Genomic DNA, 111987 nt, shown 5'->3' on the forward strand with positions numbered 1-111987 from the left:
ATTTCGTCAAGCCGCGCCAGGCCAAGAAACTCTATTTCGACGTCATCCCGCGCGCCGTGGACGAATACATGCAGCATCTGGCCGCTTATGCCGGCCAGGATGAAGCCAAACAGCTGGAAAACCCGTCCTGGCACATTCATGGCGGCAATCCGCCAGCAGAAGCCTCGCCGATCAATTTCGCCCTGATGCTGAACCTGGCCTCTGCCGCCAGTGCCCACAACACCGATGTGATGTGGGGCTTTATCGGTCGGTATGTTGACGGCGCCACGCCGCAGACCCACCCGCTGCTCGATCAGCTGGCCGGTTTTGCCGTGCAGTATTTCCAGGACTTCGTCGAGCCGGAGAAGAAATTCCGGGCGCCGACGGACATGGAACGGGCGGCGATGGAAGACCTGCTGGCGCGCTTCAAGGCGCTCGACGCCAATGAACGCGATGCTGAAGTGATCCAGACGGAAGTCTTCTCGGCCGGTAAATCACAGGAATTTGAAAACCTGCGGGACTGGTTCAAGGCCTTGTATGAAGTGCTTCTGGGGCAATCCCAGGGTCCGCGTTTCGGATCTTTCGCAGCTATTTACGGGATTTCGGAAACTATTTCGCTTATTGAAGGGGCCCTCGCTGGGGAATTGCTCGCCAAGAGCTGATCCACGGCACAACGTGTAACGTAGTATTCGGGACATCAGGGGACTTGGCCTCGCAGGTGTTCCGGAGTGTGGGGCTGCTCGTGCGTAAGTCTGGTTATCGATCTCTTCTGACGGCCCTGTTGGGCAGTGCAGCCTTGAGTTTTGGCGCGCTGGCGCAGGACACCGGAGCGACATCGGAGCCGGGGGTGGAGATCTATCTCCCGGCCGCCTTCGCTGAATTCCTTCCGCAAAACGCCAACGACATGGTCCGCCGCCTGCCGGGTTTCCAGGTGGATGAGGGCGACCAGGTGCGCGGCCTGTCCGGCGCCCAGGGCAATGTCCTCATCAACGGCCGCCGGCTCCCGCCACGCTCCGGTTCGCTCAATACACGTCTCAGCACGATGCGGGTCGAGGATGTCGAGCGCTTTGAGCTGATCGAGGCGGGCGCCCGCGATATCGACATGCAGGGTTATCCCCTGTTGCTAAATATCGTGCTGCGCGACCAGACGGCACGCCGTTTCAACGGTCGCATGGAAATCGAGCCGCGCGAGGATGGCGGGGACGAGGTCCAGCTGGCCTTTGGCGGTTCCACCACCGGCGGATCGGTCGAGCTTGAGGGCAATTTCGAACTCTATGACGAGGCCCTGCTGGCCTATAGCGATGTGCGCCAGTCCAACGCCGACACGCCGACAGCACGGTTCTCGACGGATCGCCACACCACCACGTCCCGCCGCGATGCTCAGGGGTCTGCAACTATCCCGATGGGCGAGGGGCGCAGCCTCGTCCTCTCGGCGGCCTATGCGGGACGCGCGAATTCGCAGCGTCCGACCGAGGAGGAAATCGCGTCCGGTGCCGCATTGCAGGAGCGCAGCGAATCCGACTCGACGGAGACCAGTTTTGGCTTGGAATACACCTCGCCCCTGGGCGAGGCGCTGGACCTTCATGCCGTCGTGACCCGCCAGGACGGTGAGCAGGAAAGCTCGGCCAGCCTGATTGATGCCGGGTCGATCGGTCGGTTCAGTTCCGGTGAGGAGACGAGCGAAACCGCGACACGCGCAACCGTGCGCTGGCGGATCAGTGATGTCTGGGCGCTGGAAGCGGGCGGAACTTGGGCGCTCAACACGCTGGACGGTGCCTTCTCGGCGACGATTGATGGTGTGCTCCAGGATATCGACGGCTCCAACGCCTCGGTCGAGGAAACAAGAACAGCGGGCCTGGCCGTGCTCAGCTGGACACCGCGCCCGGATGTGTCAGCTAATTTCGGCGGCCGTGTCGAGCAATTCACTCTCAACTCCTCCAACGCGCCGGGCGAGCTGTCGCTGACGGATGTCGTGCCGCGGGCCGATGTCAGCTGGACGATGGAGAATGACTGGGTCCTGCGTGTCTCTGCCGAGCGCGAGGTCGGACAGCTGGGTCTGGGGCAGTTCCTGGCCGAGACCAATCTGGACAATTCTCTCAACACGTCCGGCGCCGCCACACTGGAACCGGAACGGTCCTGGACCTACCGGGCCGAGCTGGAGCGTCGTTTCGGCGAGCGTGGTCTGGTGCGCCTGCAGGCGCAGCGCCGGGAAATCGAGAACCCCATTTCGCGCATTCTGACGACTGAAGGCGATGTCATCCCGGCCAATATCGGACCGGAGACGATTGATACGCTGGAAGGTGTATTCGAGTTTGATCTCGGCCGCTTTGGTATGCCTGGTCTGTTTATCGACGGTTTGGCTGTTCTTCGCCAGTCGGAGCGTATCGACCCGCTCCAGGGCTTTGTTCGCGAGACTTCGGGGCACCAGGATCATACGTTCGAGATCGGCCTGCGCCAGGAATTTGCCGATGGCAAATATGTGCTCGGCTTCGAGATCGAGGACGATGCTCCGGCGACGCATTACTGGCTGACCCAGATCCGTCGCCAGGTGCGTGGACTGGAAGCGCGCGTGAATGGTGAGTGGCGTCATTCCGACAGCTGGCGGACAGGTTTCTGGCTTCGCTTGCCGGAGACCCAGCGCGACGAGATCTATATCTTCGACGGTGTTCGTACGGGTAATATGAGCCCGGTCCTGCGCAACACGATTGAACGGGACACTGGTGCGTTCTTGTCCCTGTGGACCGAGTTTGAAGTGCGTGACGGAGTGCATCTACGCCTGAATGTACGCACCGGCCGTTCGCGGGAAGCGTCAACACAGGTCTTCGATATCAATGGCACCGAGCTCGACTATGCCAGCATCGACCAGGACAACGTGCCAAGCTTCAACCTGCGCCTGCGCTGGAATCGCTAGTCAAAAACTCAGGTAAAAAATAATTGACATGGGGTTCGGGATTTCTTACATCAGTGCATGTAAAGAATTTCAGATACTGTGTGGAAGGTTTTTAACATGAGTTTTTATGAGCGCATCAACACTGCCGGCCTGGTCACCAGCCTCCTGGTTCTAGCCTGGTATGCCATGCAGGTCGTGCCGCAAATGGGCGAGATGCCTGTCGCGGAAATCGCCTATACGCGCCCGATGATCTATGCGGTTGTTGTCGGCGTTATACTGTCGATCATCACCGCGATCCTGGTCTCTGTCGGTTCTGCCATCTGGCTGACGGTGAAAGAGGGCAAGGACGCCGTCGATGCCGAGTTCGGCAATGAGGACGAGCGGGACAAACATATCGGTCGTCTGGGTGACGCCATGGGCGGGCACTTGCTGTCGGTCGCGGTTATCGGTGCGTTGGTGCTGATCTGGATGGAGTATGACACGTTCTGGGTCGCCAATTGCCTGTTCATCGGGGCCTGGTCGAGCGCTGCTCTTGGCACAGTCATCAAGCTGTTCGCCTATCGCGGGGCGGTGTGATGAGCAAGCCGACCAAGATCACGAATGACATCCGGCGCCTGCGCTTTGATGCAGACGAGATGACACAGGCCGAGCTGGCCAAGCGCATCGGCGTTACCCGTCAGACGGTGTTGGCGATTGAACAGGGTCGTTATTCGCCGTCGCTGGAAGTGGCCTTCAAGATCGCCAGCGTGTTCAAGGTGCCGCTCGAACAGGTGTTCCAGTATCCGCTGAACGACGAGTGACCTTCATCGCCACATCGACATCCGGCTGCAGGGTGATGCGCATCACCGGCAGAGGGTGTCGATGGCCTGCGAACTGGAACTTCAGATCGCGCAACAGAACGGCTAGCACAATGGCCATTTTCATCATCGCGAAGCGCGCGCCGATATAGACGCGTGGTCCGATACCGAAAGGCAGATCGGCAAAGCGGCTGATGCTCTCTCCGGCTTCGCCCAGGAAGCGTTCCGGTCGAAACTCGTCCGGTTCTGGCCAGAGCTCGCGATGGCGGTGGAGCAGCCATGTCGAGACCGGCACATCCGTATTGGCCGGAATGGGCACGCCGCCCACATCATCCGCTTCGATGAAGCAGCGGGCAAGGATCGTGGCGGACGGATATAGACGCAGACTTTCCTTGATGACAGCGACCGTCCAGGGCAGGTCATCCGTCCAGTTTTCCGGCGTCTGCGGATCCAGATCCGCCCTGTCGAGTTCCTGTTCCAGGCGCGCCAGAGCGACCGGTGATTGCGACAGCAGATAGAGCGTCCAGGTCAGCGTGCGAGCCGTGGTTTCATAGCCTGCCGCCAGGAAGGTCAGCAGATTGTCGACGACGGCGGTATCATCGAGGCCAGCACTCAGAAGCAGGTCCAGAAAGTCGGCCGGGCGGTCTGCTTGTTCAGGCGAGGGGCGACCGCGCCGACCTTGCGCGGTGTAAAGACCGGAGACACGGCCTTGCGGGCCGTCTTCCAGATCTCTCCCTCCGCCGTCAGTAACCCGTCGCGCAGGAAGGGACGCAGGACCGCCTGGCGCATCGGGTTCATCCGGTAACTGCCGACATTGGCGATAAAACAGTGATGGATGGCACCCGGATCATTGATGATCAGCGAAGAGCGTCCGAGAAAACGGAACGGCGCAATGTTGAGGTGGAAGTGCTGTTCACCCCAGACTTCCAGCGGATTTCGGCTCATCGCCCGGAAATTGGTCCAGCAATCGCCCGGCATCAAACGTCCCCCTCCGCTCTAGCGGGCAAGGGGAGGCATGGGCGGTTTGAAGACCGTGTTCATGAGCAGGGAACCTTTCAGTGATGTTTTATCGCGACATCGTGCAAGCGGCGATGACGCGAAAAGTCGCGCCCCGCCCTTAACGTGCAACCCGGTTTGGACTAGCGTTTGCCCATGCATCGTTTGATCGTTCTGATACTCACCTGCCTGATCTCCCTGCCGGCCCATGCCGATATGGACCAGGCTCGCCAGGCCTATGTCGAGGGACGCTGGCAGGATGCCGCCGCCCATGCCCAGCTTGCCGGCGGCGCTGATGGTTACGCATTTGCAGCCGGGGCGATCCTGGCTCAGCTGATGGTCGAACCCCTGCATCCGGAACGCCCGGAACTGGCCCGTCGCGCCGTGCAGCTGGCGGAGCATGCACACCGGTTGGACGACGAACACGCCGAGGCGCGTCTGCGGCTGGCCGGAGCGCTGGGATATCGCGGGCGTTTCATGAATGGCATGCGTGCCTATGTCGGTCGCATCCCGCAGCGGGGCAAACGCCTGCTCGAGACGCTGGTCGAGGAAAATCCGAACGATCCGTGGGCGGTTGGCATGCTGGGGGCGTGGCATCTGGAAGTCGCCCGCCGTGGCGGCAATCGCGGCATGCGGGCGCTGGGAGCGTCAGTGGATGCGGGGATCGGTTTCTACACCAACGCCATAGCGCTTGATCCGCATAATCCGGCGCCACGCTATTTCTTCGCCCTGGCCCTGCTGGCGCTGGATGATGCCGCCTATTACCAGCAGGCTCGACAGCAACTGGCCGTCTGTGTGCAGATGCAACCCCGCGACGCGTTCGAGGCTGCTGTCCAGTCAGACGCCCGCCAGCTCGCAGAACTGATTGATGACCGGCGTGCGGCCGCTGCGTGGGCAGACGCTCGCATGCGTCACTGACTGACCCACAGGATCCGCGACATCCAGCGAATATCGGCCAGCGAGACACGGCGAGTTTCATTGCGCGTGTTTATGGGGGACAGTTCGATTTCCTGGGCCGAGCGATTGCGAAACACCCAGGCACTGATCGTGCCGTCGGAACGTTCGACCACAACGCGGTTGCCATCGCCGATATCGGCCGAGGGGCTGACGACCAGTGTGTCACCCACCCGGTAGGCCGGCTCCAGTGCCGTGTCGGTTATGGTCAGCGAATAAGCGTCGCTCAGGACCACGCCGGGAAAGGGTTTCAGCGTCCATCCAGGGCCTCGCGGCACGCCCCCGGGGGAGAAGGCCTGGCCACCTGCCGTGTCTGCCATTTCCAGTCTTGGAAGGGCGGAACGACTGTCACGGTCCAGCACAAGTGCCGCAAAACTCTCGAAATCCAGATTGGCCGCACTCAGGGCCTTGGTCAGGCTCTCGGTCGAAGGCCAGCGCGCTTTGGATCCATCGGCTGAAACCCGCTTGGACGGGTTGAAAGTCGTCGCATCCAGGCCCGCCCGGCGGGCGAGTCCTGAGGGGCTGGTTTGTGCGTGAGCGGCGAGCAGATCGATCCCCCGCCAGATCTGGGCGTGAGTGAACATTTGGCAGTCCTTGGTTGCGCCAAGCTATCGGAAAACACTTGCAGGGGCGAGTCGGGCTTGCGCCGCGCTGAGTGCGCGGCTAGGCCTGCCGCCATGACAGACAAGATTGCATACCGACTCGCAACACCCGAGCGCTGGGCCGAGGTCATGGCTGCCGGTGTTTTTGAAGGCGACCCGCATGATATTGCGGACGGATTCATCCATCTCTCGGCGGCCTCCCAGGTCGAGGGCACGTTGCTGAAGCACTACAACCAGCATGAGCGCCTCGTCCTGGCCGAGATTGGTCTGGAAGGCCTTGGTGACACTGTGAAGTGGGAAGTCTCCCGTGGCGGCGAGCTCTTTCCGCACATCTACGGCACCATCCCTGCAAGCGCGGTGAGGGGTGTGCGCCTGATCGGCCGCAATGAAGAGGGCGGCTGGATCATGCCGAACGATCTGGAGGGCAGCCGTTGATCCACGATATCGCAACTCGCCTGCTGCACGCTTTCGATCCGGAAGAAGCACACCGCCTGTCCATCATGGGCTTGAAATACGGTTTCGGGCCGCGTCAGTTGCGCCAGGATGATCAGGTGCTGGCGACCGAGCTCGCCGGATTGAAGCTGTCCAACCCGCTGGGGTTGGCGGCCGGATATGACAAGAACGGCGATGTACCGGACGCCTTGCTGGCCATGGGCTTCGGTTTTGTCGAGCTCGGCGCAGTCACGCCACGTGGCCAAAACGGCAAGCCCAAGCCACGCATCTTCCGCCTGTCGGAGGACGAGGCGGTGATCAATCGCATGGGCTTCCCCAATCTGGGACTGGAGAATTTCGCCCGGAACCTGCGCAGCCGGTCGCATCGCGGCGGCATTGTCGGTGTCAATCTGGGGGCCAATCTGGATAGCGAGGACCGGGTCGCGGACTATGTGGCCTGTCTGGAAGAGCTGAAGGATGATGCGCAGTTCTTCACCGTGAATATCTCCTCGCCGAATACGCCGGGCCTGCGCGACATGCAGTCCAAACAGACCCTGGTCGAGCTGATTTCGCGTGTGGTCGAGGTGCGGGGCAAGGCGCCGCTTTTCCTCAAGATCGCTCCGGATATCGCGGACGAGGAAGTGGCAGACATCATCGATGTTGTGACCACTTTCAAGATGGACGGGCTGATCGTTTCCAACACGACGCTTGCCCGCCCGGACAGCCTGCGCAGTGAGCTTGCGGAAGAAATGGGCGGCCTGTCGGGACCGCCGGTGTTTGAACGCTCGACTGAGCTGGTGCGGGCTTTCCGCAATGCGGCCGGACCGGAACTGAACATCATCGGTGTAGGTGGCGTGCGCGATGCGGACACGGCCTACGCCAAGATCCGTGCGGGCGCCAATGCCATCCAGCTCTACACGGCACTTGTCTATGAAGGCCCCAGCCTGATCGGCCGTATCAAGACCGGTCTGGCTGAACGTCTCTATTCGGACGGGTTTGCATCTGTCTCCGAGGCCGTTGGCGCTGAGTAAAGCCGGCGTTCGAGCGCCGGATAGGCGGCCGCCAGCGTTGCGCCTCGCGCGACATAGAAGACCAGGAAGGCGGCCCAGACACCGTGATTGCCGTAGGCAGGCGCGAGCACGAAGTCGGCAGCCAGATAGACCAGCACCGCGGCAACTCCGGCATTGCGCAGGATCTTGCCGCTGGTGGTTCCAATGAAGACCCCGTCCAGCAACCAGGCACCGGCACCCAAGAGCGGGATGACAGCACACCAGGGCAGATAGGTGATGGCGGCCTGGCGCGCGGCCTCATCCTCGATCACCAGGGTCAGGGCGAGCTCGCCGAAGAAGAAAGTCAGCACCGCAAATACCGCACCGGCCATGAACATCGGCTCACCGGTCATGCGGATCGCGCGGCGGAGCGCCTCCTTCGACTTGCGTCCGAAGGCCCGGCCCGCCTCGGTCTCCGCGACGAAGGCAAAGGCGTCCAGGACAAAGGCCCAGAGCGTGATGATTTGCAGCAGAACATGATTGCCCGCGAGCGCTGACGTGCCCTGCCGCGCGCCTGCATTGGCAAACCAGGTGAAGCCGATAACCAGAGACCAGGTGCGGATCATCAGGTTCAGGTTGACGTCGAACATCTCGGCCAGGGCACGCGTGTCGAGAAGCTTGGCCCGGTCAAGCACATGGTCCGCCCAGCCCTTCTGTGCCCGGATGGCATGCAGGGCAAATCCGATTGCCACGAGCGCCGCGGTCCATTCCGCGATCGCCGTCGCGGCGCCGACACCACCCGGGCCCATGCCCAGTCCCAGCACAAACCAGAAATCGAGCAGGATGTTCACGCCGGAAAACACGGCATAGATCGCCAGCGTCGCGCTGTTGCGTCCCAGTCCGATAAGCCAGCCGGATATCGCGAACCCGGCCAGCGCCGCCGGGGCGCCCCAGGCGCGGGCGAGCAGATAGTCCGCGCCCTTGTATTCAACGGTTTCGGTGCCTTGCAGGATGGCGAAGCCGATGTCGGAGATCGGGTGGCGGAAGATCCAGACCAGCAAACCCAGATTGATGGCAACCACACTCGCCCGCAACAGGATGCGTTGGACTTCCGCCAGGCGCCCGGCGCCATCGGCCTGGGCGGTCATGCCGGTGGTGCCCATGCGCAGGAAGTAGAAACTCCAGTAGAAGACCGAGAAGAGGGCTCCACCCAGCGCCACGCCGCCAAGATCCGAACTGTCGCCCGACAGGCCGAGCACAAAGGTATCGATCACCCCGGCAAGCGGGACAGTGGCGTTGGCGAAGATGAGGGGCCAGGCGCGTGCGAGCACGGCCTTGCGGGTCAGCGGCTGTTCCATGTCTCGCAGCTAGCCGCGAGAGCATCCTGATTTCAAGCGTTTAATCTGTGGGGCAAACGCCGTCGCGACAGGTCTGGCGCGGCCGGTAGGGTGCGAGGAAGCGGTAGATGGCGTCGAGCGGTTTGCGGATGATCCACGGGCGCAGCAGCGTCGCGAGAATGTGCCAGCGCGGCAGGCGTTCCCAGATGGCGATGAAGGCATCGACGCCGGTGACAACACGATTGTCGGGCAGGCGAACATGCAAGGCCGCGAGGGCCGCTTCGCGATCGACGTCTTCGGCGAGGTCCTCGGCATTGCAGTCGGAGAGAATAATCTTCTCTGGACCGAACTTGCTGTAATGGCGCATCTCCCGCCGGCAAAGCGGGCAGAGGGCGTCGTGATAGGCGATGACTGGGCCGTCGTTGATCATGCCTCCTATTTAGCGCGCGCTTGGGTGGTCGGAAAGTGACACGCCGCCGCACCCTGGAAGGCTCAGTCGTCCGAGCGTTTGGGCGTGATCAGGAAATGTCCGTGCAGGGTTGCTACCGGCGCGCCGCGACGGCCTTGCCAGGCCTCTACCCGCACATTGGCGACCCGGCGTCCGCTGCGGGCAACCTGGGCGCGGGCGAAGACATCAGCGGCCCGGGCCGGGCGCAGATAGTCGATGGCAATGTCGATAGGTTTGGGCAACCGATCGAGCGGCTGGCTGACGATCAGTGAACCTGTCGCGACAATCTCCAGAAACGCACCGACCGCGCCCCCGTGCAGGGCCGGGATCAGCGGATTGCCGACCAGGTCATCCCGGAAGGGCAGGCAGCCGGTCAGCTCGTCACCGCGATGATCGAACTCCACGCCGAGGCCCGCGATATACGGCGTCTCAAGGAGAGTACTGATCAGAGGTTCGCTCATGATGCATCTCCCTCGCGGATGGCTTTCCGCGCGCGGTCCTGCGCGGCCTTGGAGGCGTTGGTGATCATGAAGGCAGCCTGGGCAATGGCGACAGGCTCGTCGGTATTGCCGTCATGCGCTGTGGCCCGCACGAAAGACACCAGGCCCCGTGAGCGCAGGCTGACAGCTTCGGCGATGATATCCTGTCCCGGTTCTGCCGGGCGCATGTAGTCGATGCGCAGGTCAAGGGTGGCGGGCGTGTCCTCACCACCAAATCCGGTAAAGGCAGCCAGGCCGCAGACATGATCGAGAAGGGCCGTGACAGCCCCGCCATGGATCACACCGGTTTCGGGGTCGCCAACGAGGTCCTCGCGATAGGGCAGGCGCATGCGTGCATCGCCTTCGCCAACGTCATCAACCTTGAAGCCGAGGGCGACCGCGTGCGGGGATCCGTCCACCAGCAGGGTGGCGAGATCATTGAGAAATTTCTGGCGTTCCGGGGTCATGATATGAAAAGGGGCTCCGAGTGGAGCCCCAAATTCAGGTAATCCGGCTTGCGGATCAAGTTGCTAGTCGCGGCGCATGGCGCCGAGCACCCGCATCAGCAGCCAGATCGGAACGACCAGTACCGCACCCAGCAGCAGATATTCGATCGCGTGTCCTGCACTGTTCACGATAGCGCTGACAATGCTGGTCCAGCTTTCGACAAGTGTGCCGAAGAAATCCACCCACAGCCGACGCGGGTCGACATTGAAGGCGGCCAGCAGCAGGCCGACCAGAACACACAGGAAAAGAAGGCGCAGCAGGTCGTTCGGCGACAGCTTGAACAGGCGCTGCAGGAAGCCGCTGTCATCCGCTTGCGAGGATGTCGGGCTGGTATCGTGATCAGTACTCATGTCTTCACTCTATCAGCAAATTGGGCACAAAGAGGGCGATCTCAGCCTTCGCGGGTCATGTTGACCTGGTGCGGGTACGGGATCGAGATGCCGCCCTTGTCGAAGGCTTCCTTGACGTTTTTCATGGCGTCGAAGTGCACACCCCAGTAATCGCCGGAGTTACACCAGACACGTGTCACGATATCCACTGACGAGCCGCCATGGGCCATTACAGCTGTGAATACCGCCGGGTCCTTGAACACTCTTTCGTCAGCGCCCATCGTGTCCTGGATGATCTGCATGGCCTTGTCGATATCGTCGGAATAATCGATCGAGAAGGTGAAATCGACGCGGCGGGTATCGTTGGCGGAATAGTTCGTGATCACATCGCCCCAAGCGGAGCCGTTGGGGACGATGACCTTCTTGTTGTCACCGGTTGCCAGCTCTGTGGTGAAGAGGGTTATGTCCTTCACGGAACCGGCCTGGCCGGCCACCTCGACGAAGTCACCCAGCTTGTAGGGGCGAAAGAGGATGATCATCACGCCGGCTGCCAGGTTGGACAGCGTGCCCTGCAGGGCCAAGCCAATAGCCAGTGTCGCTGCACCCAGGGCCGCGACGAGGCTGGTCGTTTCAACGCCAAAGCGATTGAGAACGGCGATGACGACAATCGCCATGATGCCGTAATAGGCCAGTGAGGCGAAAAATCCGCCCAGCGTGTCGTCGATGCGGTCGCTTTTGACAGCGGCATTGCGTACGGCCTTGCGGACGCCACCGGCGACCATCATGCCGACAATGAGGATGAGCGCAGCCAGAGCCAGGCTTGTGCCTGCATCAATGCCGCGTTCTATGAGAGAGGAGAGATTATCACCGGACATCAGTTCCTGGGGGTCCATCGGGGGCTCCTTTTAACGGGGAGAGCGCAACTAGCACTCTGCAATCTCGAGGGGAAACTAAATTATATAACTCGCCTGAAAGCGATCAGGCGGATTCGCGTACAATGATGATTTTCTGCCAGATCTTGGCGGACATGTTCGAAGTCAGGGATTCAATGTCATTGACGGCGGCGATAACGACCGGGTCGCGTGAATTCTGGGCGTAGAGCGCGGCGATCTTGCCCGCCAGGCTGAGCAGTTCGGCGCAATAATCCAGATATCGCGACAACTCGAAATCCGACATTTCCCGCGTCGGCGAGGATTCCGTGCGCGGTCCCAGCTTGAGGACCGCCGTCGGGTCCTTGGTCAGCTGGTGCATGTCGATGATGTGGGCGATCGAGCGCAGTTCGTGCAGATCGTCCAGGGCGAGGCTTCGCTTGAGGCGCTCCTCGATGCGCGAGAGCGTGAAGATGGCGACCGCTGCCAGGATGACGATGTTCAGCCCTGCTTCGACGCCCTCGAAAACGGTGAAGATGTCGGCGCCGGTGCCGTTCACGCCGATCGCCGAGTAAAGCCAATATCCCATATAGGTAAGGGCCACGACCGCGCCGAGAATGGCGGCAGCGGTGCCCATGCGCAGGACGATGTACGGTCTGGCCAGGCGCTCGGAGCGGCGTCGGTCGCGCTTGCCCAGCTCTATAACCTCGGCAACGACATTATTCAGGCTGGCATCAGGGAAACGCTCGCGCACGCGGTCAGCGAGGCGATCGAGAGTTTCGATAATATGAGCCGAATTCAGTGACTTGAATGGCAATTTTTCCCCCTGTCGGGGAGAGAATGCCTCGCGCGTTGCGCGATGTCACCCGTTAAGTCGCGGTGGTGGCGACAGCAGCGCTGGAGCTGGCGGCGGTGATCGCCGCGACCATGGCCGCCTGGGCCGCGAGGATCGCGGCCAGGTCAGCTGCCGCACCGACAGGGCTGGCATCTCCCATTTGCATCTGGGCCAGACGCATGGCGATTTTCGGCGCGGCAGTGCTGGAGACACGCGGGCGCATCTCCTTGATGGTCTCGAAACTGCGCACCAGCGCGTCGGCCATACTGGCTCCGTCGCCCTGGGCCGCGAGCACGGCGAGGCCGGTCTTGCCGACACCATGACGCAGGGAAGAGCGACCGCGAACGGCCAGGTTCAGACTGGTCCAGGATGCAGCGATATCGCCGTAATCCGTGTCCAGCAGCGCAACTTCATAAGCCGCCGCATCGGCGTGGGATTTGGGAATACCGGCCGAACGCAGGGCCTCGCGTGTGCGATCCAGGCGGACGGCGCAATCTTCCGGCGTCTCGCCCAATGCGGTGAAGGCAGCGGCGAGAACTTCCTCCCGCATCGGTTCGCGGCGCCACCAGGGCGCGGCAATGGCGTCGAGATTATCGTAGAAATGATCCGCCTGGTGCGCATGGCCGCCCGCAGCAAGCAGGGCAAGTGCGGCGCAGGATCCACCTTGCGACAGATGCCGACTGCCGCGGGCCTTGCGACGTTCCTTGAGCCCTTCGCGGACGTCAAAGAAATGTTTTGCACTACGGCCGGCGGTAACAAGGGCAGCAGCAAAGACAAGGCGCATGGCCTTTGCCGGAGCTTTCCAGGCACCCAGCCCGTCATTGAGCTGGTCGCGGGCCTCGAAGACGCGTTCGATCAGGCATTCGACATCCTGTTTGGCGTTAAGCGAGGAGAGGGCGGCGAAACGGGCATACATGCGCTCACTCTTGTGCGCCCGGGCCAGATAGGCCTCGTCCAGCGATTTGAATCGCTCGATTACCGCATGTTCCATAATTCACCCTCGCACTGTCCCGAAGCTGTCATCATGCTGCATGGCGATATTCTGCGGCAGAGGGACAGTCTGGCGCAGTGTCCCCTGTTGGTGTGTCGGCTGTGGACAGCGCCTGTTTCACCATTGCCCGGGCGCGTTTTCGCGATCAGGATGAAGCATGGCCTCGGCTCAGCTTCCTTCCCCCATAGCGCACTGGTTTTCCCGGCGCGGCTGGGCGCCTCGCTCGCACCAGCTGGACATGCTGGAAAAGGCACGAGCGGATGAGCACGCGTTGCTGATCGCACCGACAGGCGGCGGCAAGACCCTGGGTGGTTTCCTGCCCAGCCTGGTCGAGCTGCACGAAACCCTGGGCCAGGGCGCGACCAATCCGCGCCGTAAACATGCGCTGCACACACTCTATATTTCGCCCCTCAAGGCGCTGTCGGTTGATGTCGCCCGTAATCTGATCCAGCCAGTCGAGGAAATGGGGCTGGGCCTTCGCATCGAGACACGAACAGGCGATACCTCCGCCTCGAAACGCCAGCGTCAGCGGGCTCATCCGCCAGACATTCTGCTGACCACGCCGGAACAGCTGGCACTGTTCTGTGCGACGGCGAATGCACAGAGCTTTCTGGGTGACCTCAAGCGGATCATTATTGACGAGATCCATGCGCTGGCGCCGCAAAAGCGGGGTGATCTACTGAGCCTTGGCATGGCGGCTTTGTCGCGATGGGCGCCGAATGCCCAGCGGGTAGGGCTATCCGCGACGGTGGCGGACGAGCAGGGGCTGGCACGCTGGCTGGTGCCCCAGGACGAGGCCGAGACCTCCAGCTTCGCCAGTATCGTGCGCGGTGATGCCGGCGCGCGGCCGGATGTTGAAATCCTCGATCCGGACGAGCGCATTCCCTGGGCGGGACATTCAGGACGCCATGCGCTGGGCGATGTCTATCAGCGTATCCGGCAGGCGCGCATGACCCTGGTCTTTGTGAATACACGCTCCCAGGCGGAGGCGACTTTCCAGGACCTCTGGCACATGAATGCCGACAATCTGCCCATTGCCCTGCACCACGGATCGCTGGCTCCGGAACAACGCCGCAAGGTCGAAGCGGCCATGGCGCGCGGCGCGTTGAAGGCGGTGGTGTGTACGTCCACGCTCGATCTGGGCATCGACTGGGGTGATGTGGATCTGGTGATCCAGATGGGAGCGCCGAAAGGGTCTTCCCGTTTGATGCAGCGTCTGGGGCGCGCCAATCACCGGCTGGACGATCCGTCCCGCGCCCTGCTGGCCCCGACCAATCGTTTCGAGCATCTGGAGTGCGAGGCAGCACGCGACGCTGTGGCGGCCAATGCGCTGGATGGCGAACCGCTGGCTGCGGGGGCGCTGGATGTTCTGGCCCAGCATGTCATGGGGCGGGCCTGCGGTGAGCCGGTCGACCAGGATGCACTCTTTGAGGAGATCTGCCGGGCGGCGCCCTATGCCGAGATGGATCGGGAAACGTTCGACAGGATCTTCGAGTTTTCGGCAACCGGCGGCTATGCGCTTCAGACCTATGATCGTTTTCGTCGCATGGTTAGGGGCAAGGACGGGTTGTGGCGCGCGCGTACACCGCAGATCGCCCAGCGACATCGCATGAATGTCGGTACGATCGTAGAGGCGCCCATGCTGGACGTGGTGGTCTCGTCGCGCGGGCGCGGCGGGCGCAGGCTGGGGCAGATCGAGGAATGGTTCGTCGAACAGCTCGTGCCGGGAGACACGTTTCTGTTCGCGGGTCAGGTCCTGAAGTTCCAGGGTATCGAGGAGATGGCAGCGCGGGTCACGCGAAGCTCTGATCCCGAGCCGAAGATCCCGTCCTATCAGGGCGGAAAATTCCCGCTCTCCACCTATCTCGCGCAGCGTGTGCGTGACATGGTCCAGGATCCGGTGCGCTGGGGACACTTGCCGGAACAGGTGCAGGAATGGCTGAGGATCCAGCAGGAGAAATCCGAACTGCCGCGGGCAGACGGACTGTTGGTGGAAACCTTTCCGCGCAATGCCAAATTCTACCTCGTCTGTTACCCCTTCGAAGGGCGTCTCGCGCACCAGACCCTGGGCATGTTGCTGACACGTCGCTTGGAGCGGATGCGCATGCGGCCGATGGGGTTTGTTGCAAACGAGTATGCGCTTTCCGTTTGGGGGCTGCGGGACATGTCCGGGCTGGATCTCAACGCTTTGTTCGCCGAGGACATGATGGGCGATGACCTGGACGCGTGGCTGGCCGAAAGCGACCTGATGAAACGAACCTTCCGCAATTGCGCGGTTATCGCCGGGCTGATCGAGCGCCGTTTCCCGGGGCAGGAGAAAACCGGCCGCCAGGTCACCTTCTCAACGGACTTGATCTACAATGTGCTGCGCGAGCACGAGCCCGATCATGTGCTGATGAAAGCGGCGTGGAACGACGCCGCTTCGGGACTTCTGGACATCCGCCGCCTGGGCAAGGCGCTCGAACGGGTCCAGGGACGGATCCGGCATATGGGACTGGACCGAATCTCGCCGCTCGCGGTACCGGTGATCCTGGAGATCGGCAAGGAGCCGGTCTATGGCGAGGCGCAGGAGAGCATTCTCGAGGACGCTTCGCAGGATTTGATAGCCGAGGCGATGGCGTGATGATCAGACAGCTTGAAAAGTCGGCCGATCAGCTCTCGTTCGAGCTCGCTGGGCATCGTCTGTTCGCGCACCGCTCCGGCGCGCTCTTTGTGCCGGAATTTGATGCGCTGATCGTCTCGGACTTGCACTTTGAAAAAGGCTCGGCCTACGCGCGCTCAGGTCAGATGTTGCCGCCTTACGACACCCGGGAAACCCTGCGCCGCCTGGGGGAGGTGGTTGAGCAGATTGATCCGGCCTGTGTCATCGCGCTCGGCGACAGTTTTCACGACCTTGATGCTGCAGGGCGGATGTCTGTGGAGGATCGGGGGGGCTTGAAGGCTCTCGTGAACGCGCGGGAGCGATGGATCTGGATCGAGGGCAATCACGATCCGGAGCCGCCGGAGGATCTGGGCGGCGAGATCCATCACGAGCTGAGGCTGGGAAATCTGGTTCTGCGGCATGAGCCGGAGGCAGGGGCGGCGCGCGGGGAAATCTGCGGGCACCTGCATCCCTGTGCGAAAGTGCGGGGCAAGGGGCGAGCCGTCCGGCGTTTCGCCTTTGCGACAAATGGCGACCGCCTGATCATGCCCGCATTTGGCGCTTATACCGGTGGGCTGAATGTCTGTGACGACGCGATCGTGGCGGTCTTCGGTGAGGTGCCCAGCGTGATGGTCCTGGGGCGGGAGCAGGTTCATGCGATTTCGCCGCGTCAGCTTGTACCGGATCGTTACCGGACGAGGACCAGGTAGGCCACGCTGATGGCCAGGTGGGCGAGCACCACGCCAGTGGTCAGAACTGTCCGCAATCGCCCGTACCAGACCGGTAGATCACGGCGCAGCACTGCCTGCCTGTCCCATACCCACAAGGCTGCGAAGCACACACTCATCATGGTCCAGGCGGCAATCGGCTGACCGGCCCAGTGGGTTAGCACCGAGGCGAGGGCGATCAGGCTGGGCGCGATCGAAATTCCGAGTGACAGGCTGTCCGGGCTTGCCCGAGCGGTGATGAGTTCACCCCAACGCACACCACCAAGGAAAGTCGCGATCAGGCCGGAGTAGATCGTGAACACCCACATCTCTGTTGCGGGGCTTCGGCCCTGGTTTGCTGTGGCAACCAGCAGCAATACCGCAGTCCAGAACGGGATCAGGCCGGCGAGGCCGAGAAACAGCGCCGGTTTGGGGATGGGTGTGAAGTCACGAGCCATGCCCCTGAACTAGTCCTGCCAGTGCGCAAGGCAATCAGCGACGGCCGAACATTGCAGCAGCTGCGTATCCAGCCAGCATGGCGAGGGCGACGCAAAGCAGGCCGTAAATCATCGGTGCGCCGTGTGCGAACTCGTAGATGACACGCTCAATCCCGGCTTTCTCAACACGCATGCTGGTTGAACGGCTGGCGATCGGCCGGCCTTCCCGGAAGAGATAGACCTCGGCCGTATAGTTTCCGACCGGCGTGCGTGGCGGCAGGGCAAGGGTCGCGCGGAACAGGCCGCCATCAAGCACGTCCACACCACGCGGAGCGGCGGAATAGAGGTCTTCGCGCGCACCGGCGCGTTGCACGGCGGCAAAGTATTCCGACAGGTCCGCGCCGGTCGGCTCGCTGTCCTCGGCCGGGGCCTCGATGGCTTCGAGGTCGTTCAGTCTATCCGCATAGGCCTGGACCAGTAATTGCGGCAGGCCGATATCATTACGGATCAATGCTTCAGACGTGGCAATTTCTTCCAGCGGGCGGGTGCTGGCGATGGAGTAGTAAGCGGGCACGCCGTCAAACTCCTGGGCCTGGGCGTTGACCCAGATGCCAAAAGAACGGCGCTTCTGCATGACCCGGAGATCCTGGTCCGGGCCGCGCAGGACCACCACGATCTCGTCCTGGATGGTCAGGCCGCGTGTGGCGCCGTAGAGGATGAGCTCTGTGCCGGCAAAATCCTCGCGGATCTCGACCGTCTCATGCGTCAGGGCTGCCATGATCTGCGGCGCTTCCTGGGGCACGGCCTGTTGCAGGCTGGCAGCGAGGGCGAGTTCGAGCAACACTAGTGACCCACCTCTCCGCCGCGCGGCAGCACGACAAACATGTCAGAGGGTGTCACGACGAGGTCCCAGCCCAGCTTGAGGCAGACGGCAAGCACCATGAAGGCGAGCAGGGCGCGCAATTCCTCACCCTTCACATGCCGTCCGGCACGGGCACCGAACTGGGCGCCGACAACACCGCCAACTGTCAGCAGCATGGCGAGAACAACGTCGACGGTCTGGTTCTGTGAGGCTTGCAGGAAGGTCGTCAGACCGGTGACGAAAAGGATCTGGAACAGCGAGGTGCCGACCACGACATTGGTCGGCATGCGCAGGATGTAGATCATCGCCGGCACCATGACGAAACCACCGCCCACACCCATGATCGCGGCCAGCGTGCCGACAAAGAAGCCGATGGCTATGGGCGGGATGACCGAGATGTAGAGCCCGGAACGCGGAAACCGCATCTTGAAAGGCAGGGCGTCAATCCAGGTGCGTTTGCGGTGCCCGCCACGTCCGCCCTCTCGGCGTTCTTCGGGCTGGCGTCGACGCATGATCGCGCGCACGCTTTCGATCAGCATGAGCCCGCCGATAATACCCAGGAAGCTGACATAACTGAGCGAGATAATAAGGTCGATCTGGCCCAGCCCCCGCAAAAACGAGAAAAGCTGGACACCAAAAATGGACCCAGCGGAACCGCCAATCAGCAGCAGCCCCCCCATTTTCGGATCGAGTGTTCGTCGTCGCCAGTGGGCCAGGGCGCCGGAGGCCGACGAGGCGACGATCTGGTTGGCCTCGGTCGAGACGGCGACAGCGGGCGGGATGCCGATGAACATCAGCATGGGCGTCATCAGAAATCCGCCACCCACTCCGAACATGCCGGACAGGAAGCCAACGCCGGCTCCCAGTCCAAGCAGAAGGAAGATGTTTACGGAAATCTCAGCGATTGGCAGATAGATCTGCACCGCGGCCTCTAGTTCGCTACAGCGCGGGACAGGCGTTCCAGCAGAACGTCGTCCACATGGCCGGTCCGCGGCAGACCCTGGTCCGCCTCAAAGGCCATGATGGCCTGGCGAGTACGATCTCCTATTGCGCCGTCAATCGGACCCGGGCGGTAACCCAGCACCGAGAGGAAACCCTGGGCGCGTTCAATGTCGGCCGCGCTGGCAGAGGGTGTGCGATCCCATGCCTGTCCCTGATAGAGGCCGTTTGCCTGGGCGTCGATCGGGCGCGGCTGGAAGCTTTGGGCGACCTGGCGCGCCTGAGACAGGGCTTCCGGCTCGAGTAGTTCCTCCAGCGCGATTGCGCGTTCGCCTGCCGTCGGATCGCTGTCATTGGCGGAGATCATGTACCAAGCATAGGCGTCTGCAAGGCTCAAGGGAACTCCCTGGCCGCTCTCGAACAGAAGCGCGAGGTTGAACTGTGAATCGCCCAGGCCCAGCAGGGCAGCTTCCTGGAACCAGCGGGCCGCCGTTTCGAAATCACGCGGTGCGCCGGAGCCGTAGTAATACATCACGGCGAGATTGTGCATGGCACGGCGATGGCCGGAATTGGCCGCACGTTCGGTCCAGCGGCGAGCGGCTTCCAGATCCATGTCGACGCCTTCGCCGGTTTCCAGCATTTTGGCGTAGCGATACTGTGCGGCCGGCACACCCTGTTCCGCAGCGCGGCGCAACAGGATTGACGCCGAAGCTAGGTCGCCGGCTTCCAGTTGGCGCATGCCCAACTGATAACGGGCGATCGGATTGCCGTCGGCAGCAGCGCTTTCCAGCGTGGTGCCACTTGTCGAGTTTGCCGCTTCGGTCGGGGCGATTTCGCGGGTCGAACGTTCGACGGACGATGATGCAGGTTCGTTTGTCACCGGCTCCGGGGTCGGCGTGATCGTCGCTGAGGCGTCAGCAACCTGGTCACGGGGCGGTGAAGCCTCAGCCTCTGCCGGCGTTGTTTCCGGTTCGGCGTCAAGGTTGGCAGCCGGGCTGGTCGTTGAGGAGGGCTGGGCCGGGGCCGCGAGGCCAGCCTCAACTTGGGCGATGAAGGCATCGTCGGAACGGGCATCTGCGATTGTGGAGCCATCCTCGCCCTGCAGCGCACCCCAGATCAGGATCGCGCCAGCGCCGCCAAGAGAGATGAGGGCCATGAGCGGGATGGCGACCAGCGTTGCGCGGCTGAACTTGATCGGCCGGTTCTCGCGTTCATAGGGTGTGTAGGCAGTCGTGCGTGTGGTTTCGCGAGCTGCAGCGAGGAAATCCGCATCGGCTGTTGCGCCAACCCGGGCTGCCGGGCGCGGCTGGGCAGGAGCCTTGGGCGCTGCCTTTGCTTGGGGCGCAGGAGTACTCGTCTCGGCCTGTTGGCGCGCTCGTTCTTCGGCGATACGGCGCCGTTTCTGGCGGCGGGTCTCGCCGCGCGGAATCTCTGCCTGTGCCTGTGCCTGTGCCTGTGCCTGCTCCGCCGGAGCCTGCGGTGCCGGTAGTGTCGCTTCCGGTTCACGCAGAACCGGCGCGTTTGGCACAAAGGGTTCGTCCGTCAGGAAGGGATCGGTCTTGCCGCTTTCAAAAGCGCTGACCGGAACCTCAGCCTGGGGCGGCGGTCCCAGCGGGGCGTCGAAATCGAACGGATCATAATCGTCGGAACTGGTGATGACCGGTTCGGCGCGCTGGGCCGTTTCGTTTGCGGGTTTTTCGTCAACCGTTTCGGTATCGGGTGCCTTGTCGCGGCTCTCGATCGCCTCGAGCCGGTCGGCGAGCGCAGTCATCGCGCGCTGGACGGGGGTCAGAGTCTCTTCGGTTTCGTTGCGCACTGCAGCCAGCTTGTCCTGGACACCCTGCAACGCATCCTCGATGCGTGTCGCTGTGCGTTCCTCGGACTGGCGCAGGCGGTCTTCCAGCTCTGCCTCGCGGTCAGGACGATTGTTCTCGATCCGCTCGATCGCGTCGGCCATGCGGTCAGTGACCTGTTCGACGGCCTTGGTCGAGCGTTCCTCGGAGCGCTGGATGCGATCGGCCAGGGAGCGGCCCAGGCGCGTGACCTCATCGGCCATGCGGCGCATGGATTCCTTGTTTTCCTGGCGAACCTCGTCGATGCGGTGGTTGAGCGTTTCTTCCGAGCGGCGGTCCTGGCGGGCCTCCTCGGCACGTCGCTCGCTCTCGGTCAGGCGCTGGTCAATGGCCTGGGCCAGGCGGCTGATCTCGTCGCCCAGGCGCGCCATGCTGTCAGCCTGGCGACGATCTGCGTCCTCGACGCGAATGCCGGTCGATCCGACCTGGTCGCGGAGATCCGTGACAATGCGGGATACATCGTCCTGCAGACGCTCGAAGCGACGCTCCAGCTCGACATTGTCATTGGTGTTGCGCGTTTCCAGTGCGCGCAGGCGTTCGTCCAGACGTGCGAAGGACGTCTCCAGCGTGCGCGCGGTATCATTGGTACGACGCTCGGAGTCCTCGACGCGTTCCGTGAACTCCTTGAGATTGTCCGCGCGCGATTCCAGCTTGTCGACACGCTTGTTGGTCTCGTCGATCAGCTCACGGGCAGCGATGCCACCGGTCTGTTCCTGTTCATGCAGGCGGGCGGAGACGTCATTTTCGTGTTCATAGAGGCGGCGGGCGAGCTTCATCACCGTGGCGTGGATAGCCTTGGTGTCCTCGCCACTGGTCGCGGAAACGCTGGTTTCCAGCTTGCGCAGCCGGTCGGCGATCTCGCCCTGGCTGCGATTGACGCTGTCTATGCTCTTGTCGGTCTCGTCCAGCTTGGCGCCCTGGCGTTGGGCAACCTTGGCGACATTGGTGGCAAGCTGGGTAATGGCCCTGTCGAGTTCGGACAGGGTGGAGCTGGAGGCCTGTTCGGCTTTTTCGATGCGATCGGACAGGCGGTTAATCATCGCCCTGAGCAGGCGGTCATCATCGTTGGCGACATCGCCGTCAAAGCCGGGAAAGGCTTCCAGGGCGTCGTCCCACTGGGTCGTTGCGGGATCATTGTCGTCGAGAATGACGCGGTTCAGCCATTCACCCAGAGTCATGCCCTGCTTGCGTGCAGCAGTCTTCGCCCGCGCCCTTGCACGCGGGTCGATTCCTTTCACGCTCCAGGGACCCCCAGATGACATCCGAATCGCTTTCTTCTCGCCCAGGCCAACGCTATCTGCCGGTTAATATTGTGTAAACCGAGCGCGGTGGCACTAGATCTAGTGTTTCCACACGAAAATCAGGGAATCGCGAGCGGGCCCTGAAATCCTGAGTCTAGACAAGGAGATGACTCGGTTAATGCGCCGTAAAATATGTGGATAAGTCCGTGCTATTGAGCAGCGGCGAAGAAGCGCGGCGAGATATTGCGCAGACGCTCCTCCAGGGCCGCCGCTTCGCGTTGCGGCGTATCGGATGTGATGGAGGGCAGGGCGCGGGCGATATCGAACAGGAGCCAGGCCGTCTCGATATCATTCTGACTGACCGCATAACGACCGGCATGCCAGTAGAGGAGGGGCGCCGCCGGGTCGATCTGGGCCGAGGTCGCGAAATAGTCCAGCGGCAAGGTGTCGGTGCCCGGAACACGCGCCGCCGCCTGTGCGGACATCAGGTTCGCCGCGGCACCGGCGTAGTCGGTGCGATCCGTAAGGCCGGAAAGTGCCTCGATCAGGGCGGCCGGATCCGTGGCGCGGTTTGCCACGGCGCTGGCCACGGTCTGGAAGTCCTGGTTGCCCAGTCCTGCAATGATGATGCGGGTCATGGCGGAGCACAGCTCGCTGGACGTGTTGGGTTGGCACTCACCCTCATGCTGGCTTCCCTGCATCAAGGTCAGGTAGGCGCCGGGCAGGTCTCCGGCCTGCATCAGGGATTGAGAGGCGAACAAGAAGTTCTCGGTTGTGGGCATGGTCTCCGGGCGGCGTGTTGCAGCCAGGCCCTTGTGGATGATCGTGCTCAAGGCGTCGTTTGCCGGCAAATAGCCCGTCGCATCGGATTCGACCCGGCCGGCCGGCCAGGGGAAGGCGCGCTCCTCGACGTTGCTGCGCAGCAGCGTCCAGGTCTCGCGGCGGCCGTCCGGGCTGGAGGGGCTGAAGACGAGAAATGAGAAGCTGTCTGGCAATTGTCCGAGCGATCCAGCAGAGCCAATGGCGTCCGGGTGGATTGGCAGGGTATGTCGCATCCATCGGGTGAGCTGGTCGTAAAGTGCGTTGTCGCCGCGTTCGCCCGGGACGACGCTGTAAACGGCACTGCCATCCGGTGTGCGCCGGATCTCGATCAGGCCGGCCTCGGTCTCGCTGCGGACCAGGTCAACCGGATTGGCGCGAATGCCGGTTGCGGCCTCGATCCAGAAACGTTCAAAGCTCACCCCGCCCGGCCCGGCGATCTCCTCAAGCTCGCCGCCGCGCGTAAACCGGGTGAAGACGTCCATCTGGCGATGGGCGCTTGCGGCCATCGCAGTATTGGTCACGTGTTCATCGGTGACAGTCAGGACGCGTCCGGTCGTGAAGTCGTAGATCGTGCTGCCGTCCTGCACATAGCCATCGCCAAACGTCAGGTTCCGCATCTGGGTGTCGGTGGGTTCGCCGGCCAGGGTCTGGCGTTCAACCCGCCAGCGGGTTTGGGTGACTGTTTCGCCGGTTTCTCCGCGCAGGGCGAGATAGGCGCTGCGACCCAGGTGAGCGCCCGCCACAGCCGGCGTTTGTGTCGGCGTATCCTCGCTTGTTTCCAGTTGCAGCGGCTGCGGCGCAAGGATGGAGAAGGGGTCGGCCGGATCCTGTTGCGCGATAGCTGTGGAGCTGCTGCCGATCAGGAGGCCGGAGAGGGCAAGAAGACGCGTGAAACTGAACATGGCCGGATACTGCCGCGTCAAGCGCGGCGAGAAAAGGGCGAAGCATGTGGAAAGGTAAATTCGAACATGCGTCATAAATTTGACGTTGACGTTCGCGTAATCATGTGAACATTGTTCATTCATGGTCAAACCTGTTCCGCCCGATACTGAATTCACCATCCGCGAACTCTCCAAGGAGTTCGACGTTACCCCGCGCACGCTACGCTTTTATGAGCAGAAGGGCATGATCACGCCCATGCGCCGGGGCGCTTCCCGTGTTTATTCCGCCATGGATCGTGCGCGTATCGAGCTGATCCTGCGCGGCAAGCGCGTCGGCTTTGCGCTCGACGAGATCAAGGAAATGCTGGACCTGCGCTTCATCGACAGCCGCGACCCGCAGGTGCTTGACGCGACGATCGAGCGTTTCGAGAGCCGCATTGGTGTGCTTGAACAGCAGCGCGAGGATGTCGAGCGCGCGCTGGAAGAGATGAATGCCGGCCTGGACTGGCTGAATGCCCGCCTCAACGAGAACGAGCCGTCCGAAGAAATCAAACGTCGCGCCCGGGCCTTCGAAGCCCTGGCGTCCGCCCGCCTGGAAGACTGGACGGGCATGCCCCCGAGTTCCTCTTAGAGTTTCATCCCTTTACGGGGCTCAGACCCCGCACTGACTGATTGTTGGAGATAAATCATGGCAGCCTATCGCGCTCCTGTTCGTGACCAGATGTTTGTCCTGAATGACGTCCTGGATGTTGGCCAATATGGCCATCTGCCCGGTTTTGCCGATGCGGACGTGGATACCATGGCCGCGATCCTGGAAGAGGGCGGCAAGTTCTGCGAGGGCGTGCTGGCCCCGATCTCCAAGGTCGGCGATGTGGAAGGCTGTACGCGTGACGATGACGGCAATGTCACTACGCCGACCGGCTGGAAGGAAGCCTTCCAGCAGATGTCCGAAGCGGGCTGGACGGCGCTGTCCTCTGATCCGGAATATGGTGGCCAGGGCCTGCCGCACGTTCTCAATCTTGCGGTCAACGAGATGGTCTCCTCCTCGAATATGGCGTTTGGCATGTATCCGGGTCTGACCCTGGGTGCGGCTGCGGCGCTGCACACCGGTGGTACCGACGAGCAGAAGGCGCTTTACCTGCCCAAGATGATCTCCTGCCAGTGGGGCGGGACGATGAACCTGACCGAGCCGCATTGCGGAACGGATCTGGGCATGCTGCGCACCAAGGCTGTTCCGCAGGCGGACGGCTCCTACAAGATCACCGGCCAGAAGATCTGGATTTCCTCCGGCGAGCACGACATGGCCGAGAACATCGTCCATCTCGTCCTGGCCCGTATCGAAGGCGCCCCGGAAGGCGTGAAGGGGATTTCCCTCTTCGTCGTGCCGAAATTCATTCCGGATGCCGACGGCAATCCGGGCGAGCGCAACAATGCCAAATGCGGTGGCCTGGAACACAAGATGGGCATCCACGGCAACGCCACCTGCGTCATGGACTATGACGAGGCGACCGGCTGGCTCGTGGGCGAGGAGAACAAGGGTCTCAAGATCATGTTTATCATGATGAATGAGGCGCGGCTGGGCGTGGGCCTGCAGGGCTATGCCCTGGCCGAGGCGGCCTATCAGCAATCCCTCGATTTCGCCAAGGACCGTATCCAGGGCCGCTCCCTGACCGGACCGAAAAACCCGAACGGCCCGGCCGACCCGATCATTGTGCACCCGGATGTGCGGCGCATGCTGATGGATCAGAAATCCTTTGTCGAAGCGGCGCGTTGTTTCGCCTTCTGGACGGCCCTGCACGGCGATCTGGAGGAGAAGTCTGACGATCCGACCATGCGTGAGAAGGGCGGCGACTACATGGCGCTGCTGACCCCGATCGTGAAGTCCTATCTGACCGGCAAGGGCTATGACATGGTCTCCAACGGTCTGCAGATCCACGGTGGTTCCGGCTTTACCGAGGAATGGGGTGCGTCCCAGCTTTTGCGCGATGCTCGCATCACCCTGATCTATGAAGGTACCAACGGCGTCCAGGCGCTCGACCTGGTGGGCCGCAAGCTGGCGATGAACGGCATGCGCCCGATCACGACCTTCATGGGTGAGCTCGATGCCTTCATCGCCGAGGGCGGTGACGAGACGACACAGCCCTTCATCGATGCGCTGGCGGAGTGCCGCGACAAGCTGAAACAGGGCACGGACTGGCTGATGAACAATGCGCTGGAGAATTTCGACCATGCCGGCGCGGGCAGCCACGACTATCTCAACCTCTTCGGCCTCACCTGCCTGACTTACATGTGGGCCAAAATGGCCAAGGTTTCCGCGGCCAAGGTCGCCGCGGGCGATAGCGACCCTATCTATGCCAACAAGCTGGTCACCGGCCGCTACTTTATCGAGCGCTGGGTGCCGGAAGCCGCCATGCATCTCGCCAAGGTAGAAGCCGGCGCAGACAGCATGATGGAACTCGACGCGGAGGCGTTCTAACGCGGCCGCTTCTGCCGGAGACCGTCCCGCCAAACGAGGATGGTCCCGGCTCGTGACGGTTGATCAGGCCCGCAAGGGTCAAAGGGGAGGATAATCAGGTGTTTCAGGACCCACTCAACGTACCAAAGCCGGCCTTTCTCGAGCGCGAGGATGTGCGCATGTTCGAGGATACGGTGCGCGCCTTCATGGCCAAGGAATGTGTTCCCAATGCTGAACGCTGGGAAGAGCAGGGCATGGTCGATCGCGAGATCTGGACCAAGGCCGGTGAAGCCGGGCTGCTATGCCCGTCCGTGCCGGAGGAATATGGCGGCGCCGGTGGTGACTGGGGCCATGAATACGTCTTCCACACGGCCGGTGCCGAGGTCGGCGCCAGCGGCTGGGGCGTCGGTCTGCACAACACGATCATCGCGCCCTACATCACCGAATTCGGTTCGGATGAGCAGAAAAAGTCGATCCTGCCGCGCATGATCTCCGGCGAGTTGATCGGCGCCATCGCCATGTCGGAGCCGGGCACGGGTTCGGACCTGCAGAGTGTCAAGACGACGGCGGTCAAGGATGGCAATGGCTATCGCATCAACGGCCAGAAGACCTTCATCACCAATGGCGGCTCCGCCAATTTCATCATCGTGGTCTGCAAGACCGACCCGACCAAGGGGTTTGACGGCGTCTCGCTGATGCTGGTCGAGACCGAGAAGGTCGAGGGTTTCAAGCGCGGTCGCTTGCTCGACAAGGTCGGCATGAAGGCCCAGGACACGGCTGAGCTGTTCTTCGAGGATGTCTGGGTGCCGGCCGATGCGCTGCTGGGTCCGGAAGAGGGCCAGGGTTTCATCCAGCTGATGAAAAAACTGCCCCAGGAGCGCCTGCAGATCGCCGTCCAGGGTGTCGGTGCCATGAAGCGCGCCCTGCACGAGACCATCACCTATACCAAGGAACGCCAGGCCTTTGGTCGCCCGATCCTGCATTTCCAGAACAGCCAGTTCAAACTCGCCGAGTGCAAGACCAAGGCGACGCTGGCCGAGGTGTTTGTGCACCATTGTTCAGAGCGTCTGATGAAGGGCGAGCTCGACGCCGCCACGGCCTCGATGGCGAAATACTGGGTGTCCGACGCTCAAAACGAAGTGATCGACGAGTGCGTTCAGCTGCACGGCGGCTATGGCTATATGAAGGAATACCCCATCGCCAGGATGTGGACCGACAGCCGTGTCCAGCGCATCTATGGCGGCACCAACGAGATCATGAAGCTGCTGATCGGAAGGACGCTTTAGCGCGATGAGTGCGACCGCCACCACTATTGACCGCCGATTGTTTGCCCTGCTGCTCGCAGGTGCGCCGGTCGCGGTGGCGCACCTGGTAGATGCCTTTGCAATGTTCTTTTTTGTTCAAGAATTACCGGGTGGTGGTGTCGTCATTAGACAGATCACCGTCTTTGGCGGTTTGTTGAATGGGGATGTGATCGACGGTGGATATTCAGTTTTGCTTCTGGCGTTGGCACACGTGATAGCGCTGATCGGCGTGAGCGTGCTTTGCGGCCGATTTCTCGAAAGCAAGGCCGAGCTGTTTGTGTTCGCTATCGGCTATGCGGTCTTCGTTGTGGTGCCAAGTGGTATCGTACCTGCGGTACTCGAAATCTCGGGAATGATGGCTCCCGCGAATGTTGGGTACGCATTTTTCGGGGCGTCGGTTCTGGCGTTAACGGCCTATCTGGCGGCCCGCATTTCCAATCGCGCCATTGCGAGGAGCTCCTGATGTACACCCCTACGCACTTCAAGATGGAGAATGAGACCGGGATGCGGGCGCTGATGCGCTCGTATGATTTTGCCATTCTCCTGGTGCCGGGGGAGCCGGACCTGGCGGCCACGCATATCCCGCTGAAACTGGCCGATGAACGCCAGGCCCTGGTCGGACATGTGGCGCGGGCCAACCCGGTCACCAAGGCCATCCAGGACGGCAAGCAGGCCATCGCGATCTTCTCCGGTCCGCACGCCTATGTCTCGCCGACCTGGTATTCCGATCCCAATGACAATGTTCCCACCTGGAACTACATCGCCGTGCACGCCCACGGAAAGCTGGTCGCCCTGGAAGGCGAGGACGCCGAGCGGGCGCTTTCCTCCCAGATCGCCGATTTCGAGGAGCAGTGGCGGATCACCGATCTGGAAGAAAGAAAACGCGCCATGCTCGAGGCCGCGATCCAGCCCTTCGAGCTGGAAATTGAACGCCTCGAAGGCAAGGCCAAACTCTCACAGAACAAACCCGTGGCAGAGCGCCTTCGTCTCGCCGAAGCGCTCAATGAACGCGGGGAAAGCGCCATCGCCTACCACATGGTTGAGGGGGATGGGTGATGGCTCTGCCCAGTCCGGGCAGGAACTGATTTGTGTCGATAAAGAACAAACCCGCGAAGCGGAAAGGACTGAAAATGACTGAAGCCTATATCTACGACGCCACGCGCACGCCGCGTGGCAAGAAGAAGGGCGGAGCGCTGAACGAGATCACGGCGCTTCAGCTTGCGACCCAGCAGCTCGAGGCGATCCGCGATCGCAATAATCTCGACACGGCGCTGGTTGATGACGTCATCATGGGTGTCGTCTCCCCGGTCGGCGAACAGGGTGCCAATATCGCCCGCTCTGCCGTCATGAACGCGAAATACGCCGAGACGACCGCGGGCTTCCAGCTCAACCGTTTCTGTGCCTCCGGGCTGGAAGCGGTCAATGTTGCAGCCGCCAAGGTCATGTCCGGCGAGGCCGACTTCGCCATTGGTGGCGGTGTCGAGGCCATGTCGCGCGTCCCGATGGGTTCCGACGGTGGTGCGATGATGTCCGATCCGGAGATCGGCTTTGACCACTATATCGTTCCGCAGGGTGTTTCTGCCGACCTGATCGCGACCAAGCACGGTTTCTCCCGTGACGATGTCGATGCCTATGCCGTGGAAAGCCAGAAGCGTGCAGCGCGCGCCTGGGAGGAAGGTCGTTTCAAGAAGACGATTGTTCCGGTCAAGGACCAGCTGGGCCTGACCATTCTCGATCATGACGAGCACATGCGTCCGGGCACCGATATGCAGGGCCTGGGTTCGCTCAAGTCTGCCTTCAAGGACCTGTCCGACTTCGTCGGTTTCGAACATGTTGCCACGCAGCGTTACCCGGAAATCGAATATCTCAACTGGGTCCACACGGGCGGCAACTCCTCCGGTATCGTCGACGGATCTTCCATGGTGCTGATCGGCTCCAAGGAAGCGGGCGAGAAAGCCGGCCTCAAGCCGCGTGCGCGCATCAAGGCGATGGCCTCTGTCGGATCCGAGCCGACCATCATGCTGACGGGCCCGGTTCCGGTCACCGCCAAGGTGCTCAAGAAAGCCGGCATGGATGCCAGCGATGTGGATCTGTGGGAGCTGAACGAGGCGTTCGCGGCTGTCGTTCTGCGTCTGATGCAGGCCTATGAGATCGATCACGACATCATGAATGTGAATGGTGGCGCGATCGCCATGGGTCACCCGCTTGGCGCAACCGGCGCGATGATCCTGGGCACGGTCCTGGACGAGCTGGAGCGCTCCGACAAGGAAACCGCACTCACCACGCTCTGTGTCGGCGGCGGCATGGGCACGGCAACCATTATCGAGCGGGTGTAATCATGCATGATCCCAAGCTCGAGCAGGACAAAAAGGACTCGGCGTCGATTCTGACGCTTGGGTTGCCGCTTGGTTTTCCTGTCGGGATTGCGATCGGCGTCGCGCTGGGGGTGGCCCTGGAGAGCCTGTCAATTGGCATCGCCATCGGTGTCGCCATGGCCATGTCGCTCTCCGTCGCTTTCGGCGCTGGACGGCTTAACGAAATAAAGAAAAAGCAGGATGGCGAGACGCCGTCCGATGAGGAGAAATCCTGATGAAAAACTTCACACTTGAAATCGACGGCGACGGCATTGCCCTCGTCACATTCGACAGCCCTGGCAAGTCGATGAACGTTATCTCCGCGGACGTCATGGACGATTTCGTGGAACTGACCGAGAAGGTCAAAACCGACGACGCCATCAAGGGCGTGGTCCTGACCTCCGGCAAGTCGGCCTTCTGTGCCGGTGCAGACCTGTCCGAGCTGGGCGGTGGATCGTCTGAAATGGCCAAGCTGCCGGAAGACGAGATGAAGGCGAAACTGTTCGAACAGTGTTATCGCCTGAACAAGACGCTGCGCGAGCTGGAAACCTGCGGCAAGCCGATCGCAGCCGCAATCAATGGCCTGGCCCTGGGCGGTGGTTTCGAGATCACCATGGCTTGCCATTACCGCGTCATGCCGAACGACAATCCCAAGGCCAAGGTCGGTCTGCCGGAAGCCATGGTCGGCGTGCTGCCGGGCGGTGGCGGCACCCAGCGCCTGCCGCGCCTGGTTGGTGTCATGAATGCCGCGCCGATCCTGCTTCAGGGCAAGCAGCATGATGGTCCGTCCGCACAGGCCCTGGGCATTGCCCACGCCACCGTGCCGATGGCCGAGCTGGTTTCCAAGGCGAAGGAACTCGTCAAGGAAGACCCGATGAATGCGACCCAGCCGTGGGATGGCGACAAGTTCAAATTCCCGGGCGGTGGTCCCTACCATCCCGCCGGTGCCCAGGTCTTCGGTGCAGCCTCTCCGATGCTGCGCAAAAACACCTATGGCAACTATCCGGCCCAGCGTTACATCCTGTCCTGCGTCTATGAAGGTGCCCAGGTCTCCATCGACCAGGGTCTGCGCATCGAGAGCCGCTATTTCACCAAGCTGCTGCTGCGTCCGGAAAGCCGCAACATGATCCGCTCCATCTTCCTGTCCAAGCAGGCGCTGGAGAAGGGTGGACGTCGTCCGGCCAGCCAGGAAAAGGCTGACGTCAAGAAAGTCGCCATCATCGGTGCCGGCTTCATGGGCGCTGGCATTGCCACGGTCACCGCCCAGGCCGGTATCGAGGTCGTGCTCATCGACGCCAACCAGGAAGGCGCCGACAAGGGCAAGAAGCATGTCACCGATCACTTCGCCAAGGGTGTGAAGCGCGGCAAGCTTTCCCAGGAAAAGGCCGACAAGATGGGTGCCCTGGTCACGGCGACCACGGACTATTCCCTGCTGTCTGACGTCGACCTGGTCATTGAGGCCGTGTTCGAGAATTCCGAGCTGAAGGCCAAGATCACCCAGATGTCCGAAGAGGTCATCCCGGAGAACGCGGTCTTTGCGTCGAACACCTCCTCCATTCCGATCACCGACCTGGCCAAGGCGTCCAAGCGCGAGGACCAGTTCATCGGCATCCACTTCTTCTCGCCGGTCGAGAAGATGATGCTGGTCGAGATCATCATGGGCGACAATACGGGTGATTACGCCCTGTCGCGTGCGATCGACTATGTCACCAAGATCAAGAAGACGCCGATCGTCGTCTCCGACACGCGCGGCTTCTACGCCAACCGCTGTGTCATGCGCTTTATCGGTGAAGGTATGAACATGCTGGCGGAGGGTGTCAGCCCGGTCCTGATCGAGAACGCAACCAAGATGGCCGGCATGCCGGTTGGTCCGCTCTCCCTGCAGGACGAGGTTGCACTGGATCTCGGTGTGAAGCTGATCAAGCAGACCAAGTCGGATCTGGGCGAGAACTACAAACCGTCTCCGACCGAGCCGATCCTGTTCAAGATGGTCGAGGAGTACGAGCGTTTCGGACGCAAGAATTCCAAGGGCTTCTATGACTATCCGGCCGAGAAGGGCCAGCCCAAGCGCCTGTGGCCGGAGCTGGAACAATTCGCTCCGGGTGGCATATACCTGGAAGACCAGCCGTCTACCGACGAGATCAAGGACCGCATCCTCTTCACCCAGGCCATCGAAGCGGCCCGCTGCATGGAAGAGGAAATCGTCATCGATCCGCGCGAGGCCGATGTCGGCTCCATCCTGGGCTGGGGCTTTGCGCCTTATACCGGTGGCGCGCTGTCCTACATCGACACCTATGGCGCGGCGGCCTTCGTGAAACGTGCCGACGAGCTGAAAGCTGCTTATGGCGACCAGTTCGAAGTGCCGGCCCTGCTGCGTGAAATGGCCGAGAAGGGCGAGACCTTCTACGGACGTTTCGCTCCGGCCGAGGCTGTCGCGGCGGAGTAATCCGACCTGATCTCTCAAAAGAACCGGCCCGGAGCATTCCGGGCCGGTTTTTTCATGGGGATAGCACGCGGCACAATCCTTCTGTCGGGATCGCGATGCCCCGCTAGCATGCGTTCGGAAACTGTGTGAATGCTTCGCCTGCCGAAACAGTGGAGAATGTCGTGCGTACCAGTTCGTGGCTGCCTGCCCTGCCTATTGCCAGCTATGCCTGGCTTGTCGCTTCTGTGGTAATCGCCGGAGCCCTGCATCCCGGATATGACCATGTGAGCCAGTTCATGAGCGAGCTGGGGGCGCAGCAGGCGCCCAATGCGTGGGCGGTCAATTATCTCGGTTTTCTGCCGACAGAGCTTCTTTTCCTGGCCTTTGTCGGTCTCGCGTTGACCCGGGTGGGGCGCAATGGCTGGCTCAGGGCTGGATTGCTGGCGCTCGCACTGTATGCCCTTGGATTGGTCATCGCGGCCTTCTTTCCCTGCGACAGCGGTTGTCGGCCGGACGACCCAACGACCACTCATCTCGTTCACATCGCCAGTGGTCTGGGCGCTTATCTGTTCGGCATTCTTGGCCTGTTTCTGCTCGCAGTTGGCCGGTTTCAAAGCAAGGATCGCGGTCTTGCCGTGAGCGGGCTCGTGGTTGGCTTGTTCGCACTGGCCTGCTTCGTCCAGCTGACCCCGGACAATCCGCTGGTTGGTCTCTATCAGCGAGCGCTCGAGACGGGGCTTTATCTCTGGTGTATTGCCTTCGCCTTTCATCTTGGCCGGCGCGGGGCCTGAAGGCGGCTATCCACACGGGCAGGAGTCATTTTGACCGTCTGTATCATCGTGAAGATCAGTGATTGGTCCGGCCGGAAAATACAGCTCTCGCCCTTGACGGATCAGCAATAAATTCCCTAATTGCGCGCAAATATTCAAAGGTGGCGCTGCACCTGTTTCGTCAAACCGGAATTCGGTGCGAAAAAATTGCGTTATCCACAAAAAGCGCTCATTTATCCACAGAACCCGCTTTCTTATCCACGCAACCCACAAGCCGTCGCGTTGACCGGCCGGGCTCTCCCGACCTAACGTTTGATTGTCGACGGGGCGGAAAGCCAACCCTGCAAGGGGAAAAGCGGACCAAGCCGACGGTGGATCGAAAGTCGGAGCACGTCAGTGAAGCGGCATGAAGATCCGGATCGGGACCTTCGGGAAACGGACCAGCGGCAAGGTCGAGAGATCAGGCCGGTCGGTCAGGAAACCGCGCAAGCGGGGACGCAGCCGGCAAAGATCCGGACCTTCCGGGGAAAGGATCAGATCCGGGGTCAGACCCGGATTGGCCAAGGGCGGAAACACGCAAGTGGGACAGCCGGAGGCACCGGTTCCACCCCTTCGGGAGCGGAACCAGCGGTGAGGTCGAAAGATCAGGCCGGTCGGGGAAAGATCCGCGCAAGCGGGGACAGAGCCGGCGAAGATCCAGATCCCCTGGGAGATGGGTCAGGTGCGGGGTAAAACCCGGATCAGTCGAAGGCGGAAACACGCAAGTGGGGAAGCTGGAGGCAGCGGTGTCGGACCATCAGGGACGATATCGTGGGTTCGGGGTCAAAGCCGGACCCGGTGAGGCGGCCTCTCCCTTCGGGGAGGACCGTCCTGACCAAACCTCCTACCCAGGAGGACGCTCCCGGGCTTACCCGCCTGGAGCACGTGCAAGGAAGGCGCGACTATAGCGCGACGACCAAGCAACGCGGCCGCCCGCCTCTTGAACCCTCCGGGGAACAAGGACGGGCGGTTGGTGTTTGTGGCGCCATCACAATCGGGAGAGTTACGCCAGCTTAAGTGGCCAGCCTTGATTTGCGCGCTATTCTCGTTCGGCCTGTTGGTGAGCGCGATGGAGTGAGTGATGTTGGTAGCGTGGATTATGGGGCTGGCGGCGTCGATGATGACGCAGGATGGTGAAGGCCTGATCGAGGCTGTGCCCGAGATGGTCAGCCCTGATGAACACGCCAGTTGGATCAGTTTCAATCCCGAGCAGACGATCATGGCGTTCGGCCGGCATGATGATGACTGGGGCAATCACCGTGTCCTGCTGACCTATCTGGGCGCCGCAGGATGGGGCGTCCCACAGCCGGTCGAGATCGATGGCAATGCCTGGCCTGTAGAGATGCGTGCCTTGCGGTTTGCGCCGGACGGGCGTAGCGCGGTTTTTTCGTCTGCTCCGATGCCGGGGGAAGGGCGGGAGGACTGGGACCTCTGGTTTGTGCGCTTCCACGAAGGCCGGTTTGTCGCCGCGCGGCGACTGGAGGAGCCCGTCAATTCGTCCGCCCATGACTTCCACGGATCGCTCGCGGCCAATGGCACGATCTATTTCGCTTCGCGGCGTGATGGCGGTGCGGGCGGGTCTGATCTTTATCGCGCGCGACCTGACCTGGCCTCGGGCTGGCGGGTGGAGCATCTGCGCCAGCTTTCAACCGAGTTCTCGGAGGCAGACATCTTTGTTGCTCCGGACGAAAGTTATGTCCTGTTCGCCCGGACCGGTGCTCCAGGCGGCGAGGGCGGGGACGATCTTTACATCAGCCATGCGCTAGCGGATGGCTGGGCCGAGCCGACACCACTGGGCCAGGATGTCAATACAGTCGAGTACGAGTACGGCGCGTGGGTAAATTCCGATCAGGACACCCTCTGGTTTACGTCTTTCCGACAAGGGGTTTACGGGCAATATCGGGTTTCCCTGCCCGCCCGAGAGGACTGATTCCGGCACCGGATTCGAGGTGATATTCTCCCTCTGGGTGAACTCCGCATCTGGTTTACGAACGAAACCATATGTCTAGAGGTTTGATTCCAACAAGAGACTCGAATTTGCGTGCACATATTCAGGATTCGAATGAATTATGACATGCAACCGGCCTGCTCTTGTCGAAAATGCCCGAGATCTTAGCGAGGGAAATCCGCCGGGCATGTTGCAGTCCAGCCTTGAAATATTGCGCGACCCCATCCGGGTGTTCACGGGCTTGTGCTGGGCTTGTGCCGTGTCCCTGACCTGCCTGCTCAGCTGGCTTGCCGTCCAGTCGGTGCAACAGGTCCGGTCTGACGAAGTTTATGTCGAAGCTCTGCAGCGTCAGGCAAGCAAGGCGATGTTTGTCACCAATTCCCGCCTCGACCGCAGTCGCTAGTTTTCGCCATTTGCGCCTGATCTGTTTGCCGGCCGAAACTGAAATCGCTTTTTTCGGGCTGGTTTTGTCGCCAACTCGTGTTTAGCTGCGCAGCGATTTCAGCGGGGAGGCAGACTTTGAGCGAGACTGAGCTAGCCGAGGAAGATTATATCATCGGGACCAATGACGCGGAGCTGAAGCGGCTTGGTCTGCAGCACACGCTGTGGCGGGAATCCGGTCTGGGCGTCTGGCGTAGGGCGGGCATCCGGCCAGGTATGCGGGTGCTGGATGTGGGCTGTGGCCCCGGCTATGCGAGTTACGATCTGGCCCAGCTTGTCGGCCCGGAGGGCGAGGTCGTCGCAGTCGACCAGTCGGAGTTTTTCCTGGCGGCCCTGCGTGACAGCGCAAAAAGCCGCGGGCTGGACAATATCCGCACGGTTCATTCCTCGCTCGATGCATTTGACTGGCCAGAGGCCGAGTTCGACGCCGTCTGGACACGCTGGGTCTTGTGTTTCCTGCCGGACCCGCATGCGGCGCTCAAGGGCATCAAGCGGACGCTGAAGCCGGGTGGCGTGTTTGTGGCCCAGGAATATGTCGATTATCGCAGTTTCCGGCTGGAGCCGAGCGAGCCGGTGTTCGACCGCTTCGTGAGCGCGGTTGAGGCCAGCTGGGCGCATTTCCAGGGCGATCCGAATATTGCCCGGCGTTTCCCGGCCTGGTTTGCCGAATTGGGGCTGGAAATCGATGAGATGACGCCGGTCCTTTACGCCGCGCGTCCGTCAGATCCGATATTTCGCTGGCCAATCACCTGGCTTGAGGAAGCACCGGCCAGGCTGGTCGAGTTGGGCTTTCTTTCGCGCGAAGACGCTGAGGCGTTCCGGGACTTTCTCGCTCGGCGCGCGGCTGACCCGAACACATTGTTGATGACGCCTTGCGTGCTGACCAGCCGGGCCCGCAAGCCGGGTTAGAACTCCCAGATATCCATCGCCAGGGCAGAGCGGCTCCACGAAGTATGAAGGCACTGCCCGGGTCTGCCGCCTGCAGCCATCGCCACAAGAAGCGGTCGATAGTGCTCTGGCGTCGGGTGGTTTCGCTGTGCGTGCGGGACTGACCGCCAGGCCAGCGCGGCGTCGATATCACCTGTTTCAAGCGCGGGGAGAACAGCCTCGCGAAATTCTTCGGCGAAGTTGGCCACCGGGGCGGTTTCGGCCAACGGCAGGCTGTCGGCCAGCGAATGCGTGAGCGCGCCGGACCCTATGATCTGGATGTCCCGATCAATCAGCGCGGTCAACGCCCGGCCAAGCACCACACTGTCGCTATCGTTCTGACGGGGCAGGGAGAGTTGCAGGACCGGGGCATCGGCTTGCGGCCTGACAAGTGCCATCGGGACCCAGCTGCCATGATCGAGTCCACGGCGCTGGTTCAGGCGCACGGGCAAACCTTGCCGGTTAAGAAGCGTGGCAATGTGTCCGGCGATTTCGGCGGATCCGGCGACGGGATACTGAAATCGTTCCAGTTTTTCGCCGAACCCGCGGAAATCATGGATAGTATCGGGAGTGTCTGACGCCGTGATCTGCAGGTCGCCGGACTGCCAGTGTGCGGAAATCACCACATAGGCCCGTGGTGTCGGGCGCTCTCCCAGCATTTGCATGGCGCGATGCGCCGGCGTGTCCTTGATCAACACATCCGGCGCACCATGGGAGATGAAAAGCGGGCGGGGCATCACGCCTGCATGGCCCGTGGCAGGAAGGGGAGCTCCGGTGTGCGCAAGGCGAAGGCGCCAGCGCCGAGCATGGCCTGGACCAGCGTGGTGATGGTCAGGAAGAGTGGGAATTCCCAGCCGCCGCCCTCGGCGCTGAATACCCAGCCATTGCCCAGGTGAACAAGGGTGGCGCCCAGGGCTATCGGTACCAGGGCGAGTGCGATGATGCGGGTATAGGCTCCGGCGATCAAAAGCAGGCCACCACCGATTTCGCCGACTATCACGAGATAGGCAAAGAAGCCGGGAAAGCCGAGGCTTTCGAAGAAGCCGACCGTGCCGGCCGGGGTGAAGACCAGAACCTTGAGCAGGCCGTGGGCCAGGAACAGGACACCGAGGCTGACGCGCAGCAGTGCCACTCCGTATTGGGATTGTTGGTCAGACATGTGTCTCTCCAGCGAGTTGATTGCGATGACGGAGAGATAGCGTTTTGACCCATTGGCGATAATTGGGTAATTTGGAGCAAGACAATTTCTCTGAGGGAACAAATGGATCGTATCGATGCCCTGCGACTGTTTTCATCGGTCGCCGAGCTGGGCTCCTTTACCCAGGCAGCGGAGCGAGAGGGTGTGACCCCGGGCGCGGCTTCCAAACAGATCACCGCCCTTGAAACGCGCCTGCAGGCGCGCCTGTTCGAGCGGACGACCCGATCGGTCCGTCTGACGGATGCGGGCGCCGCCCTGCTGGAGAGGGTGCGGCCCTGGCTGGATGAATATGATGCGCTGGAAGAAGGCGTGGCGGCGGCGACTTCAGCACCGGCCGGGTTGCTGCGGGTTTCTGCGCCCGTGGACTTCACCCCTCGCAAGCTGATCCTTCCGGTCTCCGACTTCATGAACAAGTGGCCGGGTGTCGAGGTGCGCCTTTCCATGGGTGATCGCATGGTCGATCTGGTCAATGAAGGATTCGACGTCGCAATTCGTATCGGAAATCTGCCGGACAGCGCGTTGATCGCGCGCCAGCTGGCGCCGGCGCAAATGGTGCTGGTCGCGTCACCTGCCTATCTCGAGGCTGCCGGAGTGCCAGAGCGACCGGAAGACCTCGCCCAGCACTCCGTTATCATCGATCGCAACAAGCCGGCCGCACAGCAGATCGTGCTGGAGCGGGGCGAGGAACGTGTGGAGGTGCGTATCAACGGCCGTCTTTCCCTGAACGGGGCTGTCGCAGCGGTCGAAGCAGCAGCAGCGGGGCTGGGTATTGTCGGCACGCCAGCCTGGGCCGCCGAGCAGGCGCTGTCGGAGGGGCGTGTCGTTCGCCTGCTGGACGACTGGCAACCTGAGCACCGGGACCTCTGGGCCGTGTTCCCGTCATCACGATATCTGGCCCACCGTGTTCGGCTATTTGTCGACCACCTGAAGCGGCATTTTGCCGACGGGATCTGACCCGCCGAGGCTGTGATCATGTCCGGTTCATGTGTTAGGCTGTTTTTAGGCATCGTTTTCGATGGAGGGGAAAATGAGACAGTTACTGGTTCTGGCCATGGTGTGTACGGCCCTGGCCGCGTGTTCATCGACGACTGACCGCGGCGCTGGTGGCTTGGCGCTTTCCGCTTTCGACTACGCCCCGTCCGATGCCACGCGTCAGGCGGGCGCGCGCTTCGGGTATCAGCTTGCCGGCGACGGGGGGTGGCAGGGCGCCTTGGAGTTCGAGGAAAGCTCCGGCGTCCTCGCGGTGGTTTTCTCCATGACGGATGGCACCGAGGCCGAGCTGCGTGTTGGCATGCCCTATCTCGCTGACGGCGTACGCCGCTACCATGGTTCAACGGTAGACGGTCGCGAGGTTTTCGTAGAGCTGCAGGCCGGTCCGTGTGAACAGGGCGGTGACACGCTTACCCATTTCGCATTGGTGGCGATCGGCGGCGGTCAGTTCGAGGGCTGTGGCCTGGAACGTGCCGAGACCGATCGCTGGTCGAATTACCTGATGGAATTCATGCCCGCGATTGATGTCTGCCTGGCAGAGTTTGGCAGCCGCGCCCAGCATGTCTCGCTGTCCTACGCCCAGCCGGGCGGAACCACGGGGGTGCGTCTGGTCGATCAGGATGGCGCGACCTGGGAGTGTACGACGCGGGAGCAGGACGCGGCCATCAACTCCGTTCGCCAGCTCAATGCGGCCGATGCGATGTTGGGCGAGGGGGACCCGCATTTTGTCCGCTCTCGCATGCCGGGCATGGCTGAGGGGTGTTATGTCTATGAATCAGTCCGCCGTGCGGACGGATCGCTGATCGGTGCCCTGGGATATGACACCTGCGACAGTGTCCCGGTGGCCGCGCTCAGCGGCTCTTAACCCGGTTTTAAACGGATAGGCGGAGGCAGGGATAATGAGACATTTTCTGCTTCTGCCCTGCCTGTTCCTCCTGAGCTCTGCAGCTCACGGCGAGCTGACTGATCTACGTGCCACATCTGTTGGCATGAACGGCTATGTCTGGTTCGGTTTCGACAACCAGCCGAGCCAGGTTGAGTTCGAACAGACGGCGAGCGGTATGCGCCTGCGTGTTCATGGCGTTGATGTCAGCTCCCGCTCGATTTCCCCAGCTCACACGGATCTGGTTCAGGCTGTAACATTGCATGCAGAAACCGGCGGTGCCGTCATCGAGCTATCCTCCGCGCGCGAATGGACGGGATTACAGGCCGAAGTTCGAGAGGGCGGCGTGCTGGTTTCAATTGATGTTGGAACGGGCAGCGGTCCAGACCTGTTCCGGAACGCCCCCCAACCTGCTCACACCGATCGCGTTGAGCCTGCCGCGGCAGCGCATTCGGAAACGGCGCCGACACCGGCGGTTGAGGTGCCTGTGCAAGCTCCGGCAGAAACCCCAGCGACGACAGAAGTTCCGCCGGAACCGATGGCGATCGCAACAGTGGCTGATGAAACCGCAAGCGAACCGGCTCCAGCCACACCCATGGATGAATGTGAACGCCTGGCGCAGGCTGTCGCGGACGATCCCTGGAATGAACGGCTTCTGGTTCCGCACGCGGCCTGCCTCGCCCAGCAGGGGCAGACGCGGGAGGCGAACGGCATCTATCGTCAGGTCCTGGCCTTCGAGCCGGAGAATTATGCAGCGGCCGTGGGGCTGGCCGAGTTGGAGGTTCGTGCCGGCAACGCTGATGCGGCGCTGCAGCTTTACCGCCAGGCCGCCGGCCATGCCCGGTCCGATGCCCAGGCCGCGGCGGCCCTGGATCGCGCCCGCGCCCTGGAGAACCGCCAGTAATGTCTTCCAGCCAGCATCGCGGCCGTGTCCTGATCATTGCCGGATCCGATAGTGGCGGCGGGGCCGGTATCCAGGCAGACATCAAGGCTGTTTCGGCCCTGGGCGGGTATGCGGCGACTGCGATCACGGCCATTACCGTCCAGAACACGCTGGGTGTAACCGGCATCCACGCCGTGCCCGAACAGATCATCGCCGACCAGATGCGGGCCGTGCTCGATGATATCGGTGCCGATGTCATCAAGACTGGCATGCTGGCCAGCCGGTCGGTGATTGAAACGGTGGTGGAGACGCTGGAAGAGGCCGCACCGGATGTACCGCTGGTGGTCGATCCTGTTATGATTGCCACTTCGGGTGATGCGCTGGTGGATGATGGCGCGGAAAGCGTGATCCGGGAACGATTGCTGCCCCGTGCGGATCTGGTCACGCCCAATAGCGACGAGGCCCGGCGACTGACCGGGGTCGATGTCACAGATCTGCATACGCAGATCGAGGCGGCGAAGGCCCTTCGCGAAATGGGCGCTTCGGCGGCACTGGTTAAAGGCGGGCATGTGGACAGTTCCAGCGTCCGCGATGTGCTGGTCTCCCAGCGCGGCCTGGAGATCATGGAGCGACCGCGCCTCGACACGCCCCATACCCATGGTACCGGATGTACGCTGGCTTCGGCGATCACAGCCCTGCTGGCACAGGGTCATGCCTTGCCGGAAGCGACCGAACAGGCCGGCGATTATCTGCACGAGGCGATCAAGCGCGCGCCGGGATTTGGCCGCGGACATGGTCCGGTGGATCATATGTGGGTGGTGCGGGATTAGGCTATGGCCGAGAGCGAGGCCTTCAAACTCTCAAGGTAGTGGGTTGAGCGCACACCGGTTTGCATGACGATGCCATGGTGCAGACTTGGTCGCTCTAAGACCTGGTCAATCTTCGTGCGCGCATCGTCGATACGACGATCGGCGATCATCGCGCAGACCAACAAGGCGCTATGCGGCGGTCTTGTGTCTGGACCTTCATCCATCAGCCCTTCGAGCCATACTGAAAACGGCGTACTACCCACGGTCTTGGCGGCGGATTGAGCGCGGGTGCAGGCGTGCTTAACAATCAGGTCTGCAGTATCTGAAGCTTGGTTGGCGTCGCTGATCTCAACTGCGCCCGCAATGCGCGCCCAACACTGGAAGGCAGCTGACGCTCTGAATGACAATGGCTGTCTTTCGTTATCTTCCAGGCCGAGCGCCTGCCAAAGGATGCTATCAACTTCCATTGGTTTGAGTTCGATCAGAACACTCGTGTGATCGGCGTTGAGAAACGAGATGACCCGGAGGCACACGAATAGCCCGTCAATCTGCTTGAAAAGTGTATTGCTATTGAGACGCCATCCGCTTCCCTTCAATCGGGTCCGCACTTCTCTGAGAAGGTTCTTGGAAAAAATGCGGCGGCTTTTGGCAAAGCTCCGGTCGACAGTGATCGGCTCGGCTGGGCGATTATCGATTATGGATGGCCGCTGCACCTTCAGCTCCTAGCGTTTCCGCGCGATCCACACGCCGGCCAGGATGATTGCGAGGGCCAGCAGTGCTGCCCAGCCGATGCTTTCACCGATGATGTAACCTGTGACGACTGCCGCGACGGGTGTGAGATAATTGACGATCGCCAGGAAGCCCGGACCGGCCGTGCGCGCAATCTGCATCAGCATGACCGAGGCGATTGCTGTTGGCGCCAGCGCCAGCCAGACTACCGAGGCCCATGCCGTCATGGGTACGGCGTCCACCTGGGTCAGCTCCCACAAGCCCATGGGCAGGGAGAGCAGGGCAGCCGTGATCAGCATGCCTGCGCCGGACACCGAGGGCGAGGTTTCCGGCAGCATACGCGCCATGACGGCGTTGATGCCGTAACACACCGCGGCGCCGACGACGGCGATCTGAGCGACGAAGGAACTATCGAAAATTCCCTGCAGGGCGCTGGGGCCCATCAACACGACAACGCCGCCGAAACCCACAAGGAAACCGATCAGCTTGCGGGCATTCATGCGCTCGCCGGGAACAAAGACATGAGCCAGGCCCAGCGTCGCCAGCGGCATGGTCGCCACCAGAATACCGGTCAGGGCACTGTCCAGGCTGAGCTGGCCCCAGGCGATCAGGAAGAAGGGCAGGGTGTTTCCGAAAAAGCCCAGCCCGGTAAACCAGAGCCAGCGCTTGTCCGTCAGCGGTGGCATGCGTCGGCCACGGAATATCGCCCAGGCCAGCAGGATCAGTGCGGCCAGGGTCAGGCGCACAAAGATGAGCGCCATCGGCGGCAGGAAGTCGACTGTATAGCCAATGAAGGCAAAGGCGGAGCCCCACAAGACGGTGAGGATGCCGAGTGCGATCCAGTTCTGGACTGTCGGCTGAGCCGGGGTTTGTGTCACGCCGCTGCGCCTCCGCTGGACACGCTTTTGCTGGTGCCGTAACCGGGTTGAGCCGAAGCTATGAAAAAATGACGTGTCGGGATCATGGAGTTTGCTCTTGCCCGTAACGTGGCGGGGCGTCAACGTGATGACTGAATCGTCTCTATCCTGCCCAACGGAGTTATGCCCGTGTCCGAGATCACGCACGCCCCCGCCAAAAGCAGATATCAAAAGCCCGTGCTCAAGCCGGCGGATCCGCGGTTTTCCTGTGGCCCGGTGAAGAAACATCCCGGCTGGAGCTGGGAGAGCCTGATTGATGCGCCGCTCTCGCGGACGCATCGAACGGGGTCTGCCGTGGCACGGATCAAGGAGGCCATTGATCGCACGCACGCGCTGCTGGAACTGCCCGAGGACTATCATGTCGCCATCATTCCGGGATCGGATACCGGCGCGATGGAAGCAGCGATGTGGTCGCTTCTGGGTGAGCGTGGTGTGGACGTGTTCGGCTGGGATGTGTTCGGTAATCGCTGGATCCTTGATGCTCGTGACGAGCTGAAACTCGAGGATCTGCGCATCTTCCGGGAAAAGGCCGGAACATTGCCGGACCTGTCGCAATATGATGGCAAGCGCGACGCGATCTTCACGTTGAACGGCACGGCTGCCGGTGTTTGGATCCCGGGGTATGACTGGATTGATGCGGATCGGGAGGGGCTTACGGTCTGTGACGCGACGTCCGGCGCCTTTGCGGTGGATATCGACTGGTCCAAGATCGATGTGCTGACGTTCTCGTGGCAGAAATGCCTCGGTGGTGAGGCCCAGCACGGCATGCTGGTCATGGGGCCGCGGGCGATCGAACGCCTCAACAGTTACAAACCCTCCTGGCCGATCCCGGGCCTGTTTGCCCTGCACAAGGGTGATCAGGCGAACATGAAGGTCTATGAGGGCTCAACCCTGAACACACCGTCCCTGATGGCGGTCGAGGATTATGTCGCCGCGTGTAAATGGGCGTCCAAGATTGGTGGTCTGCCGGCACTGGTGAAGCGATCGCGCGAGAATTTTGCGGCGCTGGATGCCTGGGTGCAGGACAGTGCATGGGCCGAGTATCTGTGCGAGAACCCGGAGCATCGTTCCCAGGTATCCGTGACGCTGAAATTCAAGGACCCGCAGGTGCTGTCGCTCGATATCGAGGCGCAGTGGGCCTTCTCCAGGAAGATCGTCTCCCTGCTGGAGCGGGAAAACGCCGGGCTGGACATCATCATGCACCGCGACAGCGTGCCGGGCATTCGCATCTGGTGCGGCCCGACGATCGAGCGTGATGATTTGGCCGCACTTGGTCCCTGGCTTGACTGGGCCTATGGCGAAGCGCTGGACGCGCTTTGATCTACAGGTTAGTTGTGAAAACAGATATCGCCGCTTGCGCGAGTTCTCAGGGGAATATGATGACACGTTGGATGACCGCCGCCGCCGCTGCAGCAATCCTGTCCGGTATGGCTTCGGCCCAGGACGAGGGTATCGAGTTCCGTCTTGGCGTGACCGCTCACGACCTCGCCGACCACGTCGAGGACGGCCCGAACGTCACCCTGGAACTGCTGTTTGAAAGCCCGGACTTCCTGGAACCGATCTGGGCACCGCGTCCTTTTGTCTATGGCTCGTTCAATACCAATGGCCTGACCAATTTCGGTACGGCCGGTCTGGCGTGGGACTGGGACCTCGGTGGGAACTGGGACATCGAGTATACATTCGGGCTGTCGTATAATGACGGCGTGAAGGATATCGACCAGAACTCGCCTCCGGGTGATCCGGAGCGTATCCGCCTGGCCACGACGCGCGCGCTGATGGGCAATCACATCCTGTTCTATAACGGGCTGGGTTTGGACTATGACCTCTCGGACAACTGGTCCGTGGGCGCCTATTACGAGCACATTTCCCACGGCCAGATCCTGGCGTCCGGCCGCAACCAGGCCCTGGACAATGCTGGGGTTCGCCTGAGCTACCGTTTCGGTCGTTGAGGCATCCCGTTCGGTTTGCCAGCTGCCGCGTTAGCGACCCTCGCCATCATCATTCCCCGCGAGCCATTGCCGCTTCCTCGGCACGTGGATCGTCCGCTTTGCGCACATAGATGCCGGTGAAGACACCCTGCCAGTTTCCGTCGGCATCCTGTTGTTCGAAGAACTGGCGGACCGTGCCGTCCTCGAGCGGTGTCCAAGTGCCGCGCAATCCGGCGCGTACATCCGTCTGGACGAGGTAGGACTCGCCGGTCAGGACCATGGCGCCGTTTTCGTCCAGTCCGCCTGAATAGTCAATATACCAGCCATTGCTCATCCAGACCTGTCGCCAGGCGCTGATCAACGGGTCATAGATGTTGATGCTGTTGCCGGCATTGCCGCTGGCGCCGACCCAGTGTTCGGTGACCAGGCAGCCGCCATTGATGCGTTCGATCGTGTTGTGACCGAGATAGGGGCCGTCATCGGGAGCGTAGACATTCCACTCGCCGACCCAGAAGTCGAAATCGTCATGGATGTCGGACGTACAGGCCGGCGGCGGTGTTTGTGCGCTGGCCATGGTCGTGATGGAAAAAACAGCTGCAGAAGCTAAAAGAATTCGAAAAAGCATGTCGTCCTCCGCACTGAACGAAGATGATCCTGCCGATGTGTGTCCTTGCGTGCAAATAAATCTGGCCCCGCTCACGCCTTCGTGACAGAAGTGCCTCCCGCATAGAGCACTGGAGAATGACATGGCCAATGTGACTGTTGTGGGCGCCCAATGGGGCGATGAAGGCAAGGGCAAGCTGGTGGACTGGTTGTCCCATCGCGCCGATGTCGTCGCGCGATTCCAGGGTGGTCATAATGCCGGTCATACCCTGGTCGTGGGCGAGAAAGTCTACAAGCTCTCCCTGCTGCCCTCCGGCGTGGTTCGCGGAAAACTCTCGGTTATTGGCAATGGCGTGGTTGTTGACCCCTGGGCCTTCGTGTCCGAGGTCGAGCGCATCCGCGAACAGGGTGTCGACATCACCCCGGACGTCGTGAAGATCTCCGAGACCGCTGCCCTCATCCTGCCGATCCACCGCGAGCTCGATGCCATGCGCGAGAATCGCGATGACGGCGAAGCCATCGGCACGACACGCCGGGGCATCGGTCCGGCTTATGAGGACAAGGTCGGACGCCGCGCGGTTCGGGTTGTCGATCTGGCAGACGAGGACGCGTTGCGCGCCCGTGTCGCCGACATTCTCTTCCACCACAACTCCCTGCGCCGGGGTATGGGCCAGCCGGAATATGATGCCGACAAGCTGGTCGCTGAAATCCTCGAGATCGCACCGAAAATCCTGCCCTATTCCGCACCGGTCTGGCGCGACCTGCAGGCGGCCATCAAGGACGACAAGAAAATCCTGTTTGAAGGCGCCCAGGGCGCGCTGCTCGATGTCGACCACGGCACCTATCCCTTTGTGACCTCCTCGAACACGCATTCCGGCCAGGCCGCTGCGGGCACGGGGTTGGGACCGAAGGATGTCGGTTACGTGCTCGGTATCGCCAAGGCCTATATGACCCGCGTGGGCGAAGGCCCGTTCCCGACCGAGCTGCACGACGAAATCGGCCAGCGCATCGGCGAACAGGGCCATGAGTTCGGCGTAGTCACCGGCCGCAAGCGTCGCTGTGGCTGGTTTGATGCCGTCATCACCCGCCAGACCCTGGCCCAGGGCGGTGTCACCGGCGTCGCGCTGACGAAGCTGGACGTGCTGGACGGATTCGACGAGATCAAGGTCTGCGTCGCTTATGAACTCGATGGCGAGCGTCTCGACTACCTGCCGGCTGGCAAGGAAGCCCAGGCCAATGTCAAACCGGTCTATGAGACCCTGCAGGGCTGGACCGGCTCCACCGCCGGCGCGCGGTCCTGGGCGCAGCTCCCGGCCGAAGCGGTCAAATATGTCCGCCGCCTGGAAGAACTGATCGAATGCCCGATCGCGCTCGTCTCAACCTCGCCGGAACGCGAGGACGTCATCCTGATGCAGGACCCGTTCAGGGGGTAGGTTCGGGCGGTCGAGCCGCTCATTCCAACCCGTAAAATTCGCATCAAACTTGGCCGCGCAATTTGAGCCTCGCTTAAAACGCCACTGGCAGGCTCCTCCTCACGAAATTGAGGGAGAGCCCCATGGCCCTGGTCCGAATGCGTACCCTGATGGCGATTGTCGCCAGTGTGTCTGCCCACCTGGTCTTTGCCAGTGCGGCCTTTGCCAATGACTGCACCCGCTTTGCCGAACATCGCGACAGCTATCTCTACCGGACCAGTGCCGGCATGGAGCAGGCGCTGGCACAGATGGCCCAGCAGCGCGGAGTTCCGGTCGAGGCGGCTGCGTTCTACTGGGGAGGCGATCTGATGCGGGCCAATGACCCGGCCAGCCTGCGCTCACTCTCGCTTTTGACCCTGGCCAGTTATGGCTGGCGCAACAATACCGATCGTGCCGAAACGGCGATGGCGCGGATTTTCAACGAGCGGGGGCACGCCTTTGCCGGACTGCTTGTCGGGCTGATGCTGTCGGATGAGCAGGGGCAGGCGGATTTCTACCAGGCGCGTGCCTATCTGGCCGATGCCTCCCGAGCCGGCAGCAGCGATGCGGAAGCCTTCCTGGCCCTGTACGACCGCTGTCATCGCAGGGCCATGGCCTTCAACTGACTTGCCTGCAAGGTAGGGGGATTGCTCAGGCGCCGATCTCTTTTGAGGTCGGCGTTTTGCACGCTAGGGAAGACGGACTCGGGACTCTTGCAGTTGTTTCATCATCCAAACAGGTGGTGGGAAGCATCTGTGGAATATGACGAGTGTGAAGCGAGTAGAAAATGCCAATCCGTCAAAAGACCCTGTTTGAAACCCAAGGCCTGTGTGTGCGCCTCAGCCATTATGGTGCTGACGAGGCCATGGATGCACATGGGCATGACTACCACCAGGTCTCCTGGTTGCTGGCTGGAGAGATGGCCGAGTGTATCGCCCGCAGTGACTGCGAGATCCTGCAGCCCGCGCGAGGCGTGAAGCCCGCCGGCTGCATGCACGCCAATGTCTATGGTCGTCAGGGTTCGCTCATTCTTTCCGCCAATCTGGACTGTGACGCCATGCGGGGATTTCTGCCTCGTGGCGAGCTGGACTGGGGTTGGGGAGAAAGCGAGGACGGTAATGCCCATGTCCACGCATTGATGAATGTCATCGCCACGAGTGGTGCGCTGGCGCGTGATGCCGTCGCGGATTTGCTGGCCAGTGCCGGTTCGGTCTCCCGGGGGCGTGATGCCGAGATACCGGCCTGGCTGACGCGCGTGCGAGAGCAATTGCGCGATGATGAATTTGCACCCGACCTGGAAAGCCTGGCCGAGGGCGCCGGCGTTCACCGGGTGCACCTGTCGCGCAGTTTTGCCCGGCATTTCGGCGTACCGCCCAGCGTCTATCGTGCCCGCAGCCGGGCCGCGATGGGATTGAGCCGTCTGGTCAACGGTGCGGAACCGGCCATGGCCGCCATCGAGGCAGGCTTTGCCGACCAGGCGCACTTTACTCGATGGGTCAAGAAAATGACCGGCCTGCCCCCCCGAAAGCTGCAACGTCTCATGGCAGTGTGAACCAGACCCGCTTTGGCAACGAAGCGGGTCTTTTCCTGTCTGAACCAATTTTCAGACTGGCGTTACATGCGTTCAAGAACGCGACCGTGCTGCCCGCTACATTCAGCTCATAGAGTTGGAAGGCGGTTATCTTCTCCGGGTTGTTATCTTTGTTATGAAGATAATTCTTCTTCGGGAGGTCGAATTAAAAGCAACGCGAAGATGAGCTACCCCTTCTCTGTCTGCCGGGAAACCGGCAACGAACAAGGAGAACCTCTCATGGTTAAATCTGCGCTTTTGGCCGCTGCGGCGACTATCGGGCTGAGCGCATCTGCCCTCGCGGAAACCCCGCAAGGCGCAGCTGAGCAGCTTCGTGACTTCCTCAATCGTTTCGAAAATCTTGGACCGGGTTATGCGACTGTCGTCGTCACGGCTGACGATGTTCTGCTGAATCATGTTTCCGGTGAACGTCGCGCCTCCACCGGTGCACCGCTGACAGCGGACACGCCGATCTATATTGCGTCCCAGACCAAGGCCTATCTCGGTCTTGTCGCCGCTGTCCTCGACGAGCGTGGTGTGTTCTCCCTGGATGCGACCATCGGCGATGTCTGGCCGGATCTGGGTGAGGCCGGTGGTGTCGACATTCGTGGGTATACGATGAGCGATCTTCTGAGCCACCAGGTGCCGATCAATGTTGGCGTGATCAACATGATTGAAGCCTATTCCATGACGATCAATCCGGCTGACTATCCGCGCCTGATCGAGAATTTCGGCGAGGCTCGAGATGAGGGCTTCGAGTACGACAATCTCGGCTATAATATTTACGCTGCGCTGCTGGAAACGGCGACCGGCAAGAGCTGGCAGGACTGGATGGACGAGGTGCTCTTCGATCCGCTGGGCATGGACAGCACGTCTGCGCGCACCTCCGACTACAGCCTGGATGAGCTGTCCTGGAGCCATATCTGGCAGGGTGAGGAGCTTGGCTGGTACGAACAGCGGCCCAAGACCGATCACATGATGCAGTCTGCCGGTGGCCTGGTAACCTCCACCAATGACATGGCTGTCTGGCTGCAGATGCAGCTGCGTGGCGAAGGCCCGGCCGGTTCCGGCATCTCCGCCAATGCCGTCAGCACAGCCCAGCAGGGTTATGTCCAGACGGGCATGGAAGACCGCCGCAATGCCTATGAGCTGGTCTGCAGCGAGTACACACTGGGCTGGAATGTCTGTGATTTCGAGGGCTATGAAGTCCACATCCACGGCGGTGGTTATATCGGCGCCCGCACGCAGATGGCTTTCGTTCCGGAACTGGGTGTCGGCATCGCCGCCTTTGCCAATTCCGACAACAATACCGGTTGGGTCACCAGCCGTACGATCAACATGTATCTGCAATTCCTCGTCGAGCACGAGGATGCCGAGGCCTGGTCGACCCGCCGCCCGGAGATCTACTCCCAGCGTGAGGGCCGTCTGCTGGAATTCCGCCAGGGTCGTGACGCCGAGGATCGTGCCAATGAGCAATGGGGTGGATGGAGCTGGGCGCCGAGCCATGACGAGCTGCGCCAGTTCGTGGGCACCTATTCCACCGGTGAACCCTATCTGGATGTCCAGGTGGTTTACGAGAACGGGGCGCTGACGGCGATGTGGGGCGATGCACCTTACCCGCTGACGCCGGCCCAGCAGGATCTGTTCGGTGCGCAGCCCTATGCCTTCGAGAGCCGTGAGGCTTTCAGCTTCGAGCGTGATGACAGCGGTCGCGTGGTCTCCATGACCTGGGGTGACGACACCTACGCCCGCACACAGTAACGCCTGTTCAGCCCGTCCTGTGCCGCATTGGGGCTGTCAGGTGCCCCGTCGGAGTTCACCCGGGTTATCGAGCTTCGGCGGGGCAGCAATTTCACTTGCGCGAGGCGTCAGGCTTTCTAGTCTGGCGCCTCAAGTCTTGTGGAGGGGACAATGCGTATTCTTATGGTGTCGGCTGCTGCTGCTGCACTTCTGGCGGGCTGCGGAGCCCAGAATTCCGGTGGTGGCGAGGAGACCGAGGCGGAGTTCCTGGCGCGGGCTGCCGAGATCCATGACCGCGTGCTGACCCTCGACACGCATGTTGATACCGGACCGGGTTTCGGTACGCCGGCACTCGATCCGGGTGGCCCAACCGACGCCCAGGTTGATCTGCCGAAAATGCGCGAGGGTGGCCTCGATGCTGCGTTCTTTATCGTCTATGTCGGTCAGGGTGATCTGACCGAGGAAGGATATGCGGAGGCCCACGCCGAAGCCGAGAACAAGTATGAGGGCATTCGCCTCATGCTGGAAAACCATCCCCACCAGATCAGTCTCGCCGTCACCGCGGACGAGGTCGAGGAGATCGCTGCGACCGGCCGCCGTGTTGCCCTGATCGGTATGGAGAATTCCTATCCGCTGGGCCCGTCGATCGAGGATGTGCCGATGTGGGCAGAGCGCGGTGTGCGCTACATGTCCATCACCCATTTCGGCAACAACCAGTTCGGCACCTCGTCCAATCCAAATCTGACGGCCGGTGATGACCCGGTCGATCGCGGTCTGACCGACCTGGGCCGCGCGCTGGTCGCCGAACTGAATGATTATGGCATCATGATCGACGTCTCCCATGTGGGTAAGGAAACCGGTCTCGAGGCGATCCGCATGTCCCGTGCACCGGTGATGGGCTCGCACTCCGGCGTCCAGGGTGTTTATGCCCATCCACGCAACTTCGATGATGAGCAGCTTCGCGCGATCCGCGATAATGGCGGTGTTGCCCAGATGGTCGCGTTCCGCGGTTACGTCCAGGCGATGGATGAGGGACTTGCGGCCGCCCGCAATGAGCTGATGGTCGAGCTGGGTCTCGATACGGCTGAAGGCCGCGCCAATGCGTCTGCGGAGACCTTCACGGAGGCCCGTGCCCGCATGGCAGAGCTGCAGAGCCAGTATCCAGATGTGACGATTTCCGACTTTGTCGACCATATCGACCATGCTGTCGCGGTGGCCGGTGTTGATCATGTCGGCATTGCCTCGGACTTTGATGGCGGCGGCGGTGTTGGCGGCTGGGACGATGCCACGACCACACCGGCGGTCACGGCGGAACTCCTGCGCCGCGGCTATTCCGAGGAAGATATCGCCAAGATCTGGGGCCTGAACGTGCTTCGGGTGATGCGGGCGGTCGAGGCGGCTGCGGTTCACTAGGCCGGGGTATGGATCTGCATCATCACCAACGTCTCCAACCGGAACTGGACCCAGGCGAGCGAGTCTTGTGGAGCGAGGCTCCCGACCCGTTGACACTGCTCGTGCAGCAGCGTGGATACCGGTTGGCGTTCTTGCTGTGCTGGACCCTCTTCGCGGTGATCGCAGCGAGTACTCTGCTGCTTCATCAAGGCGATGCCTTCCCGCAGCAGCAAAGTTCGCTCGTGTTTGTGATGCTGGCCGTGCCGGTGGTGTTTGTCGGTGTCGGCTTGGTTTCATTGGTCCGCGAGAGTTTGGAGGCCAGGAACGCCTGGACGACTCTCTACGCGGTCACGGATCGTCGCGGGATCATCCTGGCGGGACGCGGTGGTGTAACCAGCATCCATGTTTCCGAGATGGGTAATTTAACGCGAAAGGGCTCGGCCGGTCGGGAAAGCCTCCTATTCACCGTGGGCAGATGGGACCATGGCGGGCGAGGTTCCGCCTGGATTCCAGGCAAGGGCTTTGTCGGTATCAAGGATGCCCGGAAAGTCGAGCGCCTGCTGCGGCAGCAGCTTATAGACAGGAACCCCGACTAGGAGGACACCTTGCACGCTTCGATGTTTGTCGCCACGCTCTTTGGAGCGGCCCTTGCCCATCCCGTCGAAGGCGAGGACACCACTGCCCAATTCCTCGCCAATGAGGCCATTCTGGTCACGGCCGGCGAGACCAAGATCCTGTTCGATCCGCTGTTCACCCATTCCTATGGCTATCCACTGGTCGAGCCGGACACCAAGGCGCGCCTGATGGCGAGCGAGGGTGAGTTTGACGGCGTTGACGCAGTGCTTGTCAGCCATGTGCATGGGGATCATTTCGACGCGCCGGAGATGAACGCCTATCTGGCCGCCCATGCCGAGGTGATCCTGGTTGCACCGCACCAGGCGCAGTTGGACATGCGCGCTGCAGCGGGTTGGCAGGAGGGCTTTGTTGAACGACTGCGCATTCTGCCCTTCACGGCCCAGCCCCAGGAGCTGGTGATTGCTGCGGATGACGTGGCCGACGCGATCCGGATCGAGGCGGTGCACATTCCCCATGCCGGCGGTCCCGGTCGCTCTCACATCCAGAACATGGTCTATCGCGTGACGCTGAACGGCGAGGCCACGGTGATGCATCTCGGCGATGCGACCCAGGACCCGCGTGACTACACCCCGCACCAGGCCCATTTCCAGGCGCACGAGACCCACAACGCCTTTCCGCCCTACTGGCTGATTGCGGACTGGGGTGGTGATCGTGTCCGCGCGACCCTCAATGCCGACCACGTCACCGGCATTCACGTGCCGATAAACGCGCCCATTTCCGTGCGTGCCAGCCGCGAGGACTTCTTCACCGAGGCGGGCGAGACGCGCGCTGTTCACGGTCACTACTAGTTGTAGCTATCACTGTCACCGGCTGATTGCCAAGACCGGTCGTGTTGGTCATGCTCGCCTTGAGTGCCGGGGGAGATCAATTGATGATACACTGCCCAACCCTGGCGGCTGCGCTGTTGAGCGCGGCGATGGCGCACCCGGTCGCAGGTGATGATGCGACGGCCCATTTCCTGGCCAATGAAGCCGTGCTGGTGACAGCTGGCGAGACCCGGATCCTGTTTGATCCGCTGTATATCCATTTCAACGGCATCCAGCCGATCCCGCGCCGTATCAAGCGCCGCCTGATGGCAGGCGAGGACGAGTTCGAAGGCGTTGATGTCGTCTTTGTCAGCCATATCCATGACGATCATTTCGATGCCGAGGCAATGCTCCGCTACATGCGCCGTCATCCGGCTGTCGTGCTGGTTGCCCCGTCCCAGGCCCGGCCGATGATGGAGACCGAGCGCGACTGGGACGACGGCCTGGCTGATCGCATCGTGGCGTTGCCCTTCATTGTAGAACCCATGGGATTTGTCGTCGCCACGCCGGAAGACCCGCGGGCGCTGGTCATCGAGGCGGTCTATGTGCCCCATGCCGGCGGATCCAACTGGGCCAGCGTCCAGAACACGGTCTATCGCGTCACGCTGAACGGCGAGATCACGGTGATGCATCTCGGCGATGCGACGCCGGATGAAGCGATCTACGAGACCCATCAAGAGCATTTCCAGGCCGTGCGGACCGATCACGCTTTCCCGCCTTTCTGGCTGGTCACGGAATGGGGTGGCGACGTGCTGCGCGAGCGGATCAATGCAGAGTCGCTCACCGGCATCCATCTCGGCCCTTTCCCACCGGTTGCGGTTCGCGCCAGCGACGAGGATTTCTTCACCGAGCCGGGCGAGACGCGGGATCTTCACGCGCATGAGTGAGCTGACCTTGCCAAATCACCGGCGCGCGTCCATTTTCGCCAGCAATTGAGTTCCGAGGGGTGCCCCGCATGCGGGTGCTGAGAAAGACCCTTAGGACCGGATCCGGGTCATGCCGGCGTCGGGACGGAGCAGGATATGAGCGACCAGACCACCGCGCACACAAAAGCCCGTTTGAGGGCAGCGATCAGCGAGTTTGACGGCAAGGCGATGAGCCTGTTGTGCGAGGCGAAGGTCCAGCTGCGCGATGCGCCCGGTTTCTGGGACGCGCTTTACGACCTTGTCGATGACGATGAACCGCTGATCCAGGCCGGCTCGACCTGGCTGGTCCAGCAGAGCCTGAAATGCGGTGACCTGATCCTGGCCGACATCGCCACCGCGATCTCGCCCCGGCTGGGCCGGCTGACCCATTGGGGCGCCGTTTTGCACATTTTGCAGGCGCTGGACGGCTATGACCGTCCGCTGCCGGAAGGACCGAAACTGGCGCGGTTTGCGCAATCCTACATCACCCACGCGCGCCCCTTTGTGCGCGCCTGGGCGGTCAATGCGCTGTGCGTGCTGGCCATCCACCATCCCGAATTCCGCGCGGCGGCTGAAACCGCACGCAATGACGCCCTCAATGACACCGCCGCCTCGGTGCGGGCCCGCGCGCGCAAGGCGCCGGTTGTAGAAATGGCGGGAGGTGCAGTGTGACAGCCGAGTTCAGAATGCAACTAATGTCGGCCCGAGCGGACGGGTGGCACATTCGGGAAGGCGAGACACTCTTGCGTGAGGAACGCGTCGACCGACGCGAGGAGGAACTCAGGCTGCGTTCTCAATGGATGAAGAAGTTACTTACACGTATCGTAGCGCCGCTTTTCGGCGCCGGTTCGCTGGCGCTTCTGTTTCTCGCGCTTCCCGCTCGTTCGGCCTTTTTAAGTGTTGCTCACTGGGTCCTGTTCGGCGTCAGCGTTCTTTATTTTACTGCGTTGTGTCTGTCGCTGTCGCGTCGACCAAACACTGAGTGGATGGTCCACACCTACCTATTTACGGACCAGCGAGCTGTCGCTCTTGATGGGCGCGGTCAGATCGCTGACATTATCAACCGAGACCAGATTGAACGCGCTGTTCTACTCCAGAACGCTATTACGATGGGCCGCACAGATGACCCATCTGGCGAATGGTCTTTTCGCATTTCGGATGTCGACGACCTGAGTCAAATGTATCAGTTCGTTACTAAAATTTATGAAGGAGACACCCCATGAACAAGCCAACTGACCAAGCCTCCTTCGAGACGCCGGAAGTGACCACCGGGCCGCTGCCGGGTTCGCGGCGTGTCTATACCTCGCCCAGCACGGCGCCCGGACTGAAAGTCCCGCATCGCGAAATCGACCTGCACCCGACCGCCAACGAGCCGCCGGTGCGGGTCTATGACACGTCGGGTCCGTATTCCGATCCCAACGCGACGATCAATGTCGAGACCGGCCTGCCGCGTCATCGCCTGGACTGGTACAAGGACCGGCAGGTGGAACAGTATGAAGGCCGCCCGCTCTCGCCGCTGGATAATGGCGGGGCGACCGGCAAATACCTGGCCCGGGAATTCCCGACCCAGCACCAGCCCCTCAAGGGCACGGACGGCCAGCCGCTGACGCAATATGAATTTGCCCGCGCCGGTATCATCACGCCGGAAATGGTCTATGTCGCCGAGCGCGAGAACCTGGGCCGCAAACAGGCGGTTGAGGGCGCCAGGGAGCGCATGGAGGATGGCGAGAGCTTTGGCGCCTCCATCCCCGAACACGTGACGCCGGAATTTGTCCGCGACGAGATCGCCCGCGGCCGTGCCATCATCCCGGCCAATATCAACCACCCGGAACTCGAGCCGATGATTATCGGCCGCAATTTCCTGACCAAAATCAACGCCAATATCGGCAACAGCGCCGTGGCCTCCTCGGTCGAGGAAGAGGTGGAGAAAATGGTCTGGGCCATCCGCTGGGGTGGCGATACGGTGATGGACCTGTCCACCGGCAAGAATATCCACAACACACGCGAATGGATCCTGCGCAACTCGCCGGTGCCGATCGGCACCGTGCCGATCTACCAGGCGCTGGAAAAGGTCAATGGCATTGCCGAGGACCTGACCTGGGAAGTGTTCCGCGACACGCTGATCGAACAGGCCGAGCAGGGCGTGGACTATTTCACCATCCATGCCGGCGTGCGCCTGGCTTATGTCCCGCTCACCGCAGACCGGGTCACCGGCATCGTCTCGCGCGGCGGTTCCATCATGGCGAAATGGTGCCTGGCGCACCACAAGGAGAGCTTCCTCTACACGCATTTCGAGGAAATCTGCGACATCATGCGCGCCTATGACGTGTCCTTCTCGCTGGGTGATGGCCTGCGTCCGGGCTCGATCGCCGACGCCAATGACCGCGCGCAATTTGCCGAGCTGGAAACCCTGGGCGAGCTGACCAAGATCGCCTGGGAAAAAGGCTGCCAGGTCATGATCGAAGGGCCGGGCCATGTGGCCATGCACAAGATCAAGGAAAACATGGATAAACAGCTCAAGGAGTGCCACGAGGCGCCCTTTTACACGCTGGGGCCGCTGACCACGGACATCGCGCCGGGTTATGACCACATCACCTCGGGCATCGGTGCCGCGATGATCGGCTGGTTCGGCTGTGCGATGCTGTGTTACGTGACGCCCAAGGAACATCTGGGCCTGCCCGACCGTGATGACGTGAAAGTCGGCGTCGTCACCTACAAGATCGCCGCCCACGCCGGTGACCTGGCCAAGGGCCACCCCGCCGCCAAGATCCGCGACGACGCCCTGTCGCGCGCCCGCTTCGAATTCCGCTGGGAAGACCAGTTCAACCTGGCCCTCGACCCGGAAACCGCGAGGGACTTCCACGACCAGACCCTGCCCAAGGACGCCCACAAGGTGGCGCATTTCTGCTCCATGTGCGGGCCTAAGTTCTGCTCGATGGAGATTACGCGGGAGATCCGCGACACGTTTGGGAGTGCCCGGGCGCCGAACGAGGTGGAAGCCGGCCTGGCCGAGAAGGCTGAGGAGTTCAAGGCGAAGGGGTCGGAGATTTATCTGAGCGAGAGCGGGGAGACGCGGGAGCCGATCGATTGATGGGTCAGCTCAAATCTGACCTGATCGGTTCGGGTTCCGAGCTTTTCTGGGATATCAGGTTTGATGATGGTGATTGGGAAGGGAAACAGATCGTGCTGTCTGTTACTTCTGCTGCTGCTGTCCAACTCGCGCGGCGTATGCTCGACTTGGCCGGTCGCAATGTGTCTGGCGCCCACATCCACATCGATAAAGCCGATATTGCTACCGAGACGGATCACCAGCTGGTTATTGCTCTGCATCAGCCTGCGGAATAGGTCTGTCCGTCTTGTATACCGTCATCCCTGCGAAGGCAGGGACCCAGTTCATAAGGCTGGGTTCCGCTCCAGAAAGCACCTGCTCCTAAAACACCATGTCCTTCGAACTGGGCCCCGATCTTCATCGGTGTGACGGTGTTTGGGGCGCCTTTCTCGCTGTAGTCAGAGCCCCTCCAGGCTCCTCCGCTTGCGGGGGAGCTGTCCGGGCGCTCGCAGAGTGGCCGGGCTGAGGGGGAGCGCTGTTGGTGTTTTATCCGGAACATTCTGTCCCCCTCCGTCCTTCTTCGCAAAGGCTGCGAAGGACACCTCCCCCGCAAGCGGGGAGGCCGGGAAGCGCCCCTTCGACCTCGCCTTCGCCTTTGGCTACGGCGAGCCCACTTCCCCGCGAGCGGGGAAGATATCCACGCTGCTCAAATCTGCCCCATACTCTCCCTCGATCCATGTCGTGGGAGGCGAGAGCTCAGTCTTTTCGGGCATGGATGTACGGGACGCGTCTGCCGACCCTGCGGGGTCATTTCGGACATGACAGACAGCACCCGTGTGCGGGAGGCCCTTAACCCCTGCTCTTGCATACATATCCGGTTTCACCGGCCTTCCGCATGCCTCTCACTCCAGCGCGAAAGCGCGTGGAGGTTTTGGTGCTTCCCACGCATCGCCCTTGCTCCCGGCCCCCGTCGTGCTAGCTTTTCTATCAACGCTAACAGACGAGAGGAGGTGATCCGATGATCAGTGGTTTTAAAGGTTGCGGTCTTGGATCGAAATCAGGTGCGGCGGTAAAGGCAGCCCTTTTCCTCTGACGTGATTTCACGGGTCCCGCGTTTCACGCGAGCGGATCGGGGTGACCTGATCCGGGCCGTTCAAGGCCGGACCGAGCAACCGCGACAAGGGACCGCCAGGCTTTCGGGTCTGGCGGTCTTTTTATGCCTGATGATCCGTGGCCCCCGGGCGAGGATTACCGGTCGAGCCTGGTCCTAGTCACTCCGCTCGGCCGCATTCGACCAGCCGCCGCAGCGGGCCTTGCCGACAAGAGCAGGGCGCTAGTCCTCTTTCTTGTCGCTCTCGTCGAAGCCGCCGAGATTGGCAAAGAAATAGGTCGCCAGAAGGCCACCGCCGGTCAGCGCCACATAGGGCAGGAGTTCCGGATCCCAGCCGGCGAACACCTGCATCAGGGCCATCCAGCTGATCACCAGCACATAGATGGCGCCGCCCAGCAGAAGGCGCTTGGCGGTTGTGGTGAGGACCGGGCTGGTCGGCTCGGCGGCCGGGGTCGCGGTCGGGGTGTTCGGGGCGAGGGTGTCATTGGCAGGCATGTCCGGGGTCTCCATGTCGGTTTCGATGCGTTGACGCAATTCGGCATGGGAGAGTTCGAAACTGGCGGCCAGGGCGCGCAAGCTTTCCAGGCTGGGCATGTCACCGCGTTCGGCGCGCTGGATCGTGCGCTCACTCAACCCGCTGATGGTTGCGAGTTGTTCCTGCGACCAGCCTTTTTCAAGGCGCAGCGATTTCAGTCCCATGCGTCTGCTCTCTCATGCAATTGCCCGGCGAGAATTACGGCCAGGCCCGCCTGTCGACCACGACAGGCACCCGACAGGAAACTGACAATGACAGATCAAGAAATCAATAATCGGAGGCTGGGCCTGGGGTTTTGGCCGGGGTTCACGCAAAAAGGCCTGGCGCGAACGCCAGGCCTTGCGGGGAGGATCGCCGGGGCGATCGGGCAGATGTCTAGAAGTGGAAACGGATGCCCGCTTCCAGCACATGGGAATTGTTCTCGATGTCCAGCGAGGTCGGGAAGAGGCTGGCATTGGTGCCGACATCACCGGTCATGCGATAGCGATAGCCACCAAAGGCTTCGGTCTTGTCAGACAGCGGGAAGCTCGCGCCGAACATCAGCTGGAACAGGGATACGGTTTCGCTGTCATCGATGATGACGACACCGGACGGGGAGAAGTCGACGGACACGTCCGCCAGCCCGACACCGGCACCGGCATAGAAGTCCAGCGGCGCATCATCAAAATCGAAATCATAGTACAGGTTGAGTGCATAGGCGGTCGTGGTCACGTCGCCCTGGCCGTCAGCGACGAGGTCGGCAATCGTTACGCCGAGCGGTGCAGACCCGGTAATCAGCGCGGCGGCATCCGCGCCGCCCAGCGCGCCACCACCAGCGGTCACATCGGCATGGCCGTCCACATCATTGCTGGAGTAGGAAATTTCGATCTCGCCCCGCAGCTTGTCGTTGAACCGGTAGCCGTAGGCACCTGCGAGGAAGAGGCCGTTGTCGAACTCGGTCGACCAGCCGATTTCCGTGCCACTGGCGAGCACCGTGCCGGCCGGAACGGCGACGCCGTCACCGGTCGTGAATGCACGGGTCAGGGCGCCTCTATTGTCGCTGTCCTTGAGCAGGCTGAAACCGGCAGAGCCGGACACGTAGGACTGGGCAGAGGCGCCGGCTGCCGTGATCAGGGCGAGCGCGGAAGCGGCGAGGAGACGATTGAATACCATGAAAACTACTCCGTAAGGTGAGGTTTGATGCTCTCTTTACGGGCGGGGCAGTCGATTGGATTTGCACCGTTATTACTTTTTATTTTTGCTTGAATCGTAGCTCTTACGCGCTACTTGGACCCGGTCGAGCAGCAGTTTGTTGAAGCGTTTCACGCGAGAAAGCCATTCGAGCTCTGTTGCGGCATCGGGTCCTACTGCGCGCGGTCGAAATGCTCCACGACCAGCGGGGTGATCGAGATGGCGCCCTGGGCGATCGCGGCCATGTCGGTGCCGTCGCCGGGATCGCCTTCAAACCGGTAACCCCAACGTGCCGTGCCTGAACGCAGGCCGGTTTCCACCGTCAGTGGCTGGGCGTTGCGGTCAAAGATTTCCAGCCGCACATCAGCCGGGCGGGTGATGAGAGCCGGGCTGTCCGCATCAAGGTCGGTCGCGGGCATGTTGATGTTGTAATAGACCGGGTTCGCATCGCCGGGCATTTGCGCCACAAAGGCAGCCACCCATTCCGCAGCCCCGTCCAGGTCGCGACCGTCAGCACGATCAAGCGAAACTGCCAGCGCAGAAATGCCGTACAGGCTGGCGGTGCGCGCGGCGCCGACCGTGCCGGAATAATGGTGCGACTGTCCGTCATTCATCCCCGCATTGATGCCGGAGATGACGAGGTCGGGCTGACGGCCATAATGACGTTCGGCCAGGTCGATTCCGAAATGCGTGGACACGGAGGGCGTGGCGTTGATCCAGTAGGAAATGTCGGCGCCGTCAAATTCGAACTCCGACCATTCCGCCTCGGCGCGCAGATTGCCCAGCGAGGTTGATGTCCCGCTCTGATTGCTCTGGGGTGCGACGATGATGACATCAGCCTGGGCATTGAGGGCCGAGGCGAGGGCGCGCAGATCGGGGCTTTGATAGCCATCATCATTGGTGATCAGGATGAGCGGTTGGGCGGCGATGCTGGTCGTGCCGGCGAGCAGTGTGAGTGTAGCGAATGCAAGGGTCCGGATCATGTCGGGCTCCGTTTCGGATTTGGCGTGATGCTAGTCTGCTTGTCCGCTCCGGCTCAATATGTGGCTGATTTAACCTTCCGCGATATGAAAGGGGCGCCAATGAAAAGGGCGACGGTCAATACCGTCGCCCCATAAGGATTAAGACAGACGAGAATGTCCGGACCCTATTCTTCTGCGCCTTCGTCTTCTTCAGCTTCGCCTTCGTCTTCTTCAGCGACGCTCTCTTCCTGCATGGCGTCGTCAGCCATGTCTTCCCCGGGCATGTCTTCCCCGGGCATGTCTTCCCCGGGCATATCTTCTTCAGGAATGTCCTCCGCGGCGGTGTCTTCGGCCACGGCGTCTGCGCTCGCGGCTTGCTCCGAAGCCATTTCCTCGGTGACTGCCTCCTCACTCGGCCCGGCGGCCGGTTCTTCGACGGCGAATTGAGTTTTGTAGGCGATGGCACCCGCCAGCGCGGCGAGCATTATAAAAGCGATTACACGCATGGCAGTAAGTCCCCCCAGACGAAGCCAATATGAACACGTTGTAATGTTAGCGATGCCCGCGACCAATTGCACACGACTACGCCTGAGAGGGGATTGTCGGGCAGTCCTTACAGGCTTAGGTCATCGGCCTTTGAGGCCGGGACCAGGTCGAAAGGTTGGCCGGAACGCCTTAGCAATGGCTGCTGTCATTGACCGCGGCGGGCATGTCGGTGATCGGGTCGCGCCAGCCCAGGGCCTGGCGGATGAAATCGAGCAGGAGATCGACCCCGCGACGTAAATCCTGCTCCCACAGGTGTAGGACCAGATACCCCGCCTCCTCAAGCTCGGCGATGCGTCGTTCGTCCAGCAGGGCCGGGTCTGCGCCGTTTGTGGGATGGATGTCGATGAGGAGCTTGGCGCTCTCGCAGCAAAAATCGACGTCGTGTCCGACAATGCTGGCGCCCCTGACGAAGCGGTGACCATCCAGCTGGCCGGATTTCAGGCGCGACCAGAGTTCGTCGCGCATTTGTTCGAATTCAGCTTGGGCCACCGAAACCAGCGGACCGGAAATAGTCTGACCCATGACATGCTCCTGCGTCTGGGAGGGGAAGGCAGGAATATTCTTGTCGGGTCAGTCTACTCCGAAGTGGACAGGGTTTACCGTGACCGGCGTCACGCCCCGCCCAGGAATTTCGTGAGATTGTCCACCAGGCTCTCGATCTGACCCCGCGACCGGTCATTGGTCAGGCGTCCATCCTCGTCGAAAGCCTGGAAGGCACCCGGTACCGAGGCATGTCCTGGCAGGGGCATCATGCCAAGATCGGTGAGGAAGGCGCGCAGGCGGGGGATCACCCGCACGCCACCCAGACCGCCGGGGGAAGCGGCCATCAGGATGGCCAGCTTGCCGGCAAAGGGGTTGGACCTGTCTTCGCCATCGGGCCTGGACATCCAGTCGAAAGTATTGACGAGCAGTGGTGGAATATTGCCGTTGTATTCCGGCGTGGCGACGATCATCGCGTCATGTTCGGCGAGCAGTTTGCGCATCGCTTTCATGCTGTCGGGCAGCCCGTTCTCGGCCTCATCATCCCCGTGATAGAGCGGGGCTTCATAATCAGCCAGGTCGATATGGGTGACCTTGGCGCCCCTGTCGCGCGCGATGTCAGCGGCATTGGTGGCGAGTTTCTTGTTGACGCTGTCCTTGCGGGCAGAACCGGCAAGAACGAGAATTTTTGGTGCAGACATAACGTCCTCCCTGAACCTGTTGAGCAAGGAGATAGGGCTGATTTCGCGTGGGATCGACCGGGTTTGTGGAAGAGCATTCTTTCCAAACGGAGGGTAATGCCGCTCCTGCCGTGAAACCCCTGTTCAATATTGCTTAAACCCTTAGTGGCAGAGTGAAATTCTACTATCCCGGAAGGAGAGTTGGTAATGTCCAAGACCGTGACGTCGAGCTATCGCAAGGTATCGGACCGGTTCGAGCCGGATCTCGTGCAGGACCCCGCTGAACAGCGCAAACTGCGCGGTCAGCTGGAGCAGATTGATTATACCGTGTTCGCCGCCAATCAGGCGGTGATTAAGAAGACGATCCATTCTGTCACGCTTGAGGATTTCCAGAACCTCGCTCTGTCCGCTTCCAAGGCCCGCAGTGCATGGGTCGATGCGGCGATGTCCGCTGCGCGGAGCCGCGCGCCCCTGGAAAAAACCGAGGTTGAGCGCCTGGGCCTGCTACGGACGGCCTATGAGGAGTTGTCCGAAGCCTATGATGCCATGCGCCGCATGGTTGAACGCGGTTATCTGCAATTCCATCAGAGCGTTTCCAAGGCCAGCTAGGCGCCGTATCTGAAGAAAAAACCGGGTCCGATTGAACCGGTTGCCGACCGGGGCGCACCTTTATTCCGAACACATGTTTTGGAATGAGGGATGACATGATCTCGCAAATCGCCATTCACGGAGTGCTCCTCTTCGCCGCCTGGATGGGGCTGGTGGGGAGTCTCATGCTGCTCGCTCCGGATGGGGCCTTGTCCATTCTGCGCATGGCCGGCAGCACCGCCTTGATCAATGTGGCGGAACAGGCGCTGCGGTTCAGCTTCGGGCTGGCCATGATCGGGGCCGCGCCGCTGTCACGCTTCCCGGACGCCTTCCAGTGGATCGGCCTTTTCATAGCCGCGACATCGGTACTCATCCTCCTGGTGCCGCGCCGATGGCATCATGGTTATGCCGTCTGGTGGGCTGACAAGCTGCACCCGGTGGTCGTGCGCCTGCTGGCGCCGATCGCCTTCGCTGCCGCGCTCGTCCTCGTCTATGCGGTGATGATCGACCTGCCGGTTGTGACCAGCTGAGAAGGGTCAGGGAAGGCAAGGCCATGCGACGCGACAAGAAACGCGTGCTCGGGGAATACCTGGTCAGTGCGGCCAGGACCGGAGATCGCGCGGCTTTCGACCAGCTGGCGCGCCTCTACCAGCCCGAACTCGCCCGCCATGCCTGGCGCCTCTCCGGGGATGCCGACATGGCGCAGGATGTCCTCCAGGACGCCTGGCTGGACATAGTCCGCGGCCTGGGGCGCCTCAATGACCCGGCGGCTTTTCCCGCCTGGGCCTATCGGATCGTCACGCGCAAATGTGCAGGAATGATCCGCAAGCGACAGCGCATCCGCGACACACAGGCCGCGATTGCGGCCGAACCCCCGGACGTCATGGATGACGAGATCCTCGCGGAAAACCAGGCCGATGTCGGCGTGGTCGCGAGGGCGATGGCGGACCTGCCGCCTGACCAGCGCTCTGCGCTGGCGCTGTTTCACCGCCAGGAGATGAGCGTGACCGAGATCGCCTTCGCCCTGGATGTTCCGGTGGGGACCGTGAAAACCCGTTTGATGCACGCGCGCCGGAAACTCCGGGACGCGTTGGAGATTACCAGTGATGGAGCCTGATATGAGCAATACTGACAAGGATATCGATGATCTGATCACCGAAGCGCTGGACGCCGAGGATCGCGAGCTTCTGGGGCGCCACGCCCCGCAGCCCGGCTTTTTCCGTCAGGCGCTGGGCATTTTCTCCGGCTCGATGGGCTGGGTCATGGCTGTTGTCATGTTCATGGTGCTGGTCTTTGTCGTCCTGGCGGTATGGATCACGCTGCAGCTGATCGCCACGGATGACGTGCTGATGACCCTGCGCTGGGGTCTGGGCCTTGTTGTGGTCACCCAGATCGTTCTGTTCCTGCGCGGCGCGCTGTTCCAGCAGATCCTGACCAATCAGGTCCTGCGAGAGGTCAAGCGGCTGGAATTGCAGGTCGTCCGGGCGCAGCACCGCCACGACGCATAGCCGTCAACTCCACATCGGGCTTGCCCTTGCACGCGGAATTTGAATTCCCATATGCATAGGGCAGGCGGGGGCGTGCATGGATGCATAGGCATTATGTACGCTCAAATGGCGGTAACGTCGGCGTGAGGCCCTAGCATTCGCGCTTTCGCTTCCCCAAATACGTCTGCGAGCAGGCATGGTGAGGCCTCTGGCCAGCCTCGTCTGCATAGGGATAGGATGTAGATTATGTCTAACGCACTCGCAGTATCGCTCTCGCCGGAACAGGGTCTGTCCAGCTATCTGGCCGAGATCCGCCGTTTTCCCATGCTGGAAAAGGACGAGGAATTCATGCTCGGCAAGGCCTGGCGTGAACACGGTGATGCGAAGTCCGCCGAAAAGCTGGTGACCTCTCACCTTCGCCTGGTGGCCAAGATCGCGATGGGGTATCGCGGCTATGGCCTGCCGGTCGCTGAAGTGATTTCAGAGGGCAATGTCGGCCTGATGCAGGCGGTCAAGAAATTCGACCCGGAAAAAGGTTTCCGCCTGGCGACCTACGCCATGTGGTGGATCCGCGCCTCGATCCAAGAATATATCCTGCGGTCCTGGTCGCTGGTGAAAATGGGTACGACGGCTGCGCAGAAGAAGCTGTTCTTCAACCTGCGCCGCATGAAAAGCCAGATGCAGGCCCTGGACGAGGGCGATCTGCGCCCGGACCAGGTCGAGGAAATCGCCACCAAGCTGGGCGTGACCAATGACGATGTCGTGTCCATGAACGGTCGCCTGTCCGGTCCGGACGCCTCGCTCAACGCGCCGCTGAAAGGCACGGAAGGCGAGGGGCAGTGGCAGGACTGGCTGGCAGATGATGATGCGGAAAGCCAGGAAGACGAGCTGGCCGAAAGCGACGAGTTCGACACCCGCATGCAGCTTCTGCAGGCCTCCATGGGTGAGCTGAACGAGCGCGAGCAGCACATCCTGCAGGAACGCCGTCTGACGGAAGACCCCAAGACGCTGGAAGAACTGGCAGAGCATTACGGCGTCAGTCGTGAGCGTATTCGCCAGATCGAGGTCCGTGCGTTTGAAAAGCTGCAGAAGGCCATGCGTTCCATGGCGTCTGAACAGGGCTTGATGAACTAGAAAATTCGGTTACCGGTTCTATCTTCGACCCCGTCGGATAGGCCGGCGGGAGCGAGGAGAGCATTATGGCTGAGCAAACGATCACCCTGGCCGGTGGATGTTTCTGGGGCATGCAGGATCTGCTGCGCAAACGTCCCGGCGTTATTGCCACCCGTGTCGGCTATACCGGTGGCACCACGCGAAATGCCACCTATAATACCGTCAGGACCGGCCAGACGGGCCATGCGGAATCCATCGAGATCCGCTTCGATCCCGAAACGATCAGCCTGAAGGAGATCTACGAGGTCTTCTTCCAGATCCACGACCCGACGACGCTGAACCGCCAGGGCAATGATATTGGCAGCCAGTATCGCTCCGTGATCTTCTATGCCGATGCCGAGCAAAAGGCGCAGGCCGAGAAGGTGATTGCCGCTGTGGACGCCTCGGGCCTCTGGCCCGGCAAGGTCGTCACCCAGCTGCAGCCTTTGGGCGAATTCTGGGAAGCGGAAAGCGAGCACCAGGATTATCTGGAACGTTTCCCGGAAGGCTATACCTGCCACTTCGTCCGCCCCGACTGGAAACTCCCGGAAGGCGTGATCTAGCGCTTGTGCCTACTCAGCTCATCCTCGCCCTTGATGGGCGAGGGGGACCATTGCAAAGCAATGGTGGAGTGGGTGCGCGCCGGAGGCGCGAGTGAGAGTCGCTTCTTTTGGCCCTTTCGGGCCGCACCCTATCCGCCCACTTCGTGGGCACCTTTCCCATCAAGGGAAAGGAGGAACATAGCCATGTGGCCTTCAACACCGTCATCCCACGGTGACCGCGCAGCGGACATCCGGGGGATCCCGGCTATCCTGTCGACGGGCGAGCTGAGGTCACGAATTTACCCTGTCGAGCTGTTCCTTGACCGCAGAATTGAGCGGAATATTCCAATAATTGGAGTCAGAGAGGACTTGCGCTCGAAGCGCGGGGTCATGTGTCAGGCTCCAGCTATAGGCCATCAAGCCATGACCTGCCGGTGCCCCCAGTTCGCGGGCGATGACCCGCCGAATGACCTCGGGCATGCCGGTAATCCCAGCGTCTTCAAGCATGGCCTGCGGTCCGGCGGCCAGAAGCGTGGAAAAGAATGATGTACGCGAAGGGGCGATCCGGATTTCCGATCGGTTCAGATCCTCCAGTACCGCGCTGAAGAAGCACATCTCGGTTACGTCGTGGCCCAACTGCGCCCGAACAATGCCGGCGATCTGCCTTGCAAGCTCAAGATTCGTGAGAAATATGATCGGCGCACTTTGTCGCTCCGGGGTCTGTTGCCAGCCCACCACAACATCGACATCGCCTCCCGAGGTCCAGGCAAAGGACTCTCTGTCATGGCCGCGAAACCCGTGCCCCTGGAGGAGTTTTATGCCTTCGTCCCGGTTCATCGCTGGTCAGCAGCCGGTGCCCTCTAGCGCTCCCGCGCCAGTCCGAGGCAGATCCCGGCCTGGCCCAGATAATAGGTGGCCCACACGACCGGGCCGGCCCAGTCGAGGGCGCCGGCGAACATGCGCCAGGCCAACACAATGTCTGACACCACGAACAGCAGCGCGCCCGCAATTGCCAGCGGGTGGGCGCGGCTCATCACAGCCAGGATGGCCATCGCCATGATGATGGCGTTGTAGATCGAGGCCGCAACACGCAGCTCGCCGAAATGCGGTTGCAGGGCAATCAGCATGATGGCGCCGAACACGGCCAGGCCGCCTGCAGCCAGGAAGCCGTAGCCGCCGACCAAGGACCGCTGGCGCAGGATCGCTGCGAACAGGCCGATATAGACGATATGCCCGAGGCCGAAGGAAACAATGCCTAATCCCTGCTGCAGGGCTTCGGAGCGCAGGATGGCTTCGATACTGTCCCCAGTCGGCTGCAGGGCCAGGAACGCATCTCCCGCCGAGCCCAGGAACAGGCCTGCCGCCAGCCAGCGATATCCACGCATCCACGCCAGCGCGCCCAGCAGAACGATGCCGGAAGCCTTGAGCACGACATCGGCGGGATAGGGCAAGCCGATCTCGAACCCGTCCAGGAAATACAGCGCGCCAAGCAGGATCGAAGCGATCAGCACATAGTGCTGGTTCCGTGTCGAATTCGGTCCTATGAGTTTGTCGAGCATGGCTTCCCCCTTGCGCGGAAAACGCTAGACTGTGCCGTTCATGAGGAAAAGTGTGTTCGTCATTGTTTCTGGCCTGCTGGCCATGCTGGCCTTGCCAGGCTCGCTGCCTGCCCAGCCTGCGCCTGCAGCGATCAGCTCGGCGCTGGCCGAGCTTGAATTGCGCCCGCATGCGGAAGAGGAAATCTGGCGAAACCTGCGATCGCGCGGGTTGCCGCTCATCGAGGATCACCCGGAGGATGAAGGCCTGCGCCGGGTCACCTTCGTTATCCAGGTGCCGCATGGCACCAGCCGGGTCCGCTTCGACAGTGTCATCAATGCGGGCATGGCGCGTCAGCCCGTTGAAGATTATCTACGTGATTTCACCCTGCCAATGCAGGCGCTTGGCGATACGCGTATCCATCACCTGACCCTGGACGTCCCGCGTGATGCCACGGCGGTCTACAGTTTCCTGATCGAAACGCCCCAGGGGTGGCGGCGTCTGAGCGATGCAGCCAATCCGGCGCATTTGCGCGGCGCGTCTGCCGAGGCGGTTCTGCTGGCCGACAGCGCCACACGCCACCCGGCCATCATGCCAATCCCCTTTACGCTACGGTTTGAGCCGGAGCTGCTCACGGTGGAGAGTGCGGTTCTTGGGCGCACAGTATTTCTGCAGCACCACACCGTTGGCGGCGCGGAGGCGGATGCTCCGGTGCTCGTTCTTTATGACAGTTTCAACTGGGGTGTTCGCGCGCCGGCCTGGGAGATCGTCCAGCATCTCGTCAATGCCGGCGCGGTGCCGCCCATGCATGTTGTCCTCATAGACCAGCTCGATACCGCCAGCGCGCGCCAGGACTATGATGACCAACTGATTTTTCTCAGTGAGGAATTGCCTTCGGCCCTGGCCGATGCCGGCATTGATGGTCGGCGAATCCTCGCCGGCGCCTCTCGCCGAGGGCTTGTGGCCAGCCGGACAGCGCTGGAACGCCCGCAGGACGTTCTCGGGGTGATTTCGCTTTCGGGCTCCTTCTACTGGTCACCTGACGGACAGGCGCCACGCTGGTTGACGCGGCGCGTTCCCGCTGCCCGCCTTGATGGCCCGCGTTTTGTGCTGGCTGCCGGTTCGCTGGAATATGTCGTGACCTCAACCAATGCCGGACACGTCATGCTGGACACCAATGCTGCCATGATGCAGGCGCTGGCGGATGCGGGGCATCCGGCTGAGTTCGTGCTCTACCAGGGCGGTCATGACATGGCCGGATGGAGGCAGGCGCTGGCGGTCAGCCTGGAGCGCCTGTTCGCCGAGGACTAGTCGCCTTCCTTGACCGGTTTGGTGGTGTTGGTCGGACGCGAGTCAGCCCGGCCCAGGCGGCCATTGCGGAAGTCTTCCAGATATTCCACCCAGCGATCAGCCCGCGCCGCGATATAGGTCATCGGCTGACCCGGATTGCGGCGGAAATTGCTGTCGGTTGCGACGATGAAATACTCGTCGCCCTCGCGGATCATGAAGGGTGATCCGCTATCGCCGCGCGTGGTGTCGCAATCATGCGCCATCGTGTTATCGCGATAGATGCGGGTCATGTTGCAGCCGATATTGCCGGACAGGTGTGTGCCCGTATCCCAGCTGTATCCGGCCTGGTAGAGGTCCATCTGACGGGCCTGGCGATTGCCGACCTCGTCCACCAGCGCCCTGACGCCGACATAGCCCAGCTCGCGACCGATCGGACGGTCAAGGCGCAGCAGTGCCCAGTCCGTGCCGTCAATGTCGTCGGTATTGCTGAAACGCTGCTCATTCCAGTCCGGATCCATGAAGTGTCCGATGACCCGGGCCGAGACCGGGCCGCCGCGTCGCGCTGATGCCGTGTTGAAGACACCGCGGGAGTCGGCGCTATTGCCTTCGGAAATGCAGTGGGCGGCGGTGATGAGTACGTCCTCGGCGATCAGGGTCGCGGTGCAGGCACCCCCGGCATCAAAATCCACCTGGCCGATCACGCTCCACGGGAATTGTGCCGTGTCCATGAAGATGCGGTCGTCATGCCCGAAGAAATGGTCATTGATGCCCAACGGCCGATCCCGGCCCATGCAGTCGGCGCGGTCGGTACGTTCCTCGCAGCGGCCATCACCGATTTCGGGTTCATTGCAGACCCCGTCAAAGGCCGTCTCGCAACTGTCATTGCGAAAGCGCAGTTCGATGACGCTGCCGCAATCGGCGAGGTCGGTCGCCTGAGTACAGGCGCCGGTGCCAAATCCCGGCTCGTCACATTCATTGTCATTGGCCCACTGGCAGGAATTGTCTTCCACCCCTTCGGCGATGCGCCAGCAGTCGGAGTAGTCCGTGCCGACCGTGCAGGCACCGGTGCCGATGCCGGGATCATCGCACTCACCGTCATTGGCCCAGCGGCAGCTGTCGACACCGCGATAGCGACCAGTGGACACGCCCTGGGGGCGTTGGGGCTTTTGGGTATAGGTGTGCAGATAGCGGGTGATCTCACGACTGGAAAGCTGTGACGAGTCGGGCTCGCTGCTCGTCGTCTGTGCGTTGGCACTGCCCGCCAGCAGCAGTGTCAGACCTGCGATCCAGAACTCTTTCATCCGCACCTCCCGTAACATCCCGCACCACTAAACCCGGATTGTCAGGCAAAACCAAGGCTGGGGGCGCCTGTCTTTATCCGTTCAGCTAGATGACCTGAAGCTGAACCGCACATTCAAGGCCCGCTCAGATCCACTGTTGTTAGCTGCTCCCACACCGGCCGGAGACGGCCACTCAGGCAAAGGAGTAAGCCATGTCATTTTTCAAGAGCGCACTTGCAGCCGCGTTTCTGGCTGGTCTGGGCACGGTCGGTATCTCGGGAACCGCATCTGCCGGCACCTGGTACCTGAATGCCCGTGCATGCCCGGATCTGCGCGAAGATCGCCGTGACCGACGGGTTGATGAAGGGCGCTGGGATCGACGCGAAGATCGACGCGACCGTCGCGTGATCGAGTGCCCGCCTCGTGCCTGGACGTATGTCCCCGATCGCTGGGAGCGGCGCAATGGCATTGAACGCGGTTCGGGCGGACGCTTGGCTTCGCCGGGCATTGTCTATCGCCGCCATGGCAATTTCTATCGCGAAACGCGTCGTGGTGACCTGCGTCAGATCGATGTCGTGATCGAGCGCGGACGTCGTGGATATCGTGAACGCGGTCGTGGTTACCGAGATCGTCACGGCTATCGCAACAGCCGCTACAACAATCATCGCGGTTACCGCTACTGAGTGTGGCGTATCAGGGGAGGGTAATTTCCCCGGAGAGATAATGGGGCGCGTGGCCATACAGGGTCACGCGCTCCTTGTGTGTCTTGACCTCGAGCGCGCCGGGGCGTGGCCCGATCTGGCGCGCCTTCATCCGCGTCTTGCCCAGACGCTCGGCCCAGTAGGGCGCAAGTGTGCAGTGGGCGGAGCCAGTGACCGGGTCCTCGTCGACACCGGAGGCGGGGGCAAAGAAGCGGGAGACAAAGTCCAGCCCGCTGCCACCGGGCGCCGTCAGGATCACATTCGTGTTCAGCTTGCGCAGAAGGCCGTGATCGGGTTCGGCGCTGCGTACCAGGTTTTCATGGCCAACGACCCACATCTGGTAACCTGCGCCGTGGATGCGATTGACGTCCAGAACTTCCTCCGGTGATGCCTGAAGGGCGAGCGCGGCTTCAAGGGCAGGCGCGTGGCGGCCGGGAATGAAGCCGATCGAGGGCAGGTCCATGGCCAGTTGATGCCCGTCTGCGCGGACTTCGAGGCGGCCCGAGCGCGTTTCAAACCGGGCAGTGTCGCCAACGACCTTGCCGGCTTCCAGCAGGACAGCGCCCGCAGCGAAGGTGGCATGGCCGCAAAGATCAACCTCGACCGTTGGGGTAAACCAGCGCAGATCCCAAAGGTCTTGTTCTCGCGCAACAACAAAGGCGGTCTCCGACAGTGCGTTGGACGCCGCAATGCCGCGCATGATGTTGTCATCGGGAAAGCTGTCGAGCAGGCAGACGCCCGCCGGATTGCCGGTAAACGCCTCACCGGGAGCGGCAAAGGAGTGGATCTCGAAATAGGGAATTCCGGCCATGACAATTTCCTCCTCGGGCGCTCAGCGGTTACCTTCGCTTGTCGCGCCCGCGGCGTCCAAAATCAATGCGTAAGAGATACGTGTTACCAGCGCTCGCTCTGGAAGGCCTGAAATCGCAGGCTGATATCCGGATCGGACTGGTCGAGCAGGGCGACGGTTGCTGCTGTTACCTCGGCCTCGCCAGCCATGTCGGTCAGGGCGTCCTCTACCGCACGATAGGCTTCGCGATACAGGCGCCGGGACTGGCGACGCATGCGGCTGCGCCAGGTGTCCACCTCGCCGGCCAGCTCCATGAAGTCCGCCGGGCGCTCGTCATCTTCCATGGCGCGCCAGCGGCCGATATCGACATAGGCCTCGGCCAGGCGTTCACCCTGTTCGGCTTCGAACACCTCGATCTCGATCAGCAGGGACTGATAGACCAGCGAGCTCTCAACCAGATCCATATCGCCTTCGCCGACAGCGAAGTCTGCGAAATATTCCCGGGCTTCCTCGGTTGTGCGGGAGGCTGCGGATCCCCAGTCATTGCGGCTATCGCGATTGAGCAGGCGCTCATCGGCGGGGTCCACGATGAAAACGGTCGGCGTGGCATAGATCGCGGCGACACCGAAACGCATCATCACGGCGTGGTTCTGGTCACGCCAGCCGACATCGATGAAGCGCAGCACGTAGTGTTCTTCCAGCGTGGCGGCGAGTTCCTCGTCCTGGAAGTGATGGGCCAGGCCACGGCTGTCATGGCACCAGTTGGCGCCCAGAACCAGCAGGACACGCTTCTGTTCGGCCAGGCCTTCCAGCAGGGCTTCATCAACGATAGCCATCGCGTCGTAATTCTCGTCGAACGGTCGCGGGTGCTCATCGTCCAGCGCGTGCGCCGGAACGATCAGAAGCAGAAAAAATCCAAGAGCAGCCAAAAGCCGGGGCATGTTTTTCTCCCAACACGTTAGACGTCGAGATAAATACACGTCCCGGCCTTCATATCCAGTTACGTCACTGTGAACTAGGTGGACGCGAGTTCAGCCAGGCGCGCATAGACGCCCTCACTACGACCCACAAGCTCATCGTGCCGACCCTGTTCAACGATCCGGCCCTGCTCGAACACCAGGATACGGTCGGCATCGCGGATGGTCGACAGACGGTGGGCAATGATGATCGTTGTCCGCCCTTTCATCACCGTATTCATCGCCGACTGGATCTCGCGCTCGGTCTCATTGTCCAGGCTCGACGTGGCCTCATCCAGGATCAGGATGGGCGCATCCGCAAGGATGGCGCGGGCAATGGCGACACGCTGGCGTTCACCCCCGGAGAGTTTCACCCCGCGCTCTCCGACAAGGGTGCGATACCCCTGGGGCAGGCGAATGATGAAGTCGTGGGCGTGGGCCGCCTTGGCCGCTGCCACCACATCCTCTGGCGAGGCCTGTGGATTGGCGTAGGCGATATTCTCCGCGATGGTGCGGTGGAAGAGCGCCGGATCCTGGGGCACCAGGGCGATGTGACGTCGCAGGCTGTCTTGCTTGACCGCACGCACATCCTGGCCATCGATCAGCACGGCGCCATCACTGACGTCGTAGAGCCGCTGGACCAGTTTCACGAAAGTCGACTTGCCCGAACCGGTCGGTCCGACCAGGGCGACTTTCTCGCCCGGGCGGATGGCCAGCTCGAAACCTGTGTAGAGCGGGCGTTCCTGGCCGGCATAGGTAAAGTCGACCTTGTCGAACCGGACCTCTCCCTGGTCGGGCTGGAACTCCGTCGCGTCGTCACGATCGCTGACCTCGGTTTCCTGGGCATCGAAAATCGCCAGATCCTGGATCTCGTCGAGACCGCGCTGGACCTGCTGCACCTGTTCACCAAAGCGGCGCATGTAACCCGAGACGATCATGTAGGCCGTCAGGGCCGCCACGACATCACCGGCGCTCGCACTGCCAATCGACCATTGCCAGACCAGCAGGCCGACCAGGGCCGCCTGCATGGTCAGGTCGGTGACGATGTTGACCAGCCAGGAGTTGACGAAACGGTTCCAGGTTTTCTTGGTCGCGGCACGCCAGCGCCAGGCCAGGCCGTGGAAACGGCCATCCTCGCGCGTTTCCGCACCAAAGCTCTTCACCGTGGCGATGCCGCCGATCGTATCCGCCAGCGCACCACCGATCTCGCTGTCCAGCGCGTTCGAGCGGATGTTCTGCGGGCGGATGTAATAGCGGCTCAACAGCAGGGAGGAGGCGATGAAGCCGCACATGATGACAAAGGCGATCCCGCCCACCAGCGGCCAGCGGATAGCCATCATCCCGGCAATGCCCAGCATCACGCCGATCGAGGGCGCGATACCCATGAAGATGTGCACGGTAATCGTGTCATAGGCCCACATGCCGCGCGTGATCTTGCGCACGACTGAACCGGCGAAGGTATTGGCATGCCAGTCCAGCGAGAAGCGCTGAACCTTGGCAAAGGCCTCCGTCGTCATGTCGGCCATGTTGGCAGATGAGAAGGGCACCTCGCAGCGCGAGGCCAGCTGACGCACGGCGTAGAAAACCACGGCAACGCCCAGATAGAGGGAGAAGGCGTCCCAGGGATTGCCCACGCCCGGGCCGGCCGACAGCGTGTCGATCAGGCGTCCTGCGGCGACCGGGATCACCAGCTCCATGATCGTGGCCAGAACCATGAAGAAGATCATGCCGGCCAGCAGCACGGGGCGACGGCGCCATTGCTTGGCCAGATAGGCCATGACAGCGGTATTGGAGAGGCTTTTCGTCCGCGGCTCATCATCCGGATCGGCGTACAGGCCTTCACGGACATCATCATGCAGATCGCGCGCGTCGATCAGGTCCTCGGTTTGTTCGGTATGGGCATCAAATGCAGAAGTCGACATCGGTCATCGAGCCGCAGGGCTCGCCTCGTGAATACGTTCAAATAACAACAGGGCTGGGGTCGACGGGAGACATCACCAGAGGACCGGCTGTTAAGCAGGGGCGCCTGGTGCGATGGCGGGCCGTCGGGGCCGCCCTCGATTGCTATTTGATGTTCTTCACGGGTGCCGTCTCCTGTAATTCGGGGGAGCCTGATTACGCCTGTTGGGCGAAATCAGCAAGCGCGGTGTTATTGAAAGTCCTCAGGTGTGGCGGATGGGTCACTCCTCCACCACACCCGCCTCAGCGATTACCGTGTAGAAAAAGCCGGACATGCGGGCGAGGTCCTCGACCGCGATGCGTTCGTCGTCGCCGTGGATGCGTGCGATATCGGCCATGACAGCCCGGGCTGGCGAGTAGCGGTAGAGATTATCTGCGGTGTCGGCAAAGGCGCGGACATCGGTTGCGCCGGTGACCATGAAGGGCACCATGGGTGTGCTCGGTTCTGCCTGACCCGCGGCGGCGCCGGCGATAAGGTCCCACGCGGCGCCATCAACATCAGCGACGGGCGGGGCGTTGCTGGCCCACCGGTTGGTCTCGATGGTCACGCCGTCCAGATGCGCCACGGAGCGGCGCAGATGTTCCAGTGCGCTTTCAACCGTGTCACGCGGATGCAGGCGCAGATTGATGGTGCCGGTGGCTTCCTGGGGAAGGACATTGTCCTTGACCCCGCCCTCGACAATGGTTGGCGCGATCGTCGTGCCGATCAGGGCGCGAGCGGCGTCCTGTTCCATCAGCTGGCCGCGGATCATCGGGCCGAAAATGCCGTTATTGGCCGCCGCAAATCCAGCCATGCCTTCCATCTCCGGCGCCATGGCTTCCAGCATGGCGCGTGTCGGTCCCTCATTCAGCGAGTGTTCGAACGGGTTCTCCTCGATCGCGGTGATGGCCCGGGCGAGCAGGCTGATGGCGGTGGCGCGCGGGGGCGTGGAGGAATGGCCGCCGCGGGCGCGGGCCGTGACGGTCACGGTCATATAACCCTTTTCGGCCACACCGATCATCGCTGCCGGCGCGTTGGTCATAGGGCTGTCGAGCACGGTCAGCCCGCCTTCATCCAGCGCGAACCAGGCGTGTTGGCCCTGATCGGCCAGGTATTGCGCGGCACGGCGCGCACCCAGTCCGCCCACCTCCTCATCGGGGCCGAGCGAGATATAGAAGGTGCGTTGTGGCTGTGTGCCGTTTTCCAGATGGCGTTCGACAGCATGAAGCAAGGCCATCAAATGCCCTTTCATGTCCAGGGTGCCACGGCCCCAGACAAATCCATCCGCGATGGTGCCGTCGAAGGGCGGATAGCTCCACTGGTCCTCGGTGCCTGGCTCGATGGGAACCACGTCCTGGTGTGCCAGAAGCACGACCGGCTGGGCGTTTTCATCGCTGCCAGTCCAGGTGAAGAGCAATTGCCCGTCGCCAAGGTCCTGAGGGCTGAGCCGTGCATGCATCAAGGGAAAGCGCTCGGCGAGAAAGGCGCGGAAACCCTCGAACTCTTCCCAGCTGGCGCGGGGATCGAAGGCAGAAGAAATCGTGCGGTACTGGATCGCCTGTGACAGGTCGCGAGCGATCTCATTGGCGTCAAACACGACGTTCTGGCGCAGCGGACGGGTCTCGTCGGCCGTGGGCGCGCCACAGGCAGACAGCGCCAGCATGCCGGACGCCAGCAGGATGCGGATATTCATGGGTCTCGACCTTCCCCAGAGTGTGGTCCAGGCGTGTGGGCCCCGGAACTTGTTTTGTTCGAGAGTTTCGAAGCTCGACCGTCGAGGCAAGTGTCAGGCCCGGATGCCCTTGACCACAGCCGCTTCGAGCATGGCTCGGAAATGCGCATTGGGTTCAACCAGCTTGCGGGCGTCGAGATCCATTGGGGCAGCAACGCCTTCCATGGTCCACCAGGGTTTGCCCGTGGCCGGGTCGAGCACCCAGTGCACGAGATTGCGCACTTTCGGACTGACGGATTTCAGGCCGGACCGGATCACATAGCCATCACCCTCACGCGGCCAGCGACGGGGCAGGATGCGGGTTTCCAGCAGGGCGCTGCCAATGCGGTTGTCCAGCTCGCCCTTGTGGAACGCGACTTCCTCGGGAAAGGCACCGATGAAATTGACCACACTGTTGGAGACCCGACCCAGGAATACATCCGCGCGGATACGTCCGAAGGGGCCGATATCCTGGCCGGTGAAACGGCCCATGCCGATCTGTTCCAGACCCATCTGGTCCGCTCGCGCGAGCGAGGCATTGCCGACGCTGTCATATTCCTCGATGCCGCGCGGAGCGGCCGTTGGGTCTTTTTCGATCTTGAGCGTGTCGGCGGCCGCGGCAAAACGATCCGGCCAGCTGAACGCCCGACCTTCGGACGGCGAGACATGTTCCAGCACCAGCTGGAATGTCGCTGCGACGCGGCCGGATCCGCCATGGCGCATTATCAGTTCGGCATGCATCAGCGTGTCGGTATGGCCGGTGATCCCGCCCTCGATCATCAGCGGCGCACCGGGATGGGCCTCGGCGAGGAATTTGATGTGCAGGGAGCGCGCCAGCAGGGTGGCGTAGTTGTCTGAGCGGAAGACATTGCCCAGACCGGCCATGGCGGCGAGATTGCCGACCGCCTCGCTGGCCTTGGCAAGATAGAACTGGACATTCATATGCCCCAGCTCGTCACATTCCCAGGCGTTTGCATTGCCGCGCCAGAGCTCGACCATGTCGTGCGCTCCGCTTGTCAGTGCGTACAGTTTCTGCAATGCCCGAAATGCTCGATGACCGACCGGTCGATCTTGAAGCCTTCCGGTGCATTGGTCGGGGTGGCCGAGCCGTGGCGTTCCTCGACCGTGCCGCAGTCGGAACAGATAAAGAGTTCCGCGCCGCCCTCGTCGTGGGAATGCGTGCAGCCGACAAAGGCGTTCAGCGCTTCAACCTTGTGAACAAGGCCCAGCCCCATCAGGAAATCGAGCGCGCGATAGACTGTTGGTGGCTTGGCGGTGCCAGCCTCCGGGTTCAGCGCCTCGAGCAGGTCATACGCCTTGACCGGCCCATCCCAGCCCAGCACGAGCTCGAGCACGCGCTTGCGGATGGGGGTCAGGCGTTCGCCGCGCTCCTGGCACAGGCTTTCGGCCGCTTCGAGGGCCTGGGAAGATTGGGAACGACTCATATTTGCAACATGTAATGAGGTTCGTGCAGGATTCCCAGTGTGTGTGCTTGTCAATGCTGTTGGTGTGACATTATAACGTCGCCAGTGTTACCAAATAACGTATCGGGATTGCTATGCGTACGCTCCTCCTCACGACCACCAGCCTGTTGCTGGCGGCTCCGGCGCTGGCTCAGGAAACTGAAGTCATCACCGTCACGTCCACCATTCTGCAAACCGGTGCTGACGAGATCACTGGCTCGGTTGAAGTGATTGACCGCACTCACATCGAAGAGAACCTGTCCGGTTCCCTGGCTGACACCATTGCCCATGAGCCGGGTGTCTCCACGACCTTTTTCGGCCCGGCAGCAAGCCGTCCGGTTATTCGCGGTCTGGGTGCTGACCGTGTGCGTGTCCTCAATAATGGTGTTGGCCTGATTGATGCCTCGACCTCCAGTCCGGACCACGCCGTGGCCTCCGAGGCGCTGGAAGCCGAGCGTGTCGAAATCCTGCGCGGCCCGGCGGCAATCGCGTACGGCGGCGGTGCTATCGGTGGTGTCGTGAACGTCATCGACGGTCGCATCCCGGAGGAGCGTGTTGAAGACCGTCTCGAGGGGCGTTTCTATCTTGGCCACACCACGGTTGATAACGGCGAGACGGCTGCAGGTCAGATCCGTTTCAACGCCGGTTCCTTGGTCTTCAACCTGGAAATGATGACCCGTGACGCCGAGGATTATGACATCCCGGGCTTCTCCGAGAGTGCGCTGGCGCGTGCCCTCGAGGAAGAAGAGCACGAGGGTGATCACGAGGACGAGGATCACGAGGAAGAGGAAGAAGTCTTCGGCACCGTCGAGAACTCTGGCCTCGAATTCTCAACCGGTTCCGTGGGTGTGTCCTGGGTCGGCGAGAACGGCTTCATCGGTGTGTCCTACAAATCTACCGACGCGCTCTACGGCATTCCGGGTGGCCATGGTCACCACGAGGAAGAGCATGACGAGGATGAGGACGAGGATCATCACGACGAGGAAGAAGAACATCACGAGGAAGAGGGCGGTGTAGCCATCGATCTCATCCAGACTCGTTACGACCTGCGCGGCGAGTTCCGCAATGTTTCCGAGTTCATCAATCGCGTTCGTTTTTCCTTTGGCACGGCCGAGTACAAACATGTCGAGCTGGAAGGTGACGAAATCGGCACGCTGTTCAGCAATGAGGGCTGGGAAGGCCGTTTCGAAACGCGTTTTTCCACTATCGAACTTGGCGGTGGCAATCTTGACTCCGCCGCTGGCATTCAGGCCTTCTCCCGCGACTTCGTTGCGCAGGGCGAGGAAGCCTTTGTCCCGCCATCCCTGACTGAAGACTTCGGTCTCTTCCTGGTCGAGCGCTGGGATACAGGCGCCTGGGGTCTTGAGGGCGGACTTCGCCTGGAGAACCGCGATATCGAGACCGCCGGGACGTCTCGCAGCTTCGATACATTCTCGATCTCCGGTTCCGCCTTCTGGCGCCCGCAGGAAAACACCTTCCTGGCCGTAACACTGTCCTCCAACGAGCGTGCTCCGACGGATGTGGAGCTGTTCGCCGATGGTGAGCACATCGCCACCTCCACGGTCGAGAACGGTGACCCGGATCTGGACGTGGAAAGCGCTGTCTCGATCGAATTCACGGCCCGTACCGAGTTTGGCAGCTGGGCGTTTGAAGGCGCGGCTTTCCACGCCGAGTATGACGGTTTCATCGGTGCTTTCCCGACCGGTGAGGAAGAGGAAGAATTCCTGGTTGTTGAATACCGCCAGGAAGACGCCAGCCTCAGCGGCTTCGAGGGTCGTCTGGAAGGTCCCCTGGGTGAGTTTGCCGGCTGGAATCTGAGCGGTGAACTGACGGGCGAGTATGTCAACGCATCCATCGATGCGGGTGGTGACATGCCGCGCATCCCGCCGCTTTCCTTCACTGCAGGTGTGTCTGCCGAGATGGGTGTGCACCAGCTGCATGGTGAGGTCGTCTGGGCCGGGGAACAGGACAATGTCGCGGAATTCGAGCTTCCGACCGAGGGCTACACCTTGCTCAACGCTCGCTACTCCGTGACCCCGTTCGAAGATCGTGGCATGCGGATCATCCTGGAAGGCCGTAACCTGGCTGACGAGGAAGCGCGTTTGCACACGTCCTTCCTGAAAGATGCACTCCCGCTGCCGGGTCGCAATTTCCGTGCGGCTCTGGTGATGGATTTCTAACGTAAATCCAACGTATTACGCCTTGTGCGTCAGCCTGCCGCGCGGCAGGCTGACGCGCGGCGAAACGCGCAGTATCTCGCGCGGACTGGCAGGTCCACAAAGTCCCTATCTTTACTGGGGACAAACAGGGGGCCTAGCCATGAAAAAGCTTCTCCTCGCCGCGACCGCTCTTGCCATGACCGCTGCTGCTCCGGCTTTTGCCGAGAGTGGCGACTGGCTGATCCGCCTGCGTGCAATCGACGTTATGCCGAATGAAGGCGCGAGCATCGATCCGATCGGCGGCGATGTGGATATCGACAACTCCATCGTGCCTGAACTCGACATCACCTATTTCTTCCAGGATCAGTGGGCTGTTGAACTCATTCTGGGTGTGACCCCACACGATGTCTCAGCGGTGGGCACAGCTGCCGACGATATCGACCTGGGTGAGGTAACGCTGCTGCCGCCCACGTTGACGGTGCAGTATCACTTCAATCCAGAAGGTACCGTTCGTCCTTATGCCGGCGCAGGCATCAATTACACGCATTTCTTCGACAAGAACCTGCCAAGTGGCAGCGCGTTGAGCACGATCGACTATGACGCCAGCCTCGCTCTCGCCGTTCAGGCAGGCATCGATTTCGACATGGGCAATGACTGGTTCTTCAACGTTGATGCGAAATACATCGATATCAACACGGACGTGACGATCGATGGCGCCATCACGGCGGATGTGGACATCGACCCGGTCATTATCGGCCTCGGTTTCGGTCGCCGGTTCTGATCACAGTTTTTCAACTCAGAAGAGAGCGCCAGGTGACTGAGTCGCCTGGCGTTTTCATTTTCAGTGGTTTTTGCGCCTGTTGTGCATGCCTGCATTGATGCTGGCGCGTCGATGGGCTATCAACCCCCAAACGTTTAATAGGGGTATCTACCATGGCTGACGCAGCGACCAACGAGCCGCGCCTCACCGGACAAGTTCCGCTCTACAAGGAAGTAGAGCCGCTTAATCGTCAAAAACACGCGACCTACGGCGTGAACGCGGTTTCCAGCCCGTTCAGCTTCCTCAAGGAATGGCATTTTGTGCCAGCCATCGCGGCCGAGTTCGCCGTTGCAAGCGGCAGCTATCCGATCGTCTTCCTTGGTGACAAGAAGATGCCGGTCGTTGTCATGGGCCTTCGCGCAGGTTCCAACCTGTTCGTGAATGATGGTCAGTTCGACACGGACCACTACGTTCCGGCCTATGTCCGCCGTTATCCGTTCGTCAGCGCGTCCAACCCGGGCGATCAGCCGTCCACGATCTGCATTGATGTTGGCGCCGACTTCGTCGTCACCGAGAATGCAGAGCGTCCGTTCTTCGACGAGAAGGGCGAGCCGACCGAATACACGCAGCAGGCTATCGACTATGTGTCCGCTTTCGAGCGCGACGCAAAGATCACCGAGGCTGTTGTTGAGCGTCTCACTGCTCTCGACCTGTTCGAGAAAAAAGAGATCAAGGTTGCCAACCCGCAAGATCCGGAAAATCCGGTCACGGTTGCTGACTATTTCGGCGTATCCCAGGAGAAGTTCAACGCTCTCAGCGACGACCAGATTGTCGAGCTTCACAAGAATGGTGACCTTGGTGTCATCACGGCTCATCTGATCTCTCTGCAGCGCTGGGACCGCATCATGCGCCGTGTTGCCACGGACATGCAGGCTCAGCCGCAAAACGCGTAAGTTCGCGTTTGACCTGAACGAGAAGCGGCCGCGCTATTTGCGCGGCCGTTTTGCGTTCTGCATCACCTTTCCGCGAGGCTGGTTCGACAGCGGGGTTTTTCCCTCTATATGAACCGCCGACACCACAAGGTTTCTGGGCGAGCAAATGCGATTTTTCCTGCTTCTTCTTTCGATTGCGGCTCTGTTCTCGACTGGCGCCCGGGCGTCGTCGTTGGAGCCTGACTGGATGCAGGCGGAAGAGATTATCGACGCCAGCCTGATTGCTGAACGTGCGGCGACGGCTCCCGGAGACAGTTTCAATATTGGTCTCCACCAGATCATTCCGGACGGTTGGCATACCTATTGGCGCAATCCCGGCGATTTCGGTCTGCCCATCGAGTTGGACTGGGATGTGCCGGAAGGTGTCGAGATCGGTGAGATCTACTGGCCCGCCCCGGAAGAGCTGCCGCTGGGCGACGGCGCCATCATGGATTACGGCTATCACGACGAAGTTGTGCTGGCCCTGCCGGTTCGAGTAGCCGAGAATTTCTCCGGTGAAAGCTTGACCCTCAATGTCGTCGCCGACTGGCAGGTCTGTGAAGAAGTCTGTGTCCCTGAAACCCGCGAGCTCTCCCTGACCATCGATGTGGGGCCGGAACCGTGGAATACAGAGGACGCCTTCTGGCTGATCCAGGCCGCTATCGAGGCGGAGCCCGCTGTTACCGATGCACTGTCCGGTGTCATGCAGCGCTTTGACGATCAGATCGTATTGATGCTGGAAGGTGCGTTTCTCGACGGTGAGTGGCGTGAGTTGACCTTCTTCCCCTTCGATGGCGCCCTGATCGCGCACGCCCTGGAGCCGCGGGTCCAGACCGACGACCAGGGACGTCTGAACCTCACCTACGAGGCCAGTTTCAAGATGGGGCCGGAGCTCAGCCTGCCGCAATCCGGCCTGCTGGCTGTCGAGCGCAACCTTGGCGGTGACTTCTGGGAACGCGAGGTCGTTGAATTCCAGTTTGGTGCTGGCGAAGTCGGGATTGTTCCCGAAACTCCTGTCCTGCCTGTGCCGGAACAGGCGATGGACGCCAACATGCTGACCATCCTGGTGTTTGCTTTTCTGGGCGGGCTGATCCTCAACCTGATGCCGTGTGTTTTCCCGGTTCTGTCGATCAAGGTGCTCAAATTTGTTGAGGTGGCGCATGCCGACGCTGCTCGCGTGCGCAGCTATGGCCTGCTCTTTCTGGCCGGCGTGGTGCTGAGTTTCGTTGTTCTCGCCGGTTTGCTGGTTGGGCTGCGCGAGTTCGGCCTGCCAGTGGCCTGGGGTTTCCAGCTGCAATTGCCGATCGTGGTGGCCGCTCTCGGACTGCTCTTCTTCACCATTGGTCTCAATCTGTTCGGCGTCTTCGAGATCGGTGGCTCCGTTCAGGGGCTGGGCGCAGGCCTCGCTGATGATGACGGTGCCAAGGGCGCTTTCTTCACCGGCGTGCTCGCGGTTGTGGTTGCTGCGCCCTGTGTCGGTCCCATGGCGGCCGGTGCGCTGGGGCTGGCCCTGACGCAGCCTGCCATCGTCGTTCTGGCTGTTGCCGCCATGATGGGTGTGGGCCTGGCTTTGCCGTTCGTCGTCCTGGCCTTTGCTCCACAATTGCTGCGTTACCTTCCCAAGCCGGGTGCCTGGATGGTGACGTTCAAGCAATTCCTGGCCTTCCCGATGTTCGCCTCCATGGTGTGGCTTGTCTGGGTCCTGTCGATCCAGGCCGGATCCATGGGCGTGCTCTGGTTCGGTATCGCAGTCCTGGCCCTGTCCTTTGGCATCTGGGCTGTGAAACAGTCTGCCGGTGTGTGGAAGCTGATCGGCGCGCTGGGATTTGCTGCCATGCTGGCGAGCGTCCTCGTCATCGCACGGCTGCCTGCTGCGACCAGCACCTCGACCGTGGCTGAGCACGAGCAGGTCTGGAGCGCTGATACCGTTGTCGAGGCGCAAATGGCCGGGCGCGCGGTCTTTGTCGATGTTACGGCGGCGTGGTGTGTGACCTGCCAGGTCAACAAGATGCGTGTGCTCAGTGACGGTGATGTGCAGGCGGCCTTCAACGCGGCGAATGTCGTGCAGATGAAGGCGGACTGGACCAATCGCGATGACGACATCACCCAGCTGATCTATTCCCACGGCCAGGCGGGCGTGCCGCTTTATCTCTTCTACCCGGCAGGTGGTGGAGAGGCTGTCGTGCTGCCGAATGTTCTGACGGAAACGGTTGTCCTGGATGCGATCCGCGCGGCGACGGGCTAGCCGTTCGAGCAGGACATTCCGCTGAGTTCCACGCCGGCATCATCGACGGCCGGAGCGATTTCCTCGGCATCACGCAGCAGGGCGGAAAGATTGCGATAGATCCGTGCCTGGTCGCCGGAACTATCCGCCTCGTTCAGCGCCTCCAGCCGATCCGCCGCATCTTCGGACATGCCCCGGAAAATGCACTGCAGGTCCTGCGGGCCGTCCGCCTGCGCGATTGCGCGCGACAGGCGCATGGCGTCGACGGAGAATTGTTCCAGCTCGAAATAGAACGGGTCTTCAATGTCCAGCGGCTGGGCAGGTGCTGCGGGCGTCGAGGCTGCGAGAACGGCGCGTTCGTCCGCCTGTTCACGCAAATCTGCAGCAAACTCGGAGAAATCCGTTCCCGGACCCGCAAGGGCCGAGGCGCTGAGACCGATGACAGACGCAATACTCAAAACCAGGCGACGCACTGACAACTCCACACGCTGGGACACCCTAATCGAGGGCATCTTGACTGAACGGGCTTGCAATCCGGTGAACGAAAGGCATTTTCCCGTGCTTACTGGTGAAAACACTGGTCTTCACCACCGCCTTGGATATTGAAAGAGGCGGACCCCTCCGACAAGCCGGATAATCATCCGGAGATGTGACATTCTGGAGAGCATCAGATGAGTGCCAAGAAAAGCTATCGCCCCAAAGCCCGCAAACCCCGCGGTTTTGAAGACCGTACCGGTGACGTGCTGAGGGCTGAACATCATCTGATCTCGAAGGCGAGCCAAGTCTATGATGACTGGGGTTTCGAGCCTCTGCAGACGCCAGCTTTCGAGTATGCCGAAGCGCTGGGCAAATTTCTGCCGGATGAGGAACGTCCCAATGAGGGCGTGTTTGCGCTGGAGGATGATGACGGCCAGTGGATGTCGCTGCGTTATGATCACACCGCGCCGCTGGCTCGATTTGTCGCCGAACACTATCAGGATCTCAACAAGCCTTATCGCCGTTATCAGGCGGGCGATGTCTGGCGCAATGAAAAGCCGGGTCCGGGGCGTTTCCGCCAGTTTGTCCAGTGCGATGCCGACACGGTCGGTTCCGCCAGTCCGGCTGCTGATGCGGAAATGATCGCGCTGGCGGCCGAAGTGATGAGTGCCGTTGGCCTCAACACCGGCGATTTCCTGGTCCGCGTCAATGATCGCCGCATCCTGGATGGTGTGCTGGAAACGATCGGTGCGGCGGATCCTGACCGTCGCATGCGGGTGCTGCGCGCAGCCGACAAGCTGGACCGTCTCGGCCGCGAAGGTGTCGCGCTGTTGCTGGGCGGGGGTCGCAAGGATGAGTCGGGTGATTTTACCGAGGGCGCAGGCCTGGATACGGCCGGCATCGACACGGTTCTCAACTTCCTGGATGCGGGCGGTGGCAGCCGCGGCGAAGTCACCGCGCGACTGGAAGGTCTGGTCAGCGGATCGGAAGCCGGGCGTGCCGGCGTTGCAGCACTGACCGAGATCGATGCGGTGCTCAGCGCCATTGGTGTTGGCAATGACCGGGCGGTTTTTGATCCGTCTGTCGTGCGCGGGCTGGGTTACTACACCGGGCCGGTCTACGAGGCTGAGTTGCTGGCAACGGCGCATTATGACGATGGCAATCCGATCCAGTTCGGCTCGGTTGGCGGTGGTGGTCGATATGACGACCTCGTCGCGCGTTTTACGGGGCAGGCGGTTCCGGCCACCGGTTTCTCCTTTGGGGTCAGCCGTTTTGCTGCAGCGCTGCGCGCGCTCGGGCGTGGCGGCATCGGAGACGAGCGTCCGCTGGTCGTGGTCGTTGCCGCAGAAAAGGGGCAGTCGGCGCAATACCTGGCCATGGCGCAGGAGCTGCGCGCGGCTGGCCTGCGTGCGGAAGCCTTTGTTGGCGGCGGCAATATGGGCAAGCAGATGAAGTATGCGGACCGTCGTGGTGCCTTTGCTGCGGTCATCGTCGGCTCGAACGAGCGCGAGGACGGCAAGGTCACGATCAAGGATCTCAAACTGGGTGCGCGCCTGGCTGCGGACATCGAGGACAACAAGCAGTGGCGCGAAGAACAGCCGGCCCAGATCACGGTGGACCGTGAGGGCTGGATCGCCGGCGTTCATGAGGTTGTATCCCGCTACAAGTAGGCGGAATACAAGTGCTTTTATCAACAGGCTAAGATTAAATTTCAGGGCGTTGGGGTTGACGTATACGTAACGCTCAGCCACGGTCGCGAACAGGACAGGGCCTGACCGTCCAGTCCTTGGCGTTTCGGGGAGGAGACGCCCTTTATCGACCAACCGTCAATTAAGGGGCTGGCGTTTGCCAGCCCCTCTTTTTTCCAGATTTTCCGGAATTTGCTTGTGACTAGTTGCCACCATCCAGGCGATCAGCTTCGAGCTGGTTGAGCCAGTTGGTCAGATCGTCACCCGTCTGTTCCTCGCCATCGACCCAGACCCGGCGATTGCCGTCACCGTCTTCCTCGATACGGACGCTGGCATCATCACCAAAACGTTCGCGAATGACGTTGCGGGCGCGTTCGGCGTGAACCCGCATGCGACGGGCTTGCTCGCGGCGTTCTTCGGCATGGGCGCGACGTTCCTCAGCGTGAGCCCGACGTTCCTCGATGTGCGCCCGACGCTCTTCGGCGCGTTCACGCATTTCCTCGTGGCGCTCGCGACGCTCCTCTTCGCTTTCACGACGGTGCTCGCGATCAGCGCGATGACGGGCACGTTCGACTTCCCGACGCGTATGACGCAGGGCCCGTTCGCGCTCACGCTCTGCGTGACGCATCTCGCGGCTGGCCTCGCGCATCTCTTCACGCATCTCGCGGAATTCAAGGCGCATCTCCTCGCGGGCTTCGCGGAGTTCCTCGCGAACTTCTTCCTTTTCCTCGTCGGAAAGTTCGTCCCAGTCGCGGCCATCAACGGTGACATGGCCTTCATCGAGATTGGCTAACGCCTCTTCCATCGAGCGCAGGGCATCGGCATGAACCGCTTCGAAATTCATGGTTTCCAGCTCGCCGAGGTGAATCTCCATTTCGGCGAGTTCTTCGGCCATCTCCGCGAATTCAGCGTGATCGAAGTCGAACTCGAAATCACCATCAAAGCTGGCGACGATCGTGTGGTTGAGATTCTCAGCCAGGCCAGCCATGTGGGTGGCCATGGCATGGTGGTTTGCGAACTCCATATGGAAGCCGCGGCCGGAGCCTTCGACAACACGGACATCATCGCCGTCGATGACAACATATTCCGCATCGCCCAGCTCGATCCGCTCGCCATCGACTATGACCACGCCATCGTGGATCTCGACCGTCTGGCCGCCGATACGGATACGGGTATTCGTGGCACCGTCGGAAATGTGCAGGGTCTGGCTGCCATCGGAGCCGCGTACTTCAACTACAGGGTTAGCCGCGCCGTCTAGGGCGATGGCTGATGTTCCGGCCAGCAGCGCTGCTGCGCTGGCGAGAAGAAACTTTTTCATGGTCCGTCCCTCGTCTCTTGATGGGGACATATTCACGGACGCAACCTAACGCGCGCCGTTCCGGGCTCTAAATTTTTTGAAAGTTGGCAAATCGGTTGCCGAACCACGCTGCTGAGGATGCGCGCGTGTGAAGGCGGCCGGTGACGGAAGGGTAGTTCGTCACCGGCCTGGGGAATGGCTGTGTCTAATCGCAGAAGAAGAACAGCCAAGTCGGTCACTATAGCAAAACGGCTGCGTTAGCGCCTCACAAAAGATGACATTTCAGAAAGAATGACGCGCTTGTGCGTTGTTCGCCCTCACGTATTCTGTTGCTTGAACTTGTGTGTCCTGGAGAGAAGTAGATGGCGATCAACAGAAGACAATGGCTGGCAGGCGCTGCGGCCTGTTCGTTCGCCGGATCTGTTTCCCCCGCTTTGGCCCGGTCCGAACCCGGCCTGGAAGAGATGATCAGCCAGATGTTGCTACTGGGCTTCATCGGCTCTGGCCCGGACACGACCGGTGCCCAGCAGGTGGCCGAGCACCTGTCCAACCGCCGCGTGGGCGGAGTGCTGTTTCTACGTCACAATGTGCGATCGCGCGAAGGTGCCGAAGGCTCGGCAGCCCTGTTTCGTGAAGCCGACCCGGCGGCCTGGATGGCGATCGACCAGGAAGGCGGGCTGGTCCAGCGTCTCTCCCGTGATCTGGGTTACACCTCGATCCCGCGGGCGTCCCAGGTGGTTGAGGAATACGGGCTGGAAGGCGCTGAGGGGCTCTACGCCATTGGTGCCCGCGAGTTGAAGGCGGCCGGTTTCAACATGAATCTCGCCCCCGTGGCGGATGTGCATGAGGATGGAAACGCGGTCATTGGTCGCCACGGCCGCGCCTACGGAACAGATGGCGAGGCGATCAGCGCTTATGCCAGCCGGTTTATCGATGCCTTCAACTCAGAGGATGTGGCTTGCGTGATCAAGCATTTCCCGGGACATGGCCGCTCTCGCGGTGACAGCCATGACGGCTTTGTTGATATCACTGCGACCTGGAGCGAAAGCGAGCTCGATCCGTTTGCGCGGCTGATCGATAGCGGCCATGCCAAATTCGTGATGGGCGGACATCTCACTCACCAGGAGCTGGACCCGACCGGTGTGCCGGTGACCTTCTCCCGCCCGGTCCTGACTGGCATTCTGCGGGAACGCCTTGGCTATAAGGGCGTAATCATGACGGATGATCTGGATATGGGAGCGATCCGCTTGCACTATGATCAGCGTTCTGCCGTGATCCAGTCCATCCAGGCCGGCAATGACGTTATCATGATGTCCAACTCCGCCGCGCCGAACATGGACCTGCCGCAGCAGTTTGTAAGCTGGGTCATGCAGGCGATCGAAGCGGGTGACGTGCTGGAAGATGTGATCGTGCAATCCTATCAGCGCATCATGGCGGCGAAGGCCCGCTTCTCGCTCGACTAACAACCCGCCGACATTGAAAACGATCGAAATTCGACTGATTAGCGCTGGGGTTTCCTGATAATTCCCGAATATTCAGCTACTAGTCCTGGCAGGAATTCCAAAGACTGCGCTGTGTTCACCGGGTGTGGACACCGGACAAACAGTGTGAATTGGTCTGATCATGAAATTTGGTGACTATCTTCGACAATGCCGCGAGGCAAAGGGCTGGACCCAGCCAGAGGCCGCCCGCCACGCGGACATCGAACAATCCTATCTATCCAAGCTTGAGACGGGGCGTTCCTATCCATCCGAGGACGTCTATTCGCGGCTCGTGCAGGTGTTCGATATCGACACGTCCGAGCTGACGGAAAACATCACGGCGGCCGAGATCGAACGCCTACGGGAACTGGCCCAGGTTCGCGATGCGGTTCTGAGCCGGGAGAGCCGGGCGCTCAATCTGTCGCGTGGCTGGATGTTAGCGGGACTGGCGGGCCTGATGCTGTCCGCAGCATCTGCGGCAATCGTCATGACATCGCGTGACGCCGAATACGCCGAGTATCATTATCGATCCCAGGGCGTGCTGGAACTCGCGGAAAGCCTGGACAGTTTCGCCATCGTCAATGACAGCGTCGCCCTGGAGGATGAAACGAGGCGGGCGCTCCAGAGCACCATGGTTGCGCGGCTGGACGAGGACTATCGCATCGTTGGCGACTTCCACGGTCGCAGCTATATCGAGGATGTGCCCGGCGGGCGGCGATATTTCGAGCTGGTGGATGATCGCATTGTCAGCCAGCCAACGCCGATGCGCTGGTTCATGATCCCCGCCCTGGTGTTCCTGGCCGGGGCGCTCGGCAGCTTCTTCATCAGCTTTCGCTGGAAACGCTGAGGCGAGACAGAAAAAAGGCCCGCTCGGTTGAGCGGGCCTTCTTGATTTACTCAGCGCTGCCGGACTGTCTCAGATATTCCTCCAGGAAGGTCAGATAGGCTTCGGACGCCGTGATGCGATTGGCGCGTCGGCGGAAGCCGTGGCCTTCATCCGGGAAGAGCACGTACTCAACCGGGACGCCATTGGCTCGAACAGCTTCGACGATCTCGTCGCTCTCGACCTGCAGGACGCGCGGGTCATTCGCGCCCTGAATGACCAGCATTGGGCGGACGATATTCTCGGTGTGGAAGAGCGGGGAAATGGCGCGGTGGCGGTCACCATCCACAGCAGGGTCACCCATTTCGTCATACAGCGCTTCGCGGAAACTCTCCCACCATGGCGGGATGCTTTCCAGTGTACGCACCCAGTTGGTGACACCGAAGATATTGATACCGACCTCGAATTCTTCCGGGTGGAAGGCCAGGGCCGCTGCGGTGATATAGCCGCCATAGGAACCACCGATCACACCGACCTGGTCGTCAGCAACCCAGTCCAGCGAGCGCAGATAATTGCCGGCAGCCACGATGTCACGCAGGTCTTCCTCGCCATGACGGCGGTCATCCATGTGGAAGAAGGTCTTTCCGTATCCCGAGGAGCCACGGTTGTTCGCGGCGTAGACCGCATAACCGTGATTGACCAGATGCTGGATGGTCGCGGAATAGCCGACACGGCTCTGTCCGCCCGGCCCACCATGGACCCACACGAGGGCGGGAACCGGATTGTCGGCGCTGGCATTGTGCGGGCGGTACATGATCCCGGGGATTTCCAGCCCGTCAAAACTCTCGAAACGCACCACGCTGGCTTCGACCATCTCGTCCTGGCGGATCGCCGGGTTGAGGGCGTTGGTCAGCTGGCTTTGCGCCTGCTCGGCCAGATCGACCATGTGAAGGTTTGACGGCGAGGTAGAGGAATTGATCAGGAAAGCGATCTGGCCCTCATCGCGGGAGAAGCGGACGCTGCGCAGCTCGCCGGCCGGAAGATCCGGCAAGGGCAGGGCTTCGCCGGTCTCGCGGTCGAGAATGCTCACCTGCGTGGAGGCATCCGCATTGATGCCATGCACACGATAACGCCCGGACGGGGAATAGCTGACAAAGGACACATCCCAGTCCGCCTCGATCAGGGGCGCGGTATCGCCGTTGGCCAGGTCATAGGTCCAGGCCTGGTTGAACTCGCCATGTTCATTGGTCGCGTAGACGAGCGCATCACTTTCCGGCGTGAAGGTATAGTCGCCATAGGCGATATTGCCTTCATGCTCGGTAATCAGCTGCGGCGTGGAGCCCGGTGCGGACAGGTCCAGTAACAGGATATCGCTGTCAGCCGAGGTGCGATTGCGCACGAGGGACAGCCAGCGGCCATCCGGGCTGACCGAACCGATCTGCAGGCTGTCATCATTCTGGAAGACCACGCCAGCTTCAAATGCCACCGTGTCGATCTCGTAGATGTCGAAGGACGCCGCGTCGCGCTCGTTAGTGGCGACCCACATGTCATTCCCGTCCGGCGACCAGCCGAGGAACATGGCGCGGACATTGTCGCCGGGCGTCAGGTCGACAAGGCGACCATCTTCCTCGCGCAGATAGATATGGCTGAGCTCGTCACCGCCACCATCGGCTGTCACCAGCAGACGATTGTCCTCCGGGAACCAGCTGACAGCGTAGGTCGCGTTGGTGGTGGATTCGGTGAGCTGCTCACGATCGCCTGTTGCAGGGTCGACGGCATAGGCGTTGAACACCCCGGTCTCGTCCGAGCTGATGAGGATGCGGCCATCCGTCGCCGAGAAAGCGTGACCTCCGCCGGAGGCCATGCCGAAAGACGTGGTTTCATGGAAGGTGGCGGCGTCGTGCGGAACCGTCTCCATTGATGTTGTCTCGGTCGCGGAGTTGGTGCCCCCGCCTTGTTCGGCCGGCGTGCAGGCACCCAGCGCCAGGATGATGGCGGTGGTGCAGGATGCCTTGGCTATTCGTCCCATGATCTACTCCCCGATTGAATCTGTCGGGAAGTTTACACGTGCGCGACGAAACCGGAAGGGCGTGTTTGGGGCCCTGACCTAGTCGTCCATCCGGACGCGTTGCATGAGGGCACGTCGTTTCCCTGACAGCCAGGAAAGAGACCCCTTTTCAAGACAGGAGAAGGTGAGGCCGGCGCAGATCAATGCCCCGCTGAATCCAAATACCCCGAACAGCAGATTATCCACTGGGCCGGAATGCCCGAGTGAGAATGCGGCAACCAACCATGCGGGCATGCCCAGCTGGGTGAAGATGGCCGCGAGAACCTCGAACGCCTTGGTTGCCACCAGATAGATAACGACGTGGCCGAGATAGAGGGCGTAGGACGCATCACCGAGATAGACGAGTTGTGAGGGAGCGCTCCAGCCCTTCTCCAGTTCCAGGCTGACGAGGCCGTAGAGGATGAACGCACTCGGTATGCCGAAAAGGACAACACGCGACCAGTTCAGCGAGATCTCGACCATGTCGTGGGTGAAGAAAAGCAGGCCGCCGACGAACACCGTCGTGCCGATGACGAACGCCGGCAGGGCGAGTGTGCGGATGCCCTTGGTCACCAGCAAGCCAATGACCACTCCGAAGATAAATTCGAGCGTCAGTGGATGAAATGCGAGGCTCAGGATTCCGGTGGCGACCCGGTCGGTGCTCAGCCCCGCGGTAGCGCCGATGCACAGCACCACGCACCAGACACCAGCCAGGACAGGCAGCCAGGCACGCGGCGCGAGCATGAAGCCGGCAAAGATCGCGTAGAAGTACAACTCATGGATCAGCGTCCAGCCGACGACGATATAGGGCAGTTTTTCCTGAGGCCAGAGCAGGAATGACCGGACGAGGAAGCCCGCGGTCTGTTCCGCTTCTATGTTGTAGGATGCGGGCGTTAGTTGCCCGGTTCCTGCGACGATGATGACCAGAAAACAGGCGCAGAAGAACCACCAGAGGGGGTAGATGCGTGTCAGCCGAGCGATCAGGAAATCGAGGCTGGCGTACTTCCCGTGTGCAGTGTTCTGCGTGACATAGACCATGATGAAGCCCGAAATCACGAAGAACATGTCGACGCCGGCAAACCCGTTGCGGGTTGTTTCAAGTAGCGCGGAAATCTCCTCGCTGCCGTTATTGGTGATGCCGGCCTGTTCGTTCAGGAAAAGGTGATAGATCGCCACCAGCAGGGCAGCGACAGCGCGCAGCGCTTGGACAGTCGTCAGTTTGGTCACGCGATCGGCTCCACCATCTGCTCCCGGGAAGAAGCAGACCTCGTAACAACAAGAATTTGCCGGGCTATCATGACGCCACTTACAGGGCAAAAAGAAAAGGCCCGCTCGGTTGAGCGGGCCTTCGCTTGATCGGTCAGTTGACCGGCATGATTACATCATGCCGCCCATTCCGCCCATGCCACCCATGTCAGGCATGGCTGGGGCAGCGCCTTCTTCCTTCGGTGCGTCAGCGACGGCAGCTTCCGTCGTGATCAGCAGGGAAGCAACAGAGGCGGCGTCCTGCAGAGCGGTGCGTACAACCTTGGCCGGGTCGATGACACCAAACTCCAGCATGTCACCATACTCTTCGGTCTGAGCGTTAAAGCCGAAAGTCGCGCCGCCATTTTCGAGGATCTTGCCGACAACGATGGAGCCTTCAACGCCAGCGTTTTCGACGATCTGACGGATCGGAGCCTGAAGGGCGCGTCCGATGATGCGAACACCCTGGGTCTGGTCTGCGTTATCGCCTTCGATACCGTCCAGCTTGCGAGACGCGCGCAGCAGAGCCGTGCCGCCACCGGTGACGATGCCTTCTTCAACCGCAGCGCGGGTTGCGTTCAGGGCGTCATCAACGCGGTCTTTCTTCTCTTTCACTTCGATCTCGGTTGCACCACCGACCTTGATGACAGCAACGCCACCAGCCAGCTTGGCCAGACGTTCCTGCAGCTTTTCACGGTCGTAGTCCGAAGAGGTTTCCTCGATCTGGCGGCGGATCTGGCCAACACGCGCTTCGATGTCAGCACGCTCGCCAGCACCGTCAACGATCGTGGTGTCGTCCTTGGTGATGTTGACGCGCTTGGCCGTGCCCAGCATCTCCAGGGAAACCGTTTCCAGCTTGATGCCGAGATCTTCGGAGATGACCTGGCCACCGGTCAGGATGGCGATGTCTTCCAGCATGGCCTTGCGGCGATCGCCGAAGCCCGGAGCCTTGACAGCAGCGATCTTCAGACCACCACGCAGCTTGTTGACAACCAGCGTCGCCAGGGCTTCGCCTTCAACGTCCTCGGCGATGATCAGCAGCGGACGGCCGGACTGAACAACAGATTCGAGGATCGGCAGCATCGGCTGCAGGGAAGTCAGCTTCTTTTCGTGCAGCAGGATGAACGGCTCTTCCATGTCGGCCTGCATCTTGTCTGCATCCGTGATGAAGTACGGAGACAGGTAGCCGCGGTCGAACTGCATGCCTTCAACAACGTCCAGCTCGGTCTCGAGAGACTTGGCTTCCTCGACGGTGATGACGCCTTCATTGCCGACTTTCTCCATCGCGTGCGCGATGTCTTTACCGATCTGGGCGTCGCCGTTAGCGGAGATCGTGCCGACCTGCGCAACTTCGTCGGAACCCTTGATCGGGGTCGCCTGGGCCTTGATGTCCTCGACGATGATCGCGGTCGCCTTGTCGATGCCGCGCTTCAGATCCATCGGGTTCATGCCGGCCGCAACAGACTTCATGCCTTCGCGGACGATGGACTGAGCCAGAACCGTAGCGGTCGTGGTGCCGTCACCAGCGACGTCGTTCGTCTTGGACGCAACTTCGCGGATCATCTGGGCGCCCATGTTCTCGAACTTGTCAGCCAGTTCGATTTCCTTGGCGACAGATACGCCGTCCTTCGTGGTGCGCGGAGCGCCGAAAGACTTTTCGATCACGACGTTACGGCCTTTCGGGCCGAGCGTGACTTTTACAGCGTTGGCAAGGATGTCGACGCCCTTGAGCATGCGGTCGCGGGCATCGGAGGAGAAATATACGTCTTTAGCAGCCATTGGGCTTATTCCTTATCTGAGGAGCTGGGAGTTTTGGAAAAGCCGCTTAGGCTTCCATGATGCCCAGGATGTCGGACTCTTTCATGATCAGCAGCTCGTCGCCGCCGATGGAAACTTCCGTGCCGGACCACTTGCCGAACAGGATGCGGTCGCCAGCCTTGACGTCGAGCGCGCGAACAGAGCCGTCTTCCTTGATGGCACCGCCACCAACAGCAACGACTTCGCCTTCTTGCGGCTTTTCTTTAGCGGTATCCGGAATGATGATGCCGCCAGCGGTCTTGGACTCTTCTTCGACGCGCTTTACGAGCACGCGGTCATGCAAAGGACGAAAGGTCATCTTGGTTTTTCTCCAACAAGAGGACTGATTGAATTTCCTGCAGTGACTGGGGATTTCGGCGTTAGCACTCACCCCAGTCGACTGCTAACAGGGCGGACTTAAGCAGTGGGGACAGAACCGTCAAGGGCAGGGCGTGACTCTTTTTCCCAGTGACAGCGCCGGGAAATCTGATCAGCTTGCGTTCATTCAGTTGACGATATGCCCAGACATGGAATGCTTGTCGCATTTGTGCGTAGTATGGGCGCCAACAGGCACTCTTTGAGAGGTAAGAGTTATGAATTTTCGTATTGCAGTAGTTGGCGTCGCGGCCCTGGCCATGACCGCCTGCACGACCACGGACCCGGTCACGGGTGAAACGCGTCCGAACTACACCGGTCGCGGCGTTCTGCTGGGAGCCGCCACGGGTGCTGTACTGGGTTATCTGACCAACACATCCGACTCCGATGAGGGTCGTACCAATGCCCTGATCGGTGCTGGTATCGGTGCGCTCGCCGGCGGTGCTATCGGCAACTATATGGATCGCCAGGAAGAAGCCATGCGCATGGCGCTCAGCGATACGGGCGTCGGTGTCCGCCGTGAAGGCAATAATCTGCGTCTGATCATGCCGGGTGATGTCACCTTCGACACCAATTCCTCGAGTATCCAGCCGCAATTCTACGCGATCCTCAATGACGTCTCTGTCGTTCTCAACCGTTATCCGGCGACTTATGTCGATGTGGTTGGACACGCCGACAGCACCGGTCCGGCGGAATACAATCAGCGCCTCTCCGAGCAGCGCGCTTCGGCGGTGGCCGGTTATCTCATCGCCCAGGACGTCATGCGTGACCGGTTTTACGTGGGTGGCATGGGCGAGCGTTCCCCGATCGCTTCCAATGACACGGCCTATGGCCGCCAGGAGAACCGTCGGGTCGAAATCCTGATCCGTCCGCACATCACGTCCTAAGTCATGCATAACAAATGAGATTTATGCGGCCCGGCCTGTCTGGGCCGCATTTTCTTTTGCTGATATCTCCCCAGGACAGGCTTCGGGTTTACCTTCGTTAACCAAACGAAAACCCGCTGCGACACAGCTTAACCTTCGGCGAGAAGTGCCGATTCGTTGCAGAATGAGGACCGGATGTCCAAGGCAGCAGACATTCTTATCGTACTCACCTACGTCATGATCGCAGTCGTGGCGGCCTTGGGGTTTGAGTATCTTGGGCTAATGAATTCGGCCTCCGCCTGGATGATGGGTGCGATCGTATTTATCGTTGCAGGCATGGCACATAGCGCCGCGGCACGCGCTGCAGAGCGAAAGGCCATGGAAGACGAGATCCATGAATTGAAGGCCGCAAACCTGGCCCTGGTGGAAGAATTCCAGGCTGCCCAGTCGCGCCTCGACGAGATTACTGACGAGCTGCGCGCCGAATCGGTTGAGCGCGACAATGCCCTCGTTCACGAGGTGCGGGTGCTGGAAGACCTGGTCCGCCGGGTTGGCGAAGTACCGGAAGAAATCCTGGCTGCTGGTGGCGAAACCGGTTCCTCTGCGGATATCGAGACAGTGAGGGATGCGCTGGAAGACAATCGTGTCGACCTGTATCTGCAACCCATTGTGACCCTGCCACAGCGCCGGATCGCCTTTTATGAGAGTTTCACCCGCTTGCGTGATGCGACGGGCCGGGTAATCACCCCGGGCAGTTTCATCGAGGCCGCCGAGCGGGCCGGCCTGATGACTGAAGTCGACAATCTCCTGCTGTTCCGCTGTGTCCAGATTGTGCGCCGGCTGACCTCGCAGGACCGTAAGATCGCGATCTTCTGCAATATCTCCCTGAATTCCCTGTCGGACGAGACCTTCTTCCCGACCTTCCTGGACTTTATCCGCCAGCACAAACACCTGGCTGGCTCGATCATTTTCGAGGTGTCCCAGAAAGCCTTTGTCGAGCGTGACGCCGTCGCCGCCCGCAATATGGCGCGCATGGCCGATTTCGGCTTCCGCTTCTCGGTGGACCAGGTGATGAATGTCGATCTCGATCTCGACGAGATGCAGCGTGCGGGGGTGCGGTTCGCGAAGATTGGTGGCGAGCGTCTGCTGACCGCGATCGATAATTTCGAGCGCATCGCGGGCGTGGATGCCGGTGATATCGCCCACGAGGACGTTGCGGGCCTGTTTGCGCGTAGTGGCATCGATCTGATCGCCGACCGCGTCGAGGAAGAGGGCACGGTCGTTGAAGTGCTCGAGTTCGATGTGGCCTATGGCCAGGGTCATCTCTTTGGCTCCCCGCGGCCGGTGAAGGATGATGTGATCGAGCCGGAAGCGGAGTCTGAGGTGAGTGTCGCCGTTTAACGATTGACGCTCACCCGGGTGCCTGCTTGAAGGCGGACATGACCAAGCTCAGTGAAATTGCCAATCGATACGACGCCCTGTTCTGTGATGTGTGGGGCGTGATCCGTGATGGCCGAAGCCTGCTCCCGCCCGCAGTTGAAGCCCTTCAGGAATATCGCAAACAGGGCGGGCGGGTCTGTCTGGTGTCCAATTCACCCCGCCGTCATCCCAGCCTGCTCGAAGCGCTGGCGGAAATGGGCTTTCCCGAGGACGCCTGGGACTGTGCGGTGACCTCCGGCGATGCGATCCACGAAGAGCTGGTGAAGCGATCCCAAGGCAAGGCCTTCAAGATCGGGCCGGACTGGGATGAGGCCCTTTATGAGGGGCTGGGCCTGGAGTTTGTCGGGATTGAAGAGGCCGACTTCATCACCTGTACCGGGCCGGACGATTACTGGAATGGTCGCCCGGAGCATTATCAGCAGGTATTGGAGGTCGCCCTGGCGCGCAAGCTGGACCTGGTCTGCGCCAATCCGGACATTATCGTTCAGGCGGGGGATCAGATGATTTTCTGTGCTGGCGCGATCGCGCGTTATTATCGCGAGATGGGTGGTTCCAGCATCGTCGCAGGCAAGCCTCACCAACCGATCTACCGGTTGGCGTTCGAAGCGCTAGCGCGAAATGGTGGGGCCGTCGATCCGGAGCGGGTGCTGGCCATCGGCGATGGTCCGGAAACCGACATCGAAGGCGCGGCGCGGGCAGGGGTAGATGCCATGCTGATTGCGGGCGGTATTCTGCAGGCTGAAATGCGAGACGACGGTTTCAGCCCTGAAACCGTCGTCGCAATCCTTGCGGAATATGGTGTTGAGGCACGCTGGATCGCGCCGCAACTGGTCTGGTCTTAGTCGAACAGGGAGTCGATCGAACCCTGGTCGAGGGCGGCATCGCCACCAGCATCGGCAAACATCGCATCAATGTCGTCCTGGCTGGTTTCCGGTCCACCGATTGCCGGACCATTGAGGAGTTGTTCGCGATTGCGTTTTTCCTCAGCCGTTTCTTCCTGCGGTCCGCCATCGGCGTCACGGACGCCCATGACTTCGGCGAAGCGGGCGACGCGGTCTTCAACGTGGCGGAGACTACCGACCACTTTGGATACGCGCTGTCCGGCCAGGTCCTGGAAGCTGCAGCTTTCGATGATTTCCATCATCTTGGCTTCAACATTGGCCCGGTAGTTGTCGTAGTCGGTCTCCTCGTCACACAGAACGGATTCTGCAGCGGACATGATGACCTCGGTGGCCTTTTCAGTGTCCGTGACGACGGCTTCCAGCTCGGCACCCGCGGTCGGGATGCGTTCTCGCTTGATATCGTTGGGACGCAGGGCGGCGATTTCGTCGCGCGTCCGGGAGATGTAATCCGCGATATAGTTGAACTCTTGGCAGATCGACTGATCGAGGGAGCTGAAGAACAGCTTCATCGTATCGGTCAGCTGGTGTGCCAGTTTCAGCACTTCCATGATCTGCGCGTCTTGTAGATCGCTGGCCTTGAGAGTGGCGAGCGAAGTCCGAACCTGCGCGGCAACATTGGCGGCGGGCATGGGGCCCTCCTTCCTTTGCAAACTCAATTCATCGTTCAGCGAACATGGCGGGCTTAGAAATCGCCCAGTACCGCTGACATTTTCGATTTGAGCGTTCCAGCATTGAACGGCTTAACGATGTAGTTGTTGACGCCGGCCTTTTTGGCGGCAACCACGTTTTCCGTTTTGGACTCTGCTGTAACCATGATGAACGGGGTCGATTTGAGCCCCTCATCGGCGCGCACTTTCTGCAGAAGCTCGTAGCCGGTCATCGGCTCCATGTTCCAGTCTGAGATTACCAGACCGTACTTGTTCTTCTGCATTTTCTCGAAAGCTTCTTGCCCGTCCGCAGCGTCATCGACGTTCTCGAATCCAATCTGCTTGAGCAGGTTGCGAATGATGCGGATCATGGTTTTGTAGTCGTCTACTACCAGGATCGGCATAGTCATTTCGACAGCCATACGTAGTCTCCATCCACTCGGCGTGTTCTTCCACAAGGACAGCTTTTTGTGCTGTCTTCAGGTGAACCCTAGACAAGCGCGGATAAAAATCGGTTAAAGCGGGAAAAAATACGGAGAGTCGCATGTCCGAACAGACCGGTATTGAACTTGAAGATATGGAAATTGGCCTTTCTGCTGAGGCAGTTAGAGTGGTTTCTGAAGAAGATTTGGAACTGTTTGCCAAAGTGTCCGGTGATTACAATCCCGTGCACATGGACGAAGAATTTGCGCGCAAAACGCCTTTTCGCGGTCGAATTGCACATGGTGCACTGATCGCATCATTCATTTCCGGTGTGCTTGGAAACCAGCTCCCGGGACCGGGGGCGATCTTCCTCGGGCTGAACATGCGCTTTGCCCTACCGACCCGGATCGGTGACGAGGTGACCACCCGCGTGACCGTCAAATCGGTTGACCTGAAATCCCGTAAGGCGGTTATGGATTGTGTGTGCATGGCCGACGGCAAGGAGCTGATGCGCGCGGAAGCCGAGGTCATGGTCCGCAAGCGCCGCAAGAAAAAGGACGCGTAACACTTGCGCGTCTGGGACGGATATAACGCCATCGAGGCTGAGGGACGGGGCTGTGTCATTGCCCTGGGCAATTTCGATGGCGTGCATGCAGGACACCAGGTGGTGATCGAGCGGGCGCGAGAGCTGGCCGAAGCCATGGATGCCCCGCTGGGCGTCGCTTTGTTTCAGCCGCACCCGCGACGCTTCTTTGCGCCTGACGCGCCGCCTTTCCGCATCATGAGTGCTGGCGGCCGCAATGCGCGGCTTGCCGCGCTGGGCGTGTCCCACGTCTTCCAGCTCGAATTCAATGCGGCGATGGCCCAGATGTCGCCGCAAGTCTTTGTCGAGGACGTGCTTAACCAGGGGCTGGGCGTTTGCGGTGTAGTGACTGGCGCTGATTTCCACTTTGGCCACCGCCGCGCCGGAACGACCAAGGATCTGACCGCTTTCGGCGATGCTCGCGGCATTCGCACCGATTTTGCCGAGCTGCTGGACAATGGTGTCGACAAGATCTCCTCGACCCGTATTCGCAAGGCCATCGCTGACGGCGCCATGGATGCCGTGAGGGTGTTGATGGGCCAGAGCTGGGTCGTTGAGGGGGAAGTCGCCCACGGCGACAAGCGTGGCCGCACGATCGGTTTCCCCACCGCCAATGTCGACATGTCTGATTATGTTCGTCCCGAACACGGTGTCTATGCTGTGCGCGTGGGCATTGATGGCGAAGCGGCGGAACGCCCGGCTGTCGCCAATTTCGGCTATCGCCCCACAGTGGACGGGCTGACCGAGCGCTTCGAAATACATCTCTTCGACTTTGACGGCGATCTGTATGGCAAGACACTCAGCGTCGCCTTCGAAGCCTTTATCCGGCCCGAGATGAAGTTTGACGGGCTGGATGCGCTGAAGGCACAGATCGCAACGGATGCGGCAACAGCGCGCGACTTGCTGAGCGCTGCGGCTGGACCGTCCTGACGGCCTCTGTTACACGCGGTGCATGGTCCAATCTGAATTGCATACGACGTTCGAGAATATGGCTGCGGCCATAGCGGCGCGCCGAATTATCGGCCCGGGCTGCCGGGCTTGATGCTCGCAGTTCCGGGTAGTGCGAACACGTTTGTAATTGATCCATATTCCAGGGACTGAATCCGATGACGGATACCACGGCCGATAACGGCACCGAGACCACCCGCGATTACCGCCCGACGCTTTTCCTTCCTGAGACCGATTTCCCCATGCGGGCCGGTCTGCCCAAGAAGGAGCCTGAATGGCTGGCGCGCTGGGAAGAACTGAACGTCTACGAAAACCTGCGCGCGCAGAGCGAAGGCCGCGAGCGCTGGGTCCTGCATGACGGCCCACCCTATGCCAATGGTCACATCCATATCGGTACGGGTCAGAACAAGATCCTCAAGGACATCGTCGTTCGCTCGCACCAGATGCTGGGCTTTGATGCGCCTTACCGTCCGGGCTGGGACTGTCACGGCCTGCCGATCGAATGGAAGGTCGAACAGAATTTCCGCGCCAAGGGCAAGCGCAAGGATGACGTTCCGAAAAAGGAGTTCCGCGCAGCCTGTCGTGAGTATGCCGAGGAATGGGTTGGCGTTCAGCGTGACGAGTTCAAACGCCTCGGCGTCGCCGGCGAGTGGAATGATCCCTACACCACGATGGCTTTTTCTGCGGAAGCCGCGATCGTGCGCGAATTCCTGAAATTCGTTGAACAGGGTCTCGTCTTTTCCGGCTCTGCACCGGTGATGTGGTCGCCGGTCGAACAGACCGCCCTGGCCGAGGCCGAGGTCGAGTACCAGGACAAGACGTCTTCCACGATCTTCGTGAAATTCCCGGTCCGAGGTGTTCGCAAGGATGGCTCGGCGGTTCCCAAGGAATGTGTCGGTGCCCATGTCGTCATCTGGACGACCACCCCGTGGACGATCCCGGGCAACAAGGCGATCTGCTATTCGCCGGACGTGCGTTACGGCCTCTACAAGATCACCGCGATGAAGGCGACGGATTTTGCGCCCTGGTCGATGCCGGGTGACACGCTGATCGTCGCCGACAATCTGTGGGAAGAAACCAAGGAAGCCGCTTTCATCGAGCGCGCTGACCGGATCTGCAATGTCGATCCGTCCGGCCTGGTCTGTTCGCACCCGCTGTTCGAGGCAGATCGGTTCTGGAACTATCCGGTGCCGCTGCTGGCGGGTGACCACGTCACTGACGAAGCCGGTACGGGCTTTGTCCACACGGCCCCCAGCCATGGCGCGGAGGACTATGTTGCCTGGATGGAAAATCCGGAATGGCATGACAAGCAACAGCCGGTTCCGCACATGGTGGGCGAGGACGGGTCGTATTACGATCACATCCCGCTGTTTGCCGGCCTGCACATCATCCGCCTGGACGGCAAGAAACAGGGCCAGGACGGTCCGGCCAACAAGGCGGTGATGGATCAGCTGATCGAGCAGGGCAAACTGCTGGCGCGCGGTCGTCTGGAACACTCCTATCCGCACTCCTGGCGGTCCAAGGCTCCAGTCATCTTCCGCAATACGCAGCAGTGGTTCATCGCCATCGATCGCCCGATGAAGACGGGCGGCACGCTGCGTGAAGCGGCGCTCAAGGCCATCGGCGAGACCGAATGGACGCCGCCGCAGGCAGAAAACCGCATCCGTTCCATGGTCGAGGGGCGCCCGGACTGGCTGGTCTCGCGCCAGCGTGCCTGGGGCGTGCCGCTGACCATGTTTGTCGAAAAGGGCACGGGCCACGTTCTTAACGACCACAAGGTCCATGAACGCATTGTCCGCGCCGTCGAGGAAGAGGGCGCCGACGCCTGGTTCGAACGTCCCTCCGAGGATTTCCTGGGCAGCGATTACAAGGCCGATGAATGGGAGAAGGTCACCGACATCCTGGATGTCTGGTTTGACAGTGGTTCCACACACGCGTTCTCTCTGGAGGACCGCAAGAGCCAGAAATGGCCGGCGGATCTCTACCTGGAAGGGTCTGACCAGCATCGCGGCTGGTTCCAGTCCTCCCTGCTGGAGAGCTGCGGTACGCGTGGACGTGCGCCCTATAATGGTGTTCTGACCCACGGATTTGTCATGGCCGGCGATGGCCGCAAGATGTCCAAGTCGCTGGGCAATACGCTGGCCCCCAACGAGATTGCCAAGAAATACGGCATCGAGATCATGCGTCTCTGGGTGGCAGCCCAGGAGTTCACGATGGATCTGCGTATCTCCGAGGAGATCCTGCAGACCAGCGTCGACGCCTATCGCAAGCTGCGCAACACGATGCGCTATCTGCTGGGCGCGCTGGACGGTTTCGATGACACCGAGGCCCTGCCATATGACCGCATGCCGTCGCTGGAACGCTGGGTTCTGCACCGCCTGACCGAGCTGGATGAGGTCGTGAAGTCCGGCTACGAGGCCTATGACTTCAAGAAGGTCTATTCGGCCCTGTTCAATTTCTGTGTCGTCGACCTGTCCGCCTTCTATCTCGATGTGCGCAAAGACAGCCTCTACTGCGACCGTCCGGACAGTGACCGCCGCCGCGCCTGTCGCACGGTGATGCATGAAGTCTTCATGCGTCTGACGGCATGGCTCGCCCCGATCATGCCCTTCACCATGGAAGAAGCCTGGCTGTCGCGCTTCCCGTCCGAGACGGACAGCGTGCACTACCGCACCTTCCCGGAAACACCGGAAGACTGGCGTGACGGTGCGCGTGCGGAACGCTGGCAGACCATTCGCCGTCTGCGCCGTGTTGTCACCGGTGCCCTGGAAGTTGAACGCCGTGAAAAGCGTATCGGCTCCAGCCTGGAAGCCGCGCCGAAAGTCTATGTCACCGATCCGGCCTATCGCGAGGCGCTTGGCACCGAGGCGGGGGGCGATCTGGACGAGTTCCTCGCCGAAATCTCCATCACCAGCCAGGCGAGCCTGGTCGATGAAGCCGGACCGGACAGCGCCTTCCGCATCGAGGATGTCAATGACATCTCTGTCGACCCGGGCAAGGCGGATGGCAGCAAATGCGCGCGCTCGTGGAAATACTCCCCGGATGTCGGTTCCGACCCGCGTTATCCCGACGTCACCCCGCGTGACGCGGATGCGCTGGCTTATTGGGACAAGCTGAATGGCTAATCCAGCCAGTGAAGTGCTGAAACGATTGTCTCAACCGGGTCATGCTCGGCTGGGCCTTTCGCTGGCGGGCGGCATTATCTTGCTGGATCAGCTGAGCAAGTGGCTCGTGCTCAACGGGCTCAATTTTTCGCCGGCAGGCTGTCTGGACTTTCAGCTGGGCCGCGAAGGCGGGCTGAATACGTGCGGGCATCTGGAAATCTCCCCGATCTTTGACCTGACCATGGTCTGGAACAAGGGTGTGAGCTTTGGCCTGCTGGGCGCGGACAATATCATCGGTCGTCTCGTCCTGATCACGTTCTCGCTGGTGATTTCCGGCGTCCTGATCGCAGGCCTGCTGGGGTACGGGCCGCTCAAGGTGGATCGCAAGCTGGTCGTGATAGCCTTTGGCATGATCATCGGCGGAGCAATTGGCAATGTTGTCGATCGCATCCTGTTTGGTGCTGTTGTCGACTTCCTCAATTTCTCTGATGTCTGGTTCCCCTGGGTCTTCAACGTTGCTGATGTGGGGATCAATGTGGGTGTCGGTCTGATCATACTCGACATCATCCTGAATGAGCGGCAGGGTGACCCCGACAAGTCTTGATGGACTCCGGGCTGGAGCTTGGGGCAAGATGCCGCTAAACATGTGCCCAATCGAATTTGGAGCTTAACCAAAATGCGTTTGCGTTCCGCCATTTTTGCCGCCCTCGGGGTGTCCCTGGCCGTTTCCGGCTGCAGCAGTGTAGGCCGTGCTGTGTCTTCCGAGCGCAATGCGCCGGATGAATTCCGCACCGTGACGATTGCGCCGCTGACCGTGCCGCCGGAATACAATCTGCGCCCGCCGCGCCCAGGTGAGCCGCGTCCGGAAGAAATCTACCCGGACCAGCGCGCACGTGCAGCCCTGCTGGGTTCAAGTGCAGCATTTGAAGGCTCCGACGCCGAGGCACTGCTTGTTGCTCAGGCGGGTGGTGGAGCGGCTGATCCGTTCATCCGTTCCATTATCGACGGTGAGACGGCCAGCGTTGTGCGCAAGAACCGTGGTTTCGCTGACCAGATCCTGTTCTGGCGCGATGGCGAGTATCGCCCGCCGGTTGATGCGACCCCGCTCGACGCCGCCGACGAAGCCGAGCGCCTTGAAAGCGTCAACAGCGTGACTGGTGGGGGCGAGATCGAAATCGAACGCGACCGCGACCTGCTGCCGAAACTGCCGGGCCTCTAGGCGCCAGCTGTTTCAGCTCTTGACCGACTCAGGGCCAGCCGAAAGGTTGGCCCTATGTCTTTGAGCGTGACCAAACCCGTCATCCGCCGGCTGTCGCCGGAAACCATCAACCGGATCGCTGCCGGTGAGGTGGTTGAACGGCCGGCTTCTGTCATCAAGGAACTGGTCGAGAATGCGCTGGACGCTGGTGCGCGCCGCATCGACATCAACGCTGAGGGCGGTGGCCTGTCCCGGCTCGTCATCGAGGATGATGGTAAGGGCATGTCCCCCGAAGAGCTCGAACTTTGCATCGAGCGCCACGCGACGTCCAAACTCCCTGTCGGAGACGATGGCGCGGATGACCTCCTGAACATCGATACAATGGGGTTTCGCGGCGAGGCGCTCCCGTCGATAGGCTCCATTGCACGCCTCTCCATCGTGACCCAGGCCCGTGGCGAGGGCGATGCCTGGACCATCACGGTCGAGGGCGGTGTGAGTTCAGGCGCGGCGCCAACCGCACCGCTTGGCCGGTCTGGCACCCGGGTCGAGGTTCGCGATCTGTTTTATGCCACGCCGGCACGCCTGAAATTTCTCAAGAGCGAGCGTTCGGAAAACCAGGGTATTTCCGATGTCATCAAGCGCCTCGCCATGTCACGTCCCGATGTCGGTTTTTTCCTGACCCTGGATGGCCGCAAGCGCTTCTCCGTTGCCGCCGAGGACGATGAGAGCGTTGCCAGCCGCAAGGCCCGTATGGCGGCTGTGCTCGGCGCGGACTTTGGCGACAATGCGCTGGAAGTTGACCAGGAGCGCGAAGGGGTTCGCGTGACCGGTTTTGCCAGCCTGCCGACTTATTCGCGCGGCAATTCCCTGCATCAATATCTCTTCGTCAATGGTCGACCGGTACGTGACAAGCTGTTGGGCGGTGCCGTGCGCGGAGCTTACCAGGATTTCCTGGCCCGTGATCGATACCCGGTTGTGGCGCTGAATGTGGAATTGCCGACCGACCAGGTGGACGTGAATGTGCATCCGGCCAAGGCCGAAGTGCGTTTTCGCGACGCGGCGCTGGTGCGCGGTCTGATTGTCGGCTCCCTGCGTCATGCGCTGGCCGCGGCCGGCCACCGCGCCTCGACGACCGTGTCCGGATTTGCGTTGGGCGCGGCGCGCCCGGAAGGCTTCAATAGCGGTCCTCGTCCCGCCTATCAGTCTGCCGCTTCGCATGTGGCCGGCTGGGGGCGCCCGCCGATACCTTCAGAGCCCACGCAGGCGGAGGTCTTTGATCCGGGCCTTTCGGTGCGGATGGAAACGCCCGGTTTCGAAACGGGTTCGGCTCAGGGCGAGCTACCGCCGCAGCCGGTTCCTGAAACCCAGTCTGAGCCGAGCTGGCCACTGGGGGTCGCCCGGGCGCAATTGCACGAAACCTATGTCGTCGCCCAGACCGGTGATGGCATTGTCATTGTCGACCAGCACGCCGCCCATGAACGCCTTGTCTATGAGCGCATGAAGAAGATGATTGCCGAGACCGGTGTTCAGCGTCAGCGCCTGCTTGTGCCCGAGATTGTCGATCTCGACGAGAACGAGGCGCGTCGCTTGCTGGACCGCACGGAAGAACTCGCCGAGCTGGGTCTGGTGGTCGAGGCATTTGGTGCGGGTGCAATCGCCGTGCGCGAAACGCCAGCCTTGCTCAAGAAGCTGGATGTCCAGGGTCTGATCCGTGATCTTGCGGACGACCTGGCCGCCTATGATCAGGCCTTGTCTCTAAAAGAAAAGCTTGAGGACGTCGTCGGCACCATGGCCTGTCATGGCTCAGTTCGATCCGGCCGCCGTCTAACCGGTGAGGAAATGAACGCGCTGCTACGGGAAATGGAAGCGACCCCGCATTCCGGCCAGTGCAATCACGGCCGTCCGACCTATGTCGAACTGAAGCTGGCTGATATCGAACGATTGTTCGGACGGCGCTAGGCCGCGATGTTTTGGTATTGCCCGCCGAGCACTGCAGCGAATTCATGATAGATGTCATAGGCATCATCAACTTCGAGCCGGTTCGGCAGTTTCTCGGGCAGCCGGAAGTCCCAGAAGCTGCAGATATGGTTGATGGCCGCCAGATCTTCACCGATCGAGATGAACAGGCTCGGCGCGCGCAGGAGGAAGCTGCGAAATGCGCCAGGGTCATTCTTGTTCACCAGCGCATCGAACGCCTGGTCGTAGGCCTTCATCGAATTTTCGACGGACTTGAATTTCTCGGCAACGGTTCGAAGGATGGACCTGCGTGTCAGGTCCAGCTGTTTTTCATCTTCCGGATGAGCGCGAATAAAGCGCGTAGAGATCATGCGGTTTGCCGTGCGCCGGATTTTCAGCTGAAGGTCTGCGATGTTCCACTTGTAGTACAACAATCCCTTCCAGCCGAAGAGGCCTTGCTCATATTCTTCCGGATCAAGCCGCAGCGTCTGGCGCAGCGGTTCCAGGGATGAGGATTGTTCGTTGCGCATGATCAGCTGCGCCAACTTGATCGAGATGGCCTTGGCCTCCGGGCCGGAAATTCCGTAGGCAAGCTCGACGAGGGAACCGATCTGACCCTCGACATATCCCTCCACCTTCGTCAGGTCAGCTTCGGAGATATCGAAGTAACAGCTGGAGACGGCTGACCCCGAGTGCTGCACCCGCTCGCGCAGGAGATACGGATCAAGCGAGGGCAGGCGGGCGAACTCCTTAAGTACAGCCAGATCGCGCTCGAACTCGACCGGGTCCACTTCCGTGCCCAGGGCCTCATCCAGAGCGGACTGAAGATTGCGCTGCTCGATGAAAAAACTGAAGCCGCCAAGTCCCAGATCATCATGATCGAGCGCAAACACCACCTTCGTCGCGGTTTGCTGCTCGGACTCCACTAGATCCCGCTCATTGGCGCGGATCGTGTGCTTGATGAAGATCGCCTGGTTCAGGCGGTGGTTCAGGAACAAAGGCTGTTGGGTGTACTCGTCGGTTTCGCGGTAACGTTCCTTCACTCTCAACAAGTTGAGAATGCGGGCCGTGGATGCGGAGTCCCGCACCTGTGCCAAACTTCTGACTTTGAAACCCGCGGACATGGGACCACTTTCACTCGACCTTGTGAATGTGATGCCGAAGTCTTGGAATTACGTAAAGTTTTAGCCAAGTGTGTGGTTAAGCAACCGCTAAGTACGTCAGGGTCAAACTTCGCGCTTGAGAAACAGCACCTTGGCTGCGCCATAGTCTTTGATGACTTCAGCAGTCCATCCCGGTGTTTCCGGCGTCTCGTCAGCGCCGACTTCCAGCACGGCCAAGCTGTTCTCGTGTACCCATGCACCGCTGACCAGGCGCTCCAGACAGGTTTCGCCCAGTCCCTTGCCATAAGGCGGATCGAGGAAAACCAGATCGAAAGGTTCGCCAAGATTGGCTGGTTTGTCTCCCAGCGCTGTTGCGTCTCTGCGGTGTAGGCGTGTGGTTCCGAACAATTGCAGCGTATCGATATTGTCGCGAATTGCACCGCGGGCAACCGCCTCGGTTTCCACGAACAGGCAGAAGCCGGCCCCGCGGGACATGGCTTCAAGGCCCAGCGCACCGGAGCCCGCGAAGAGGTCGATCACACGGGCGGCTTCCAGTTCAGGTGCCCATTGCGCGTGGGCGAGCACATTGAACATGGCCTCGCGGGCCCGGTCCGATGTAGGACGGGTATTGCGGCCTTTCGGGGCTGCGAGGGCGCGGCCCTTGAAGCGACCGCCCACTATTCTCATGAACGCGGCCCCTTGTGCTTGTTCGGCCGTGACTGGTGTGCCCGAGAGGGTGGGCGTGGCGCGGAGGGTCGCTTGTTGCGGGTCGGTTTGCGCAGGGGCGGCTTTTTCTTGGCGACAGCCTCTCCCGAGATGTCGCCCAGCTCGACCATGTGGCCACACTGGTCCTTGAGCACGCGGTGCGGCACGACCTTGATTTCGTTCTTGTCGAGCTGACCCAGTTGGAAGGGTCCATAAGCGGTTCGGATCAGGCGGTTCACGCGCAGACCTACGGAATCGAGCGCCTTGCGGACCTCCCGGTTCTTGCCTTCACGGATGCCGATATTGAGCCAGATATTGTGACCCGTCTCGCGTTCGATATCGACTTCCATCGGGCCGTATTTGATGCCCTCGACCGTGACGCCCTTGCGCAGTTTTTCGACTGCGGCATCGTCCACGCGGCCATAGGCACGGGCCTTGTAGCGACGCATCCAGGCGGTGGAGGGCAGTTCCAGCGCGCGCGCCAGCTCGCCGTCATTGGTCAGCAGCAACAGGCCTTCCGAGGTCAGATCGAGACGGCCGACCGAAATTACACGGCCCAGATCCTTGGGCAGTTTCTCGAAAACGGTCTCCCGACCTTCCGGATCGCGATGGGTTGTCACCAGTCCCGTTGGCTTGTGATAGCGCCACAGGCGGGTAGGCGCTTTCTCCTCGACCAGGTTGCCATCGACCTCGATGGTTTCCTTGCCGGTGACCTTGAAGGCCGGCGTGTCGAGCACCTTGCCGTTCACACGAACACGCCCCGCCTCGATCATGCGTTCAACTTCGCGGCGCGAGGCAATCCCGGCGCGGGCGAGGAATTTGGCGATGCGTTCGGAATTGTCGGCAGGTGCGGTCAAGCTTGACCCTTTCGCAGATGAGTTCTAGGCCGCCAGTATGACGGACGCGCGGGATACACGGTTTATGCAGCGAGCGCTAGAACTTGCGCAGCAGGCTGCGGATATGGGCGAGGCGCCGATTGGCGCGGTGATCGTTGATCCTGAAACCGATCAGATCATTGCCGAGGCCCACAATCAACCGATCAGCGACCAGGACCCAACGGCCCATGCCGAAATCCTGGCCCTGAGAGCCGCGGCGAAGGTGTTGGGAAACTACCGGCTGACCGGGCTGGAAATGTTCGTGACACTTGAACCCTGCGCCATGTGCGCCGGCGCCATCAGCCATGCCCGGATCGGACGGCTGGTCTTTGGTGCGTCGGATGAAAAGGGCGGGGCAGTGGAGCACGGTCCCAGGTTTTTTGAACAGCCGACGTGTCACTGGCGCACCGAGATCCGGTCCGGAGTGCTTGCCGAGGAAAGCGCGGACTTGCTGCGCTCCTTTTTCCGTGCCCGACGAAAGGCCAGGTCCGATGCCTCATGATCCCGATCTCGCAGACCGTATGGAAGCCGCCTTGCGCGAACGCGGTGTTGATCCGGTTCCCAAGAAAATGTTCGGCGGCGTCGCCTTTATGGTGAACGGCAATATGAGTTTCGGCACCTCCAACGAGGAGATGCATGTGCGCGTCGGGCCGGACCAGTACGGGGCCTCCCTCCAGCGCCCGGGTGCGCGATTGATGGAGTTTACCGGCCGGGCCATGAAGGGCTGGATCACGGTCGACGGGCCGGCTGATCTCAGTGATGGGGAACTCGGCGAATGGGCGCAGCTCACACTGAATTTCGTAGAGACCCTGCCGGCCAAATAATTGGTCAATTCGGGTAATCCCGAACACGTCATAAAACCTTGATTTGAAATAACGTCGTGCACGGAAGATCTAGAGCACGGTTTTGACGGGCTGGACCTGATTCCGATGCTGACTGTAATTGCGCTGGTGACGGCACTTCTGGGCCATTCGAACTCAACCCTGGCGCTCGACCAGTGTCTGGAAGACCGTCTGGTTCTGCGTGATGTGACGATCGCAGACGGATCCGGCCGCTGGAGCCACCAGGATGTCCTGATCGAGAATGGCCGTTTCGCCGCCATGGGTCGCGCGCTGGAGATTGAGAGCGACGTCGAGATCGCAGAGATGACGGCGTCCGGCGCTGTCCTGTCCCCGCTGGTCGAGCGCGATGTCATCCTGGTCCAGGCCAGTTACAGCACAGATAGCGCCATGCTGATGGTCGGTGAGGACGCGGATTTCTCCATGTCTACCGCCGACGGCGCTCACCTGGCGGACTTCCGCCGGGGTCAGCCGATCGGACAGTGCGGCCTCTAGGCTGAACCTTTTCTTCCCTCTCAATGCATGTCAGTAAAAATCCGGATGTGCCGGAGGGGCAGTGCGTTGAAAATCCTTATGGTTCATAGCCGCTACCAGCAATTGGGCGGCGAGGATATCTCGACCCGCAATGAAGCCCGGTTGTTGCGTGATGCGGGCCATGAGGTCGAGCTGGTAGAATACGACAATCACGAGATCGAGCAGATGGGCGCCGCGCGGGCGGGCCTGCGCGCGATCTGGTCCCGTACGGCACGGCGCGACCTCTCGGCCCGGCTGGCCGGCGGTGGTTTCGATATCCTGCATGTCCAGAACTATCTGCCGATGGTCTCGCCCGCCGTCCTGCGACTGGGCAAGCGTTATGGCGTCGCAACCATCCAGGCGCTGCGCAATTACCGGCTGATCTGTACCAAGGCCCAGTTTTTCCGGGACGGGAAGGATTGTCATGACTGCCTGGGCAAGGCCTTGCCCTGGGCGGGGCTGAAACATCGCTGCTATCGCGACAGCCTGCCGGCAACCTTGGCACTCACTGGCATGATCGCGACGCACCGTATGATCGGGACCTGGTCGCGGGAAACAGATGCCTTCATCGCAGTGTCCGAATATGTGCGCTCGAAATATCTCGAGGGCGGGTTTGATCCGGACAAGGTCTATGCCAAGCCGAATGTCGTCGC

At 61.2% G+C, this 111987-nt stretch carries 115 protein-coding genes and 1 riboswitch (2 of these 116 cut by a window edge); of the genes, 67 read left to right on the top strand and 48 right to left on the bottom strand.

The window, feature by feature from the left end; all coding sequences use genetic code 11:
* From SIC17_RS10590 to SIC17_RS10605, 4 genes are all read left to right on the top strand, one after another.
* A protein-coding gene (locus SIC17_RS10590) for a lysine--tRNA ligase (RefSeq protein WP_412545334.1) crosses the window boundary here: on the top strand, nt 1–641 show its final stretch. It extends 949 nt beyond the left edge of the window; only the last 641 of its 1590 coding nucleotides appear in the window; the start codon falls outside the window, past its left edge; its stop codon occupies nt 639–641.
* An 80-nt stretch (nt 642–721) separates the two neighbouring features.
* Nucleotides 722–2890 carry a TonB-dependent receptor plug domain-containing protein gene (locus SIC17_RS10595; protein ID WP_412545335.1) on the top strand — a complete coding sequence of 723 codons (2169 nt, stop codon included), beginning with the start codon at nt 722–724 and terminating at the stop codon, nt 2888–2890.
* A gap of 96 nt (nt 2891–2986) precedes the next feature.
* On the top strand, nt 2987–3445 hold the full coding sequence (locus SIC17_RS10600) for a hypothetical protein (protein ID WP_291891575.1): 459 nt from the start codon (nt 2987–2989) through the stop codon (nt 3443–3445).
* Nucleotides 3445–3669: a helix-turn-helix transcriptional regulator gene (locus SIC17_RS10605; RefSeq protein ID WP_366940032.1), complete on the top strand. Its 225-nt coding sequence runs from the start codon at nt 3445–3447 to the stop codon at nt 3667–3669. Before SIC17_RS10600 ends, SIC17_RS10605 begins: the two co-directional genes overlap by 1 nt.
* Here SIC17_RS10605 and SIC17_RS10610 read toward each other — a convergent pair.
* Together SIC17_RS10610 and SIC17_RS10615 are read right to left on the bottom strand one after the other, a co-directional pair.
* On the bottom strand, nt 3620–4393 hold the full coding sequence (locus SIC17_RS10610) for a cytochrome P450 (RefSeq protein WP_412546924.1): 774 nt from the start codon (nt 4391–4393) through the stop codon (nt 3620–3622). The two genes, SIC17_RS10605 and SIC17_RS10610, sit on opposite strands and share 50 nt — an antisense overlap.
* Complete coding sequence (locus SIC17_RS10615) at nt 4279–4644, bottom strand: hypothetical protein (protein WP_291891577.1); 366 nt, start codon at nt 4642–4644, stop codon at nt 4279–4281. The genes SIC17_RS10610 and SIC17_RS10615 overlap by 115 nt, the downstream gene beginning before the upstream one ends.
* Nucleotides 4645–4818: 174 nt before the next feature.
* On the opposite strand from SIC17_RS10615, the gene SIC17_RS10620 reads away from it, so the two are divergent.
* Nucleotides 4819–5580, top strand: coding sequence for a hypothetical protein (locus tag SIC17_RS10620; RefSeq protein WP_291891578.1), 762 nt, complete (start codon nt 4819–4821; stop codon nt 5578–5580).
* Here SIC17_RS10620 and SIC17_RS10625 read toward each other — a convergent pair.
* On the bottom strand, nt 5574–6200 hold the full coding sequence (locus tag SIC17_RS10625) for a helix-turn-helix transcriptional regulator (protein WP_291891580.1): 627 nt from the start codon (nt 6198–6200) through the stop codon (nt 5574–5576). The genes SIC17_RS10620 and SIC17_RS10625 overlap by 7 nt on opposite strands.
* A 93-nt stretch (nt 6201–6293) precedes the next feature.
* On the opposite strand from SIC17_RS10625, the gene SIC17_RS10630 reads away from it, so the two are divergent.
* Both SIC17_RS10630 and SIC17_RS10635 read left to right on the top strand, forming a co-directional pair.
* Nucleotides 6294–6653 carry a DUF952 domain-containing protein gene (locus tag SIC17_RS10630; RefSeq protein WP_412545336.1) on the top strand — a complete coding sequence of 120 codons (360 nt, stop codon included), beginning with the start codon at nt 6294–6296 and terminating at the stop codon, nt 6651–6653.
* Nucleotides 6650–7681 carry a quinone-dependent dihydroorotate dehydrogenase gene (locus tag SIC17_RS10635; protein ID WP_291891584.1) on the top strand — a complete coding sequence of 344 codons (1032 nt, stop codon included), beginning with the start codon at nt 6650–6652 and terminating at the stop codon, nt 7679–7681. The genes SIC17_RS10630 and SIC17_RS10635 overlap by 4 nt, the downstream gene beginning before the upstream one ends.
* Here the strand turns inward: SIC17_RS10635 and SIC17_RS10640 are convergent.
* From SIC17_RS10640 to SIC17_RS10675, 8 genes are all read right to left on the bottom strand, one after another.
* Nucleotides 7633–8997, bottom strand: a complete 1365-nt coding sequence (locus SIC17_RS10640) for an MATE family efflux transporter (RefSeq protein ID WP_291891586.1) — start codon at nt 8995–8997, stop codon at nt 7633–7635. The genes SIC17_RS10635 and SIC17_RS10640 overlap by 49 nt on opposite strands.
* 40 nt (nt 8998–9037) lie before the next feature.
* Nucleotides 9038–9406, bottom strand: a complete 369-nt coding sequence (locus SIC17_RS10645; protein ID WP_412545337.1) for a thiol-disulfide oxidoreductase DCC family protein — start codon at nt 9404–9406, stop codon at nt 9038–9040.
* Between the two features lie 62 nt (nt 9407–9468).
* Nucleotides 9469–9885, bottom strand: a complete 417-nt coding sequence (locus tag SIC17_RS10650) for a PaaI family thioesterase (RefSeq protein WP_291891590.1) — start codon at nt 9883–9885, stop codon at nt 9469–9471.
* Nucleotides 9882–10370: a PaaI family thioesterase gene (locus tag SIC17_RS10655; RefSeq protein ID WP_412545338.1), complete on the bottom strand. Its 489-nt coding sequence runs from the start codon at nt 10368–10370 to the stop codon at nt 9882–9884. The genes SIC17_RS10650 and SIC17_RS10655 overlap by 4 nt, the downstream gene beginning before the upstream one ends.
* Before the next feature lie 63 nt (nt 10371–10433).
* Nucleotides 10434–10760 carry a DUF6460 domain-containing protein gene (locus tag SIC17_RS10660; RefSeq protein ID WP_412545339.1) on the bottom strand — a complete coding sequence of 109 codons (327 nt, stop codon included), beginning with the start codon at nt 10758–10760 and terminating at the stop codon, nt 10434–10436.
* A 41-nt stretch (nt 10761–10801) separates the two neighbouring features.
* Complete coding sequence (locus tag SIC17_RS10665) at nt 10802–11632, bottom strand: mechanosensitive ion channel family protein (RefSeq protein ID WP_412545340.1); 831 nt, start codon at nt 11630–11632, stop codon at nt 10802–10804.
* A gap of 85 nt (nt 11633–11717) precedes the next feature.
* On the bottom strand, nt 11718–12425 hold the full coding sequence (locus SIC17_RS10670; RefSeq protein WP_291891597.1) for a hypothetical protein: 708 nt from the start codon (nt 12423–12425) through the stop codon (nt 11718–11720).
* A gap of 52 nt (nt 12426–12477) precedes the next feature.
* The gene (locus tag SIC17_RS10675; RefSeq protein ID WP_412545341.1) at nt 12478–13434 is read right to left on the bottom strand and encodes a hypothetical protein; all 957 of its coding nucleotides are present in this window, start codon (nt 13432–13434) and stop codon (nt 12478–12480) included.
* 157 nt (nt 13435–13591) lie between these two features.
* Between SIC17_RS10675 and SIC17_RS10680 the strand changes: the two genes are divergently transcribed.
* The gene (locus tag SIC17_RS10680) at nt 13592–16057 is read left to right on the top strand and encodes a ligase-associated DNA damage response DEXH box helicase (RefSeq protein WP_412545342.1); all 2466 of its coding nucleotides are present in this window, start codon (nt 13592–13594) and stop codon (nt 16055–16057) included.
* Nucleotides 16057–16785, top strand: a complete 729-nt coding sequence (pdeM, locus tag SIC17_RS10685) for a ligase-associated DNA damage response endonuclease PdeM (protein WP_291891603.1) — start codon at nt 16057–16059, stop codon at nt 16783–16785. The genes SIC17_RS10680 and pdeM overlap by 1 nt, the downstream gene beginning before the upstream one ends.
* Here pdeM and SIC17_RS10690 read toward each other — a convergent pair.
* The 5 genes from SIC17_RS10690 to SIC17_RS10710 form a co-directional block, all read right to left on the bottom strand.
* Nucleotides 16764–17240 carry a DUF3429 domain-containing protein gene (locus SIC17_RS10690; protein WP_412545343.1) on the bottom strand — a complete coding sequence of 159 codons (477 nt, stop codon included), beginning with the start codon at nt 17238–17240 and terminating at the stop codon, nt 16764–16766. The two genes, pdeM and SIC17_RS10690, sit on opposite strands and share 22 nt — an antisense overlap.
* 34 nt (nt 17241–17274) lie before the next feature.
* Nucleotides 17275–18063, bottom strand: coding sequence for a TIGR02186 family protein (locus SIC17_RS10695; RefSeq protein ID WP_291891605.1), 789 nt, complete (start codon nt 18061–18063; stop codon nt 17275–17277).
* Entirely contained in the window at nt 18063–19004 is a 942-nt protein-coding gene (locus SIC17_RS10700; RefSeq protein WP_291891607.1) for a sulfite exporter TauE/SafE family protein, read from the bottom strand. The genes SIC17_RS10695 and SIC17_RS10700 overlap by 1 nt, the downstream gene beginning before the upstream one ends.
* Nucleotides 19005–19012: 8 nt before the next feature.
* On the bottom strand, nt 19013–22051 hold the full coding sequence (locus SIC17_RS10705; protein WP_412545344.1) for a peptidoglycan-binding protein: 3039 nt from the start codon (nt 22049–22051) through the stop codon (nt 19013–19015).
* Between the two features lie 272 nt (nt 22052–22323).
* Nucleotides 22324–23838, bottom strand: a complete 1515-nt coding sequence (locus SIC17_RS10710; RefSeq protein ID WP_291891609.1) for a hypothetical protein — start codon at nt 23836–23838, stop codon at nt 22324–22326.
* A 121-nt stretch (nt 23839–23959) separates the two neighbouring features.
* On the opposite strand from SIC17_RS10710, the gene SIC17_RS10715 reads away from it, so the two are divergent.
* From SIC17_RS10715 to SIC17_RS10755, 9 genes are all read left to right on the top strand, one after another.
* Nucleotides 23960–24448 carry a MerR family transcriptional regulator gene (locus SIC17_RS10715; protein ID WP_291891610.1) on the top strand — a complete coding sequence of 163 codons (489 nt, stop codon included), beginning with the start codon at nt 23960–23962 and terminating at the stop codon, nt 24446–24448.
* A 57-nt stretch (nt 24449–24505) separates the two neighbouring features.
* The gene (locus tag SIC17_RS10720; RefSeq protein WP_412545345.1) at nt 24506–26293 is read left to right on the top strand and encodes an acyl-CoA dehydrogenase C-terminal domain-containing protein; all 1788 of its coding nucleotides are present in this window, start codon (nt 24506–24508) and stop codon (nt 26291–26293) included.
* Between the two features lie 158 nt (nt 26294–26451).
* Nucleotides 26452–27558, top strand: coding sequence for an acyl-CoA dehydrogenase family protein (locus SIC17_RS10725; RefSeq protein ID WP_412546925.1), 1107 nt, complete (start codon nt 26452–26454; stop codon nt 27556–27558).
* A 4-nt stretch (nt 27559–27562) separates the two neighbouring features.
* Nucleotides 27563–28039 carry a hypothetical protein gene (locus tag SIC17_RS10730; protein ID WP_412545346.1) on the top strand — a complete coding sequence of 159 codons (477 nt, stop codon included), beginning with the start codon at nt 27563–27565 and terminating at the stop codon, nt 28037–28039.
* Complete coding sequence (locus tag SIC17_RS10735; protein WP_412545347.1) at nt 28039–28632, top strand: FMN-binding negative transcriptional regulator; 594 nt, start codon at nt 28039–28041, stop codon at nt 28630–28632. Before SIC17_RS10730 ends, SIC17_RS10735 begins: the two co-directional genes overlap by 1 nt.
* A 74-nt stretch (nt 28633–28706) precedes the next feature.
* Nucleotides 28707–29912, top strand: coding sequence for an acetyl-CoA C-acetyltransferase (locus SIC17_RS10740; RefSeq protein WP_291891617.1), 1206 nt, complete (start codon nt 28707–28709; stop codon nt 29910–29912).
* Nucleotides 29913–29914: 2 nt separating this feature from the next.
* Complete coding sequence (locus SIC17_RS10745) at nt 29915–30166, top strand: hypothetical protein (protein WP_412545348.1); 252 nt, start codon at nt 29915–29917, stop codon at nt 30164–30166.
* Nucleotides 30166–32376 carry a 3-hydroxyacyl-CoA dehydrogenase NAD-binding domain-containing protein gene (locus SIC17_RS10750; RefSeq protein ID WP_412545349.1) on the top strand — a complete coding sequence of 737 codons (2211 nt, stop codon included), beginning with the start codon at nt 30166–30168 and terminating at the stop codon, nt 32374–32376. Before SIC17_RS10745 ends, SIC17_RS10750 begins: the two co-directional genes overlap by 1 nt.
* A 161-nt stretch (nt 32377–32537) precedes the next feature.
* The gene (locus tag SIC17_RS10755; protein WP_291891623.1) at nt 32538–33146 is read left to right on the top strand and encodes a DUF998 domain-containing protein; all 609 of its coding nucleotides are present in this window, start codon (nt 32538–32540) and stop codon (nt 33144–33146) included.
* Between the two features lie 372 nt (nt 33147–33518).
* Here the strand turns inward: SIC17_RS10755 and SIC17_RS10760 are convergent, their stop codons facing one another.
* Complete coding sequence (locus SIC17_RS10760) at nt 33519–33701, bottom strand: hypothetical protein (RefSeq protein ID WP_412545350.1); 183 nt, start codon at nt 33699–33701, stop codon at nt 33519–33521.
* Between the two features lie 544 nt (nt 33702–34245).
* On the opposite strand from SIC17_RS10760, the gene SIC17_RS10765 reads away from it, so the two are divergent.
* The 3 genes from SIC17_RS10765 (at nt 34246) to SIC17_RS10775 (ending at nt 36462) form a co-directional block, all read left to right on the top strand.
* Nucleotides 34246–35094 (top strand): hypothetical protein, encoded by an 849-nt coding sequence (locus SIC17_RS10765; RefSeq protein WP_412545351.1) that lies wholly within the window; start codon nt 34246–34248, stop codon nt 35092–35094.
* Nucleotides 35095–35299: 205 nt separating this feature from the next.
* The gene (locus SIC17_RS10770; RefSeq protein WP_291891627.1) at nt 35300–35515 is read left to right on the top strand and encodes a hypothetical protein; all 216 of its coding nucleotides are present in this window, start codon (nt 35300–35302) and stop codon (nt 35513–35515) included.
* A gap of 116 nt (nt 35516–35631) precedes the next feature.
* Entirely contained in the window at nt 35632–36462 is an 831-nt protein-coding gene (locus SIC17_RS10775) for a methyltransferase domain-containing protein (protein WP_291891629.1), read from the top strand.
* On the opposite strand, the gene SIC17_RS10780 is transcribed toward SIC17_RS10775, so the two are convergent.
* Together SIC17_RS10780 and SIC17_RS10785 are read right to left on the bottom strand one after the other, a co-directional pair.
* Nucleotides 36459–37217, bottom strand: a complete 759-nt coding sequence (locus tag SIC17_RS10780) for a DODA-type extradiol aromatic ring-opening family dioxygenase (RefSeq protein ID WP_291891631.1) — start codon at nt 37215–37217, stop codon at nt 36459–36461. The two genes, SIC17_RS10775 and SIC17_RS10780, sit on opposite strands and share 4 nt — an antisense overlap.
* Nucleotides 37217–37639 (bottom strand): DoxX family protein, encoded by a 423-nt coding sequence (locus SIC17_RS10785; RefSeq protein WP_291891633.1) that lies wholly within the window; start codon nt 37637–37639, stop codon nt 37217–37219. The genes SIC17_RS10780 and SIC17_RS10785 overlap by 1 nt, the downstream gene beginning before the upstream one ends.
* A 102-nt stretch (nt 37640–37741) precedes the next feature.
* Between SIC17_RS10785 and SIC17_RS10790 the strand changes: the two genes are divergently transcribed.
* From SIC17_RS10790 to thiD, 4 genes are all read left to right on the top strand, one after another.
* Entirely contained in the window at nt 37742–38632 is an 891-nt protein-coding gene (locus SIC17_RS10790; protein ID WP_412545352.1) for a LysR family transcriptional regulator, read from the top strand.
* A gap of 73 nt (nt 38633–38705) precedes the next feature.
* Nucleotides 38706–39533, top strand: a complete 828-nt coding sequence (locus SIC17_RS10795; protein WP_412545353.1) for a hypothetical protein — start codon at nt 38706–38708, stop codon at nt 39531–39533.
* 34 nt (nt 39534–39567) lie between these two features.
* Nucleotides 39568–40455, top strand: a complete 888-nt coding sequence (locus SIC17_RS10800) for a tetratricopeptide repeat protein (RefSeq protein WP_412545354.1) — start codon at nt 39568–39570, stop codon at nt 40453–40455.
* A complete protein-coding gene (gene thiD / locus SIC17_RS10805) occupies nt 40455–41264 on the top strand; it encodes a bifunctional hydroxymethylpyrimidine kinase/phosphomethylpyrimidine kinase (RefSeq protein WP_412545355.1) in 810 nt (269 codons plus the stop codon). Before SIC17_RS10800 ends, thiD begins: the two co-directional genes overlap by 1 nt.
* Here thiD and SIC17_RS10810 read toward each other — a convergent pair.
* Nucleotides 41261–41956, bottom strand: a complete 696-nt coding sequence (locus SIC17_RS10810) for a hypothetical protein (protein ID WP_412545356.1) — start codon at nt 41954–41956, stop codon at nt 41261–41263. The two genes, thiD and SIC17_RS10810, sit on opposite strands and share 4 nt — an antisense overlap.
* A 9-nt stretch (nt 41957–41965) precedes the next feature.
* Nucleotides 41966–42850 (bottom strand): DMT family transporter, encoded by an 885-nt coding sequence (locus SIC17_RS10815; protein WP_412545357.1) that lies wholly within the window; start codon nt 42848–42850, stop codon nt 41966–41968.
* Between the two features lie 168 nt (nt 42851–43018).
* Here SIC17_RS10815 and SIC17_RS10820 point away from each other — a divergent pair, with 168 nt between their 5' ends.
* Both SIC17_RS10820 and SIC17_RS10825 read left to right on the top strand, forming a co-directional pair.
* Nucleotides 43019–44209 carry a phosphoserine transaminase gene (locus tag SIC17_RS10820; protein ID WP_412545358.1) on the top strand — a complete coding sequence of 397 codons (1191 nt, stop codon included), beginning with the start codon at nt 43019–43021 and terminating at the stop codon, nt 44207–44209.
* 59 nt (nt 44210–44268) lie between these two features.
* Complete coding sequence (locus tag SIC17_RS10825; protein ID WP_412545359.1) at nt 44269–44838, top strand: acyloxyacyl hydrolase; 570 nt, start codon at nt 44269–44271, stop codon at nt 44836–44838.
* Between the two features lie 49 nt (nt 44839–44887).
* Here the strand turns inward: SIC17_RS10825 and SIC17_RS10830 are convergent, their stop codons facing one another.
* On the bottom strand, nt 44888–45442 hold the full coding sequence (locus SIC17_RS10830) for a hypothetical protein (RefSeq protein ID WP_291891650.1): 555 nt from the start codon (nt 45440–45442) through the stop codon (nt 44888–44890).
* Between the two features lie 121 nt (nt 45443–45563).
* Between SIC17_RS10830 and SIC17_RS10835 the strand changes: the two genes are divergently transcribed.
* The 12 genes from SIC17_RS10835 to SIC17_RS10890 all read left to right on the top strand — a co-directional run bounded on the left by SIC17_RS10835 (nt 45564) and on the right by SIC17_RS10890 (nt 57265).
* Nucleotides 45564–46853, top strand: a complete 1290-nt coding sequence (locus SIC17_RS10835; protein WP_412545360.1) for an adenylosuccinate synthase — start codon at nt 45564–45566, stop codon at nt 46851–46853.
* 122 nt (nt 46854–46975) lie between these two features.
* Nucleotides 46976–47497 carry a hypothetical protein gene (locus SIC17_RS10840; RefSeq protein ID WP_291891654.1) on the top strand — a complete coding sequence of 174 codons (522 nt, stop codon included), beginning with the start codon at nt 46976–46978 and terminating at the stop codon, nt 47495–47497.
* A 161-nt stretch (nt 47498–47658) separates the two neighbouring features.
* The gene (locus SIC17_RS10845; protein WP_291891656.1) at nt 47659–48423 is read left to right on the top strand and encodes an AraC family transcriptional regulator; all 765 of its coding nucleotides are present in this window, start codon (nt 47659–47661) and stop codon (nt 48421–48423) included.
* A 258-nt stretch (nt 48424–48681) separates the two neighbouring features.
* Nucleotides 48682–50202, top strand: a complete 1521-nt coding sequence (locus SIC17_RS10850) for a serine hydrolase (RefSeq protein WP_412545361.1) — start codon at nt 48682–48684, stop codon at nt 50200–50202.
* A gap of 150 nt (nt 50203–50352) precedes the next feature.
* Nucleotides 50353–51594 (top strand): dipeptidase, encoded by a 1242-nt coding sequence (locus SIC17_RS10855; protein WP_412545362.1) that lies wholly within the window; start codon nt 50353–50355, stop codon nt 51592–51594.
* 8 nt (nt 51595–51602) lie between these two features.
* Entirely contained in the window at nt 51603–52169 is a 567-nt protein-coding gene (locus SIC17_RS10860; RefSeq protein WP_412545363.1) for a hypothetical protein, read from the top strand.
* A 9-nt stretch (nt 52170–52178) separates the two neighbouring features.
* Nucleotides 52179–52997: an MBL fold metallo-hydrolase gene (locus SIC17_RS10865; RefSeq protein WP_412545364.1), complete on the top strand. Its 819-nt coding sequence runs from the start codon at nt 52179–52181 to the stop codon at nt 52995–52997.
* Nucleotides 52998–53080: 83 nt separating this feature from the next.
* The gene (locus SIC17_RS10870) at nt 53081–53902 is read left to right on the top strand and encodes an MBL fold metallo-hydrolase (RefSeq protein WP_412545365.1); all 822 of its coding nucleotides are present in this window, start codon (nt 53081–53083) and stop codon (nt 53900–53902) included.
* A gap of 45 nt (nt 53903–53947) precedes the next feature.
* A riboswitch (TPP riboswitch) is annotated at nt 53948–54043 on the top strand.
* A complete protein-coding gene (locus SIC17_RS10875) occupies nt 54038–54592 on the top strand; it encodes a hypothetical protein (RefSeq protein WP_412545366.1) in 555 nt (184 codons plus the stop codon). (Overlaps the previous riboswitch by 6 nt.)
* A 71-nt stretch (nt 54593–54663) precedes the next feature.
* Complete coding sequence (locus SIC17_RS10880; RefSeq protein WP_412545367.1) at nt 54664–55143, top strand: hypothetical protein; 480 nt, start codon at nt 54664–54666, stop codon at nt 55141–55143.
* Nucleotides 55140–57011: a phosphomethylpyrimidine synthase ThiC gene (gene thiC, locus SIC17_RS10885; RefSeq protein ID WP_412545368.1), complete on the top strand. Its 1872-nt coding sequence runs from the start codon at nt 55140–55142 to the stop codon at nt 57009–57011. The genes SIC17_RS10880 and thiC overlap by 4 nt, the downstream gene beginning before the upstream one ends.
* A complete protein-coding gene (locus SIC17_RS10890; RefSeq protein WP_412545369.1) occupies nt 57011–57265 on the top strand; it encodes a hypothetical protein in 255 nt (84 codons plus the stop codon). The genes thiC and SIC17_RS10890 overlap by 1 nt, the downstream gene beginning before the upstream one ends.
* Nucleotides 57266–58302: 1037 nt before the next feature.
* Here the strand turns inward: SIC17_RS10890 and SIC17_RS10895 are convergent.
* From SIC17_RS10895 to SIC17_RS10920, 6 genes are all read right to left on the bottom strand, one after another.
* Nucleotides 58303–58779, bottom strand: a complete 477-nt coding sequence (locus SIC17_RS10895; RefSeq protein ID WP_412545370.1) for a helix-turn-helix domain-containing protein — start codon at nt 58777–58779, stop codon at nt 58303–58305.
* Between the two features lie 211 nt (nt 58780–58990).
* Nucleotides 58991–59767, bottom strand: coding sequence for an outer membrane protein (locus SIC17_RS10900; protein WP_291891677.1), 777 nt, complete (start codon nt 59765–59767; stop codon nt 58991–58993).
* Between the two features lie 191 nt (nt 59768–59958).
* Entirely contained in the window at nt 59959–60768 is an 810-nt protein-coding gene (gene surE, locus SIC17_RS10905; RefSeq protein WP_291891678.1) for a 5'/3'-nucleotidase SurE, read from the bottom strand.
* 164 nt (nt 60769–60932) lie between these two features.
* Nucleotides 60933–61253, bottom strand: coding sequence for a hypothetical protein (locus SIC17_RS10910; RefSeq protein ID WP_412545371.1), 321 nt, complete (start codon nt 61251–61253; stop codon nt 60933–60935).
* A gap of 169 nt (nt 61254–61422) precedes the next feature.
* Nucleotides 61423–61815 carry a DUF559 domain-containing protein gene (locus tag SIC17_RS10915; RefSeq protein ID WP_412545372.1) on the bottom strand — a complete coding sequence of 131 codons (393 nt, stop codon included), beginning with the start codon at nt 61813–61815 and terminating at the stop codon, nt 61423–61425.
* A gap of 89 nt (nt 61816–61904) precedes the next feature.
* The gene (locus SIC17_RS10920; protein ID WP_412545373.1) at nt 61905–62474 is read right to left on the bottom strand and encodes an NADPH-dependent FMN reductase; all 570 of its coding nucleotides are present in this window, start codon (nt 62472–62474) and stop codon (nt 61905–61907) included.
* Nucleotides 62475–62660: 186 nt separating this feature from the next.
* On the opposite strand from SIC17_RS10920, the gene SIC17_RS10925 reads away from it, so the two are divergent.
* The 6 genes from SIC17_RS10925 to msrA all read left to right on the top strand — a co-directional run bounded on the left by SIC17_RS10925 (nt 62661) and on the right by msrA (nt 66243).
* Nucleotides 62661–63062 (top strand): hypothetical protein, encoded by a 402-nt coding sequence (locus SIC17_RS10925; protein ID WP_291891682.1) that lies wholly within the window; start codon nt 62661–62663, stop codon nt 63060–63062.
* 95 nt (nt 63063–63157) lie between these two features.
* Nucleotides 63158–63571, top strand: a complete 414-nt coding sequence (locus SIC17_RS10930) for a hypothetical protein (RefSeq protein ID WP_291891683.1) — start codon at nt 63158–63160, stop codon at nt 63569–63571.
* A 23-nt stretch (nt 63572–63594) separates the two neighbouring features.
* The gene (locus SIC17_RS10935) at nt 63595–64158 is read left to right on the top strand and encodes an RNA polymerase sigma factor (RefSeq protein ID WP_291891684.1); all 564 of its coding nucleotides are present in this window, start codon (nt 63595–63597) and stop codon (nt 64156–64158) included.
* Between the two features lies 1 nt (nt 64159).
* Nucleotides 64160–64549, top strand: coding sequence for a DUF6768 family protein (locus SIC17_RS10940; protein ID WP_412545374.1), 390 nt, complete (start codon nt 64160–64162; stop codon nt 64547–64549).
* Between the two features lie 225 nt (nt 64550–64774).
* Complete coding sequence (gene rpoH, locus SIC17_RS10945) at nt 64775–65662, top strand: RNA polymerase sigma factor RpoH (protein WP_291891686.1); 888 nt, start codon at nt 64775–64777, stop codon at nt 65660–65662.
* A gap of 65 nt (nt 65663–65727) precedes the next feature.
* Nucleotides 65728–66243 carry a peptide-methionine (S)-S-oxide reductase MsrA gene (msrA, locus tag SIC17_RS10950; RefSeq protein ID WP_291891687.1) on the top strand — a complete coding sequence of 172 codons (516 nt, stop codon included), beginning with the start codon at nt 65728–65730 and terminating at the stop codon, nt 66241–66243.
* A gap of 270 nt (nt 66244–66513) precedes the next feature.
* On the opposite strand, the gene SIC17_RS10955 is transcribed toward msrA, so the two are convergent.
* A complete protein-coding gene (locus tag SIC17_RS10955; protein ID WP_291891688.1) occupies nt 66514–67059 on the bottom strand; it encodes a hypothetical protein in 546 nt (181 codons plus the stop codon).
* 23 nt (nt 67060–67082) lie between these two features.
* Nucleotides 67083–67781 carry a lysoplasmalogenase gene (locus tag SIC17_RS10960; RefSeq protein WP_412545375.1) on the bottom strand — a complete coding sequence of 233 codons (699 nt, stop codon included), beginning with the start codon at nt 67779–67781 and terminating at the stop codon, nt 67083–67085.
* Between the two features lie 40 nt (nt 67782–67821).
* On the opposite strand from SIC17_RS10960, the gene SIC17_RS10965 reads away from it, so the two are divergent.
* On the top strand, nt 67822–69069 hold the full coding sequence (locus SIC17_RS10965; RefSeq protein WP_412545376.1) for an alpha/beta hydrolase-fold protein: 1248 nt from the start codon (nt 67822–67824) through the stop codon (nt 69067–69069).
* On the opposite strand, the gene SIC17_RS10970 is transcribed toward SIC17_RS10965, so the two are convergent.
* Nucleotides 69066–70349, bottom strand: coding sequence for a trypsin-like serine peptidase (locus tag SIC17_RS10970; RefSeq protein WP_412545377.1), 1284 nt, complete (start codon nt 70347–70349; stop codon nt 69066–69068). The two genes, SIC17_RS10965 and SIC17_RS10970, sit on opposite strands and share 4 nt — an antisense overlap.
* 191 nt (nt 70350–70540) lie before the next feature.
* Between SIC17_RS10970 and SIC17_RS10975 the strand changes: the two genes are divergently transcribed.
* Entirely contained in the window at nt 70541–71011 is a 471-nt protein-coding gene (locus SIC17_RS10975) for a hypothetical protein (RefSeq protein ID WP_291891692.1), read from the top strand.
* Between the two features lie 10 nt (nt 71012–71021).
* Here the strand turns inward: SIC17_RS10975 and SIC17_RS10980 are convergent, their stop codons facing one another.
* The 6 genes from SIC17_RS10980 to SIC17_RS11005 form a co-directional block, all read right to left on the bottom strand.
* A complete protein-coding gene (locus SIC17_RS10980; protein WP_412545378.1) occupies nt 71022–71840 on the bottom strand; it encodes a PhzF family phenazine biosynthesis protein in 819 nt (272 codons plus the stop codon).
* Between the two features lie 83 nt (nt 71841–71923).
* The gene (locus tag SIC17_RS10985) at nt 71924–72760 is read right to left on the bottom strand and encodes a thioredoxin family protein (RefSeq protein WP_291891694.1); all 837 of its coding nucleotides are present in this window, start codon (nt 72758–72760) and stop codon (nt 71924–71926) included.
* A gap of 74 nt (nt 72761–72834) precedes the next feature.
* The gene (locus SIC17_RS10990) at nt 72835–74697 is read right to left on the bottom strand and encodes an ABC transporter ATP-binding protein (protein WP_291891695.1); all 1863 of its coding nucleotides are present in this window, start codon (nt 74695–74697) and stop codon (nt 72835–72837) included.
* 258 nt (nt 74698–74955) lie between these two features.
* The gene (locus tag SIC17_RS10995) at nt 74956–76407 is read right to left on the bottom strand and encodes a M20/M25/M40 family metallo-hydrolase (RefSeq protein ID WP_412545379.1); all 1452 of its coding nucleotides are present in this window, start codon (nt 76405–76407) and stop codon (nt 74956–74958) included.
* A 93-nt stretch (nt 76408–76500) separates the two neighbouring features.
* On the bottom strand, nt 76501–77424 hold the full coding sequence (locus tag SIC17_RS11000; RefSeq protein ID WP_412545380.1) for a thioesterase family protein: 924 nt from the start codon (nt 77422–77424) through the stop codon (nt 76501–76503).
* 17 nt (nt 77425–77441) lie between these two features.
* Complete coding sequence (locus tag SIC17_RS11005) at nt 77442–77870, bottom strand: transcriptional repressor (RefSeq protein ID WP_412545381.1); 429 nt, start codon at nt 77868–77870, stop codon at nt 77442–77444.
* Between the two features lie 113 nt (nt 77871–77983).
* On the opposite strand from SIC17_RS11005, the gene SIC17_RS11010 reads away from it, so the two are divergent.
* From SIC17_RS11010 to SIC17_RS11025, 4 genes are all read left to right on the top strand, one after another.
* Nucleotides 77984–80068 carry a TonB-dependent receptor gene (locus SIC17_RS11010; protein WP_412545382.1) on the top strand — a complete coding sequence of 695 codons (2085 nt, stop codon included), beginning with the start codon at nt 77984–77986 and terminating at the stop codon, nt 80066–80068.
* Nucleotides 80069–80207: 139 nt separating this feature from the next.
* A complete protein-coding gene (locus SIC17_RS11015; protein ID WP_291891700.1) occupies nt 80208–80828 on the top strand; it encodes an OmpW/AlkL family protein in 621 nt (206 codons plus the stop codon).
* Nucleotides 80829–80980: 152 nt separating this feature from the next.
* On the top strand, nt 80981–81760 hold the full coding sequence (locus SIC17_RS11020) for a SapC family protein (RefSeq protein ID WP_291891701.1): 780 nt from the start codon (nt 80981–80983) through the stop codon (nt 81758–81760).
* A gap of 145 nt (nt 81761–81905) precedes the next feature.
* Nucleotides 81906–84023, top strand: coding sequence for a protein-disulfide reductase DsbD family protein (locus tag SIC17_RS11025; protein ID WP_291891702.1), 2118 nt, complete (start codon nt 81906–81908; stop codon nt 84021–84023).
* Here the strand turns inward: SIC17_RS11025 and SIC17_RS11030 are convergent.
* Entirely contained in the window at nt 84020–84514 is a 495-nt protein-coding gene (locus SIC17_RS11030) for a hypothetical protein (protein WP_412545383.1), read from the bottom strand. The genes SIC17_RS11025 and SIC17_RS11030 overlap by 4 nt on opposite strands.
* Nucleotides 84515–84673: 159 nt before the next feature.
* Between SIC17_RS11030 and hisS the strand changes: the two genes are divergently transcribed.
* Nucleotides 84674–86149, top strand: a complete 1476-nt coding sequence (gene hisS, locus SIC17_RS11035) for a histidine--tRNA ligase (protein ID WP_412545384.1) — start codon at nt 84674–84676, stop codon at nt 86147–86149.
* Between the two features lie 220 nt (nt 86150–86369).
* Here the strand turns inward: hisS and SIC17_RS11040 are convergent, their stop codons facing one another.
* Complete coding sequence (locus tag SIC17_RS11040; protein WP_412545385.1) at nt 86370–87485, bottom strand: hypothetical protein; 1116 nt, start codon at nt 87483–87485, stop codon at nt 86370–86372.
* A 341-nt stretch (nt 87486–87826) separates the two neighbouring features.
* Between SIC17_RS11040 and SIC17_RS11045 the strand changes: the two genes are divergently transcribed.
* Nucleotides 87827–88927 (top strand): glycoside hydrolase family 3 protein, encoded by a 1101-nt coding sequence (locus tag SIC17_RS11045; protein ID WP_412545386.1) that lies wholly within the window; start codon nt 87827–87829, stop codon nt 88925–88927.
* A 160-nt stretch (nt 88928–89087) separates the two neighbouring features.
* Nucleotides 89088–89792, top strand: a complete 705-nt coding sequence (locus SIC17_RS11050) for a helix-turn-helix domain-containing protein (protein ID WP_412545387.1) — start codon at nt 89088–89090, stop codon at nt 89790–89792.
* Nucleotides 89793–89838: 46 nt separating this feature from the next.
* Here the strand turns inward: SIC17_RS11050 and SIC17_RS11055 are convergent, their stop codons facing one another.
* The 4 genes from SIC17_RS11055 to groES all read right to left on the bottom strand — a co-directional run bounded on the left by SIC17_RS11055 (nt 89839) and on the right by groES (nt 95176).
* Entirely contained in the window at nt 89839–91797 is a 1959-nt protein-coding gene (locus tag SIC17_RS11055) for a S9 family peptidase (protein ID WP_291891716.1), read from the bottom strand.
* Nucleotides 91798–91875: 78 nt separating this feature from the next.
* Nucleotides 91876–93042 (bottom strand): acyltransferase family protein, encoded by a 1167-nt coding sequence (locus SIC17_RS11060; RefSeq protein WP_412545388.1) that lies wholly within the window; start codon nt 93040–93042, stop codon nt 91876–91878.
* 150 nt (nt 93043–93192) lie between these two features.
* Nucleotides 93193–94839, bottom strand: a complete 1647-nt coding sequence (groL, locus tag SIC17_RS11065; RefSeq protein ID WP_291891720.1) for a chaperonin GroEL — start codon at nt 94837–94839, stop codon at nt 93193–93195.
* Nucleotides 94840–94885: 46 nt separating this feature from the next.
* Complete coding sequence (gene groES, locus SIC17_RS11070; protein ID WP_291891722.1) at nt 94886–95176, bottom strand: co-chaperone GroES; 291 nt, start codon at nt 95174–95176, stop codon at nt 94886–94888.
* A gap of 274 nt (nt 95177–95450) precedes the next feature.
* On the opposite strand from groES, the gene SIC17_RS11075 reads away from it, so the two are divergent.
* From SIC17_RS11075 to SIC17_RS11085, 3 genes are all read left to right on the top strand, one after another.
* Complete coding sequence (locus tag SIC17_RS11075; RefSeq protein ID WP_291891724.1) at nt 95451–96119, top strand: OmpA family protein; 669 nt, start codon at nt 95451–95453, stop codon at nt 96117–96119.
* Nucleotides 96120–96293: 174 nt separating this feature from the next.
* On the top strand, nt 96294–97499 hold the full coding sequence (locus SIC17_RS11080) for an EAL domain-containing protein (protein ID WP_412545389.1): 1206 nt from the start codon (nt 96294–96296) through the stop codon (nt 97497–97499).
* A gap of 38 nt (nt 97500–97537) precedes the next feature.
* Nucleotides 97538–98380 carry a TIGR01459 family HAD-type hydrolase gene (locus tag SIC17_RS11085; RefSeq protein WP_412545390.1) on the top strand — a complete coding sequence of 281 codons (843 nt, stop codon included), beginning with the start codon at nt 97538–97540 and terminating at the stop codon, nt 98378–98380.
* Here the strand turns inward: SIC17_RS11085 and SIC17_RS11090 are convergent.
* Entirely contained in the window at nt 98377–99069 is a 693-nt protein-coding gene (locus tag SIC17_RS11090; RefSeq protein ID WP_291891730.1) for a protein phosphatase CheZ, read from the bottom strand. The genes SIC17_RS11085 and SIC17_RS11090 overlap by 4 nt on opposite strands.
* Before the next feature lie 53 nt (nt 99070–99122).
* Nucleotides 99123–99509: a response regulator gene (locus SIC17_RS11095; protein ID WP_291891731.1), complete on the bottom strand. Its 387-nt coding sequence runs from the start codon at nt 99507–99509 to the stop codon at nt 99123–99125.
* Nucleotides 99510–99631: 122 nt separating this feature from the next.
* Between SIC17_RS11095 and SIC17_RS11100 the strand changes: the two genes are divergently transcribed.
* The 6 genes from SIC17_RS11100 to mutL all read left to right on the top strand — a co-directional run bounded on the left by SIC17_RS11100 (nt 99632) and on the right by mutL (nt 107302).
* Nucleotides 99632–100075 carry a MaoC family dehydratase gene (locus SIC17_RS11100; protein ID WP_412545391.1) on the top strand — a complete coding sequence of 148 codons (444 nt, stop codon included), beginning with the start codon at nt 99632–99634 and terminating at the stop codon, nt 100073–100075.
* A 3-nt stretch (nt 100076–100078) separates the two neighbouring features.
* Nucleotides 100079–101023, top strand: a complete 945-nt coding sequence (locus SIC17_RS11105; RefSeq protein ID WP_412545392.1) for a bifunctional riboflavin kinase/FAD synthetase — start codon at nt 100079–100081, stop codon at nt 101021–101023.
* Between the two features lie 176 nt (nt 101024–101199).
* Complete coding sequence (gene ileS, locus SIC17_RS11110) at nt 101200–104166, top strand: isoleucine--tRNA ligase (protein WP_412545393.1); 2967 nt, start codon at nt 101200–101202, stop codon at nt 104164–104166.
* A complete protein-coding gene (lspA, locus tag SIC17_RS11115; protein ID WP_291891737.1) occupies nt 104159–104749 on the top strand; it encodes a signal peptidase II in 591 nt (196 codons plus the stop codon). Before ileS ends, lspA begins: the two co-directional genes overlap by 8 nt.
* A gap of 72 nt (nt 104750–104821) precedes the next feature.
* On the top strand, nt 104822–105364 hold the full coding sequence (locus SIC17_RS11120; protein ID WP_291891739.1) for a DUF3035 domain-containing protein: 543 nt from the start codon (nt 104822–104824) through the stop codon (nt 105362–105364).
* A gap of 54 nt (nt 105365–105418) precedes the next feature.
* Entirely contained in the window at nt 105419–107302 is a 1884-nt protein-coding gene (gene mutL / locus SIC17_RS11125) for a DNA mismatch repair endonuclease MutL (protein ID WP_412545394.1), read from the top strand.
* Here mutL and SIC17_RS11130 read toward each other — a convergent pair.
* From SIC17_RS11130 to SIC17_RS11140, 3 genes are all read right to left on the bottom strand, one after another.
* Nucleotides 107299–108342: a hypothetical protein gene (locus SIC17_RS11130; RefSeq protein ID WP_412545395.1), complete on the bottom strand. Its 1044-nt coding sequence runs from the start codon at nt 108340–108342 to the stop codon at nt 107299–107301. The two genes, mutL and SIC17_RS11130, sit on opposite strands and share 4 nt — an antisense overlap.
* A gap of 183 nt (nt 108343–108525) precedes the next feature.
* Nucleotides 108526–109089, bottom strand: coding sequence for a 16S rRNA (guanine(966)-N(2))-methyltransferase RsmD (gene rsmD, locus SIC17_RS11135; protein ID WP_412545396.1), 564 nt, complete (start codon nt 109087–109089; stop codon nt 108526–108528).
* Complete coding sequence (locus tag SIC17_RS11140) at nt 109086–109964, bottom strand: pseudouridine synthase (RefSeq protein WP_412545397.1); 879 nt, start codon at nt 109962–109964, stop codon at nt 109086–109088. The genes rsmD and SIC17_RS11140 overlap by 4 nt, the downstream gene beginning before the upstream one ends.
* Before the next feature lie 64 nt (nt 109965–110028).
* Between SIC17_RS11140 and tadA the strand changes: the two genes are divergently transcribed.
* The 4 genes from tadA to SIC17_RS11160 all read left to right on the top strand — a co-directional run.
* A complete protein-coding gene (gene tadA / locus SIC17_RS11145) occupies nt 110029–110484 on the top strand; it encodes a tRNA adenosine(34) deaminase TadA (RefSeq protein ID WP_412546926.1) in 456 nt (151 codons plus the stop codon).
* Nucleotides 110474–110806: a TfoX/Sxy family protein gene (locus SIC17_RS11150; RefSeq protein ID WP_291891752.1), complete on the top strand. Its 333-nt coding sequence runs from the start codon at nt 110474–110476 to the stop codon at nt 110804–110806. The genes tadA and SIC17_RS11150 overlap by 11 nt, the downstream gene beginning before the upstream one ends.
* Nucleotides 110807–110911: 105 nt before the next feature.
* Nucleotides 110912–111316 (top strand): hypothetical protein, encoded by a 405-nt coding sequence (locus SIC17_RS11155; protein WP_412545398.1) that lies wholly within the window; start codon nt 110912–110914, stop codon nt 111314–111316.
* Nucleotides 111317–111382: 66 nt separating this feature from the next.
* On the top strand, nt 111383–111987 hold the 5' portion of the coding sequence (locus tag SIC17_RS11160; RefSeq protein ID WP_412545399.1) for a glycosyltransferase family 4 protein. It continues 577 nt past the right edge of the window; the window shows 605 of its 1182 coding nt (coding positions 1–605); its start codon is at nt 111383–111385; the stop codon falls past the right edge of the window.

Source organism: Maricaulis sp. MIT060901 (assembly GCF_047123815.1).
Lineage (GTDB): Bacteria > Pseudomonadota > Alphaproteobacteria > Caulobacterales > Maricaulaceae > Maricaulis.

What these genes read in the sequence shown, in the direction of transcription:
- SIC17_RS11010 (WP_412545382.1), top strand. Translation starts at nt 77,984, where the DNA reads ATGCGTACGCTCCTCCTCACGACCACCAGCCTGTTGCTGGCGGCTCCG.
- SIC17_RS10840 (WP_291891654.1), top strand. Translation starts at nt 46,976, where the DNA reads ATGGCCCTGGTCCGAATGCGTACCCTGATGGCGATTGTCGCCAGTGTG.
- pdeM (WP_291891603.1), top strand. Translation starts at nt 16,057, where the DNA reads ATGATCAGACAGCTTGAAAAGTCGGCCGATCAGCTCTCGTTCGAGCTC.
- SIC17_RS11055 (WP_291891716.1), bottom strand. Translation starts at nt 91,797, where the DNA reads ATGGGACGAATAGCCAAGGCATCCTGCACCACCGCCATCATCCTGGCG.
- SIC17_RS10970 (WP_412545377.1), bottom strand. Translation starts at nt 70,349, where the DNA reads ATGAAAGAGTTCTGGATCGCAGGTCTGACACTGCTGCTGGCGGGCAGT.
- SIC17_RS10985 (WP_291891694.1), bottom strand. Translation starts at nt 72,760, where the DNA reads ATGCCCCGGCTTTTGGCTGCTCTTGGATTTTTTCTGCTTCTGATCGTT.
- SIC17_RS10845 (WP_291891656.1), top strand. Translation starts at nt 47,659, where the DNA reads ATGCCAATCCGTCAAAAGACCCTGTTTGAAACCCAAGGCCTGTGTGTG.
- SIC17_RS10690 (WP_412545343.1), bottom strand. Translation starts at nt 17,240, where the DNA reads ATGGCTCGTGACTTCACACCCATCCCCAAACCGGCGCTGTTTCTCGGC.
- SIC17_RS10615 (WP_291891577.1), bottom strand. Translation starts at nt 4,644, where the DNA reads ATGCCGGGCGATTGCTGGACCAATTTCCGGGCGATGAGCCGAAATCCG.
- SIC17_RS10990 (WP_291891695.1), bottom strand. Translation starts at nt 74,697, where the DNA reads ATGTCGACTTCTGCATTTGATGCCCATACCGAACAAACCGAGGACCTG.
- SIC17_RS10890 (WP_412545369.1), top strand. Translation starts at nt 57,011, where the DNA reads ATGGGTCAGCTCAAATCTGACCTGATCGGTTCGGGTTCCGAGCTTTTC.
- SIC17_RS11075 (WP_291891724.1), top strand. Translation starts at nt 95,451, where the DNA reads ATGAATTTTCGTATTGCAGTAGTTGGCGTCGCGGCCCTGGCCATGACC.
- SIC17_RS11080 (WP_412545389.1), top strand. Translation starts at nt 96,294, where the DNA reads ATGTCCAAGGCAGCAGACATTCTTATCGTACTCACCTACGTCATGATC.
- SIC17_RS10850 (WP_412545361.1), top strand. Translation starts at nt 48,682, where the DNA reads ATGGTTAAATCTGCGCTTTTGGCCGCTGCGGCGACTATCGGGCTGAGC.
- SIC17_RS10825 (WP_412545359.1), top strand. Translation starts at nt 44,269, where the DNA reads ATGACACGTTGGATGACCGCCGCCGCCGCTGCAGCAATCCTGTCCGGT.
- SIC17_RS10960 (WP_412545375.1), bottom strand. Translation starts at nt 67,781, where the DNA reads ATGCTCGACAAACTCATAGGACCGAATTCGACACGGAACCAGCACTAT.
- SIC17_RS10660 (WP_412545339.1), bottom strand. Translation starts at nt 10,760, where the DNA reads ATGAGTACTGATCACGATACCAGCCCGACATCCTCGCAAGCGGATGAC.
- SIC17_RS11155 (WP_412545398.1), top strand. Translation starts at nt 110,912, where the DNA reads ATGCTGACTGTAATTGCGCTGGTGACGGCACTTCTGGGCCATTCGAAC.
- SIC17_RS10910 (WP_412545371.1), bottom strand. Translation starts at nt 61,253, where the DNA reads ATGCGTGTAATCGCTTTTATAATGCTCGCCGCGCTGGCGGGTGCCATC.
- SIC17_RS10740 (WP_291891617.1), top strand. Translation starts at nt 28,707, where the DNA reads ATGACTGAAGCCTATATCTACGACGCCACGCGCACGCCGCGTGGCAAG.
- SIC17_RS11020 (WP_291891701.1), top strand. Translation starts at nt 80,981, where the DNA reads ATGGCTGACGCAGCGACCAACGAGCCGCGCCTCACCGGACAAGTTCCG.
- tadA (WP_412546926.1), top strand. Translation starts at nt 110,029, where the DNA reads ATGCAGCGAGCGCTAGAACTTGCGCAGCAGGCTGCGGATATGGGCGAG.
- SIC17_RS10925 (WP_291891682.1), top strand. Translation starts at nt 62,661, where the DNA reads ATGTCCAAGACCGTGACGTCGAGCTATCGCAAGGTATCGGACCGGTTC.
- SIC17_RS10665 (WP_412545340.1), bottom strand. Translation starts at nt 11,632, where the DNA reads ATGGACCCCCAGGAACTGATGTCCGGTGATAATCTCTCCTCTCTCATA.
- groES (WP_291891722.1), bottom strand. Translation starts at nt 95,176, where the DNA reads ATGACCTTTCGTCCTTTGCATGACCGCGTGCTCGTAAAGCGCGTCGAA.
- SIC17_RS11000 (WP_412545380.1), bottom strand. Translation starts at nt 77,424, where the DNA reads ATGGTCGAGCTCTGGCGCGGCAATGCAAACGCCTGGGAATGTGACGAG.
- SIC17_RS11100 (WP_412545391.1), top strand. Translation starts at nt 99,632, where the DNA reads ATGTCCGAACAGACCGGTATTGAACTTGAAGATATGGAAATTGGCCTT.
- msrA (WP_291891687.1), top strand. Translation starts at nt 65,728, where the DNA reads ATGGCTGAGCAAACGATCACCCTGGCCGGTGGATGTTTCTGGGGCATG.
- SIC17_RS11095 (WP_291891731.1), bottom strand. Translation starts at nt 99,509, where the DNA reads ATGGCTGTCGAAATGACTATGCCGATCCTGGTAGTAGACGACTACAAA.
- rpoH (WP_291891686.1), top strand. Translation starts at nt 64,775, where the DNA reads ATGTCTAACGCACTCGCAGTATCGCTCTCGCCGGAACAGGGTCTGTCC.
- SIC17_RS10630 (WP_412545336.1), top strand. Translation starts at nt 6,294, where the DNA reads ATGACAGACAAGATTGCATACCGACTCGCAACACCCGAGCGCTGGGCC.
- SIC17_RS10750 (WP_412545349.1), top strand. Translation starts at nt 30,166, where the DNA reads ATGAAAAACTTCACACTTGAAATCGACGGCGACGGCATTGCCCTCGTC.
- SIC17_RS10785 (WP_291891633.1), bottom strand. Translation starts at nt 37,639, where the DNA reads ATGTCTGACCAACAATCCCAATACGGAGTGGCACTGCTGCGCGTCAGC.
- SIC17_RS10730 (WP_412545346.1), top strand. Translation starts at nt 27,563, where the DNA reads ATGAGTGCGACCGCCACCACTATTGACCGCCGATTGTTTGCCCTGCTG.
- SIC17_RS10640 (WP_291891586.1), bottom strand. Translation starts at nt 8,997, where the DNA reads ATGGAACAGCCGCTGACCCGCAAGGCCGTGCTCGCACGCGCCTGGCCC.
- SIC17_RS10645 (WP_412545337.1), bottom strand. Translation starts at nt 9,406, where the DNA reads ATGATCAACGACGGCCCAGTCATCGCCTATCACGACGCCCTCTGCCCG.
- SIC17_RS10955 (WP_291891688.1), bottom strand. Translation starts at nt 67,059, where the DNA reads ATGAACCGGGACGAAGGCATAAAACTCCTCCAGGGGCACGGGTTTCGC.
- SIC17_RS10745 (WP_412545348.1), top strand. Translation starts at nt 29,915, where the DNA reads ATGCATGATCCCAAGCTCGAGCAGGACAAAAAGGACTCGGCGTCGATT.
- SIC17_RS11005 (WP_412545381.1), bottom strand. Translation starts at nt 77,870, where the DNA reads ATGAGTCGTTCCCAATCTTCCCAGGCCCTCGAAGCGGCCGAAAGCCTG.
- SIC17_RS10875 (WP_412545366.1), top strand. Translation starts at nt 54,038, where the DNA reads ATGAGCGACCAGACCACCGCGCACACAAAAGCCCGTTTGAGGGCAGCG.
- SIC17_RS11015 (WP_291891700.1), top strand. Translation starts at nt 80,208, where the DNA reads ATGAAAAAGCTTCTCCTCGCCGCGACCGCTCTTGCCATGACCGCTGCT.
- SIC17_RS10975 (WP_291891692.1), top strand. Translation starts at nt 70,541, where the DNA reads ATGTCATTTTTCAAGAGCGCACTTGCAGCCGCGTTTCTGGCTGGTCTG.
- SIC17_RS10915 (WP_412545372.1), bottom strand. Translation starts at nt 61,815, where the DNA reads ATGGGTCAGACTATTTCCGGTCCGCTGGTTTCGGTGGCCCAAGCTGAA.
- SIC17_RS10605 (WP_366940032.1), top strand. Translation starts at nt 3,445, where the DNA reads ATGAGCAAGCCGACCAAGATCACGAATGACATCCGGCGCCTGCGCTTT.
- SIC17_RS10655 (WP_412545338.1), bottom strand. Translation starts at nt 10,370, where the DNA reads ATGACCCCGGAACGCCAGAAATTTCTCAATGATCTCGCCACCCTGCTG.
- rsmD (WP_412545396.1), bottom strand. Translation starts at nt 109,089, where the DNA reads ATGAGAATAGTGGGCGGTCGCTTCAAGGGCCGCGCCCTCGCAGCCCCG.
- SIC17_RS10830 (WP_291891650.1), bottom strand. Translation starts at nt 45,442, where the DNA reads ATGCTTTTTCGAATTCTTTTAGCTTCTGCAGCTGTTTTTTCCATCACG.
- thiD (WP_412545355.1), top strand. Translation starts at nt 40,455, where the DNA reads ATGTCTTCCAGCCAGCATCGCGGCCGTGTCCTGATCATTGCCGGATCC.
- SIC17_RS10980 (WP_412545378.1), bottom strand. Translation starts at nt 71,840, where the DNA reads ATGGCCGGAATTCCCTATTTCGAGATCCACTCCTTTGCCGCTCCCGGT.
- SIC17_RS10680 (WP_412545342.1), top strand. Translation starts at nt 13,592, where the DNA reads ATGGCCTCGGCTCAGCTTCCTTCCCCCATAGCGCACTGGTTTTCCCGG.
- SIC17_RS10705 (WP_412545344.1), bottom strand. Translation starts at nt 22,051, where the DNA reads ATGACTCTGGGTGAATGGCTGAACCGCGTCATTCTCGACGACAATGAT.
- SIC17_RS10795 (WP_412545353.1), top strand. Translation starts at nt 38,706, where the DNA reads ATGAGACAGTTACTGGTTCTGGCCATGGTGTGTACGGCCCTGGCCGCG.
- SIC17_RS10835 (WP_412545360.1), top strand. Translation starts at nt 45,564, where the DNA reads ATGGCCAATGTGACTGTTGTGGGCGCCCAATGGGGCGATGAAGGCAAG.
- SIC17_RS10720 (WP_412545345.1), top strand. Translation starts at nt 24,506, where the DNA reads ATGGCAGCCTATCGCGCTCCTGTTCGTGACCAGATGTTTGTCCTGAAT.
- SIC17_RS11085 (WP_412545390.1), top strand. Translation starts at nt 97,538, where the DNA reads ATGACCAAGCTCAGTGAAATTGCCAATCGATACGACGCCCTGTTCTGT.
- SIC17_RS11030 (WP_412545383.1), bottom strand. Translation starts at nt 84,514, where the DNA reads ATGCCCTCGATTAGGGTGTCCCAGCGTGTGGAGTTGTCAGTGCGTCGC.
- SIC17_RS10800 (WP_412545354.1), top strand. Translation starts at nt 39,568, where the DNA reads ATGAGACATTTTCTGCTTCTGCCCTGCCTGTTCCTCCTGAGCTCTGCA.
- SIC17_RS10900 (WP_291891677.1), bottom strand. Translation starts at nt 59,767, where the DNA reads ATGGTATTCAATCGTCTCCTCGCCGCTTCCGCGCTCGCCCTGATCACG.
- SIC17_RS10780 (WP_291891631.1), bottom strand. Translation starts at nt 37,217, where the DNA reads ATGCCCCGCCCGCTTTTCATCTCCCATGGTGCGCCGGATGTGTTGATC.
- surE (WP_291891678.1), bottom strand. Translation starts at nt 60,768, where the DNA reads ATGATCCGGACCCTTGCATTCGCTACACTCACACTGCTCGCCGGCACG.
- SIC17_RS10710 (WP_291891609.1), bottom strand. Translation starts at nt 23,838, where the DNA reads ATGTTCAGTTTCACGCGTCTTCTTGCCCTCTCCGGCCTCCTGATCGGC.
- SIC17_RS11150 (WP_291891752.1), top strand. Translation starts at nt 110,474, where the DNA reads ATGCCTCATGATCCCGATCTCGCAGACCGTATGGAAGCCGCCTTGCGC.
- SIC17_RS10625 (WP_291891580.1), bottom strand. Translation starts at nt 6,200, where the DNA reads ATGTTCACTCACGCCCAGATCTGGCGGGGGATCGATCTGCTCGCCGCT.
- groL (WP_291891720.1), bottom strand. Translation starts at nt 94,839, where the DNA reads ATGGCTGCTAAAGACGTATATTTCTCCTCCGATGCCCGCGACCGCATG.
- SIC17_RS10935 (WP_291891684.1), top strand. Translation starts at nt 63,595, where the DNA reads ATGCGACGCGACAAGAAACGCGTGCTCGGGGAATACCTGGTCAGTGCG.
- SIC17_RS10675 (WP_412545341.1), bottom strand. Translation starts at nt 13,434, where the DNA reads ATGGAACATGCGGTAATCGAGCGATTCAAATCGCTGGACGAGGCCTAT.
- SIC17_RS10870 (WP_412545365.1), top strand. Translation starts at nt 53,081, where the DNA reads ATGATACACTGCCCAACCCTGGCGGCTGCGCTGTTGAGCGCGGCGATG.
- SIC17_RS10620 (WP_291891578.1), top strand. Translation starts at nt 4,819, where the DNA reads ATGCATCGTTTGATCGTTCTGATACTCACCTGCCTGATCTCCCTGCCG.
- SIC17_RS10600 (WP_291891575.1), top strand. Translation starts at nt 2,987, where the DNA reads ATGAGTTTTTATGAGCGCATCAACACTGCCGGCCTGGTCACCAGCCTC.
- SIC17_RS10895 (WP_412545370.1), bottom strand. Translation starts at nt 58,779, where the DNA reads ATGGGACTGAAATCGCTGCGCCTTGAAAAAGGCTGGTCGCAGGAACAA.
- SIC17_RS10995 (WP_412545379.1), bottom strand. Translation starts at nt 76,407, where the DNA reads ATGAATATCCGCATCCTGCTGGCGTCCGGCATGCTGGCGCTGTCTGCC.
- SIC17_RS11050 (WP_412545387.1), top strand. Translation starts at nt 89,088, where the DNA reads ATGAAATTTGGTGACTATCTTCGACAATGCCGCGAGGCAAAGGGCTGG.
- SIC17_RS11040 (WP_412545385.1), bottom strand. Translation starts at nt 87,485, where the DNA reads ATGAAAAAGTTTCTTCTCGCCAGCGCAGCAGCGCTGCTGGCCGGAACA.
- SIC17_RS10940 (WP_412545374.1), top strand. Translation starts at nt 64,160, where the DNA reads ATGAGCAATACTGACAAGGATATCGATGATCTGATCACCGAAGCGCTG.
- SIC17_RS10650 (WP_291891590.1), bottom strand. Translation starts at nt 9,885, where the DNA reads ATGAGCGAACCTCTGATCAGTACTCTCCTTGAGACGCCGTATATCGCG.
- SIC17_RS10770 (WP_291891627.1), top strand. Translation starts at nt 35,300, where the DNA reads ATGTTGCAGTCCAGCCTTGAAATATTGCGCGACCCCATCCGGGTGTTC.
- thiC (WP_412545368.1), top strand. Translation starts at nt 55,140, where the DNA reads ATGAACAAGCCAACTGACCAAGCCTCCTTCGAGACGCCGGAAGTGACC.
- SIC17_RS10725 (WP_412546925.1), top strand. Translation starts at nt 26,452, where the DNA reads ATGTTCGAGGATACGGTGCGCGCCTTCATGGCCAAGGAATGTGTTCCC.
- SIC17_RS10920 (WP_412545373.1), bottom strand. Translation starts at nt 62,474, where the DNA reads ATGTCTGCACCAAAAATTCTCGTTCTTGCCGGTTCTGCCCGCAAGGAC.
- SIC17_RS11045 (WP_412545386.1), top strand. Translation starts at nt 87,827, where the DNA reads ATGGCGATCAACAGAAGACAATGGCTGGCAGGCGCTGCGGCCTGTTCG.
- SIC17_RS11025 (WP_291891702.1), top strand. Translation starts at nt 81,906, where the DNA reads ATGCGATTTTTCCTGCTTCTTCTTTCGATTGCGGCTCTGTTCTCGACT.
- SIC17_RS10735 (WP_412545347.1), top strand. Translation starts at nt 28,039, where the DNA reads ATGTACACCCCTACGCACTTCAAGATGGAGAATGAGACCGGGATGCGG.
- SIC17_RS10930 (WP_291891683.1), top strand. Translation starts at nt 63,158, where the DNA reads ATGATCTCGCAAATCGCCATTCACGGAGTGCTCCTCTTCGCCGCCTGG.
- lspA (WP_291891737.1), top strand. Translation starts at nt 104,159, where the DNA reads ATGGCTAATCCAGCCAGTGAAGTGCTGAAACGATTGTCTCAACCGGGT.
- mutL (WP_412545394.1), top strand. Translation starts at nt 105,419, where the DNA reads ATGTCTTTGAGCGTGACCAAACCCGTCATCCGCCGGCTGTCGCCGGAA.
- SIC17_RS10860 (WP_412545363.1), top strand. Translation starts at nt 51,603, where the DNA reads ATGGATCTGCATCATCACCAACGTCTCCAACCGGAACTGGACCCAGGC.
- SIC17_RS10765 (WP_412545351.1), top strand. Translation starts at nt 34,246, where the DNA reads ATGTTGGTAGCGTGGATTATGGGGCTGGCGGCGTCGATGATGACGCAG.
- SIC17_RS10855 (WP_412545362.1), top strand. Translation starts at nt 50,353, where the DNA reads ATGCGTATTCTTATGGTGTCGGCTGCTGCTGCTGCACTTCTGGCGGGC.
- SIC17_RS10790 (WP_412545352.1), top strand. Translation starts at nt 37,742, where the DNA reads ATGGATCGTATCGATGCCCTGCGACTGTTTTCATCGGTCGCCGAGCTG.
- SIC17_RS10715 (WP_291891610.1), top strand. Translation starts at nt 23,960, where the DNA reads ATGGTCAAACCTGTTCCGCCCGATACTGAATTCACCATCCGCGAACTC.
- SIC17_RS11120 (WP_291891739.1), top strand. Translation starts at nt 104,822, where the DNA reads ATGCGTTTGCGTTCCGCCATTTTTGCCGCCCTCGGGGTGTCCCTGGCC.
- hisS (WP_412545384.1), top strand. Translation starts at nt 84,674, where the DNA reads ATGAGTGCCAAGAAAAGCTATCGCCCCAAAGCCCGCAAACCCCGCGGT.
- SIC17_RS11090 (WP_291891730.1), bottom strand. Translation starts at nt 99,069, where the DNA reads ATGCCCGCCGCCAATGTTGCCGCGCAGGTTCGGACTTCGCTCGCCACT.
- ileS (WP_412545393.1), top strand. Translation starts at nt 101,200, where the DNA reads ATGACGGATACCACGGCCGATAACGGCACCGAGACCACCCGCGATTAC.
- SIC17_RS10965 (WP_412545376.1), top strand. Translation starts at nt 67,822, where the DNA reads ATGAGGAAAAGTGTGTTCGTCATTGTTTCTGGCCTGCTGGCCATGCTG.